This window comes from Mesorhizobium muleiense (assembly GCF_900099905.1).
GTDB lineage: Bacteria > Pseudomonadota > Alphaproteobacteria > Rhizobiales > Rhizobiaceae > Mesorhizobium > Mesorhizobium muleiense.
Genome location: NZ_FNEE01000012.1, coordinates 54968 through 166725, shown reverse-complemented (window position 1 = coordinate 166725; position 111758 = coordinate 54968). Strand labels below are relative to the sequence as shown.

113 protein-coding genes and 1 pseudogene (2 of these 114 running past the window's edge) are annotated in these 111758 nt (G+C 62.8%); 69 read left to right on the top strand and 45 right to left on the bottom strand.

Annotated elements, in window-relative coordinates; genetic code table 11:
* The 5 genes from BLT09_RS20940 to BLT09_RS20920 form a co-directional block, all read right to left on the bottom strand.
* On the bottom strand, window positions 1–637 hold the 5' portion of the coding sequence (locus tag BLT09_RS20940; RefSeq protein WP_091596144.1) for a LacI family DNA-binding transcriptional regulator. 386 nt of this gene lie to the left of the window's left edge; 637 of the gene's 1023 nt are visible here — the first part of the coding sequence; the start codon lies at window positions 635–637; its stop codon lies beyond the left edge, outside the window.
* A 69-nt stretch (window positions 638–706) separates the two neighbouring features.
* Window positions 707–1501, bottom strand: a complete 795-nt coding sequence (locus BLT09_RS20935; protein WP_023799449.1) for an ATP-binding cassette domain-containing protein — start codon at window positions 1499–1501, stop codon at window positions 707–709.
* A gap of 3 nt (window positions 1502–1504) precedes the next feature.
* Entirely contained in the window at window positions 1505–2491 is a 987-nt protein-coding gene (locus tag BLT09_RS20930) for an ABC transporter permease (protein ID WP_023799448.1), read from the bottom strand.
* A gap of 119 nt (window positions 2492–2610) precedes the next feature.
* Complete coding sequence (locus BLT09_RS20925; RefSeq protein WP_027152256.1) at window positions 2611–3543, bottom strand: substrate-binding domain-containing protein; 933 nt, start codon at window positions 3541–3543, stop codon at window positions 2611–2613.
* A 255-nt stretch (window positions 3544–3798) separates the two neighbouring features.
* Complete coding sequence (locus BLT09_RS20920; protein WP_091596142.1) at window positions 3799–4956, bottom strand: fumarylacetoacetate hydrolase family protein; 1158 nt, start codon at window positions 4954–4956, stop codon at window positions 3799–3801.
* A gap of 260 nt (window positions 4957–5216) precedes the next feature.
* Here BLT09_RS20920 and BLT09_RS20910 point away from each other — a divergent pair, with 260 nt between their 5' ends.
* The 7 genes from BLT09_RS20910 to BLT09_RS20880 all read left to right on the top strand — a co-directional run bounded on the left by BLT09_RS20910 (window position 5217) and on the right by BLT09_RS20880 (window position 12789).
* The gene (locus BLT09_RS20910) at window positions 5217–6500 is read left to right on the top strand and encodes an NAD(P)/FAD-dependent oxidoreductase (protein ID WP_091596138.1); all 1284 of its coding nucleotides are present in this window, start codon (window positions 5217–5219) and stop codon (window positions 6498–6500) included.
* 84 nt (window positions 6501–6584) lie between these two features.
* Window positions 6585–7472, top strand: a complete 888-nt coding sequence (locus BLT09_RS20905; protein WP_091596135.1) for an ABC transporter permease — start codon at window positions 6585–6587, stop codon at window positions 7470–7472.
* Window positions 7469–8347, top strand: coding sequence for an ABC transporter permease (locus tag BLT09_RS20900; RefSeq protein WP_091596133.1), 879 nt, complete (start codon window positions 7469–7471; stop codon window positions 8345–8347). The genes BLT09_RS20905 and BLT09_RS20900 overlap by 4 nt, the downstream gene beginning before the upstream one ends.
* Window positions 8332–9402, top strand: a complete 1071-nt coding sequence (locus BLT09_RS20895; protein ID WP_091596131.1) for an ABC transporter substrate-binding protein — start codon at window positions 8332–8334, stop codon at window positions 9400–9402. The genes BLT09_RS20900 and BLT09_RS20895 overlap by 16 nt, the downstream gene beginning before the upstream one ends.
* A gap of 242 nt (window positions 9403–9644) precedes the next feature.
* Window positions 9645–10253, top strand: a complete 609-nt coding sequence (locus tag BLT09_RS20890) for a cupin domain-containing protein (RefSeq protein WP_027152261.1) — start codon at window positions 9645–9647, stop codon at window positions 10251–10253.
* Complete coding sequence (locus tag BLT09_RS20885) at window positions 10243–11328, top strand: ABC transporter ATP-binding protein (protein ID WP_091596129.1); 1086 nt, start codon at window positions 10243–10245, stop codon at window positions 11326–11328. The genes BLT09_RS20890 and BLT09_RS20885 overlap by 11 nt, the downstream gene beginning before the upstream one ends.
* 33 nt (window positions 11329–11361) lie before the next feature.
* Window positions 11362–12789 carry an aldehyde dehydrogenase family protein gene (locus BLT09_RS20880; protein ID WP_091596127.1) on the top strand — a complete coding sequence of 476 codons (1428 nt, stop codon included), beginning with the start codon at window positions 11362–11364 and terminating at the stop codon, window positions 12787–12789.
* Between the two features lie 62 nt (window positions 12790–12851).
* Here BLT09_RS20880 and BLT09_RS20875 read toward each other — a convergent pair whose 3' ends face one another.
* Window positions 12852–13544 carry a FadR/GntR family transcriptional regulator gene (locus BLT09_RS20875; RefSeq protein ID WP_023799437.1) on the bottom strand — a complete coding sequence of 231 codons (693 nt, stop codon included), beginning with the start codon at window positions 13542–13544 and terminating at the stop codon, window positions 12852–12854.
* A gap of 178 nt (window positions 13545–13722) precedes the next feature.
* On the opposite strand from BLT09_RS20875, the gene BLT09_RS20870 reads away from it, so the two are divergent.
* From BLT09_RS20870 to BLT09_RS20840, 7 genes are read left to right on the top strand one after another with little or no spacing between them, the layout of a single operon-like run.
* Window positions 13723–14718 carry an ABC transporter substrate-binding protein gene (locus tag BLT09_RS20870; protein WP_091596125.1) on the top strand — a complete coding sequence of 332 codons (996 nt, stop codon included), beginning with the start codon at window positions 13723–13725 and terminating at the stop codon, window positions 14716–14718.
* A gap of 12 nt (window positions 14719–14730) precedes the next feature.
* A complete protein-coding gene (locus BLT09_RS20865) occupies window positions 14731–15558 on the top strand; it encodes an ABC transporter permease (RefSeq protein ID WP_091596123.1) in 828 nt (275 codons plus the stop codon).
* Between the two features lies 1 nt (window position 15559).
* On the top strand, window positions 15560–16363 hold the full coding sequence (locus BLT09_RS20860; protein ID WP_091596121.1) for an ABC transporter ATP-binding protein: 804 nt from the start codon (window positions 15560–15562) through the stop codon (window positions 16361–16363).
* A 6-nt stretch (window positions 16364–16369) separates the two neighbouring features.
* On the top strand, window positions 16370–17125 hold the full coding sequence (locus tag BLT09_RS20855) for an ABC transporter permease (protein WP_091596119.1): 756 nt from the start codon (window positions 16370–16372) through the stop codon (window positions 17123–17125).
* A 2-nt stretch (window positions 17126–17127) separates the two neighbouring features.
* Window positions 17128–17826, top strand: coding sequence for a fumarylacetoacetate hydrolase family protein (locus BLT09_RS20850; protein WP_091596117.1), 699 nt, complete (start codon window positions 17128–17130; stop codon window positions 17824–17826).
* Window positions 17819–19354 (top strand): acyl--CoA ligase, encoded by a 1536-nt coding sequence (locus tag BLT09_RS20845; RefSeq protein WP_091596115.1) that lies wholly within the window; start codon window positions 17819–17821, stop codon window positions 19352–19354. The genes BLT09_RS20850 and BLT09_RS20845 overlap by 8 nt, the downstream gene beginning before the upstream one ends.
* The gene (locus tag BLT09_RS20840; RefSeq protein WP_091596113.1) at window positions 19354–20337 is read left to right on the top strand and encodes a 2-dehydropantoate 2-reductase; all 984 of its coding nucleotides are present in this window, start codon (window positions 19354–19356) and stop codon (window positions 20335–20337) included. The genes BLT09_RS20845 and BLT09_RS20840 overlap by 1 nt, the downstream gene beginning before the upstream one ends.
* 71 nt (window positions 20338–20408) lie before the next feature.
* Here the strand turns inward: BLT09_RS20840 and BLT09_RS20835 are convergent, their stop codons facing one another.
* Window positions 20409–20675, bottom strand: a complete 267-nt coding sequence (locus BLT09_RS20835) for an AbrB/MazE/SpoVT family DNA-binding domain-containing protein (protein WP_091596111.1) — start codon at window positions 20673–20675, stop codon at window positions 20409–20411.
* Between the two features lie 225 nt (window positions 20676–20900).
* On the opposite strand from BLT09_RS20835, the gene BLT09_RS20830 reads away from it, so the two are divergent.
* Together BLT09_RS20830 and BLT09_RS20825 are read left to right on the top strand one after the other, a co-directional pair.
* On the top strand, window positions 20901–21254 hold the full coding sequence (locus BLT09_RS20830; protein WP_091596109.1) for a SnoaL-like domain-containing protein: 354 nt from the start codon (window positions 20901–20903) through the stop codon (window positions 21252–21254).
* 233 nt (window positions 21255–21487) lie between these two features.
* Window positions 21488–21844 (top strand): ArsC family reductase, encoded by a 357-nt coding sequence (locus BLT09_RS20825; protein ID WP_091596107.1) that lies wholly within the window; start codon window positions 21488–21490, stop codon window positions 21842–21844.
* A gap of 16 nt (window positions 21845–21860) precedes the next feature.
* Here BLT09_RS20825 and BLT09_RS20820 read toward each other — a convergent pair whose 3' ends face one another.
* Both BLT09_RS20820 and BLT09_RS20815 read right to left on the bottom strand, forming a co-directional pair.
* Window positions 21861–23363, bottom strand: coding sequence for a xylulokinase (locus BLT09_RS20820; RefSeq protein WP_091596105.1), 1503 nt, complete (start codon window positions 23361–23363; stop codon window positions 21861–21863).
* Window positions 23364–23417: 54 nt separating this feature from the next.
* Window positions 23418–24401, bottom strand: a complete 984-nt coding sequence (locus BLT09_RS20815) for a sugar-binding transcriptional regulator (protein WP_091596103.1) — start codon at window positions 24399–24401, stop codon at window positions 23418–23420.
* A 138-nt stretch (window positions 24402–24539) separates the two neighbouring features.
* On the opposite strand from BLT09_RS20815, the gene BLT09_RS20810 reads away from it, so the two are divergent.
* Together BLT09_RS20810 and BLT09_RS20805 are read left to right on the top strand one after the other, a co-directional pair.
* Entirely contained in the window at window positions 24540–25868 is a 1329-nt protein-coding gene (locus tag BLT09_RS20810) for a sn-glycerol-1-phosphate dehydrogenase (RefSeq protein WP_091596101.1), read from the top strand.
* Window positions 25869–25872: 4 nt separating this feature from the next.
* Window positions 25873–26682 carry an HAD-IIB family hydrolase gene (locus BLT09_RS20805; protein WP_091596099.1) on the top strand — a complete coding sequence of 270 codons (810 nt, stop codon included), beginning with the start codon at window positions 25873–25875 and terminating at the stop codon, window positions 26680–26682.
* 151 nt (window positions 26683–26833) lie between these two features.
* On the opposite strand, the gene BLT09_RS20800 is transcribed toward BLT09_RS20805, so the two are convergent.
* Window positions 26834–27754 carry a sugar-binding transcriptional regulator gene (locus BLT09_RS20800; protein ID WP_167366486.1) on the bottom strand — a complete coding sequence of 307 codons (921 nt, stop codon included), beginning with the start codon at window positions 27752–27754 and terminating at the stop codon, window positions 26834–26836.
* Between the two features lie 131 nt (window positions 27755–27885).
* On the opposite strand from BLT09_RS20800, the gene BLT09_RS20795 reads away from it, so the two are divergent.
* The 5 genes from BLT09_RS20795 (at window position 27886) to BLT09_RS20775 (ending at window position 33106) form a co-directional block, all read left to right on the top strand.
* Window positions 27886–28773, top strand: a complete 888-nt coding sequence (locus BLT09_RS20795) for a carbohydrate ABC transporter permease (RefSeq protein ID WP_091596095.1) — start codon at window positions 27886–27888, stop codon at window positions 28771–28773.
* 1 nt (window position 28774) lies between these two features.
* Window positions 28775–29647 (top strand): carbohydrate ABC transporter permease, encoded by an 873-nt coding sequence (locus tag BLT09_RS20790; protein WP_023799420.1) that lies wholly within the window; start codon window positions 28775–28777, stop codon window positions 29645–29647.
* A gap of 59 nt (window positions 29648–29706) precedes the next feature.
* The gene (locus BLT09_RS20785) at window positions 29707–31212 is read left to right on the top strand and encodes an ABC transporter substrate-binding protein (RefSeq protein WP_091596093.1); all 1506 of its coding nucleotides are present in this window, start codon (window positions 29707–29709) and stop codon (window positions 31210–31212) included.
* Between the two features lie 69 nt (window positions 31213–31281).
* Window positions 31282–32007 (top strand): SDR family oxidoreductase, encoded by a 726-nt coding sequence (locus BLT09_RS20780; RefSeq protein WP_091596091.1) that lies wholly within the window; start codon window positions 31282–31284, stop codon window positions 32005–32007.
* A 31-nt stretch (window positions 32008–32038) separates the two neighbouring features.
* The gene (locus BLT09_RS20775; RefSeq protein ID WP_091596089.1) at window positions 32039–33106 is read left to right on the top strand and encodes an ABC transporter ATP-binding protein; all 1068 of its coding nucleotides are present in this window, start codon (window positions 32039–32041) and stop codon (window positions 33104–33106) included.
* A 33-nt stretch (window positions 33107–33139) separates the two neighbouring features.
* On the opposite strand, the gene BLT09_RS20770 is transcribed toward BLT09_RS20775, so the two are convergent.
* From BLT09_RS20770 to BLT09_RS20760, 3 genes are all read right to left on the bottom strand, one after another.
* Window positions 33140–33496, bottom strand: a complete 357-nt coding sequence (locus BLT09_RS20770) for a DUF488 domain-containing protein (protein WP_091596087.1) — start codon at window positions 33494–33496, stop codon at window positions 33140–33142.
* Window positions 33497–33573: 77 nt separating this feature from the next.
* Window positions 33574–34830: an aminopeptidase gene (locus BLT09_RS20765; protein WP_091596085.1), complete on the bottom strand. Its 1257-nt coding sequence runs from the start codon at window positions 34828–34830 to the stop codon at window positions 33574–33576.
* An 83-nt stretch (window positions 34831–34913) separates the two neighbouring features.
* A complete protein-coding gene (locus BLT09_RS20760) occupies window positions 34914–35828 on the bottom strand; it encodes a LysR substrate-binding domain-containing protein (protein WP_091596083.1) in 915 nt (304 codons plus the stop codon).
* 97 nt (window positions 35829–35925) lie between these two features.
* Between BLT09_RS20760 and BLT09_RS20755 the strand changes: the two genes are divergently transcribed.
* From BLT09_RS20755 to sbmA, 3 genes are all read left to right on the top strand, one after another.
* Entirely contained in the window at window positions 35926–36138 is a 213-nt protein-coding gene (locus BLT09_RS20755; RefSeq protein ID WP_091596081.1) for a hypothetical protein, read from the top strand.
* Between the two features lie 359 nt (window positions 36139–36497).
* Window positions 36498–37658 (top strand): YbfB/YjiJ family MFS transporter, encoded by a 1161-nt coding sequence (locus BLT09_RS20750; RefSeq protein ID WP_091596079.1) that lies wholly within the window; start codon window positions 36498–36500, stop codon window positions 37656–37658.
* 122 nt (window positions 37659–37780) lie between these two features.
* On the top strand, window positions 37781–39058 hold the full coding sequence (gene sbmA, locus BLT09_RS20745; protein WP_091596077.1) for a peptide antibiotic transporter SbmA: 1278 nt from the start codon (window positions 37781–37783) through the stop codon (window positions 39056–39058).
* Window positions 39059–39086: 28 nt separating this feature from the next.
* Here sbmA and BLT09_RS20740 read toward each other — a convergent pair whose 3' ends face one another.
* A complete protein-coding gene (locus tag BLT09_RS20740) occupies window positions 39087–40082 on the bottom strand; it encodes a polysaccharide deacetylase family protein (protein WP_091596075.1) in 996 nt (331 codons plus the stop codon).
* Between the two features lie 299 nt (window positions 40083–40381).
* Between BLT09_RS20740 and BLT09_RS20735 the strand changes: the two genes are divergently transcribed.
* On the top strand, window positions 40382–41047 hold the full coding sequence (locus BLT09_RS20735; protein ID WP_091596073.1) for a tetratricopeptide repeat protein: 666 nt from the start codon (window positions 40382–40384) through the stop codon (window positions 41045–41047).
* A gap of 64 nt (window positions 41048–41111) precedes the next feature.
* Window positions 41112–42542, top strand: a complete 1431-nt coding sequence (der, locus tag BLT09_RS20730; RefSeq protein WP_091596071.1) for a ribosome biogenesis GTPase Der — start codon at window positions 41112–41114, stop codon at window positions 42540–42542.
* A 39-nt stretch (window positions 42543–42581) separates the two neighbouring features.
* On the opposite strand, the gene BLT09_RS20725 is transcribed toward der, so the two are convergent.
* On the bottom strand, window positions 42582–43340 hold the full coding sequence (locus BLT09_RS20725) for an SDR family NAD(P)-dependent oxidoreductase (protein ID WP_091596069.1): 759 nt from the start codon (window positions 43338–43340) through the stop codon (window positions 42582–42584).
* Window positions 43341–43530: 190 nt separating this feature from the next.
* On the opposite strand from BLT09_RS20725, the gene BLT09_RS20720 reads away from it, so the two are divergent.
* From BLT09_RS20720 to BLT09_RS20665, 12 genes are all read left to right on the top strand, one after another.
* Entirely contained in the window at window positions 43531–44127 is a 597-nt protein-coding gene (locus tag BLT09_RS20720; protein WP_091596066.1) for a L,D-transpeptidase, read from the top strand.
* 201 nt (window positions 44128–44328) lie between these two features.
* Window positions 44329–44466 carry an ABC transporter gene (locus tag BLT09_RS35030; RefSeq protein ID WP_091596207.1) on the top strand — a complete coding sequence of 46 codons (138 nt, stop codon included), beginning with the start codon at window positions 44329–44331 and terminating at the stop codon, window positions 44464–44466.
* Between the two features lie 139 nt (window positions 44467–44605).
* A complete protein-coding gene (locus BLT09_RS20710; protein WP_091596064.1) occupies window positions 44606–45190 on the top strand; it encodes a hypothetical protein in 585 nt (194 codons plus the stop codon).
* A 157-nt stretch (window positions 45191–45347) separates the two neighbouring features.
* Window positions 45348–45935 (top strand): protein-S-isoprenylcysteine O-methyltransferase, encoded by a 588-nt coding sequence (locus BLT09_RS20705; RefSeq protein ID WP_091596205.1) that lies wholly within the window; start codon window positions 45348–45350, stop codon window positions 45933–45935.
* 10 nt (window positions 45936–45945) lie between these two features.
* Window positions 45946–46725 (top strand): hypothetical protein, encoded by a 780-nt coding sequence (locus tag BLT09_RS20700; RefSeq protein ID WP_091596062.1) that lies wholly within the window; start codon window positions 45946–45948, stop codon window positions 46723–46725.
* Window positions 46722–47612 (top strand): SDR family NAD(P)-dependent oxidoreductase, encoded by an 891-nt coding sequence (locus tag BLT09_RS20695; protein ID WP_167366485.1) that lies wholly within the window; start codon window positions 46722–46724, stop codon window positions 47610–47612. The genes BLT09_RS20700 and BLT09_RS20695 overlap by 4 nt, the downstream gene beginning before the upstream one ends.
* A gap of 282 nt (window positions 47613–47894) precedes the next feature.
* Complete coding sequence (locus BLT09_RS20690; RefSeq protein WP_091596060.1) at window positions 47895–49079, top strand: cell wall hydrolase; 1185 nt, start codon at window positions 47895–47897, stop codon at window positions 49077–49079.
* 242 nt (window positions 49080–49321) lie between these two features.
* Window positions 49322–49720 (top strand): AtpZ/AtpI family protein, encoded by a 399-nt coding sequence (locus tag BLT09_RS20685; RefSeq protein WP_023799399.1) that lies wholly within the window; start codon window positions 49322–49324, stop codon window positions 49718–49720.
* A 70-nt stretch (window positions 49721–49790) separates the two neighbouring features.
* The gene (locus tag BLT09_RS20680; RefSeq protein ID WP_077381387.1) at window positions 49791–50549 is read left to right on the top strand and encodes a F0F1 ATP synthase subunit A; all 759 of its coding nucleotides are present in this window, start codon (window positions 49791–49793) and stop codon (window positions 50547–50549) included.
* An 82-nt stretch (window positions 50550–50631) separates the two neighbouring features.
* A complete protein-coding gene (locus BLT09_RS20675; protein WP_023799397.1) occupies window positions 50632–50856 on the top strand; it encodes a F0F1 ATP synthase subunit C in 225 nt (74 codons plus the stop codon).
* A gap of 77 nt (window positions 50857–50933) precedes the next feature.
* Window positions 50934–51533 (top strand): F0F1 ATP synthase subunit B, encoded by a 600-nt coding sequence (locus BLT09_RS20670; RefSeq protein ID WP_091596058.1) that lies wholly within the window; start codon window positions 50934–50936, stop codon window positions 51531–51533.
* Between the two features lie 10 nt (window positions 51534–51543).
* On the top strand, window positions 51544–52035 hold the full coding sequence (locus BLT09_RS20665; protein ID WP_023799395.1) for a F0F1 ATP synthase subunit B: 492 nt from the start codon (window positions 51544–51546) through the stop codon (window positions 52033–52035).
* Window positions 52036–52211: 176 nt separating this feature from the next.
* On the opposite strand, the gene BLT09_RS20660 is transcribed toward BLT09_RS20665, so the two are convergent.
* Both BLT09_RS20660 and BLT09_RS20655 read right to left on the bottom strand, forming a co-directional pair.
* Window positions 52212–52907, bottom strand: coding sequence for a ribonuclease HII (locus BLT09_RS20660; RefSeq protein ID WP_091596056.1), 696 nt, complete (start codon window positions 52905–52907; stop codon window positions 52212–52214).
* Between the two features lie 155 nt (window positions 52908–53062).
* Window positions 53063–54217: a PA0069 family radical SAM protein gene (locus tag BLT09_RS20655; protein WP_027152303.1), complete on the bottom strand. Its 1155-nt coding sequence runs from the start codon at window positions 54215–54217 to the stop codon at window positions 53063–53065.
* 151 nt (window positions 54218–54368) lie between these two features.
* Between BLT09_RS20655 and BLT09_RS20650 the strand changes: the two genes are divergently transcribed.
* The gene (locus BLT09_RS20650) at window positions 54369–54875 is read left to right on the top strand and encodes a glycosyltransferase (protein WP_091596054.1); all 507 of its coding nucleotides are present in this window, start codon (window positions 54369–54371) and stop codon (window positions 54873–54875) included.
* Between the two features lie 101 nt (window positions 54876–54976).
* On the opposite strand, the gene BLT09_RS20645 is transcribed toward BLT09_RS20650, so the two are convergent.
* On the bottom strand, window positions 54977–55219 hold the full coding sequence (locus BLT09_RS20645; RefSeq protein WP_091596052.1) for a type II toxin-antitoxin system Phd/YefM family antitoxin: 243 nt from the start codon (window positions 55217–55219) through the stop codon (window positions 54977–54979).
* A gap of 291 nt (window positions 55220–55510) precedes the next feature.
* Between BLT09_RS20645 and BLT09_RS20640 the strand changes: the two genes are divergently transcribed.
* The 3 genes from BLT09_RS20640 to BLT09_RS20630 all read left to right on the top strand — a co-directional run bounded on the left by BLT09_RS20640 (window position 55511) and on the right by BLT09_RS20630 (window position 58690).
* Complete coding sequence (locus tag BLT09_RS20640; protein ID WP_091596050.1) at window positions 55511–56446, top strand: cyclase family protein; 936 nt, start codon at window positions 55511–55513, stop codon at window positions 56444–56446.
* Window positions 56447–56638: 192 nt separating this feature from the next.
* Window positions 56639–57466: an MBL fold metallo-hydrolase gene (locus BLT09_RS20635; protein ID WP_091596048.1), complete on the top strand. Its 828-nt coding sequence runs from the start codon at window positions 56639–56641 to the stop codon at window positions 57464–57466.
* Between the two features lie 258 nt (window positions 57467–57724).
* Window positions 57725–58690: a phytanoyl-CoA dioxygenase family protein gene (locus tag BLT09_RS20630; protein WP_091596046.1), complete on the top strand. Its 966-nt coding sequence runs from the start codon at window positions 57725–57727 to the stop codon at window positions 58688–58690.
* Between the two features lie 46 nt (window positions 58691–58736).
* Here BLT09_RS20630 and moaB read toward each other — a convergent pair whose 3' ends face one another.
* The 6 genes from moaB to BLT09_RS20600 all read right to left on the bottom strand — a co-directional run bounded on the left by moaB (window position 58737) and on the right by BLT09_RS20600 (window position 62451).
* On the bottom strand, window positions 58737–59294 hold the full coding sequence (gene moaB, locus BLT09_RS20625) for a molybdenum cofactor biosynthesis protein B (RefSeq protein ID WP_091596044.1): 558 nt from the start codon (window positions 59292–59294) through the stop codon (window positions 58737–58739).
* Entirely contained in the window at window positions 59281–60183 is a 903-nt protein-coding gene (locus BLT09_RS20620) for a 4-(cytidine 5'-diphospho)-2-C-methyl-D-erythritol kinase (protein WP_091596042.1), read from the bottom strand. Before BLT09_RS20620 ends, moaB begins: the two co-directional genes overlap by 14 nt.
* Window positions 60184–60208: 25 nt before the next feature.
* Complete coding sequence (locus tag BLT09_RS20615) at window positions 60209–60394, bottom strand: membrane protein (protein ID WP_027152312.1); 186 nt, start codon at window positions 60392–60394, stop codon at window positions 60209–60211.
* A gap of 80 nt (window positions 60395–60474) precedes the next feature.
* Window positions 60475–61341 (bottom strand): S49 family peptidase, encoded by an 867-nt coding sequence (locus BLT09_RS20610; protein ID WP_091596201.1) that lies wholly within the window; start codon window positions 61339–61341, stop codon window positions 60475–60477.
* Between the two features lie 85 nt (window positions 61342–61426).
* Window positions 61427–62227, bottom strand: coding sequence for a tRNA1(Val) (adenine(37)-N6)-methyltransferase (locus tag BLT09_RS20605; protein ID WP_027152314.1), 801 nt, complete (start codon window positions 62225–62227; stop codon window positions 61427–61429).
* Complete coding sequence (locus tag BLT09_RS20600) at window positions 62227–62451, bottom strand: putative signal transducing protein (RefSeq protein WP_027152315.1); 225 nt, start codon at window positions 62449–62451, stop codon at window positions 62227–62229. Before BLT09_RS20600 ends, BLT09_RS20605 begins: the two co-directional genes overlap by 1 nt.
* A 162-nt stretch (window positions 62452–62613) precedes the next feature.
* Between BLT09_RS20600 and BLT09_RS20595 the strand changes: the two genes are divergently transcribed.
* Window positions 62614–63630 (top strand): polyprenyl synthetase family protein, encoded by a 1017-nt coding sequence (locus BLT09_RS20595; RefSeq protein ID WP_077381375.1) that lies wholly within the window; start codon window positions 62614–62616, stop codon window positions 63628–63630.
* Between the two features lie 158 nt (window positions 63631–63788).
* On the opposite strand, the gene BLT09_RS20590 is transcribed toward BLT09_RS20595, so the two are convergent.
* Window positions 63789–64889, bottom strand: coding sequence for a helix-turn-helix transcriptional regulator (locus tag BLT09_RS20590; RefSeq protein WP_091596200.1), 1101 nt, complete (start codon window positions 64887–64889; stop codon window positions 63789–63791).
* Window positions 64890–65219: 330 nt separating this feature from the next.
* Here BLT09_RS20590 and BLT09_RS20585 point away from each other — a divergent pair, with 330 nt between their 5' ends.
* On the top strand, window positions 65220–66995 hold the full coding sequence (locus tag BLT09_RS20585; protein WP_091596198.1) for a tetratricopeptide repeat protein: 1776 nt from the start codon (window positions 65220–65222) through the stop codon (window positions 66993–66995).
* 68 nt (window positions 66996–67063) lie between these two features.
* Here BLT09_RS20585 and BLT09_RS20580 read toward each other — a convergent pair whose 3' ends face one another.
* On the bottom strand, window positions 67064–68890 hold the full coding sequence (locus BLT09_RS20580; RefSeq protein WP_167366484.1) for a patatin-like phospholipase family protein: 1827 nt from the start codon (window positions 68888–68890) through the stop codon (window positions 67064–67066).
* Window positions 68891–69207: 317 nt separating this feature from the next.
* On the opposite strand from BLT09_RS20580, the gene BLT09_RS20575 reads away from it, so the two are divergent.
* Together BLT09_RS20575 and glyS are read left to right on the top strand one after the other, a co-directional pair.
* Entirely contained in the window at window positions 69208–70251 is a 1044-nt protein-coding gene (locus BLT09_RS20575) for a glycine--tRNA ligase subunit alpha (RefSeq protein ID WP_091596196.1), read from the top strand.
* Between the two features lie 388 nt (window positions 70252–70639).
* Complete coding sequence (gene glyS / locus BLT09_RS20565) at window positions 70640–73063, top strand: glycine--tRNA ligase subunit beta (RefSeq protein ID WP_091596038.1); 2424 nt, start codon at window positions 70640–70642, stop codon at window positions 73061–73063.
* 34 nt (window positions 73064–73097) lie between these two features.
* Here glyS and BLT09_RS20560 read toward each other — a convergent pair whose 3' ends face one another.
* Entirely contained in the window at window positions 73098–73556 is a 459-nt protein-coding gene (locus BLT09_RS20560) for a hypothetical protein (RefSeq protein ID WP_091596036.1), read from the bottom strand.
* A gap of 175 nt (window positions 73557–73731) precedes the next feature.
* On the opposite strand from BLT09_RS20560, the gene BLT09_RS20555 reads away from it, so the two are divergent.
* From BLT09_RS20555 to BLT09_RS20545, 3 genes and pseudogenes are all read left to right on the top strand, one after another.
* Window positions 73732–74703 (top strand): L-threonylcarbamoyladenylate synthase, encoded by a 972-nt coding sequence (locus BLT09_RS20555; RefSeq protein ID WP_167366482.1) that lies wholly within the window; start codon window positions 73732–73734, stop codon window positions 74701–74703.
* A 10-nt stretch (window positions 74704–74713) separates the two neighbouring features.
* Window positions 74714–76098 (top strand): annotated as a pseudogene (locus BLT09_RS20550) (FAD-binding oxidoreductase).
* Window positions 76099–76282: 184 nt separating this feature from the next.
* On the top strand, window positions 76283–76852 hold the full coding sequence (locus tag BLT09_RS20545; RefSeq protein WP_023799370.1) for a DUF6101 family protein: 570 nt from the start codon (window positions 76283–76285) through the stop codon (window positions 76850–76852).
* A gap of 58 nt (window positions 76853–76910) precedes the next feature.
* Here BLT09_RS20545 and ubiA read toward each other — a convergent pair whose 3' ends face one another.
* Window positions 76911–77894 carry a 4-hydroxybenzoate octaprenyltransferase gene (gene ubiA, locus BLT09_RS20540; RefSeq protein WP_091596032.1) on the bottom strand — a complete coding sequence of 328 codons (984 nt, stop codon included), beginning with the start codon at window positions 77892–77894 and terminating at the stop codon, window positions 76911–76913.
* 162 nt (window positions 77895–78056) lie between these two features.
* Here ubiA and purD point away from each other — a divergent pair, with 162 nt between their 5' ends.
* Window positions 78057–79334 carry a phosphoribosylamine--glycine ligase gene (gene purD / locus BLT09_RS20535; protein ID WP_091596194.1) on the top strand — a complete coding sequence of 426 codons (1278 nt, stop codon included), beginning with the start codon at window positions 78057–78059 and terminating at the stop codon, window positions 79332–79334.
* A 24-nt stretch (window positions 79335–79358) separates the two neighbouring features.
* Here the strand turns inward: purD and BLT09_RS20530 are convergent, their stop codons facing one another.
* Both BLT09_RS20530 and BLT09_RS20525 read right to left on the bottom strand, forming a co-directional pair.
* A complete protein-coding gene (locus BLT09_RS20530; RefSeq protein WP_091596030.1) occupies window positions 79359–80456 on the bottom strand; it encodes a glycoside hydrolase family 25 protein in 1098 nt (365 codons plus the stop codon).
* A 175-nt stretch (window positions 80457–80631) separates the two neighbouring features.
* On the bottom strand, window positions 80632–80862 hold the full coding sequence (locus BLT09_RS20525; protein ID WP_091596192.1) for a hypothetical protein: 231 nt from the start codon (window positions 80860–80862) through the stop codon (window positions 80632–80634).
* Window positions 80863–81072: 210 nt separating this feature from the next.
* On the opposite strand from BLT09_RS20525, the gene BLT09_RS20520 reads away from it, so the two are divergent.
* The 3 genes from BLT09_RS20520 (at window position 81073) to BLT09_RS20510 (ending at window position 84239) form a co-directional block, all read left to right on the top strand.
* Complete coding sequence (locus BLT09_RS20520) at window positions 81073–82842, top strand: acyl-CoA dehydrogenase family protein (RefSeq protein WP_091596028.1); 1770 nt, start codon at window positions 81073–81075, stop codon at window positions 82840–82842.
* Window positions 82843–82894: 52 nt separating this feature from the next.
* Entirely contained in the window at window positions 82895–83647 is a 753-nt protein-coding gene (locus BLT09_RS20515; protein WP_091596026.1) for a crotonase/enoyl-CoA hydratase family protein, read from the top strand.
* Between the two features lie 283 nt (window positions 83648–83930).
* A complete protein-coding gene (locus BLT09_RS20510) occupies window positions 83931–84239 on the top strand; it encodes a type II toxin-antitoxin system RelB/DinJ family antitoxin (protein WP_091596024.1) in 309 nt (102 codons plus the stop codon).
* 85 nt (window positions 84240–84324) lie between these two features.
* Here the strand turns inward: BLT09_RS20510 and pdxH are convergent, their stop codons facing one another.
* Window positions 84325–84942 carry a pyridoxamine 5'-phosphate oxidase gene (gene pdxH, locus BLT09_RS20505; RefSeq protein WP_077381363.1) on the bottom strand — a complete coding sequence of 206 codons (618 nt, stop codon included), beginning with the start codon at window positions 84940–84942 and terminating at the stop codon, window positions 84325–84327.
* A gap of 41 nt (window positions 84943–84983) precedes the next feature.
* Here pdxH and BLT09_RS20500 point away from each other — a divergent pair, with 41 nt between their 5' ends.
* From BLT09_RS20500 to BLT09_RS20475, 6 genes are all read left to right on the top strand, one after another.
* Window positions 84984–85460 (top strand): RT0821/Lpp0805 family surface protein, encoded by a 477-nt coding sequence (locus BLT09_RS20500; protein WP_091596022.1) that lies wholly within the window; start codon window positions 84984–84986, stop codon window positions 85458–85460.
* 97 nt (window positions 85461–85557) lie between these two features.
* Window positions 85558–86478 (top strand): DnaJ C-terminal domain-containing protein, encoded by a 921-nt coding sequence (locus BLT09_RS20495; RefSeq protein WP_091596020.1) that lies wholly within the window; start codon window positions 85558–85560, stop codon window positions 86476–86478.
* A gap of 337 nt (window positions 86479–86815) precedes the next feature.
* Window positions 86816–87565, top strand: coding sequence for a hypothetical protein (locus BLT09_RS20490; protein ID WP_139172637.1), 750 nt, complete (start codon window positions 86816–86818; stop codon window positions 87563–87565).
* Window positions 87566–87733: 168 nt separating this feature from the next.
* Window positions 87734–88534 (top strand): DUF1194 domain-containing protein, encoded by an 801-nt coding sequence (locus tag BLT09_RS20485; protein WP_167366481.1) that lies wholly within the window; start codon window positions 87734–87736, stop codon window positions 88532–88534.
* Window positions 88535–88690: 156 nt separating this feature from the next.
* Window positions 88691–89509, top strand: a complete 819-nt coding sequence (gene fabI, locus BLT09_RS20480) for an enoyl-ACP reductase FabI (protein ID WP_091596015.1) — start codon at window positions 88691–88693, stop codon at window positions 89507–89509.
* Between the two features lie 54 nt (window positions 89510–89563).
* On the top strand, window positions 89564–90151 hold the full coding sequence (locus BLT09_RS20475; RefSeq protein WP_091596013.1) for a histidine phosphatase family protein: 588 nt from the start codon (window positions 89564–89566) through the stop codon (window positions 90149–90151).
* 38 nt (window positions 90152–90189) lie between these two features.
* Here the strand turns inward: BLT09_RS20475 and BLT09_RS20470 are convergent, their stop codons facing one another.
* The 5 genes from BLT09_RS20470 to BLT09_RS20450 all read right to left on the bottom strand — a co-directional run bounded on the left by BLT09_RS20470 (window position 90190) and on the right by BLT09_RS20450 (window position 94883).
* A complete protein-coding gene (locus BLT09_RS20470; RefSeq protein WP_329608768.1) occupies window positions 90190–90939 on the bottom strand; it encodes an anti-sigma factor family protein in 750 nt (249 codons plus the stop codon).
* Window positions 90940–90949: 10 nt separating this feature from the next.
* Entirely contained in the window at window positions 90950–91588 is a 639-nt protein-coding gene (locus BLT09_RS20465; protein WP_091596009.1) for an RNA polymerase sigma factor, read from the bottom strand.
* A 145-nt stretch (window positions 91589–91733) separates the two neighbouring features.
* Complete coding sequence (locus BLT09_RS20460) at window positions 91734–92408, bottom strand: response regulator transcription factor (protein WP_023799350.1); 675 nt, start codon at window positions 92406–92408, stop codon at window positions 91734–91736.
* 126 nt (window positions 92409–92534) lie between these two features.
* The gene (locus BLT09_RS20455; RefSeq protein ID WP_236473083.1) at window positions 92535–94136 is read right to left on the bottom strand and encodes a sensor histidine kinase; all 1602 of its coding nucleotides are present in this window, start codon (window positions 94134–94136) and stop codon (window positions 92535–92537) included.
* A gap of 483 nt (window positions 94137–94619) precedes the next feature.
* Window positions 94620–94883 (bottom strand): DUF1344 domain-containing protein, encoded by a 264-nt coding sequence (locus tag BLT09_RS20450; protein WP_031254973.1) that lies wholly within the window; start codon window positions 94881–94883, stop codon window positions 94620–94622.
* A 291-nt stretch (window positions 94884–95174) separates the two neighbouring features.
* Here BLT09_RS20450 and aroC point away from each other — a divergent pair, with 291 nt between their 5' ends.
* Window positions 95175–96275, top strand: a complete 1101-nt coding sequence (gene aroC, locus BLT09_RS20445; RefSeq protein WP_091596190.1) for a chorismate synthase — start codon at window positions 95175–95177, stop codon at window positions 96273–96275.
* Window positions 96276–96399: 124 nt separating this feature from the next.
* The gene (gene ribB / locus BLT09_RS20440; protein WP_091596005.1) at window positions 96400–97500 is read left to right on the top strand and encodes a 3,4-dihydroxy-2-butanone-4-phosphate synthase; all 1101 of its coding nucleotides are present in this window, start codon (window positions 96400–96402) and stop codon (window positions 97498–97500) included.
* A gap of 60 nt (window positions 97501–97560) precedes the next feature.
* On the opposite strand, the gene BLT09_RS20435 is transcribed toward ribB, so the two are convergent.
* A complete protein-coding gene (locus tag BLT09_RS20435) occupies window positions 97561–98784 on the bottom strand; it encodes an MFS transporter (protein ID WP_091596004.1) in 1224 nt (407 codons plus the stop codon).
* Window positions 98785–98903: 119 nt separating this feature from the next.
* Here BLT09_RS20435 and BLT09_RS20430 point away from each other — a divergent pair, with 119 nt between their 5' ends.
* The 6 genes from BLT09_RS20430 (at window position 98904) to dxs (ending at window position 104369) form a co-directional block, all read left to right on the top strand.
* Window positions 98904–99548, top strand: a complete 645-nt coding sequence (locus BLT09_RS20430; RefSeq protein ID WP_091596002.1) for a TetR/AcrR family transcriptional regulator — start codon at window positions 98904–98906, stop codon at window positions 99546–99548.
* Window positions 99549–99729: 181 nt separating this feature from the next.
* Window positions 99730–100656, top strand: coding sequence for a histone deacetylase family protein (locus BLT09_RS20425; protein WP_091596188.1), 927 nt, complete (start codon window positions 99730–99732; stop codon window positions 100654–100656).
* Between the two features lie 3 nt (window positions 100657–100659).
* On the top strand, window positions 100660–100911 hold the full coding sequence (locus BLT09_RS20420) for an exodeoxyribonuclease VII small subunit (RefSeq protein ID WP_023799340.1): 252 nt from the start codon (window positions 100660–100662) through the stop codon (window positions 100909–100911).
* A gap of 110 nt (window positions 100912–101021) precedes the next feature.
* Window positions 101022–101288, top strand: a complete 267-nt coding sequence (locus BLT09_RS20415; RefSeq protein WP_023799339.1) for a DUF2277 domain-containing protein — start codon at window positions 101022–101024, stop codon at window positions 101286–101288.
* Between the two features lie 10 nt (window positions 101289–101298).
* On the top strand, window positions 101299–102219 hold the full coding sequence (locus tag BLT09_RS20410; protein WP_091596000.1) for a pirin family protein: 921 nt from the start codon (window positions 101299–101301) through the stop codon (window positions 102217–102219).
* Window positions 102220–102428: 209 nt separating this feature from the next.
* Entirely contained in the window at window positions 102429–104369 is a 1941-nt protein-coding gene (dxs, locus tag BLT09_RS20405) for a 1-deoxy-D-xylulose-5-phosphate synthase (RefSeq protein ID WP_208602520.1), read from the top strand.
* Window positions 104370–104530: 161 nt separating this feature from the next.
* Here the strand turns inward: dxs and BLT09_RS20400 are convergent, their stop codons facing one another.
* The 8 genes from BLT09_RS20400 to BLT09_RS20365 form a co-directional block, all read right to left on the bottom strand.
* The gene (locus BLT09_RS20400) at window positions 104531–104908 is read right to left on the bottom strand and encodes a DUF3307 domain-containing protein (RefSeq protein WP_091596186.1); all 378 of its coding nucleotides are present in this window, start codon (window positions 104906–104908) and stop codon (window positions 104531–104533) included.
* Between the two features lie 28 nt (window positions 104909–104936).
* Window positions 104937–106742, bottom strand: a complete 1806-nt coding sequence (locus BLT09_RS20395) for an adenylate/guanylate cyclase domain-containing protein (protein ID WP_091595996.1) — start codon at window positions 106740–106742, stop codon at window positions 104937–104939.
* A 34-nt stretch (window positions 106743–106776) separates the two neighbouring features.
* A complete protein-coding gene (locus BLT09_RS20390; protein WP_236473223.1) occupies window positions 106777–108078 on the bottom strand; it encodes an NAD(P)/FAD-dependent oxidoreductase in 1302 nt (433 codons plus the stop codon).
* 30 nt (window positions 108079–108108) lie between these two features.
* Window positions 108109–108564, bottom strand: coding sequence for a DoxX family protein (locus BLT09_RS20385; RefSeq protein WP_236473235.1), 456 nt, complete (start codon window positions 108562–108564; stop codon window positions 108109–108111).
* Between the two features lie 36 nt (window positions 108565–108600).
* Complete coding sequence (locus BLT09_RS20380; protein ID WP_091595991.1) at window positions 108601–109377, bottom strand: HvfC/BufC N-terminal domain-containing protein; 777 nt, start codon at window positions 109375–109377, stop codon at window positions 108601–108603.
* Entirely contained in the window at window positions 109364–110392 is a 1029-nt protein-coding gene (gene bufB, locus BLT09_RS20375; protein ID WP_091595989.1) for an MNIO family bufferin maturase, read from the bottom strand. Before bufB ends, BLT09_RS20380 begins: the two co-directional genes overlap by 14 nt.
* A 33-nt stretch (window positions 110393–110425) precedes the next feature.
* Window positions 110426–110695 carry a BufA1 family periplasmic bufferin-type metallophore gene (locus BLT09_RS20370; protein ID WP_091595987.1) on the bottom strand — a complete coding sequence of 90 codons (270 nt, stop codon included), beginning with the start codon at window positions 110693–110695 and terminating at the stop codon, window positions 110426–110428.
* Window positions 110696–110913: 218 nt separating this feature from the next.
* A protein-coding gene (locus BLT09_RS20365) for a patatin-like phospholipase family protein (RefSeq protein ID WP_091595985.1) crosses the window boundary here: on the bottom strand, window positions 110914–111758 show its 3' portion. The gene runs 241 nt beyond the window's last position; only the last 845 of its 1086 coding nucleotides appear in the window; the start codon falls outside the window, past its right edge; the stop codon is at window positions 110914–110916.

The window sequence follows — 111758 nt, the reverse complement described above, 5'->3', positions numbered from 1 at the left end:
CCTCGCTGAGCACCGAGCGAAAGCCCATTTCGCGTTCTTCATGCCCGCGATAGGAGCGTGAGCCGACGATCATTGCCAGATGGCCCGTGCGGCCGCCCAGGAAACGTCCCATCAAAAGGGCTGCGGTGCGCCCGGCGACACGGTTGTCGATGCCGACATAGGCCGATCGCGGCGCGCCCGGAACGTCCGACACCAGCGTGACCAGGCGGATGCCGGCTTCGACGATCTCGCGCAGGATGTTGCGCGTTCTCGGGTGATCGATCGCAATGACACCGACGCCGTTCGCCCTAAGCGAGAGGTTTTCGACGGCCGCCTGCAACGCGTTCGGCGAGATGCCGGCGAGCTTGTGGATCCGACAGGAGGCGACAAGTGGCAAGCGTGCGGCATAGTCCTCGATATGATTTGCCAGATCCGTCATGAAGGCGTTCGAGCCGATCGGCAGGAAGAACTCGAGATGCGCCGGCCGCGAGGGCAGCGTGACCTGATCCACGACCGGCAGATAGCCAACCTGCTTGGCCGCCTCCATCACCCGCTGCCGGTTGGCGGCGCTGGCGCCCGGCCGGTTGTTCAGCACCCGGTCGACCGTCGCGGTCGACAGCCCGCAGCTTCTGGCGATGTCCGCAACGGTGGCTTTCATAGTCGCAGTCATAGGAGCCGATGTGATCCTGTACCAGAGATACGGCCAACCCGGCTTCCAACTGGCCACTCAGCCTTGTGGTTGCTTCCCCTGCACGATGGCGTCACGGATCTCCTTGTCGGACATGCCGGTGATGATCCGTTCGACTTCCGCGACGTTGGTGTTCTTCGGATCGATATCGTCGGCAACCACCTTGCCGCGGCGCATGACGACGATGCGGTCGACCACCTGGAAGACGTGGTGGATGTTGTGGGCGATGAAGATGCAGGAATGGCCCGAATCGCGGGCGCTGCGCACGAAGCTCAGCACACCTTGCGTCTCGGCGACGCCGAGATTGTTGGTCGGCTCGTCGAGGATGATGAGGTCGCTGTCGAAATGCATGGCGCGCGCGATCGCCACCGCCTGCCGCTCGCCGCCTGAGAGTGAGCCGATTGGTGTGGTCGGCGGGATGTCCTTCGAGATGCCGACCTGCTTGAGCAGATCGCGGGCAACCACGTTCATCGCCTCCTGGTCCATACGGTTGAGGAAACGCGGCGGCTTGATCGGCTCGCGCCCGAGGAACAGGTTGCGCGCGATCGACAATTGCGTGACCAGCGCGGAGTCCTGGTAGATCGTCTCGATGCCGTGGGCGATGGCGTCGCTGGTGCTGCGCAAGTCCACCTTCTTGCCGCGGATGAAGATGTCGCCGCTGGTCAGCGGGACCGCACCCGACAAGACCTTGATCAGCGTCGACTTGCCGGCGCCATTGTCGCCGAGCAGACCGACGATCTCCTTTTCGTTGACATGGAAATTGGCGTCCACCAGCGCTTGCACGCGCCCGTAGGACTTGCGTATGTTTTCCATGCGGACAAGCGGCTCAGCCATGGTTCAAGTCCCCGCCTGATGCCGGCGTTCCAGCCATGAATGGAGCGCCATCATGCCGAGGATGATCGCGCCGATGAAGATGTTGTAGGCAAGCCCAGGCACGCCGATCAGCACGATGCCGTTGCGCATCACGCGCAGGATCAGGATGCCGAGCACAGTACCGATGATGGTGCCACGTCCGCCGGTCAGCGCCGTGCCGCCGATCACCACCATGGCGATGACTTCGAGCTCGTAGCCGGTGCCGCTGTTCGGGTTGGCCGCCGAAGTGCGCAGCGAGCTGATGACGCCGGCAAGCGAAGCCATGATCGACGACAGGATGAACAGGCCGATCTTGACGCCGCTGACATTGACGCCGCGCGCCCTTGCCGCATTGGGGTTGCCGCCGGCCGCCTGGATCCAGTTGCCGGTGCGGCTCTGCGTCAGCACGTAGCCGAGTGCGATCGCGGCTGCGATGAACCAGAACAGCGACATATAGATGCGGAACGGCCCGATGAAGAAATCACCGACCAGCGCCTCGGCGAGCCAGCTGCCTTCGGCGCTCCAGGTGCGTTGCGGAAATCCGCTGGTGACGAACAGAGCGGTGCCGCGCACCACCAGCAGCATGCCGAGCGTCACCAGGAAGGATGGAATCTTGAGTTGCGTCACGAACCAGCCATTGACCAGCCCGATGAAGGCGGCAACCAGCAAGGCCAACACGAAGCCGGCCTCCAGCGAGGTGAGGCCGCTGTTGAAGAGCGTCCACATCAAGACGGGTGAGAAGCCGAACAGCGATCCGACCGAGAGGTCGAATTCGCCTGAAGTCATCAACAGCGTCATCGCCAGCGCAATCAGGCCGAGCTCGACCGTGAAGGCGAGTATGTTGCTGATGTTCTGCGGCGACAGGAAGTCGTGGTTGAACCCCCAGAACACCGCGAGCTCGACGACAAGCAGCACGAAGGGCCCGAATTCCGGCCTGGCGATCGAGCGTTGGATGATGGAACTGTTTTCCACGTTGGACCCGCGACATGGTTGGAACTGGCCAAGCCCGATACCGCATGAGGCGGTTCGAGGCTCAGCGGGATGATGGGGATGATCGTGGCAGGCGTGCCGTGACCATCCCGATCGCGGTTTTATTTGCCGGACAGGATGTCGTCGTAGACCTGTGCGGTGTCCTTTTCGTAGAGCGCGCCGGTGATCACGTCGAAGCCGGGCGGAATGCCGCTGGCGGCCATGTTGGCGATCGAAAGCGCCACATAGCTGGTCGCCTGCGGATCCTGCCACTGCGCGGCATTGACGTAGCCGGTCAGCACCTCCTGGGTGGTGTCGAGCGAGTTGCCCCAGCCGACGACCGGGATTTCGCCCGGCTTGATGCCGGCCTGGTCGAACACCCGCTTGATCGAGCCGGTCACCAGGTCGCCAAGACCGATGATCGCCTTGACCTTGGCCCTGTTGGCGGTGAGATAGTCGACCATGCGGTTGATTGCTTCGGCCTGGTCGAGCGTGGCTTCGGTGATTTCATAGGTGATGCCGAGCGGCTCGAAGACGCTCTTGATGCCCTCTTCTTCCTGGACGCCATAGGTGGCGCCGGGGATTTCAACAGGCATCCAGACAAAATCGCCCTTCTTCACCAGGCCCTTGTCGACCAGATACTGAGCCCAGTTCTTGCCGAAGGTGACGTTGTCGCCGCCGACATAGGCGTTGAAGTCCGCCTTCGGATCGGGCGTGTTGAAGTTGATGATCGGGATGTTTGCCGCTCGTGCCTCCTTGACGAGCTCGATAAGGCTGCCCGGGTCGGGGCTGGTGGTGGTGATGCCGTCGGCCTTCGCCGCGATGGCGGCGCGAACAGCCTCCTGCTGGGACGACACGTCGCCATTGTGGAACGAGGTGTTGACGGTGTTGCCGGTGTCCGTCGCCCATTGCTTGGCGCCGGCGAGGAAGTAGGTCCAGACCGGGTCGGCCGGGCCGCCATGCGAAATCCAGTAGAAGGTCTTGGCCTGTGCCGCCGCCGGAATCGCCAGCGCCACGATCAAGCCGAATACAAATAGTCGTAGCCTCGTCAGCATTTGATTTCCTCCCATTTTGAAAACGTCCTCCAGCTCCGGCGACGATCACGGCAAGCCTGACCGTATTCTTGCCAGCGGCGATCTGGATGCATCAGAGCATCCGCTTTTTCGATCAATGGCAAGCCTCCATTTGCCAGTGGTAGTTGGCGCACGACGATGCGCCATCAGCCATCCCATCAGATCGCATCAGTTTGGCTGATATCTTTTGCGGCAAGCGGTCTCGGCGCCGAAGACGAGGCGCAGGCGGGACGGAAGCTAAATGAGGTCGGCCCTGGCAAGGTCGCGCATCAGATGGCTGGCGCCGTAGGTCCAGTGGGGACAGTCGGGAGACAGCCGTACCCTGTTGATCAGGGCGCCGAATTTCTCCGATGAGATGGTGACGATGTCGCCGACCTTGTGCGTGAAGCCCTTGCCCTTTTCGCCGCGGTCCTTCGACGGCACGAACATGGTGCCGAGATAGAGCGCCAGCCCGTCGGGGTACTGGTGATGCGGGCCCATGGCGGCGGCGACCAGTTCTTCGGGCGAGCGGCTGATCTCGGCCATCGAACTGGCGCCCTCCAGCGAGAAACCATCCTCGCCCTCGACCTTCAGCCGCACGGTGGCCTGCTTCACGTCACCAATGGAAAAGGTATCGTCGAACAGCCGGATGAACGGGCCGAGCGCGGCCGAAGCGTTGTTGTCCTTGGCCTTGCCGAGCAACAGCGCCGAGCGCCCTTCGACGTCGCGCAGATTGACGTCGTTGCCGAGCGTGGCGCCGACGATCTTGCCGCTGCCGGCGACGATCATGGCGATCTCCGGCTCGGGATTGTTCCAGGTGGAGACCGGATGCAGGCCGACATCGGCGCCGAAGCCGACCGACGCCATCGGCTGGCATTTGGTGAAGATTTCGGCATCGGGGCCGATGCCCACTTCCAGATATTGCGACCAGGCGCAGCGCTGGATCAGCTTGGTCTTGATCTCCATCGCCTCCGGCGAGCCTGGCTTGAGCTTCGACAGATCGTGGCCGATCAGCCCGGCAATGTCGGCGCGAATGGCGTCGGCTTTTTCCGCGGAGCCGCGCGCCTGCTCCTCGATGACCCGTTCGAGCAGGCTGACGACGAAGGTGACGCCCGATGCCTTGACCGCCTGCAGGTCGACCGGAGAGAGCAGGTACGGCTTTTGCGGATCGCGCGCGGCCTGGAAACTGTTGGCGGCGATTGCATCGAGCGATCCGATCGGTTCGCCCGCGGCGGCGTGGACGTAGCCTGCTGGGTCCGGCATCTCGCAGACGTCGCGCACGGTTGGTGCCATGCTGGAGGTGATGTCGAAGACCGTGCCGCCGCGTACCGTGACCACCAGCGGATGCGATGCTCCGCTCGTCCGGGCGCGGCCGATGAAGAGGCCCTCGTCGGGCAGGAGGGTGGCGTTCGTCATGGCTTGCGGTCCTCTGCTGTCTTGTTCTGCGTCGTCGCTGCGGACCGATGGTTCATCAAAAGCCTGGCCGCGGCGGCGGCACTTTCGACAAATTCCCGACAAAGGTCTATCCCGTTCCTCGCGGTCGAGCCCCTGCGCTGCATTTCGCAGTGGCGGACGCCTTCCTCTTCAATCCCCCCTGATGCCGAGATCAAAGGCTCTTTCAAAATCATGAAATCGTCACTAGGATTTTCATTTGACGAAGTACATTCAGGTGACCCTTGCCCCTACCGTTTTCCGATCCGATCTGGCGGAAGCCGCCGGCGGCCCCTGCGTTCCGGTCGCTTTTTCCCGGCCGCCAGCGTGCCGATGTCGTCATTGTCGGTGGCGGGATTCTCGGTCTGTCGACAGCCTTGCATGCAGCCCGGTTCGGCCTTGCCGTGCAGGTGCTGGAAGCCGGCGAAATCGGCCAAGGCGCATCGGGTCTGAATGGCGGTCAGGTCATCCCCGGCCTGAAATATGATCCGGAATGGCTGCTGGAGCATTTTGGCCTCGAACGCGGTGAGATCCTCGTCAATTTTGCCGCCTCAACGGCGGACGCCGTCTTCGAATTGATCCGCGACGAGAAACTGGCGGTGCCGTTCGTCCGCAACGGCTGGATCCAGGCAGCGCACACTGAGACGGCGCTGGAGGCGGCGGCGAACAGGGACCGGCAGTGGCGGAACCGTGGCGCCGATGTCCGGCTTCTGAGCCAGACCGAGATCGCCGCGTTGACTGGCGCGCACGGCTATCTCGGTGGCTGGCTCGACCGCCGGGCCGGCGTGATTGATCCGCTTGCCTATGCGTCGGAACTGGCACGGATCGCCTCGGCCGCGGGCGTGAAGATCGCCGAACACCAGAAGGTGATGCGCCTCGATTACAACGCCGGCATTTGGCGCATCTCGACGGAGGGCGGCGCCGAACTGCAGGCGAAGGCGGTCATTCTGGCGACGAATGCCTACACCGGCGACCTGCTTCCCGGTCTCGCCGAGACGATCGTTCCGCTGCACTCCTTCCAGATCGCGACAGCACCGCTGCCGCCCGTTCTGGCGGCCGGGATTCTACCGGAACGGCAAGCAGTATCGGACTCACGTCGCATCCTCGTTTATTACCGCAAGAGTGCCGACGGGCGGCTGGTGCTCGGCGGGCGCGGCCGAATGGCGCTGCCGACCAGCGAAAGTGATTGGGCGCATCTCGAGCGCGCGCTGCTCCGGCTGTATCCGGCGCTATCCGGAGTCGCAATCGAAAAGCGCTGGTTTGGCCGGGTGGCGATGACGCCGGATCACCTCCCGCATATCCACGAGCCCCAGCAGGGCCTGATGGCCGTGGTCGGCTGCCAGGGCCGTGGCGTCGGCCTGATGACCGCGCTTGGCGAGCGCATTGCTGGCTATCTGGCGAGCGGCGACGCCAGGCAATTGCCGTTCCCGGTCTCGCCGATCCGGCCAATCCCATTCCACGTCTTTCGGCAGGTCGGCGTCGCCGCGACGATCGCCTGGTATCGTATGCTGGATGCATTCGAGCGCTGATTTTATGCCTATGCAGGAATCAGCTTGACAGTTTCACGATTCTGAAAAATTCTTAAGTGATTTCAAATTCGATGGGCAACCCCGATGTCGACCATCGTTGCAAGGCAGCCGCTGCCGGAGTCCCGGTCCTCGACGGGTTTCCGGTTGGCCATGCTGCTGCCGGGCGGGCTGGTCACCTTCTTCCTGATCCTGTTTGCCCTCGGCCTCGTGGTTTTCCTCGCCCTTCGCGGCAATGACGGTTCGCTGCTGGGCGCCGGTTTCACTTTTGCGAATTTCATCACCGTGGCATCCGACCCGCTGTACTGGACGGTAACGCTGCGCTCGCTGGCCATTGCCGGCCTGGTGACGCTGGCGACGGTCGTCACCGCCTATCCCGTCGCCTACTATCTGGCCTTCCATGCCGGACGGCGGCGCGGGCTGCTGCTGTTTCTGGTGACGCTGCCGTTCTGGACCAGCTATCTCTTGCGCGTCTTCGCCTGGAAGATTGTGCTTGCCTACAATGGCGTGCTGAACTCGGCGCTCGTCGAAAGCGGCATCTGGTCCGAACCGACACTGGCGTTTCTCAACACGCCGGCCGCCGTCGTCGTCACGCTGGCTCACGCCTATGCGCCGTTCGCCATCCTGCCTATCTATGTGGCGCTGGACACGATCCCGAAATCGCTGCTCGAAGCTGCTTCCGATCTCGGCGCCAGACCGTTCACCAGCTTTCGCCGCGTGGTGCTGCCGAATTCGATGCCGGGGGTGCTGGCGGCGGCTCTCGTCGTCTTCGTGCCGACGGTCGGCGATTATGTCACCCCGGCGCTGGTCGGCGGCCCTGCCAGCACCATGATCGGCTCGCTGATCCAGGCCCAGTTCGGCAAGGCAAATGACTGGCCGTTCGGCGCAGCACTCGCCGTTGCCGTCATGCTGGTCATCCTTGCCGTGGTGCTGGTCGTGCGTTCCGCCGACCGCAGGTTTGGCAGCCGCACATGAGCGCGGCGCGGAAAGACGCTAAGAAAGGTGGGAGTTGGCTCGGCGCCTACGTCCTTGTCTACCTGGTATTTCTGTATTTGCCGGTATTGCTGATCCCGCTTTTCTCCTTCAACGATTCGATCCAGGCGGCGTTTCCGCTGCAAGGCTTCACGTTTGAATGGTACACGACGCTGTCCGGCAATTCGGCGCTGTCCGGCGCCCTTGCCAACAGCCTCGTCATCGGTGCAATTGCCGCCACCGGTGCCACGCTCTGCGGCATCACCGTGTCCTACATGGATCTTTTTGGCCGCTCGCCGCTTGCCGCCACGATCAGCGCCATCGCGCGGCTGCCGATCCTGATCCCTGGCGTGATCGTCGGCATCTCGCTGCTGATCCTGGTCAACCTCATTGGATTCGGTCCATCGCGTACCGCGATCGTGCTCGGCCACATATTGGTGGCGCTGCCGACGACGGTGGTGATCATGAAAAGCCGCTTCGCCGCTATACCCAAGACCATCCACGAGGCGGCACTCGATCTCGGCGCCTCCGACTGGACGACATTCAGACGGGTCATGCTGCCGCTCAGCCTGCCCGCCATTGTATCAGCGTTCATGCTGGCCTTCCTGACCTCCTTCGACGAGTTCATCGTCGCCTTCTTCCTCGCCGGTACCGAACCGACCTTGCCGCTTTATATCTGGAGCCAGTTGCGTTTCCCGAAATCGCTGCCCACCGTCATGGCACTGGGCACGGCCATCCTGGCCGTGTCCTTCGTCATCGCGGCAATTGCCGAAATCCTGCGCCATCGCGGGCTCGCCGCCGCTCAGCGGCCAGTGCCCGCCAACCTGTCCAAACCAGAAGAAACCGAAAGAGGAGAACTGCAATGGCATTCGACCTGAAATCGATAAATCGCAAGACAGTCCAAGCCGGATTGGCAGCCTTCGCGCTGGCGCTTTCGTCGACCGTCGCGCTTGCGGCCGACAAGCTGCAATATTTCACCTGGTCGGGCTACGAACTTCCCGACTTCAACAAGAGCTTCCTCGCCGCACACCCCGATGGCGTCGAGGCCTCGATGTTCGGCGACGACGATGACGCCTTCACCAAGGTCAAGGCCGGTTTCCGTCCTGACGTCGCGCATCCCTGCTACGACAAGGTGGCGCGCTGGAACAAGGAAGGCCTGCTGCAGCCAATCGACACCAAGCGCATCAAGAACTGGGATTCGATCTTTCCGGTTTTCAAGAACCTGCCCGACCTGCAGGCCGGCGACGGCAAAGTCTGGATGGTGCCGTGGGACTGGGGCAACACCTCGATCCTTTACCGCACCGATCTGGTGAAGAACCCGGAGCCGAGCTGGAACCTTTTGTGGGACAAGCAATATGCCGGGCGCATGGCGACGATCGATGCCGTCCACGACACGCCGGTGGTGGCGGCGCTTCTCGCCGGTGTCAATCCGTTCGACATGACGCCGGAACAGATGGAAAAGGTGGCTGAAAAACTGCGCGAGCAGCGCCCGCTGCTCTCCAACTACACCACCGACATGACCTCGGTCGAACAGGCGCTTGCGAGTGGCCAGTTGGTCGCCGCCATGACTTGGAACGCGTCGGCCACCTCGCTGAAGAAGCAGGGCGTGCCGGTCGAGTTCATGAAGCCTAGGGAAGGCATGCTGACCTGGTCGTGCGGCTTCGTCGTGCTCAAGGACGCCAAGAATGTCGACCTCGCCTATGATTTCATCAACAGCCGGCTGGAGACGGATTCGGGAAAATACCTGATTCAGACCTATGGTTACGGCAGCTCAAACAGCTCGGCCTTCGCCGCGGTGCCGAAGGAGGAACTGGAAAAGCTGCAACTGCCGTCCGATCCGGAAGTGATGCTGAAGACTACCGTCTTCACCGGGCCGATGAAACAGAATGACGAACTCGCCAAGATGTTCGAGAAGGTCAAGGCAGGCGGCTGAGTTCGCTCTTCCTTCTCCCCTTGTGGGAGAAGGTGGCCGAGCCCACGGGTCTTGCCTTCGGCAAGCCCGAGGACAGGCTCAGCTCCGTCGGATGAGGGGTGGTCCAGCTCGGCACAACCGCGCTCCGGCCAGCACCCCTCAACCGTCTCGGCGCTGCGCGCCGATCCACCTTCTCCCACAAGGGGAGAAGGGAGAACCGCGAAGCGCCGCTCCAGGATACCGAAAACGAGGTCGGGAAACAGATGGATATACTGGACCAAGCGGCTGAAAAGCCGAAAGACGACGCAGATGTGCGGGTCGGCCGGCGCGTGCGGGCGCTCAGGCTGGAACGCAGTCTTTCGCTGGCCGAGCTTGCCGCCAAGGCCGGCGTTTCGATCGGTGCGCTCAGCCAGATCGAGCGCGGCTTGTCCTCGCTTCGCGTCAAGGTGATCTGGCCGCTCGCCGCCGCTCTCGACATCGAGCCGTCGGCGCTGATTGCTGACGGCAACGATGCAGTCAGCGATCTCTATTGCGTGCGCGCCAACAGCCGGCGCCAGGTCCCGGTGAAGTCGGAAGGCATCGCCAAGGCGCTGCTATCGCCGCCGGCCGCTACGCTCAACGGCATGCTGGTGACGGTGGAAGCCGGCGGCGGCACCGTCGAAGCCTACGCCCATCCCGGCCACGAATTCGGTTTCGTCCTGTCGGGCGAGGTCGAACTCGTGATCGATTCAACCACCTACGGGCTGAAGACCGGCGACAGCTTCGCCTTCAAAAGCACCTTGCTGCATGCCTTCCGCAATCCGGGCGCCGAGCGCTGCCAGATCCTCTGGGTCAACACGACCAAGCCGTCCGAGGTTCGCGATGGCGCCTGATCCTCTCGTCCGGCTGGAGGCGGTGTCGAAGATTTTCCCCGGCGGCATTGTCGGACTCGACGCCGTCGATCTCGACATTGCCCGCGGCGAGTTCCTGACCTTGCTCGGCCCATCCGGCTGCGGCAAGACCACTAGCCTGCGGGTGATCGCAGGGTTCGAAAGCCCGTCGAGCGGACGGGTGCTGCTCGACGGCAGTGACATTACTTCGCTGCGGCCGTTCGACCGTCCCGTCAACACCGTGTTCCAGGACTATGCGCTGTTTCCGCACATGGACGTCGCCGAAAATGTCGGCTTCGGCCTGTCGCTGCGCAAGCTTTCCGGGACCGAACAGGCAAAGCGCGTCGGCGAAGCGCTCGACATGGTCGGCCTTGCCGAGAAGCTCGGCGCCCGCGTGTCCGAATTGTCGGGCGGCCAGCGCCAGCGCGTGGCGCTTGCCCGTGCGATTGTCTGCGAACCACGTGTGCTGTTGCTCGACGAGCCGCTGTCGGCGCTCGATGCGCATCTGCGCGAACAGATGCAGGTCGAATTGAAGCGGCTGCAGTCTCGGCTCGGCACCACCTTCGTCATGGTCACCCACGACCAGACCGAGGCGCTGTCGATCTCCGACCGCATCGTCGTCATGAACAAGGGCCGCATCGAGCAGATCGCACCGCCGGCCACGCTCTACGACCGGCCCGCCACCAAATTCGTCGCCAGTTTCATCGGCACGATGAACCTCCTGCAGTCGCGCTTTGTCGGCCGTGACGGCGATCGATTGCGTTTCAGCGCCGGCGCCCTGCCGCTCGAAGCCACGTCGGAAACCGGCGAAGCGCCGGGAGAAGGCGCGGTGCGAACCATCGGTGTGCGTCCGGAGGATCTTTTGGCGACGACCGAAGCAGCGATCGGCACCGCGCCGGTGCGGGTGAGCAGCATCGTCTTTCGCGGCCGCACCTTGCGCCTGCACGCCGAATTGGGGCAGGGGATACCAGTGGTGATCGATGCGCCACGCCGGGCGGAAGGTTTTCAATTCAGCGTCGGCGACGTGGCGCATATCAGCCTGCGCCGCGGCGCTAACTGCCCTATGCTGCCCATCTGACCCTATCCTTCCAGAAAACCGGAGGCACTACCCATGAGCAATCACCTGAACTTCTTTATCGACGGAAAATGGGTCGCGCCCGTGGTGCCGGCGACGCTGGATGTGATCGATCCGTCCACCGAAGAGGCCTACACCAAAATCTCCGCCGGCTCGAAGGCCGATGTGGACCGCGCCGTGGCAGCGGCGAAGGCGGCCTTTCCGGCCTTTTCGCAGACCAGCAAGGCCGAGCGCCTGACGCTGCTGAAGCGCATCCTAGAAATCTACAACGAGCGCTACGAGGACATCGCCCAGGCTGTCAGCCAGGAGATGGGCGCGCCGATCACCTGGGCGCGCCAGGCGCAGGCCTGGGCGGGCAGGGCACATATGGAAGCCACTATTCATGCGCTGGAGGATTACGAATTCAGCGAGAAGCGCGGCACCACCATGGTGGTCAAGGAGCCGATCGGCGTTTGCGCGCTGATCACGCCATGGAACTGGCCGCTCAACCAGATTGTCTGCAAGGTGGCGCCGGCGATCGCCGCGGGCTGCACGGTCGTGCTGAAGCCTTCCGAGATCGCGCCGATCAGCGGCATCGTCTTTTCGGAAGTGATGGAAGCGGCCGGCACGCCGAAGGGGGTCTACAACATGGTCAACGGCACCGGTCCGGATGTCGGACAGGTCATGGCCGGCCATCCGGATGTCGACATGGTTTCCTTCACCGGCTCGACCCGGGCCGGCATCATCGTCGCCAAGACGGCGGCCGAGACGGTCAAGCGCGTGGCGCAGGAACTCGGCGGCAAATCGCCCTACATCGTGCTGCCCGATGCCGACTTCGAGAAGGCGGTGCGCAAGGGGGTCAACGCGTGTTTCGGCAACAGCGGCCAGTCTTGCGATGCGCCGACGCGCATGCTGGTGCCGGCCGCCCGCCACGATGAGGCGCTGGCGATCGCCAAGAAGGCGGCAGAGGCGCACAAGGTCGGCGATCCGCGCTCGGAAGAGACCAGGCTCGGGCCGGTGGTCAGCAACATCCAGTTCGACAAGATCCAGCGGCTGATCGAGGCCGGCATCGCCGAGGGTGCAACGCTGGTCGCCGGCGGTTCCGGCCGGCCGGAGCATCTTAATCGCGGTTATTACGTGCGGCCGACCGTCTTCGGCCACGTCACGCCGGGCATGACCATCGAGCGGGAAGAAATTTTTGGGCCGGTGCTTTCGGTCATCTCCTATGATGACGACGATGACGCGGTGAAGATCGCCAACGACACCGTCTATGGCCTAGCCGCCTATGTGCAATCAGGGGATATCGACCACGCGCGAAAAGTCGCCGGCCGCCTGCGCGCCGGACAGGTCTCGATCAACTATCCGGAGTGGGACACCTTCGCGCCGTTCGGCGGCTACAAGCAATCCGGCAACGGCCGCGAATATGCCGACTGGGCGATCCACGATTTCCTCGAGGTCAAGGGTATCGTCGGCTACGGCGCCTAGCCCATGACACCGAACAGCGCCGCGCCAAAGAAGCACGCGCGCGCTGTAACGGGCTAACCTGCCTATTCGGCGGCTTCGCGGACAGGGATCAGGCGCCGCTCGACCTGCTGGAGATGCAGGCGCATCGCTGCTGCCGCGCCGCCGAGGTCACGCTCGGCGATCGCCTCGACGATCCGTTCATGGTCGGCGAAGCTGTGATGGTCTGCCGGAGGGCGGGCGCCTTCTGAACGGAGACGTCCCCAGACCACGGTGCGGCGCACGGCGTTCAGCACGTCGAACAGGCCGAGCAGCACATTGTTGCGGCTCGCCTGCGCAATCTGCCGGTGGAGCAGATTGTCGACATTCTCATATTGCCGCCATGTGACGGCTTCCCGCGTCTGGACCAGCGATTGCCGCATCGCGGCGATGTCCGAAAGCGTGGCGTGCAGCGCCGCTTCGCGCGCAATTTCGGGCTCAAGGATGAGGCGCGCGCGCATCACGTCGGCCGGATTGGTGCGCCCGGCGATTTCCGAAATGCCGATCGTCTCCTCGACCGGCCCGCTGCCGACGAAGGTGCCCCTGCCGACGTGACGCCAGATGCGGCCGTCCTTCTCGAGCACCGCCAGCGCCTTGCGCAGATCGCCGCGCGATACGCCGAGGCTCTCCGACAGTTCCCGCTCGGCAGGCAGCCGCGTCTCACCGGCATGATCCATCTGGGCAAGATAGGCCTGCAGCTGAACCAAGGCGGCGTGGCCGCCATTACCGGGATCGTCCATCAATTTAACCAATCCGCATATGATTTCCCTTTGTCGGTGTTAAAACGATTAGTGGAAACCGTCAACTGCCGAGTTTTCTGGGCACACCCGTTCGATACGGTGCAGTTTCTCCTTGACCAATCCGTCCCGTAGTCTTAACCAATCAAGGAAATGGTTACAAAAAACGGGAGGAATGACAATGGCCGGCGTGTCCAGACGTACCATCCTTGCCACCGCTTTCGCCGCGGTCCTGGCATGTGCAGCGCCCTTGTCGGCCGCAAATGCGGGCGACATGCGCATCGCATTCGGCGACCTTCCCGGGATTGAATCCATTCAGACGCTCGCCGCGATAGAGCGGTCCAAGGAGCGCGGCGTGAATGTCGAGCTCATTGTTCTCAATGACGAGGATCTGGCTGCCCAGGCCATTGTCGGCGGCCAGGCCGATGTCGGCATTGGCGCGCCCTATACCTTGATCCAGAAGGTCGGCGTGCCGATCCGCATTTTCGCGCAGATATCAACGCTGCGCTTCTTTCCCGTCGTCAACAGCGAATTCTACAAGGAATGGAAGGATCTCGACGGGCAGGAGGTCGCCGTCCAGGCGCGCGGCTCCGGCACCGAAGCGGTCATGCTGCTGATGGCGAAAAACCACGGCATCAAGCTCGGCAACATCAGCTATGTCCCGGGTTCCGAGGTTCGCCGCAATGCGTTGCTCCAGGGGACCATCAAGGCGTCGATCGTCGATGCCGCCAACAGGCGCGCGCTCGAGGCCGAAGCCCCCGGCAAGTTCATCGTTCTGCCGGTCGAGGATCTCGGCGCCTCGGACGAAGCGCTTTTCGCGACCGCGGACTATCTGAAGAACAACGCCGCCGACGTCGACATCCTGGTCGAGGAACTGATGAAGACCGCGCGCGAGATCACCGCGAGCCCCGCGGTCGCCGTCGAGCTTCGCAACAAATACAAACTGCTGCCGGATCTCGGCGCTGAAGCCGACAGCGAAATCACCGAATACTATAAGGAAACCGCGGAAGCCGGCAGTCTTGCGCTGAACGGCGGCGGAGCCGATGCGGCCAAGGACGACTTTGCCTTCTTCAGCCTTGCCGGCCAGATCGAAGGCGATCCCGCCAGCCTCAAGGTCCAGGACTTCTGGGATGTCTCCGCAATCGACCGCGCCGTCGCCAAGCTCGGCAAGAAATAGGCGGCCTGCCGGATGGCCGTAAGCATCAGAACCGACGGCGAGGCTGCCGGCCCCGCTCCTCTTTCCAATCGCAGCGCAACGGGCGCATCGTGGGACCAGCCGGTCCTGCTTAGGCTGGTGTCGATCGCCCTGTTCGCGGGAATCTGGGAGGTGGCTGGGCGCATTCCGGTCAGCTTCGCCTTCCCGACTTTTTCCGATACGGTCGTCGCGTTCTTCGGACTGCTCGCCGACGGCAGCCTGGCAACCGCCTATCTTTCGACGCTGCAGCCGCTGGTGCTTGGCGTTGTCCTGTCGGCGTTCCTGGGTGTCGGCCTCGGCACGATCTGTGGCCTGTGGCGCACCGGCGAATGGCTGGTGATCCCCGTGTTCATCGTGCTTCAGGCAGCACCGGTCGCCGCCTTCATTCCGATGGTCACCTTTGTCTACGGAATAGGCATGACCGCCAAGACGCTCGCCGTCATGATCCTGGCGCTGCCGGTTATCGTGCTCAACACCTACAAGGCCGTGCGCAACGTCAACGAGTCGTTGCTGGTCATGTGCCGATCCTTCCTCGGCACACGCTGGCAGACCGTCGCCAAGATCATCCTTCCGGACGCCAGCCCGGTGATTTTTGCCGGCTTGCGCCTCGGCGTCGCTGCCGGCTTCGTCGGCGTGGTGCTCGCCGAACTGCTGATCACCCCGACCGGCATCGGCGACCTCATCACCTTCCACCGCTCGCGCGCCGACTACGCCGAGATGTACGCAACAATCGCCTCGATCATTGCGCTTTCCACCCCGACGCTCGTCTTTCTGCAGTGGGTGGAAGTCCGCGTTTTCAGGCCCGAGAGCAGAGGTGCTTAAGATGGGCGCGACCGCATTGCGAAATGGACCGTCGCCGGTTCCCGCACCGATCGATTCAATCGTGGAAGTGAGGGGAATCTTTAAGACCTACGGCAATGTCGAGGCGCTGCGCGGCATCGACCTCGACTTTCCCAGGGGCAAGCTGACCAGCCTTCTCGGACCCAGCGGCTGCGGAAAGACGACGCTGCTGAAGATCATAGCGGGGCTGATACGGGCCGATGGCGGCACCGTCGCGATCAACGGCAAGCACGTCACCGCACCCGGCCCCGAACGCGCTTTCGTGTTCCAGGATTTTGCGCTGATGCCGTGGGCGACCGTGATGCGCAATGTGGCCTTCGGACTGGAGTTGCGCGGCACCAACAAGGCCGAGCGCGAAGCGATCGCCCGACGCTACATCGCCGAGGTGGGGCTCGCCGGATTCGAGGACAAATATCCGCATCAGCTGTCGGGCGGCATGCGCCAGCGCGTCGGCCTGGCGCGCGCATTGTCGGTCGATGCCGACGTCCTGCTGCTCGATGAACCGTTTTCGGCGGTCGACGAGCAGAACCGGCGGAAATTCCAGGAAGACCTGATCCGGCTGCGCACCAACCAGAACAAGACCTTCATCTTCGTGACGCACTCGATCGAGGAAGCGGTCTACATCTCCGACCGCATCGTCTTGCTGTCGCCGAGACCCGGCCGGGTTTCGCAGATCATCGAACCGGAAATCGATCGCTCCGGCGACCCCGAGCGCATCCATCGCGACAGGCACTATCTCGATACTGTCGAGGAGATCTGGCAGGGGCTGAAGCAGTATGTGGAGTGACCGGCCGTGACCTTGTTTGGCTACCGTGTGCCAATGATGGCGTCCCTGCTGGTCTGGTGCGTCGTATGGGAAATCGTCGGCCGGCTCGACCTTGTCTTTCTGCTGCCGCCGTTTAGCGACGTGCTGGTTGCAGCGATCAGTCTGGTGCAGACGCCGTCCTGGCAGAGCGCGACAGTCACGACCCTTCGCGCCTTCGCGGCGGGCATGGCCCTGTCGATCGTTGTCGGCGTGCCATTGGGCATCCTGATGGGACGCGTCAAGATCGCCGACGACCTGCTCGGCATGTGGGTCAACATCTTTTCAAGCGCACCGCTCTCGGCGATCGTCCCGGTGCTGATGATCCTGTTCGGCTTCGGCGAAAAGACGATCGTTGCGGCGGTGTTCCTGTTTGCGATCTGGATCATCGTTCTCGACACCCGTGCCGGGGTCCGCCATATCTCGCCGTCGCTGATCGAGATGGCGCGTTCCTATGGCGCCTCGCGCCCGGCGCTCTATAGCAAGATCATCCTTTGGGCGGCACTTCCGGAAATCCTTGCCGGCATTCGCCTCGGCCTCATCCGCGGCGTCAAGGGCGTCGTCATCGGCCAGTTGCTCGTCGCCATCGTCGGCTACGGTGCGCTGTTCGAAACCTTCTCGCGAAATTTCCGCATGGCCGAATTCTGGGCCTTGACCATCATCCTTTTTGCCTTCGCCCTGCTGATCGCCGAACTGATCGAACGGGCCGAAGCCAAAGTCGAATATTACGCAGGAGCAAGACAGTGAACATGCACGGCACGACTTCAAGCTACGTCATCGAACCGAGCGCAATCCCGAGCATCCCGGTGGCGGGAACCGACAAGATGTTTCCGGTGCACCGGGTCTATTGCGTCGGGCGGAACTATGCCGCGCATGCCGTCGAGATGGGACACGACCCCGACAAGGAGCCGCCATTCTTCTTCCAGAAGAACCCCGACAACCTCGATACGACAGGAGAATTTCCGTACCCTCCGGCCTCCAACGATGTCCATCACGAGATCGAAATGGTCGTGGCGCTGAAAAGCGGCGGTACCGATATCCCGGTCGAAAAGGCTCTGGACTGCGTGTTCGGTTATGGCGTAGGTCTCGATATGACGCGGCGCGACCTGCAAGGGAAGGCGAAGGACATGGGCCGTCCATGGGAGGTCGGCAAGGCTTTCGAGGCATCGGCGCCGTGCACGCCACTGGTTCCGGCAAGCTCGACCGGGCATCCCAGCCAGGGCGCGATCTGGCTGGACGTCAATGGCCAGCGAAAGCAGACCGGCGACCTCAACCAGATGATTTGGAAGGTTCCGGAAATGATCAGCTATCTCTCAGGTCTGTTCACGCTGATGCCGGGGGACATCATTCTTTCCGGCACGCCGGCGGGCGTCGGCGCCGTCGTTCGCGGTGATGTTCTTCGCGGCCATATCGATGGCGTCGGCGACCTAGAGGTTCGCGTTGTCTGAAGCGGCCTCGATCATTGAACGGCTTGCCGCCGGAGCCGACGATGCGCCGGCGATTTCGGCACCCGACAGGATCACGCTCACGCATGGCGGACTGCGCCGCCTGATCTCCGAGACGGCAGCGCAATTGCATGCACTGGGCCTCGGCCGTGGCGAGCGGGTGGCCATCGTGCTGCCGAACGGGCCGGAGATGGCGACGGCCTTTGTCGCGGTGGCGGCGGCGGCGTCGACGGCGCCGCTCAACCCGGCCTACCGGGCCGACGAGCTCGATTTTTATCTCTCCGACATCGGCGCCAAGGCGATCCTCGTCGCCGAAGACGAAAGCGGCCCGGCGGTGACCGTGGCCGAGCGCCTCGGCATAGCGGTGCTCAGGCTCACAGCACTGCGTGACGCGCCAGCCGGCAGTTTTGAGATCAAGGGCAAACCGGTTGGTCCGTCTGTTTCGCCGGGCCTGGCTGAAGACGGCGACATCGCGCTGTTGCTGCACACGTCCGGCACCACGTCACGACCCAAGCTGGTGCCGCTCAGCCACGCCAATCTCGCCGCCTCGGCCGCTCATATCGGCGCGACGCTCGGTCTGACGGCCGGCGATCGCTGCCTCAACATCATGCCGCTGTTCCACATTCATGGGCTGATCGCGGCGGTGCTGTCCTCGCTCGCCGCCGGCGGCAGCGTCTTCTGCACGCCGGGCTTCAACGCGCTGCGCTTCTTCCATTGGCTGAGCGAGGCGCGGCCGAGCTGGTACACGGCGGTGCCGACCATGCATCAGGCGATACTGCCGCGCGCAACGCGCAATGCCGATGCATTGGCGGCGGCGCCCTTACGCTTCATCCGCTCGTCCTCGGCATCGCTGCCACCGCAGGTGATGGCCGAGCTTGAATCGACCTTCGGCTGCCCGGTGATCGAATCCTACGGCATGACCGAGGCCGCGCACCAGATGGCTTCGAACCGGCTGCCGCCGGGCCTGCGCAAGCCGGGCAGCGTCGGCGCCGCGGCCGGACCGGAGGTGGCGGTGATGGCGCCGGACGGGCGATTGCTGCAGCCCGGTGACACCGGCGAGATCGTGATTCGCGGGCCTAATGTCACCGCGGGCTACGAGAACAATCCGGACGCCAATGCCACGGCTTTTGCGCATGGCTGGTTTCATACCGGCGACCAGGGCGTGCTCGACGGCGACTTCTATCTGCGCGTCACCGGCCGGCTCAAGGAGATCATCAACCGCGGCGGCGAGAAGATCTCGCCGCTCGAGGTCGACGACGTGCTGATGGACCATCCGGCGGTGGCGCAGGTCGTCACCTTCGCCACGCCGCACGACAAGCTCGGTGAGGAGGTCGCGGCTGCGATCGTGCTGCGCGAGGGCATGGCCGCGACAGAAGGCGAAATCCGCAGCTTTGCCGCGACACGGCTCGCCGATTTCAAGGTGCCGCGCATTGTCCTGATCCTGGACGAAATCCCGAAGGGCGCGACGGGCAAGCTGCAGCGCATCGGTCTCGCGACCAAACTTGGTCTTGCCAAACCTGGGCTGGGATAATGCGGATCAGCATTTTTGGCGCCGGCGCGATCGGCGGCTATCTCGCGGCCAAACTTGCTATGACCGGCCGCGTCGATCTGTCGATCGTGGCGCGCGGCGCGCATCTCGACGCGATCAGGACGAACGGGCTTCGCCTGATCGAAGACGGTCATGAATCCGTCGCCTCGGTCAGGGCCGCCGCTCAGGCGCAGGAGCTAGGCGTCCAGGACTATGTCGTGCTGGCGCTCAAGGCCCATTCGGTTGCGCCAGCGCTCGACCAGATCGCGCCGCTGCTGGGCGAGGGGACGGCCGTCGTCACCATGCAGAATGGCGTGCCGTGGTGGTACTTCCACAGGATCGGCGGGTCGCTCGAAGGCACACGGTTGCAAGCGGTGGACCCCGGTGGGGTGATCTGGGACCGGCTCGGGCCGGATCGCGTGATCGGCTCGGTCGTCTATCCCGCGGCCGAGGTGGATGCGCCCGGCCTGGTCCGCCATATCGAGGGAAAGCGGTTCTCGCTTGGCGAGCCCTCGGGCGAGAAGAGCGAGCGTGTCACCCGGCTTGCCGAGGAGATGGTCGCAGCGGGGCTGCAGGCGCCGGTTCGCGACGACATCCGCAGCGAGATCTGGGTGAAGCTGTGGGGCAATCTCTCCTTCAACCCGATTTCCGCTCTGACCGGCAGCACGCTTGCGGCAATCGCTGCCGACGAGGCCACCCGCACGCTGGCTCGCACCATGATGCTGGAGGCGCAGGCGATCGGCGAAAGCCTCGGCGTTCGTTTCCCGATCTCGGTCGACCGCCGCATCAAGGGGGCCGGCGACGTCGGCGAGCACAAGACCTCGATGCTGCAGGATCTCGAGCGCGGCCGGCCGATGGAGATCGACGCGCTGGTGACGGCGGTCCAGGAACTCGGCCGGCTGACCGGCCAGCCGACGCCGACCATCGACAGCGTGCTGGCGCTGGTGCGCCGCCTCGCCATCGAGCGCGGCTGCTATCCGGTGTGAGACATTCTTATCAGGCGCTCGCCTTTAGGAGGCGGGCGGAATGCCCTTTACATTCGTATCAGCCGTGATCTTCATTCCTTGCCGGCCCCGGCGGCCGCACTAGCCTCGGCAATTGCCTCATTGATTTCCTCAATAGTGAGAACCTGGCCATTCGTCTTGCCTTTCAGGAAGCCATGAAGGTCCCGAAACGATCCCTTCGGCTGCGATGCCCTTAGCTCTGCCCGGCCATCCGGCAGCAAATCCAGTTCAATTTTTTCTCCCGGCTTGATGCCGAGGTGTTGGAGCACTTCCTTCCGAAAAGTGACCTGCCCCCGTGCTGTTACGGTCAGTGTCGTCATGGCAGAATCTCCTGAGTAAAACAGACATAATGCAAAACTGCATTACATTCGAGCGCCGGCCTTCCCCGGCCGGCTCGATCTCCACTTGACTCTCCAGTTTGTTCCTGTTTTGTTTCACGCGTTCGTTGCATCATAATTGGTTGAGGGCAAGGGGCTGGCACGCGCTATTCATCGTGGCAGGCCAGCAAGTGCCCTACTTGGAATTAGTCTGAACAGGAGGAACATATGACCACCGCGGAAATTGCCAAGGATTTCACAGATCTGCTCAAGCAGGGTCAGAACGATGTTGCGGCTGAGAAGTACAATGCCGACGACATCGTCAGCTACGAAGCGATGGAAGGGCCGATGGCCGTCTGCAATGGCAAGGAAGCCGTGAGGCAGAAGGGCCAGTGGTGGGAAGAGAACCACGAAGTTCATGGCGGCGCGGTCGAGGGCCCATATGTCAACGGCGACCAGTTCGCAGTGCGCTTCAAGTTTGACATAACGCCCAAGGCTACAGGTGAGCGTGTCAGCATGGATGAGGTTGGTCTGTACACGGTCAAGAACGGCAAAATTGCCGAAGAGCGCTTCTATTATTGAAACCGGCTTCCGGAAGCTTTGTACTCGCTGCATCGTTGGAAATCAGGCACGGCGGCCAGGACGAATGCCCTGGCCGCCGTGTGAGCAAGCTCAAATCCCCTTCACATATGCCGCTGATCGCCACGGTGCCCCAACCGTCGAAAAAGCCCATCTCCTCATGATCGCTGGCAAAGTCTGAACGGTGGTTTAGGGTGCGCCAGATTCGACTAGCAATGAGTCCGAGGGCCAAAATATTGACGATCACCATGTACGGCATCACCAATTGCGACACGATCAAAAAGGCGCGCATCTGGCTGGAAAGCCACGATGTCGCCTATCGTTTTCACGACTACAGGGTCGAGGGGCTGGAGGCGGATAGGCTCGACGGCTGGTCCGGCAAGGTCGGCTGGGAAATCCTGCTCAACAAGTCGAGCACGACGTTTCGCGAACTGTCGGACACGGACAGGCTGAGCCTCGACGAGAGGAAGGCCAAGGCGCTGATGCTGGCCAAACCGACGATGATCAAGCGGCCGGTCCTCGATTTTGGCGATCGTATCCTCGTCGGCTTCAAGCCTGATGTCTATCAGCAGGCGCTGGGCGGGTTGAAGTAGCCGGACGGGATGCTTTTCACGCTCCAGCTCGCCAGGCGAATCGGGTCGCGGAAAAGACCTTGGCCTGCCTGGCCGAGAGCGCGTCCCACGCTGCGCGGCAGCCGGGGTCCGGCTCGATTGTCTCGGCGATGCTCGTCATCGCATCCGCAGCCTCGGCAAAACCCTCGAACCATCCGATGCCGACCGCCGCGCTGATCGCTGCACCGAGCGACGAGGCTTCGGCATTGTGACCCTTATGGATCGCGATCCCGGTTGCGTCCGCGATCATCTTTGTCCAAAGCCTGCTGTTGGCGCCGCCGCCGATCGCCACCATTTGCGCCGGCGAAAGACCATGGCTGCGCATCTCTTCAAGAGCCCGGGCGGTTTGCAGCGTCATTGCCTCGAGCCCTGCACGATAAAAATGACCGAGCGTGTGCGAGGGGTGCATGCCGATGAAGCTGGCGCGTGCGCTCGGATCCCAGTGCGGGTCCATGCAGCCGACCAGGGTGGTGCCGGCGAGAAGTCCGTCCGAGCCGATCGGCACGGCCGCCGCTTCCCTTTCGAGGCGGTCGAAGATCGCCGGATCGGAGCGCCCGCCGGCAAACATGTCGACGAACCAGTTGACGAAATAGACACCCGCCCGCTGCACGGCCTCGAGGAAATAGCCATCGCCGGTTGGCGAGGTCATGGTGCGCCAGAAGGCGCCGACCACCGGTTCTGGCGACCAGATTCCCGCGATGATCGCGGTTCCGAGATTGAGATAGACGACGCCGTCGCGCATGGCATTGACGCCGAGCCCGGCGCATTGCCCATCGCCGCCGGCGGCAATCACCGGGGTTCCTTGCGAAAGGCCGGTTGCGGCGGCGGCTGCGGCATGAACAGTCCCGACTCGCGTGCCGGACCGCACCGCATTGGGAAGTTGCGACGGTTTGATGCCGAGATGATCGAGGATCGGCTGCGACCATGCCTTGCGCGAGATGTCGAAGAGACCGAACGGATCGGCGCTGGTCCAGCTCGCGCTTGGCGTTCCCGTCAGTCTCAGCGTCAGATAGCCATGCACGTCGAGGATTTTGTTCGCCTGGTCCAACCGTTCCGGCTCGTTCTCGCGCAGCCATTTCAGGCGATAGACGACCGGCGTCACGTCGATCGGCTTGCCGGTGATCTGGTGCAGTCGCTCACGGCCGATCTCCGCCGCGAAACGGTCGACCAGCCCGGCGGCGCGTTCATCGAGCCACAGGCTGGCGGGTCCGATCGGCGCGCCGGCGCCGTCGATGAGGGCAACGGTCTCGCGCTGGTTGGAGATCGCGATCCCGGCGATGCGTGTCGCGTCGACCGCGTCGACAAGCTGTCGCAGCGCCGCTGTTGCGGCCCGCCACCAGTCGGTGACCTCCTGCTCGACATAGTCCGGCCTCGGCTTCATCAGTTCGAGCGGCGCCCGGCCTTCCGCCACGGCTCGTCCGTCCCGGCTCCAGGCAATCGCCTTGCAGGATTGGGTGGAACTGTCGAGGCCGACGACAAGAGGTCCGTCGCTGCTGCCCATGATTGTCCTCCCGAGACGATGAGTTCCACCGGTGCTGGTTGGTCCAAGTGCCGGTTATTCCAAGAGACTGTTCGCGGTGGCCATGTCGGTGACAAAATGTGTCGCATATCCGCCGCCGAGCCCGGCCCTGATCGCCGCCATCTTGCGGGCGCCACCGGCGGCGCAGATGCGGACCGGCACCGCTTTCAGTTCGTCGAGCGTGATGCCGACGGTGCGTCCGTCGAGCGGCGTTGCGAAAGCGGCTCCCTGAGCGTCGATGAACCGCCCGATGATGACCCCGAGCGCGCCCTGCTCGATCATGCCGGCAAGTGCGGCGGCATCCGATATCCCGGCTCGGGCATAGGTGCTCTCCGGCCCGATATCGCCGATCCCGAAGATGACTTTGCCGGCGGCATGGATCATGCGGAACTGGTTGACGAGCATCGGCTCCTGCATGAGTTGGTCGTGCAGTTCGTCGGTGGAGACGATCGCCGGGGCAAGCAGGTTTATGCAGCGGGCGCCGAGCCGGTTGGCCATCAGCGAGGTGCAGAATTCCGGCGAGAAATCGCTGGTGCCGATCGAGCTTCCCGAGAGCTGGACGACGGTGAGGTTCCGATCATGCCGTAGTCGTGGGATCGAGCGGGCGGCAGCGAGCACCGTTTTTCCCCAGGCAACGCCGATCGTGTCACCCGGATCGACCATCGACGCCAGCAGCCGTCCTGCCGCTTCGCCGATGCGGCGGTCGGCATCGTTTGGATCAAGGTCGGGGATAACCGCGGCGCCGCGAAGCCCGTATTTTTCCATGAGACGCCGCGAGGTCAAGGTGCGGGCAAAAGCGTCGTGGTCGACCTGCACGGCGACAAGTCCGCTTTCGCGCGCCTCCTGCAGATAGTGCACCACGCTCGCCCTGGAGACGTTCATGACCTTGGCCACGTCGCTCTGGTTGAGCTGGTCGACATAGTAGAGCCAGGCAGCCCACGCTACCGCGCTGTCGAATTCGGGCGGCAGTGCCGAGAGCCCAGATGGTCGGACTACGTCGATGTCGGCGTTGGCATTCATGTCCCTTTTTCCGCAGGTTTGCAGAACGAAGTCAAGCGTCGCGGGCAAATGCTTGACAAAAGACAGTGATAGGTGACTATTGTTTATAACGCCAACGCTCCTGCGCCTCGATTACAGGGTCGCCAGCATGAGGATGTCATGACCAATCCGGCAGCCGGATCCTGGACGGCATTGATCGACGACATTCTGGACGGGCGCTGGACCAACCCTGAGACCGGTGAAAAGGCCGTGGTGCCGTATGACCGGATTGTCATCGAAGAAAGCCTCGACGGGCGGGCGGCCGATCTGGTTTCGGAGCTCGATCTGGGCGAGCGGTTCACGGTCGTTGCGGATGCCGCCACCTATGATGCGCTTGGCCAGCGCGTTGCGCGCGAACTTAAGACGCTCGGCCCTGTCGATGTGGTGATCCTGGATCACCCACATGCCGACATGGCCAATGTCGAGAGCCTGGCCGTCAAACTCGCCGATGCAGACGCCGTGGTCGCGGTGGGTTCCGGGACCATCAACGATCTCTGCAAGTTCGTCACCGGAAGGAATGAGCGGCGCTATTGCGTGTTCGGGACGGCCGGTTCGATGAACGGCTACACATCGACGACTGCGTCCATCACACTGGAAAGCGGCCTGAAGGTATCGCTGCCTTCCCACGCCCCTTCAGGCTTTTTCGTCGATCTTGGCGTCTCCGCTGCCGCCCCGACCTACCTGTCGGCGGCGGGGTTCGGTGACTGCCTTTGCCGCTCGGTCGCCCAGATCGACTGGTGGATGTCGCACCGCCTGCTTGGCACGGCCTACCATCAGGTCCCGTTTCTCATCCAGGAAAAGGATGAGGCGGCGCTCAACCAGCGTGCTGGAAATCTTGCCGAACATGACATCGAGGCCAATGGCTACCTCTATCGCGTGCTGACGCTCTGCGGTCTCGGAATTTCCTTCACCGGCGTCTCCAATCACGGTTCCATGGGCGAGCATCAAATATCGCACTACATCGACTGTTTCGCCGGCGAGCGTCACCCCGGCACGCTGCACGGCACCCAGGTCGGCCTCGCTTCGCTCACCATGGCGCGATTGCAGCAGGCAATGCTTGCAAGCGACAAGCCGCCGGTGGTGAAGGCGACGAAGATCGATCCTGACGACATGGTCCGCCGCATGGGTCCGGCTGTCGCCGCACAATGTCTCGACGAACTGAAGAAGAAGGCCTTCGACGAGACTGCCGCCGCCGCATTCAACGAGCGGCTGCAGGAGCTCTGGCCGACACTCAGGCAGGAGCTCAAGCAATTCATGGTGCCTGTCGACGAGATGCAGCGCCTGCTGAAATCGACCGGCGGGCCGATTTCAGCGGCCGAATTGGGCACGCCGGCCGATTTCTATCGCGAAGCCGTCGTTCATTGCCGGGAGATGCGCAATCGCTTCTCGTTCCTCGACATTGCTGCGGATGCAGGAATGCTGGAGGATTTTGCGCGTGGGGAAGCCTGACCGGATGCGCGACCTCGCCGAATTCGGACCCGAAACTGCATCGCGCATTCGCGGCGTCTTCTGCGATATCGACGACACCTTGACCACTGAGGGTCGTCTTCCGGCGGACGCCTACCGTGCGCTCGAACGCCTGCACGAGGCGGGCCTTGTCGTTGCTCCCATTACCGGGAGACCGGCAGGCTGGTGCGACATGATTGCCCGGTTCTGGCCGGTCACCGGCGTGGTCGGCGAAAATGGCGCTTTTTACTTCGCTTACGATCAGGCAATGCGAAAGATGATCCGGGTTTTCGCGGCAAGCGCTGACGAACGCCGGGAAAACAGGCGCAGGCTCACCGAACTGGAAAAGCGCATTGTCCAGGAGGTGCCGGGTTCGGCGGTATCCGCCGACCAGCAATATCGCGAAGCCGACCTGGCCATCGACTTTTGCGAGGATGTTCCGGCGCTGCCGCTGTCCGATGCCAGGCGCATCAAGCAGATTTTCGAGGAGGCCGGCGCTGTCGCCAAGATTTCGTCGATCCATGTGAACGGCTGGTTTGGCCGATACGACAAGCTGGCGATGACGCGCCGCTTTGCAAGCGAGAGGCTGGGAACCGATCTCGATGCTGAAAGGCAGGCCTATGCTTTCGTTGGAGACAGCCCGAACGACGCCCCGATGTTCGGGTTCTTTCCGAACGCGTTCGGGGTCGCGAATGTGGTGGATTTCCAGGGACAGATCGACGCCGAACCCGCTTTCGTCGCCAGGTCGCGGGGTGGCCGCGGCTTCGTCGAGATTGCCGATATGATCCTGGCGAACCGGAGGTCGGGATTGGGCTGATCGGTGGGCGCGAAAAATGCGGACTGCAAAAGACGCAAAAAAGGATGTTCTGCAGGCGATGGAACCGAACCAGGGACGGCCTAGGCAAGCGGGCGCGATGCGCCAGGCAACATCGCACGGCAGCTTCGGCTGCCGCCGCAACCCCGGCCGGTCACAGCGAACTGCCCGTCCCCTGGTCGGTGATGAGGCCAGTGAAGAATCCCTTTTCCAGGAGCTTGGTCATGATGCCGACCTTGTTCTTTCCGCCGGAAACGAGGATGCGCTTGGGAATGTTCAGCGTGTCGCGAGGATAGACCCCGACAATGCGCTCGTTGACGGGATGGTCGATGAGTTCGGCGTCCCGGTCGAAGAAATAGCCGAGAAAGTTCCCGATCGGATTCAGTCTCAGGACATCGTCGAATTCCTCGTCGGTCATGTAACCGACGCTCCGCAGCGTCGAACTGGTTGTGCCGCCGACGCTCATCAGCGCAAGGTCGGCGTTCAGCGCCTTCTGGATAACCTCGCGCGCGCTCGGTTGCTGCAGGATCGTCTCACGGCTTTCACGGCTGTCGCAGATGATGGGTCCGGGGAGATAATAGGATTCGGCCTGGGTGCGCTGGGCAAAGACGGCGGCGGCGTCGTATTTGTCGATCGACGACCGGCGCGACAGCGAGCCGAGAAGCGGCACGACGGTAACGTTTCTGAGCGCCACCGGCTCGATGTTGGAAGCGAGCCATCGCATGGTTCGGCCCCATGCCATGGCGACCGTCATGTCGTCCCTGAGCAGCGTCTCGACGGTCTGCGCGGCATAGATGCCGATCACTTCGGAGAGCCCGAGTTCCGACCCGGTGTCATCAGGTGTGACGCTGCATATGTCGAGCCGGTACTTCCGCCTGAGCTGTTCTTCCATTTCGAGCGCCTGGGACGTCCCGGCATTGATGCGGATCGAGACGATGCCGCGCTCCTTCGCCTCGGCCAGCAGCCTGTGGATCTTGGTGCGGTTGATCTGCAGCCGCTCGGCGATGGCCTGCTGCGTTTCGCCCAGCACGAAATACTGATGGGCAACCCGTGCCAGCAGACCGATCGACGTCATGAGGGTCCTCCGATGCTTGTGGCGCACCCAACAAGTGCTTGCCACAGACAGGGCGACGATATAGCATTTGAACAAATGCACAAGATATGAACATTTGTGCATCGCAAAACGAAGCGGTTCGGGAGGAACGCGTGCGGGTTGCCCAAGCCAGACGTTTCGTCATTTCGGATCACCCGCTGCCCTGGCTGCTGCCGCTGGTGGCGATCCTCCTTGTCTTCACCGTGTATCCTCTCGTCTACAACATCTGGCTGAGCTTCCATGAGTTCGTCCCGCGCCGGCGGGCGCTCGAATTCGTCGGAACGGAAAACTGGGTGCAGCTGTGGAACGACACGCGGTTCTGGCAGTCGCTCGTCATCACCTTCACCTATTTCGCCATCGCGCTGATCTTCGAGCTGGTGCTCGGCATGGCGATCGCGCTGCTCCTCGACAGCGACGGCTTCGGTTTCGGATTCCTGCGCGGCGTACTGACGATGACGCTCGTCATTCCGCCAGCCATTGTCGGCATGATGTATCTGCTGATGGAGGATCCGCAGTTCGGGGTGATCAGCTATCTCCTGCAGTCGATCGGACTGCTCAATTCGAACAACCCCATCCTCGCCACCGCGTCGACCGCGCTTGCCGGCGTTCTCGTCGCGGAAATCTGGCAGTGGACGCCGTTCATGGTGCTCATCTTCCTTGCCGGTCTCAGGGCGCTGCCGCCGGAGCCTTACGAGGCCGCGATGATCGACGGCGCCTCGTCGTTCCAGATCTTCCGGCGCATCACCCTGCCGATGATGTCGAAGGTGATCGCCATCGCGGTGCTGGTCCGCGGCATCGATCTGTTCCGGGTTTTCGACTACGTCTTCGTCATGACCTCCGGCGGGCCGGGAGCGTCGACCTACTCGCTGTCCCTCTATGCATGGCAGCAGACGTTCAGCTTCGTAAAATGGGGCTATGGAGCCACGCTCAGCCTCGTCACCCTGGTGATCATCCTCGTCATTGCCAACCTCTTCATCCGTATCGCCAAGGTGAGGTGGTAGAATGAACGGCTCCTTCTCGACCCGCATGCTTCGCACCATCGCCGCCTGGGTTGTGGTCGCGATCTTCTTCTTTCCGATCTACTACTGGACGTCGGTGGCGTTCAAACACGGCAACGACATCTTCAACCGGCCGCCGAAACTGTTCGCCTTCACGCCGACCTTCGACAATTTCCAGAAGGTGTTCGGGATTTCGCTGGGCAGCGGCGGCATCACCGTGACGCCGGGCGGCGGCAATTTCTACATGGCGCCGCGCGTCTGGGATTCGATCGTCATCGCGACGCTGTCGACCGTGCTCGCTGTCGCCATCGCCACGCTTGCCGCCTATGCCCTGTCGCGCATGAACTTCCGCGGCCGGCACAGTTTCGTCGGCTGGGTGTTGTCGACGCGCATGATGCCGCCCGTCGCGGTCGCGGTGCCGATGTTCTTCATCTACAAGAATTTCGGTCTCATCGACACCTATACCGGCATGGTGCTGATCCACGCGCTGATGAACCTGCCGCTCGCCGTCCTCCTGATGAAGAGCTTCTTCGACGACATTCCTTCCGAGATCGACGAGAGCGCGATCGTCGACGGCGCCAGCCGCTTCATGATTTTTCGCAGGATCGTGCTGCCGATGGCCAAGGGCGGCATCGCCGCCACGGCGGTGCTCTGCTTCATCTTCAGCTGGACCGAATTCCTGTTTGCGCTGACCCTGACCACCACCTCGCTCAAGACCGTGCCTGTCGTCTCGTCGACCTTCGTCACCTCGATCGGCACCGCCTGGGGCAACATGGCCGCGCTTGGCGCCGCCTCCATCATTCCCGCTTTCATCTTCATTCTGTTGGTTCAGAAGCACCTCGTGCGCGGTCTCACGATGGGATCGTTGAAACAATAGATGGGAGGCTCGAATTCGCAGCCTTGAGAAAATCGCGAATTAAACCGGAGGAGTAGACAATGAAAGACAGCATCAGAAAGACGCATCTTGCCTCTGTCACCGACCGCTTCGTTCGCGGACAGATGGACCGCCGCTCGTTTCTTCGCGCAGCAGGCATACTCGGCCTCGGCGCCGGCGCGCTCGGCATGGGTTTTGGACGGCGTCCGTTCTACGGCATCAGCCAGGCATCGGCTCAGGAACAGGAACTAAAACCCAGCGCCGAAATCACCAAATGGCTCTCGGATGTCGGCAAGCCCTTTGCCGGAACGACGCTTCGTCTCGCCACCGAATCGACGCCGCCGTCCAATGCCATCGCCACGCAGCTCAAGCAGTATTTCGAGGAGGCTACCGGCATCAAGGTCGAGATCGAAGTGCTGCCGCTCGAGCAGGTGCTGCAGAAGCTGACCCTTGACGTGGCTTCGAGCCTCGGCACTTACGACCTCTACTATATCGACCAGAGCTGGGCGGCGAGCTTCAGCCAGGACGTCTTCGATCCGCGCGAGCAGCTCAAGAACGCCGACCTGGCAATGCCGAACTACAACATCGACGACTTCCTGAAGCCGCTCGTCGACGGTATCGCCATGTACGAGGACCGCATGGTCGGCGTGCCCTACGACATCCCGATCTTCATCATGCAGTACCGCAAGGACGTCTGGGACGAGCTCAAGCTGCCGCCTCCGGCGACGCTGGACGATTTGCTGAAGGCGTCTGCGGCGATCACCGACGCCAAGGGCCCGAACATGTACGGCACCAGCGGCCAGATGAAATCGGGCCATTACAGCCTCGAATGCGATTGGACGGCGTGGCTTTGGGGCCATGGCGGTTCGATTTTCGGCCCCGACGGCAAGTTCACCGGCAATGACGACGCCGGCTTGGCCGCCATGGCCTACTGGGACAAGCTCAAGGCGACGATGCCGCCCGGCGTCGACGGCTGGACATGGGATGGCGAGGGCCAGTCGGTCGGCCAGGGCGTCGCCGCCTCGATGCTGTCCTGGGGCGAATTCTTCCCGTTCTTCGACGATCCCAAGGCCTCCAAGGTCTCGGGCCTGATGGAAGCGATGGTTCCGCCGAAACCTGCCGCGACGCTGCGCACCGTCGAGCAGACCGGGTTCGGCGAAATTCCGGGCGTTGGTCACCAGGGCGGCTCTTCGCTCGCGGTATCGAAATACTCGAAGAGCCCGGACGCCGCCTGGATTTTCATGCAGTGGGCGACCTCAGCCGATACCCAGGCGCTGATAACGGTTCTGGGCGGCGGTACCGGGCCAACGCGCACCAGCGTCTATGACGATCCGCGCGTGCTGGCCAATGCGCGTGTCGGCGCCGGCACGACCCGCCACTTGCCGGTCGTGCGCGACACCATCGCCAACTACATGGGATCCGAGCCCGACCTGCCGGCATGGGCAGAACTCTCGAGCGACATGATCCCGGTTGCGCTGGGCAAATACTTCGCCGGCCAGTCGGGCTCGGCCAAGGAGTCGCTCGACGCCCTGAAAACCCAGGTCGACGATCTCGTCGCCAAGGGCTGAGTCTTCCCCCGGGCTGGCTGCCCGAAGGCCGCCAGCCCGGGGTATCGACAATTTCGATTGAGGAAAGCCATGGCTGGAAAACAGCTCGTAGCAGTGACAGGAGCCAGTTCTGGTATCGGCGAGGCGGTCGCCAAGGCGTTTTCCCGCGCCGGCCACCCTGTTTTGATGATGGCCCGCCGTCTGGAGCGCATGGAGGCGCTGAACCTGCCCGACAGCATGGCTCGGCAGGTCGATGTCCGCGACCGCGCCGCGATCGCGGCTGCCGTGAAGGAGGCGGAAGCCGAATACGGACCGGTCGACATGCTGTTTGCCAATGCCGGCATTGCGCGGCTTGCCGACATAGGCCGCCAGCCGCCCGAGGAATGGGACGAGATGATCGACATCAACACCAAAGGCGTGCTGAATTCGGTCCACGCCGTGATGTCGGGCATGATGGAGCGCCGTCATGGAACGCTGTTCATGATGAGTTCGATCGCCGGCCGAAAAATCTATCCGGATCATACGGTTTACTGCGGGACGAAATTCTTCGTTCACGCCGTGTCGGAATCGCTGCGCGACTATCTTTCCGACTACGACGTCCGCGTCGTCGTGCTTTCGCCCGGGGTGATCGAAACCGAGGTTCTGAGCGGCGTCCTCGATCCGCAGACACTCGCCAACTACAAGGCCAACAAGCTCAAGATCGGCGGCGGCATCGGCCCGGAGCACGTCGCTGACCTCATGCTGCACACCTACCAGCTGCCACAAAACGCTCTCGTGCAGGAAATCGTCATCACGCCGACCAGGCAGAAATACTGACGACCCGTATCCGGGCGTCTGGAGACAGAGAATGGCCACCGTAGAATATAAGAACATCGCCAAGAATTTCGGCCATGTCGAGGTGATGAAGGACATCTCCTTCGGCATTGCCGACCGCGAATTCGTCGTGCTTCTCGGGCCGTCGGGCTGCGGCAAGACCACGCTCCTTCGCATGACAGCCGGGCTCGAGCGGGTGACCAGCGGCGATCTTTTGATCGGCGACAGGCGGGTCAATGACGTTCACCCGCGCGATCGCGACATCGCGATGGTGTTCCAGAACTACGCGCTCTATCCGACAATGAAGGTGTTCGACAATATCGGCTTCAGCCTCGAAGTGGCGAAAGTGCCAAAGGCGGAGATCAGGAAGAAGGTCGAATGGGCGGCGGAAATCCTGAACCTTACGCCCTACCTCGGGCGCTATCCCAAGGAACTGTCGGGTGGCCAGCGCCAGCGCGTCGCCATGGGCCGCGCCATGGTGCGCAATGCCGCCGTCTTCCTTTTCGACGAGCCGCTCTCCAATCTCGACGCCAAGCTGCGCACGCATATGCGCGTGGAAATCCGCCAACTCCATAATCGTCTCGGCACCACCACGATCTACGTCACCCACGACCAGATCGAGGCGATGACGATGGCCGACAAGATCGTGCTGATGCACGCCGGCAGGATCATGCAGATCGGCACGCCCGACGAGGTCTACGAGCGCCCGAATTCGAAATATGTCGCTGATTTCATCGGCTCGCCGTCGATGAACTTCATCGCCGGCGCTGTCGAGACCGCAGGCGGCAGTCCTCGCTTCGTCGCCGAAGGCGTGTCGATCGGCCTGTCACCGCAGATCAAGGCAAAACCAGGCCAAAAAGTCATCATGGGCGTCCGGCCACACGATCTCGGCATTTCGGATACGGGTGAGATCAAGGGCGAGGTCGTGCTGTCCGAAACGACCGGCGCCGATGTCCAGATTCATTTGCGCGTGGCGGGATACGACGCCGTCGCCGTGGTGCCGCGTGACGAGCGCCGCAACGCCGGCGCCGCGATCAACCTTTCGGTGCTGCCGGGCAAGGTGCACCTCTTCGATGCAGCCACGGAACTGCGTGTCGCCTGAGATTAGCGACGACGGCGTCGGCAGCGCGCTGCCTCAACCCTTAAGGCTGAGATAGTCAGCCAAAGCCACTGCGTTGTTGTGCATGTCGTCCTGGGCGCCGTAGAGCAGCGTCACCCGGCCGTTGTCGAGCAGGGCGCGCAACTGGCCGACCGCCTCGCTGTTCCTATCGAGCTCGCCGCGATAGCGCTGCTGGAATTCCATCCAGCGCGTCGGCTCGTGGCCGAACCATTTGCGCAGTTCATCGCTTGGCGCGACGGTCTTCAGCCACAGTGTCAGCGCGGCGTCTTCCTTGCGGACGCCGCGCGGCCATACGCGGTCTATGAGCACCCGCTGCCCATCGCCAGGCGAGGGCGGCTCGTAGATGCGCTTGACCCTGATATCGAGTTTCATTGCCAACTCCGGGGTTGGCCGCCATGTCGTCTTTCAGGCGGCTGCTTACGCCCACTCGCCCTTATGCCCTTTCGCCCCTACGCCCATTCGCCCTTGCGCATCACCGGCACGCGGCCGCCGTCCTTGCCGACGCCGTCGATGTCGATCTTGTCCGAACCGATCATCCAGTCGATATGGATGAAGCTCTTGTTGCCGCCGCGCGCCGCGATCTCGTCCTGAGTGAGCGAGGCGCCGTCGACAAAGCACTTCGAATAGCACTGGCCGAGCGCGATATGGCAGGCGGCATTCTCGTCGAACAGCGTGTTGAAGAACAGCAGGCCGCTCGCCGCGATCGGCGAGGAATGCGGCACCAGGGCGACCTCGCCGAGCCGGCGTGCGCCTTCATCGGTGTCGAGCACTTTTTTCAGCACATCCTCGCCGCGGCTGGCCCTGGCCTCGACGATGCGACCCTGCTCGAAACGCACCGCAATGCCGTCGATCAGCGTGCCCTGGTACGACAGCGGCTTGGTGCTCGTAACATGGCCTTCGACGCGCCTTGCATGCGGCGTGGTGAAAACCTCCTCGGTCGGGATGTTCGGGTTGCAGGTGATGCCGTTCCTGGCGGTCGAGGCGCCGCCCATCCATTCATGGCCGTCGGACAGGCCGACGGTCAGGTCGGTGCCAGGTCCGGTGAAATGCAGCGCATGGAAATTATGGCCGTTCAGCCATTCGGTGCGGCTGCGAAGCGCCGCATTGTGCGCTGTCCAGTTGCCGATCGGGTCGTCGACATCGACCCGTGAGGCGGCAAAGATCGCGTCGGCGAGCTTCGCCACCGCGACGTCGTCGCTATCGCCCGGAAACACCTGCCTGGCCCAGGCCAGGTCGGGATAGGCGACGATGTTCCAGTTGATGTCGAAGCCGGTGATCTTTTCCAGTGCCGGCTGGTAGGCGATCGAGTTCGCCTTGTTGGCGCGCGCCACTTGTCCCGGATCCTGCGCCGACAGCAGCGACGGATCCTCGCCGCGCACGGCAAGCCGCGCCGCGTTGTTGGCGAAGGCCTTCGCCATGCCCTCATAGAGCCAGCCGGCGGCGTGGTCGAAGCCGGCATCGGCGCCGTAGCGGAAGCGTGCCAGCGTCATCTCGTCGTCGTTGAAGATCGGCGTCACCAGGCCGGCGCCGGCCTTGTAGGCTTGCTCGACGATCCGTCGCGTCAAAGGCAGCGCTGCGATCGACGATGTCAGCACCAGATCCTGTCCCGGCTGCAATTGCAGCCCGACCTTGATGGCGACTTCTGCCAGCCTGTCGAGCTTCACCGGGTCGATCGTTGCGGCAACGCCGCGCGAATGTGTGGTCATGATCCTGCCTGTCGCGATGTGGGAGTCTGGTTCTTACATAGACCGGTGCCATCGGTCTTTCCACCGTGATCAACCGGGCCTGCTCAGGCCGCGCCGGCGAGCGCGCCGAACTGCGCCATCGTCGCCTCGATCTCCTCGCGGATCCAGATCTTGAAATCGCGCACCTTGCGGCTCTCGCTCTTGCTGGCCGAGGTCACCAGCCAGTAGCCCAGCCCGCTCTCGGCGCGGACGCCGAACGGCGCGACCAGCCGGCCGTCGGCGAGAGCGTCAGCCGTCAGCAATTGCCAGCCGAGCATGACGCCGTGGCCGGCGATCGCCGATTCCAGGCACAGCATCGGGTCGGTGAAGCGCGCGCCCTTGAGAAAGGTGACCGGCTTCACCCCGGCCGCCTCGAACCAGCTTTCCCAGCTGATCATCGCTCTTTCGTCGGTGATCGCGCAGGTCGAGGCAAGATCTTCGATCGATTTCAGTTTGTCGGCGATCGCCGGGGCGCAGACCGGGAAGACTTCCTGCGCCAGCAGCAGTTGCGCGCGCACGCCCGGCCATTTGCCGTCGCCGAGCCGGATGGCGATGTCGATGTCCGAGCGATCGAGATCGGCAATCCGCACCGAGGCGTCGATGCGCAAAAGCACATTCGGATGCCGGGCGAAATGACGTGACAGTCGAGGCAGCAGCCACTTCGAGGCAAAGGCCGGCGCGACCGAGACCACCAGCGTGCATTCGGAGGCCTCGTCGGCGAGCGCCACGGCTTGGGCGAGCTCGCGGAAACCTGCCCCGAGCCGGGCGGTGAAGACGGTGCCGAATTCGGTCGGTACCAGACCGCTTGCCGTTCGTTCGAACAGCGCCTGGCCAAGTTGCGCTTCCGTCCGCTTGACCTGCTGGCTGACGGCGCTGGCGGACACGTTGAGTTCGCTCGCCGCAGCCGAAAGCGATCCCAGGCGGGCGACGGTTTCCACGGCGCGCAGGCCGTTGAGGTGGGCGCGGTTCAGCATGGCCATACAGTTTTTCTAAACCGGCACGGTTGAAATCTCAATTGAAATACAGGGAGGAATGGCAAATTTTAAGGAACAAGCAGACCTGTGGAGGAAAAATACGATGAAGATTTTGTCACTGCTCGGGGTCTTTTCCGCTGCCGGCGCGCGGCAAAGCCGGTCGCATGAAAGCGAGGCCACCCGATGGGCCACCGATCCGCTGTCGCATCCTGTGCTCGACACCATGTCGGAGCGCGAACTCGGCGACCTGCCGTTCCGGATGACAGCCCGGCGCACGGCCTACGAGACCGGCACCGGCCAGGCTGGCTGCGGCTGAAATCCTCCGCACATTGAGGATTTGACTTTAATTAGACCCGAAAGGACTGCAGACGGTCGCTGCGGAAACGTTCGCGGGACAGCGCCCCCCTCTGTCCTGCCGGACATCTCCCCCACGAGGGGGAGATTGGCCGTCATCTCCGCTTTCGCCAATCTCCAGAAGTTGAAGAAGGAGAGCCGGCGACGAAGCTGCCGATCTCCCCCCTCGTGGGGAGATGCCCGGCAGGGCAGAGGGGGGCGCGAAGGATCGCCGACGTTCGTTCTGTACCGCCGCTGCGCTCGGATACGGTCCTTGCAACCCGTTCTGGCCCAACAAGAAGCGGATTGTTTCACCCGCTCGTGCACCTATTGTGCACCGCAATGAAAGCCGCTTCGCCGTCCCCTTTGCGCCTCGCCTTCGCCGGCATGATTGCCCTGGCCGTTGCCATGGGCATCGGCCGCTTCGTCTATACGCCGATCCTGCCCGGCATGATGGAGGAACTTGGCCTGACGCCGGCCGATGCCGGCTGGATCGCGTCCGCCAACTATCTCGGCTATCTCGTTGGCGCGCTCGCAGCCGTCGGCGGCTGGGCGCACGGCCGCGAGCGCCTGCTGATGCTTGCCGGTCTTGCCGCCACCGCAGTCCTCACCGGGCTGATGGGCCTGGCCGACACGATGGCGGCCTTTCTCGTCATCCGCTTTCTTGCCGGTGTGGCCAGCGCCTTCGTCCTTGTGTTCATGTCCAGCATCGTTTTCGGCCATCTCGCCGCGGTCGGCCGAAACGACCTGCAGGCGCTGCATTTCGGCGGCGTCGGCCTTGGCATAGCAGCGTCCTCGGCACTGATGGCAATACTCGTCACCGGACAGGCCGGCTGGCCGGCGGGCTGGTTCTGGTCCGCCGCGATCTCGGCCTGCGCCATTGCCGTCGTGGCCTTGCTGCTCGGCAGCACTGCGACCGCCAACGGCGCCGATGGCCGCGAGCCGGCGCTACCAAAGGACCGGTCACTGGTGAAGGTCATAGTCGCCTACGGGCTGTTCGGCTTCGGCTATATCGTGACGGCGACGTTCCTGGTCGCCATCGTCCGGCAGGGCGGCGGCGGCCGCGTCTTCGAGGCCGTGGTGTGGATGGTCACCGGCCTTGCCGGAATTCCCTCGGTCTGGCTTTGGCAGAAGATCGCGGCAAAGATCGGGCTCTACCGGGCTTATGCCTGGGGGTGCCTCGTCGAGGTGGTCGGCGTCAGCGCGAGCGTCACCATGGGCGGACACATTGGGCCGCTGCTCGGCGGGTTGCTGCTTGGCGGCACCTTCATCGCCATCACCGCGCTCGGCCTTCAGACCGGAAGGCAGCTTGCCCCGCAGGCGCCACGCCGGATCCTGGCATCGATGACGGCGTCCTTCGGCCTCGGCCAGATCATCGGTCCGATCGTCGCCGGCTTGCTTGCGCAAGCCTCCGGCGACTTCTTCCTCGCATCGATCGTGGCCGCCGCGGTGCTGCTGGTCTCTGGCGCGGTCATCTGGTCGGCTGCGCCAAAATCGCCATGATTGTGGTCTTGCTCGGTGCCGGGCATCACGCACCGGCCATTTTCATTCCGATCGATGTGTGACCTTATGCCCGCTGAACAGCAACGCCGCTGATTTGCGCATCGACCGAGGATTTCCTAACAGTGTTCGTATCCTTCTTCCCGCAGCCGAAGTTGTTTTTCACTTCGGCCGTCGCCTGGAGCCTTCTGCTCGTCCTCCTGTGGTTTTTCGGCGGCGAGCACCTTGGCACGATGCTCGGCATGCCGCCGGTCGACCCGCAGGCAGCACCAGTCATCAGCCCGATAAGATTCCTGACGCCGGCATTCCTCTGGTTTTACGGATATTTCTTCGCCGGCATGGGCGTATTCTACCTTTTCTGGGCGCTGTATTCCCCGCATCGCTGGCAGAACTGGTCGATCCTTGGCTCTGGTTTGATTATTTTCGTCACCAATTTCATCGTGCAGATCAGCGTGGCGCTCAATGACTGGCGCGGCATGTTTTACGATATGGTGCAGAAGGCGCTGACCACGCCGGGCTCCGTTTCCCCTGCCGAGCTTTACTACGGAGTATGGCAGTTTCTGTCCTTGGCCCTGGTCTATATGAGCATTGCCGTTCTGAACGTGTTTTTCGTCAGGCACTACGTGTTTCGCTGGCGCACCGCGATGAACGATTATTTTACCGCTTACTGGCCGAGGCTGCGCCATATCGAAGGGGCGTCGCAGCGCGTTCAGGACGACACGATGCGCTTCTCCGGCACAATGCAGGGGCTCGGCGTGAACTTCATCGACTCCATCATGACCCTGATTGCATTCCTGCCCTTGCTGGCCTCCCTTTCTCTCCATGTCTCAACGCTCCCAATCGTCGGAGCAATCCCTTATCCGCTGGTCATTGCGGCGATCACCTGGTCGCTGTTTGGCACCGGCTTGTTGGCAGTCGTCGGCGTCAGGCTGCCCGGGTTGGAATTTCGCAATCAGCGGGTTGAAGCCGCGCTGCGCAAGGAACTTGTCCTCGGCGAGGACGATACGGCACGAGCGCAGCCACCAACTCTGTCCGAGCTTTTCAGAAATGTTCGCAAGAACTATTTCACTCTCTATGCACACTATGTCTATTTCGACATGGTCCGCTATCTATACCTTCAAGTCGACAACGTATTCGCTACGCTTATTCTTGTTCCGACCTTGGCAATCGGCAAGATAACATTTGGCGTTTTCCAGCAGATTGTTACCGCCTTTTCACAAGTCGCCACTTCGTTCCAATATCTCGTGAATTCCTGGCCGACCATCGTCGAGCTGATATCCATCTACAAGCGCCTGCGCGCCTTCGAGGCGACACTTGAAGGGGCGCCGCTGCCGGAAATCGACCAGGCCTATCTGGAGCGAGAGCGAGCCGGCTTGCGGCCTGAGGATCAGCCGGTAAGTTGAGAGTGACGGGGCGGCGAGCGGTTTCGGCTCAGCCGCCCACCGACGCCTGCTTTTCCCCGGCGCGTTGGCGCGAAACATAGTCGCGATAGCTGATGCATTCGACGTCGGGCCTGGTGCAGACCTCGCCGGCAAAGCGCTCCAGCGCCTTCCAGTAGGCGCCGTCATTCATCAGTGTGAAATGGAAGCCGAGTTCCAGCGGAATGCGTTTGCCCTGGTATTGCGCGTCGAAGGCGGCGCGAAAGGCGTCATAGGTCCGGTTGGCGAATTCGTCCGCCTGGCTCGGCCGCTCGAAGCCGCCGGAATGCCTGACATAGAGATTGTAGTCCATCGCGATCACCGGCCTTGTGTCAGGACCTTCCGGAATCTTCGGCAGTGAGAAGCGCGTGATGCCGTCGCTGGTCGGTGGCCGGGCAGGGCCGCGCGACACACCGCTCGCGTCGAACCAATAGCCCGCCCTTGGCAGCGCTTCGTAGAGCGCCTTGTTTGCCGACAGATAGGGTGCGCGAAAGCCAACCGCCTTACGTGCAATTTCGCGCCAGCCTGCGGGTTCGGAGGTAATAGCGTTGATCGAATAGGCATTTTCGAGAATGCGCTTGAACGAACCGAACTCGCTCAGCCAGTCGGCCTTGTTCCAGTCCTTGCCGTCGAAATGGCCGCAAGCGTGGCTGCCGATGTCATGGCCTTCCGAGGCGGCAAGGTTTATCTGCTCGAGCCGGTCAGCGATTTCCTGTTTCGAGGCGGCGAAGCCGATATTGGATTTGCCTGATGCCTTGCCGGGCGCCGTGTATTGCTTGCGCGTCTCCGGCGAGAGCAGGAAGACGCAGGACACGAAGTAGGTGAAATGGGCGCCGGTGCGCTGGGCCAGCGCCCGGCTGCGCTTCCATTGCAAAATATCGCGGGCGCTGTCGAACGAGATGAGGACGGCCTGCTTCGGCTTTGCCGGCGCTGGCGGGTCGGCGACAGCAGCGCCCGCCGCAGCAAGCGACGCGATCGAAAACGCAACAGCGCGGGACAAACGAGGCATCAGTGTCTGATCTGGATTTTGAGGAGGGTTCGCGCACCGGCTATCGGCGAAATGTGGCGTGGGTGCGGTCGCCCTTTGCAGTCATCCTTTACATCGTCGTCCGGCGATTAGCCGATTTTCCGGTCGAACCCCTTCCATGCCGGCAAAATTTCGCTAAAACGCGGGCTACCGCATCGGCCTGAAGTGCAGAATTGATTTTTTGTCAGGAAACACGATGCGCAAATTCAAAGTGTTAGAGCGTACTTTCCATGGACGCACGTCGCTCTAAACCGCCCTGAGGCGGGCAGGATGGTTTTGAGATGTCGGACGACAGTTTTATCCGCGAAGTCAACGAAGAGATGCGTCGCGATCAGGCGCATGCGCTGTGGGACCGTTTTGGTCCTGCCTTGCTAGCGCTCGCGATACTGGTGGTGGTCGGCACCGCCGCCTTCGTCGGCTATCGCTATTGGGACGAGACCCGCGCCAATCGCTCGGGCGATGCCTTCTCGCAGGCGCTGAAGCTTGCCAATGAGGGCAAGAGCGACGAAGCGCTGGCGGCCCTCGATGCGCTGGAAAAAGATGGCTACGGCGCATATCCGCTGCTCGCCCGCATGCGGGCGGCAACCGTCAAGGCGGATAAGGGCGATGCCGCCGCCGCCGTCAAGGACTTCGACGAGGTCGCCGCCGATACGGACATTCCATCAGGCCTTCGCGATATGGCGCGCCTCAGGGCAGCGCTGCTGCTCGTCGACCACGGTTCGTTCGCCGATGTCTCGAGCCGCGTCGAGACGCTCACCGCCGATACCAATCCGCTGCGCCATACCGCGCGCGAGGCGCTCGGCCTTGCCGCCTGGAAGGAAGGCAAGGCGACGGACGCCCAGAAACTGTTCGACCAGATCGCTTCGGATGACAGCGCCCCGCGCAACGCGCGCGAGCGGGCGACGTTGATGTCCGAGTTGATCCGTGGGTCGGGCAATGTGTCGTAATGCATGTCGCCCAAAAGTGTGTAGCGGTTTTGGGACAACGACATGCTGGCAGATGTAGGGCCGCATGACGTTCAAAGTCGCCATCATCGGCCGGCCTAACGTCGGCAAATCGACCCTTTTCAATCGTCTGGTGGGAAGGAAGCTGGCGCTTGTCGACGACACGCCGGGCGTCACCCGCGACCGTCGCGTCCATGCCGCCAAGCTCTACGATCTGCATTTCGACGTCATCGACACCGCCGGCTTCGAGGATGCTGCTGCTTCGACGCTGCCGGGCCGCATGCGCGCCCAGACCGAGATCGCCATCCGCGAAGCCGACCTGATCTTTTTCACCATCGACGCCAAGTCCGGGCTGATGCCTGACGACAAGACCTTCGCCGAGATCGTGCGCAAGTCCGGCAAGCCGGTTGTCGTGGTCGCCAACAAGGCCGAAGCGCGCGGCGCCCAGGGCGGCATGCTGGAGGCTTGGGAACTCGGCCTTGGCGAGCCGATCCCGGTCTCGGCCGAACACGGCCAGGGCCTGCCCGATTTGCGCGATGCGGTGATATCAGCACTGGGCGAGGCGCGCGCCTTCGGCGAAGAAGAAGATGCCGACGAGGAGGCCGCCGCCAGCGAGGTGCTGATCGGCGAGGACATCACCGATCCCGACGCCGAGCCGAGCTATGACGATACCAAACCGATGCGCATCGCCGTCGTCGGCCGTCCGAACGCCGGCAAGTCGACGCTGATCAATGCGCTGATCGGCGAGGAGCGGCTCTTGACCGGGCCGGAAGCCGGCATCACCCGCGATTCGATTTCCGTCGACTGGGACTGGCATGGCCGCCGTCTCAAACTGTTCGACACCGCCGGCATGCGCCGCAAGGCCCGGATCCACGAAAAGCTGGAAGTCATGTCGGTGCAGGACGGCCTGCGCGCCATCCGCTTTGCCGAGATCGTCATCATCGTGCTCGACGCCACCATCCCCTTCGAGAAGCAGGATCTGCAGATCGCCGACCTGATCATCCGCGAGGGCCGCGCGCCGGTGATCGCCTTCAACAAATGGGATATGATCGACCACCCGCAGGAACTCCTGGCGGAACTGCGCGAGAAGACCGAGCGGCTGTTGCCGCAGGCGCGCGGCATGCAGGCGGTGCCGGTCTCGGCCGAGACCGGGCGCGGCCTCGACAAGCTGATGGATGCCGTCATCAGGACGCACAGAGTGTGGAACAGCCGCGTCTCGACCGGCAAGCTCAACCGCTGGCTGGAAGGCATCCTGGCGCATCATCCGCCGCCTGCCGTCGCCGGTCGCCGGCTGAAGATCAAATATGTCACCCAGGCCAAGACGCGTCCGCCGGGCTTCGTCGTGTCCTGCTCACGGCCGGACGCGATGCCGCAATCCTATGTTCGCTATCTCTCCAACAGCCTGCGCGAAGCCTTCGACATGCCAGGCGTGCCGATCCGCATCGCCTTGCGCACCTCGGAAAATCCGTTCGCCGGCAAGGCGAAGAAACGCCGCTGAGCGCCGCGTCTTTTGGGCGCCAGCGTCAGCCACGACGCGCTAATGGGCGGTGTAAGCTCCGTCGACCAGATGGTAGCTGCCAGTGATAAAGCTGGCCTGATCGGACAGCAGGAAGCACACAAGAGCCGCTACCTCTTCCGGTTTGCCGCGCCTGCCCATCGGTTGAAGGGCTGCCATGCGCCTGGTATTGGCTAATGCCTCCGCTTGCTCCGATAGAAGCGGCGTTTCGATCCAGCCGGGGCCGACGGCATTGATCCGGATGCCCATCCTCGCATATTCAATCGCCGCAACTTTGGTGAGTCCAACGACCCCGTGTTTCGCTGCCGTGTATGCGGACGCAGTCGGCAAGCCGACGGAACCGAGAATCGAGGACATGTTCACGATGGCGCCTCCGCCTCGATCCAGCATGGCCGCGATTTCGTACTTCATGCTGTAGAAGACGCCATTCAGATTGACGTTCATCAGCCTGTGCCAGTTGTCGAGCGGATAGTCTGCCGTCGCTTTTCGAACGCCGTCGATGCCGGCATTGTTTACCGCCATATCCAGTCCGCCGCATTTCTGGACAGTGAACTCGATCAGCTTTTCGACGGCTGCCGCATCCGTGACATCGACCGCAAAGTCGTAGGCACTGCCTCCTTGCGCGCCTATTTCGGCGGCTCTGCAGCGCGCGGCCTCGGCATCAAGGTCGGCGACAACAACCTCGGCTCCTTCTTGCGCGAGTTGCCGTGAAACAGCCGCTCCTATTCCGGAGCCCGCACCGGTCACAATCGCGACTTTACCATGGAAATCAGGCTTCATCGTCTCTGTCCTATGCCCATTGTGACCATAACCGAACAGAGGCGGACGGTTATCGCAAGAAGTTTCGCTCCAATTCGCTTGTCAATCCTGTGAATTCATTTTGCCGCCACACAGCGAGACTTGGCCCGCAGGCCGTGGAATGGTAGAGACGAGCGGGGCGGTAGATCGACCAGTTTCCTAGCAGGTAGAAATGGAAGAACACCACATTGCGCGCCGGGGGCTCGTGCTGGGTACTCTGGCTCTGATGCTCTCCGGATGTACGTCGACGTTGCGACAGGTGACGGAGCCGATTTCATCCGCGTTCGGACCAAGGGATGGCATCAATCCTCGTTTCCGACGGAGGCAGGTGCGGTACGACGGAAACGAGCCGCCTGGAACGATCGTCGTCGATACTTCGCAACGTTTTCTCTATGCCGTCGAGACCGACGGGTGGGCGACGCGCTACGGCGTCGGCGTCGGCGAGCAGGGACTTTCGTTCAAGGGTACAGCGACCATCGCCCGCAAGGCGGACTGGCCGTCGTGGACACCCACCACCAGCATGATGAGGCGCAAGCCGCGCCTGGTGAAGTATGCCGGGGGGGTCCCTGGCGGACCAAACAACCCGCTTGGTGCGCGTGCCCTTTATCTCTATCGCAACGGGCGCGACACCTACTTCCGGATACATGGTACAAACGAGCCGTGGACGATAGGCACAGCGGTATCGAACGGGTGCATCCGTTTGACAAATGACGACATCATCGACCTCTACGAACGGACTCCTTTGGGCACGACGGTGGTGGTGGTTTGATGGTGGGCAGGCCTGATCTCCGTTGCATGGTGAGACCTGCCGGCACGTCACCGCAAGGATTTCGGCTGCAACCGAATGCCGACTGTGTCATTTCTGCACTAGGCTTTGGTGTAGATCGCAGCTAACTTGGTTGGGCTGCATGTAATTTTTTATTTGTGGCGATTCTATAGGCTGTTCCGCCCCTGGGGAAAGGATTGCTTGATGAACAGAATGTTGATTGTAATGGTTGCTACCCTCGCCGTTACCAGCCTGAGCGGCTGCGCGAACGGGATCGGTAAAGGAAAGGGGAAGGCTCCTCCGCCGGAACCCGTTGCCGTAGAAGAGCCAGTGATTAAGTAAGCATCGGCTTTCGAAGATTTTGGGAAGGGCCGCCAGGCCCTTCCCTATCGATATGCAGGGGCCACCGGATTCGCAGCCTACCTGCGGTTAACGGGCATAGGCTGGCAGCAGGTCTGCGGTCCTCGGAGTTCTGGATGAGATGACGCTTGTAAGTGGCCGTTCAGCAATTGTGGCCCTGCTCGCGCTAGTCGCGGCGTCATGCCAGTCGCAAGACAACAAACCCCAGCCTACTTTTGTGTCCAATAATCGGGCACTGAGTACCGCGGCGATGCCGGCGCGCGCGGCCCAACGGCATTTCATCGAGTTCCGCTCCCGGTACGCCCTTACCTACGGCCATTCCTACGTGATTTTTGGACGACTGAACCAGGCGGGACGCATGGTCAACCCCGAAGTTGCGGGGCTCGCTCCGAAGTCCGATGATCCCAATGTCTATGTTCTCGGCCATTTGGCGCCTGTGCCAGCCACGACCGGGTGGACGGACGGCGACCTCGAAGATGCCTACCGGTCGGCAAGCTGGCGCGTTTTACTTTCCGAAGCCGAATACAGGAAAGTCGTCGCGAGCATACGAAAGCTGCAGGCCAGTTCTCCGCTTTGGCACGCCTCGCTCTACAACTGCAACGCATTCGTAGCGGACATCGCCAAATCGATGGGGTATAAGACCCCCGGTACCTGGCTCCGGCCGCAACAATTCATAACCAACCTTCGGGAGATGAACGGCGGTTGAAATGCGATTGGCAAACCGCTTTCGCCTCATTCGCCCGGTCAACTCCGAAAGGAGCGCGCTCTGAATGTCTATCGGTCGACATTTCGGACGCTGGCATCGTTGCGACGGTCTATCGTGGTCCCAGATCGAGAAAAGGCTCCGGTGACCTGAAGTGACCATTTCTGTAGCTTCACTTGGCGAGATCATATGGGTGATCGGCCTCGTTGCCTGGTATGTGATCCGGTATCCGTTCGAGCGCCGGGCAAGGCGCGTGCGGATTGTAGCTGGCGGCCGCTCGAGTTCCGACACCGTCGGGCTTGCCTCGGCTCTCCTTGGCCTGGCGATCCTGCCTGGCTTCTATGTCGCCACCGGCATCCCCGCAGCGGCTGACCATCCGTCCAGCGTGTGGTCGGTGGCGCTCGGAACCATCATCTTCTGCTCCGCGCTGTGGATTTTTCGCATGTCTCACAAGGTACTTGGCCGTAACTGGTCGATCACGCTCGAGATTCGCGAACGGCACGAACTGGTTAGCGCCGGGCCATACGCCCTGGTCCGTCACCCGATGTACACCTCGTTCCTGCTTATGGGGCTCGGCCAGCTCTTTCTGTTGCCGAACTGGGTTGCGGGCATATCCGGCTTGATTGGTTTCGCCGTGCTTTTCCTGCTGAGAGTGGATAAGGAAGAGCGTATGATGCTGGAGACTTTAGGCTTGCAATACCGTGCCTATATGGAAAGGACCAAGCGAATAATCCCTTATCTTTATTAGAGGTCGTTTGATGCGAGGCCGAGCCCTCAAGCTTTCGGCGCCCCGGCGCCTTGTTGGCGATCTGATGAGGTTTTCGATCGGCGTGCCACGGGTCGCGGTGCAGCGTCAGATGAATCTCGGCCCACTCGTAAGGGCTAGAATGGCGCAGCAGACCCGGCCCTCGTGGACCGCGATCTTCCTGAAAGGATATGCGCTTCTCGCCATCGAGATGCCGGAACTGCGGCGCGCCTATGTCAAGTTGCCCTGGCCGCAGCTTTACGAGTATCCGGCAAGCGTAGCCTCGATTGCCCACGAGCGCGAATATGAAGGCGAGCCGGCCGTTCTGCTGAGCTGCATCAAGTGCCCGGAGCGCTACTCCATCACGCAACTTGAGGCGGCCATCCACGCGGCTCGGTCACGGCCGGTCCTCGAGGTCCCGGAGTTCCGGCGTGCCTTGCGCATGGCAGCTGTGCCCGCGCCGGTCAGGTGGCTGCTTATGTGGCTGGGGTTGAACATCGCCCGGCAAAGGGCAAATTACTTCGGTACCTTCCAACTGTCCGTCTATTCTGGTCTCGGCGCGGAATCACTCAACCCGCTGACACCATTGACCACGCTTCTGAACTACGGTCCGATCGGCAACGACGGATCGGTGAATGTCCGCATCCACTACGATCACCGGGTCATGGACGGAGCGAACGTCGCACGAGCACTGGAGCGATTCGAAAAGATCCTGAACGGCACTGTCGCCAATGAAGTGGTGCTGCTCGGTCAGGATGTTGTCGCTCCCGCAATACGAAGGAACGCGACGTGATTTCGCACCATGAATTGCGGCCGGCCGTCGTCGTGATTGGCGGCTCGGGTGGAATTGGCCGGGCAATTGCAGGCGTCGCTGCACGGGAGCGCGGCGCGATCGTGCTGGTTGCCCGCTCGCCCGAGGGCTTGGCCGCCGCGGCGTCTGAGGTTCGGCAGGCGGGTGGCGAGGCATTCACGCTCGAATTGGATCTCGTGGCAGGCGACGCGCCAACGCGCCTGGAGGGCTTTCTGTCCGCACATGGCCTGGTCTGCGATGTCCTGGTCAACAGCGCCGGCTATGGCTTGCGCGGCGCGACGACGGCGCTGCCTGTTGATGGTCAACTCGGCATCATCGATCTCAACATACATTCCCTCACAGAACTGACCCTCCATTTTCTGCCCGGAATGGTGGCGCGCCGACGGGGCGGGGTGCTCAATCTCAGTTCCGTGGCCGGGTTCCTCCCCGGGCCTTATATGGCTCTGTACTTCGCCAGCAAAGGTTTCGTGCGCTTCTTCTCAGAGGCGCTTCACCAGGAGGTGCGCCGAACCGGTGTCACGGTCACATGCGTGGCGCCTGGCCCGGTGTCGACGGAGTTTCTCGCAAGGTCAGGCGCCAATCAGACGGTGCTCTTCAACGTCTTGCCCAAGGTGGATGCGCAATATGTGGCCGAACGGGCGTGGCGAGGGTTCAAATCGGGTCGTCGCTTGGTCGTGCCGGGAATCTCGGCCAAGTTGGTGGCCCTTGCGGCGACGCTCCTGCCTTCCGCAGCGATGCTGCCCCTGGTCGGCCGGCTGCAACGCAGCGGCAATGATCAATGTCCTTGCGGTTCAGGGTTGAAGTTCAAGAAATGCTGCGGTACCCGCCAGATCCAGCTGCGCCGGGGCCCTCGGGGAATTACCCCCTGACCGGACCAGCACGCCACGGAAAAACCTCATTGACGCAAGAGACCGCTCGCCGATGACGGGCCGTTAAGCCTGTCGTGACATAGCCGTTAAGCATGCTCGTGGCATGGAGGAGGTTCCACCATCTCTGAACATCGCTCTGCGGAGTGGTTATTGCGACCGTTGGAGCCGTTTCCAACAACGCCTTTGAAATGATTGGCGCTGTCTAGCTCCGTTAACGCCCCATCAAGGTTAATGCATCATCGTGCCTCTCCAGTGGGGTCCGTTGCGTTTCTGGAGAGTTCCGTGCATCGACGTGTTTTGAAGCGGCTTGTCGCTTTCGCCGGTGAGAAAAGACGTTCCTTTCTGTCTCCTCTGGTCATTGGACTTGGCATCTGGGTCGGCTTTCCCAATGTCATCGCCTACCAGGACATGACGAGCCTGGTTTCCGGTCTCAAGGCGCCGAACGCCCGCTGGAACGCCTATGTCGAGAAATCCGTCGCCGGCTCGGTCCATGCCGCCGAAATGCCTTTCCTCGATTCGGACACCACCGGCTCGATCTCGGGTTCCGGCGTCCGCTTGCCCGGCATCGGCGCCGTGTCGTTTCGCGGCAAGGGCAGCGTGGCCAGCACGACGCCCGACGAGGACCGCATCCTGCGCGCCGACAAGAAGGGCCGCATCATCATCGTCTCGCCGGTCGCGCCGCCGAAGAACTTCAATGCCGGCTCGGTTTTCGAGCGCTCCTCCTCGCTGCTTCGCCCGAGCATGGACAGTGGCCTGAAAATGGCTTTCGCCAGGGCCGAGATCAAAGGCAAGGAGATCCAGATTGCCGCCGCGTTCCATAGACGCGTCGACAAGAAGCCGGATCCCGGCGTGCCGGCCATGCTGGCCGCGCTGGTCAACAACGACCGCCCCGACGTCCTGGCGACGGCCTACGCAGCGGCCGCGCCTGACTATGCCCAGGCTTCGCCCTTCGAGGCCTTGCTTCAGGACGAGAAGCCGAACGATGGCCGCTTCATTCCGCCGGTGGCCAAGGGCGATCATTCGTGGATGCAAACTCCGCTGCCGGCGAGCGTCTTCTCCAAAGCGGAACAGACTTGCCTCGCCAACGGCATCTATTTCGAGGCGCGCGGGGAATCGGTGCGCGGCCAGGCCGCCGTCGCCCAGGTCATCCTCAATCGCGTTCGCAATCCGGCCTATCCGAACTCGATCTGCGGCGTCGTCTATCAGAACGACAAATGGTTCAACCGTTGCCAGTTTTCCTTCGCTTGCGACGGCAGGAAGAAGCGCATCCAGAGTCCCGCCCACTACAAGACCGCGCAAGACATCGCCATGGCGGTCACTGCCGGCAAGATCTTCATCCCGGAAGTCGGATCGTCGACCCATTACTACGCCAACTACGTCAACCCGGGTTGGGCGCGGACGATGAAAAAAATGACCAGGATCGGCCTGCACATCTTCTATCGCACTTATGGCGGCGGCTGGAGCTGAGCGCGCCGGCAAGGCCCCTGGCGCGGCCGATCGAAGACCTGTCGCCGTAGGGATTCGGCCGCGGCACACCAGCGGCGGTAGCGGGCACGATGTCGCACCCTGGCAAGCTCTTGATTTTCATGGGAAAAATACTTGACGCTGAAGTCCTGCCCGTGGCTTGACGGGCGGGAACCCTCTAACTATGTTGCCGGCGACTTAAGAGCGGACGGACGGTGACGATCTGACCGGGCAAGGGGGTTGCGATGGCCGACAAGAATGGGCCAGACGGAACCGGAGAAACCGGCCGCGGCAAACAGCGTCAAGCCGATATCCGCGACGACGATCTTGAGCGCCGCCGGCGCGACCTTGAAGCTTCGCTTGCGACAAGGCGGCCGGACCGGCTCGAGGGGAAAGACGACGCGAAAGCGGGCAGTGCGGCCGGATATGGCCAGGCGCTCAAGCTATCCAGCGAATTCATCGCCGGGATAGTGGTTGGTGCCGGTCTTGGCTGGATCATCGACCGTGTGGCGGGGACATCGCCATGGGGTCTGATTGTTTTTTTGCTGCTCGGTTTTGGCGCCGGCGTGCTCAATGTCCTGCGCTCCGCGGGACTTATGGCGGAATTCGGGCAGGGCGACAAAGCCCGCGATCCGAAAGAATGACTTGAGGCGCCGCTTGCCGGCGCAGTGAACAGGACACTAAAGCCGCGCGCGGCTTTGATGGGGATTTAAAGTGGCTGCTGACAAGGTCGATCCGATCCACCAGTTCCATATCAACAAGCTGATTCCGATCGAGATCGGCGGCTACGACCTGTCGTTCACCAATTCGGCGCTCTTCATGGTCGCGACCGTCGCCGTTGCCTCGGCGTTCCTCTATCTCAGCACCTCGAGCCGCAGCCTCGTTCCCAGCCGTCTTCAGTCGGTCTCGGAAATGGCCTACGAATTCGTCGGCAACATGCTGAGGGACGCAGCCGGAACCCAAGGCATGAAGTTTTTCCCCTTGGTATTTTCGCTGTTCATGTTCGTTCTCGTTGCCAATCTGCTCGGTCTTTTTCCATATTTCTTCACCGTCACAAGCCATATCATCGTCACCTTCGGCCTTGCCGCGCTGGTGATCGGAACCGTCGTCGTCTACGGCTTCATGAAGCATGGCCTTGGTTTCCTGAAACTGTTCGTGCCGCATGGCGTGCCGGTTTACCTGCTGCCGCTGGTGGTGCTGATCGAGGTGATTTCCTTCGTATCGCGCCCGGTCAGCCTCTCGGTTCGTCTGTTCGCCAACATGCTGGCCGGCCACATCACGCTGAAGGTGTTCTCGGGCTTCGTGGTGAGCTTGAGCGCGCTTGGCACGCTCGGCATTGCCGGATCGGTCCTGCCGCTGGCGATGGCCGTGGCGCTGACGGCGCTGGAGCTGCTGGTCGCCTTCCTGCAGGCCTACGTCTTTGCCGTGCTGACTTGCATGTATCTGAACGACGCCCTGCATCCCGGGCACTGACCCAGGTTGACCCAAGAGTTTCCGGCCCTGCTGCCGGGATAGAAATCGCAACGGAATTTTTAGATCCAAAGGAGTTGAACACATGGAAGCAGAAGCAGCAAAGTTCATCGGCGCCGGCATCGCATGCCTCGGCATGGGTGGCGCCGGTATTGGCCTTGGCAACATCTTCGGCAGCTATCTGGCGGGCGCGCTGCGCAACCCGTCGGCCGCGGATGGCCAGTTCGGCCGCCTGATCTTCGGCTTCGCCGTGACTGAAGCGCTGGGCATCTTCTCCCTGCTCATCGCGCTTTTGGCCCTGTTCGGCTGAGCCCCTGTTCGGCTAACATTGGGAATTGGAAGGGCCGGCCGCAAATCGGCGGCAGGCCTGACATCAGGGGATAGTCCATGTTCGTGACATCTGCCTTTGCGCAAGAGTCCGCGCCTGCCGTCGAAGGCGGCCATACCGGCACGGAAGGCGATACGCATTCCGGCACCGGTGTGCCTGCCGAGGCGCACGGCGTGTTCCCGCCATTCGATCCGGCGACATTCCCCTCGCAGCTTGTGTGGCTGGCGATCACCTTCGGGCTGTTCTACCTGTTCCTGAAGAAGGTGGTGATGCCGCGTGTTGGCGGCATCATCGATGTCCGCAACGACCGCATCACCCAGGACCTCGACCAAGCCGCCAGGCTGAAGGGCGAGGCCGATGCCGCCGTTGCCGCCTATGAGCAGGAACTGGCGGAGGCCAAGACCAAGGCCAATGCGATCGGCCAGCAGGCCAACGATGCCGCCAAGGCGGAAGCCGAGGCCGCCCGCAAGAAGGTCGAGGCAGCGCTTGACCAGAAGCTTGGCGAAGCCGAGGCTCGCATTTCGACCATCAAGGCCAATGCCATGAAGGAAGTCGGTACGATCGCCGAGGACACGGCTTCGGCCATCGTCGAGGCGCTTGTCGGCGGCAAAGCCAGCAAGGCCGAGATCGCGGCAGCCGTCAAATCCGTGGCCAGGTGAGGAGCGCATCATGGACGCCACATCACTCGCGACGCTTTGGGCCACCGTTGCCCTCGTCATTTTTCTGGCCATTGCCGTATACGTCAAGGTGCCGAAGCTGATCGCCAAGGCGCTCGACGCCCGCGCCGACAAGATCAGCAACGAGCTTGAAGAAGCGCGCCGGCTGCGCGAGGAGGCCCAGCAACTGCTCGGCCAATACCAGCGCAAGCGCAAGGAAGCCGAGCAGGAGGCCGCCGACATCGTCGCCGCCGCCAAGCGCGAGGCCGACATGCTGGCTGCCGAGGCGCACAAGAAGACCGAGGACTATGTCACCCGGCGCACCGCGCTTGCCGAACAGAAGATCGGTCAGGCGGAGCGCGAGGCGATCGGCGAAGTGCGCGCCAGTGCCGTCGATATTGCCGTCGAAGCCGCCCGCACGCTGCTCGCCGCCAAGATTGACGCCAAGGCGGGCGCCGACCTGTTCCAGGCCTCGCTTCAGGACGTCAAGTCCAGGCTGAATTAAGCCGGGTAATCTCCCCCCTTGAGGGGGAGATGTCGCCGAAGGCGACAGAGGGGGTCGCCTCGGCGTCGCGACGCCCTATCGGATAATATGTCGAATGAAAGAGGGGGGCGGCGCTTCACGCGCGGCTACCCCCTCTGGCCTGCCGGCCATCTCCCCCTCAAGAGGGGAGAAAGCGCTCAATCCAGACCGGAAAAACTCTCTTCGTCGAGCACTTCGGTTCCGCCAAGCCGGAACGGTGCGAAGGACGCGCGGTGCAGTCGCGCCACCGGTCCATGCACCTCGATCGCCGTGCGGTGGCGGACCGTGGCGTAGCCCATATGGAGCTCGAAACCGTAAAGCGCGTGATGGCTGCCGCAGCCGCACATCATGCGGTCGCGCATCACCTTGGCGACGATCGAGGCGGCGGCGATCGACTGCGAGCGCTGGTCGCCCTTGATCAGCGCTCTGCCTTCGCATGGCAGTCCGGGCGGCACGTCGCGGCCGTCGGCCAGGGCCAGCTTTGGCTGCACCGAGAGCCCGACCAAGGCGCGGCGCATCGCCTCGAGGCTGGCCTTGAGAATATTACTGCCATCGATGCCTTCCGCGCTGACCGAGGCCATCGACACGGCAAGAGCGGAGCCAAGGATTTTCAGGAACAGCGCCTCGCGCTGCAGGTGGCTGAGGCGCTTGGAATCGTCGAGACCGTCGGGAATGTTGGCGGGATCGAGCACTACCGCTGCCGCGACGACCGGCCCGGCCAGTGGGCCGCGCCCGGCCTCGTCCATTCCCGCCACCGGCCACAGGCCCTCAGTCATCGCCTTCGTCTCGAAGGAGAAATCGGGTCTCTCAACGATTTCGAAGAGAAGCGGAGAATCAGAACGCGCGCGAGCCATGTTGCGGCGAGGTTCGCATCGGCTCCGATTCTCCGCAAGCCCCTCCGGGTCGGGTGAGGCACCGGACCCGGAGGGCACCGTCTGCAGGCCCGGGGACAGGACAGGCTGGACGGGATTTTTTCATCTGCCGCCGGCAGCGGCGGCAGACGATGTCTTCAAAGCAGCATCAGTTGCTCGGTTGCCTTGGCTGCGGCGACGAACTGGTCGGTCCTGAGCGACCGCCGCTCGGCGTTGAGGCCAAGCCGTTTGGCGGCGATCTCGAAGCGCCGGCCGATCTGCCAGGCATAGGGGCCGGAGCCTTTCATGCGCTTGCCCCATTCCGAATCGTAATCCTTGCCGTCGCGCATCGAGCGGATCAGCGACATGACGTGACGGTAGCGGTCCGGATAATGACGCAGTAGCCAATCCTTGAAGATCGGCGCGACCTCCAGCGGCAGGCGCAGCAGGACGTAACCGGCCTCGCGCGCTCCTGCCGCACGTGCCGAATCGAGGATACGTTCCATCTCCTGATCGGTCAGGCCGGGGATGATCGGAGCGACCATGACCGAGGCCGGAATGCCGGCATCAGAAAGCTGCCTGATCGCCTCCAGCCGCTTGGTCGGCGTCGACGCGCGCGGCTCCATCGTTCTGGCCAGCATACGGTCGAGCGTCGTCACCGACAGCGCCACCTTGGCCAGCCCGCGTTCGGCCATGCGCGACAGAATGTCGATGTCGCGCGTCACCAGCGCGGATTTGGTGACGATGCCGACCGGGTGGCCGCGCGCCTCCAGCACTTCGAGGATCTCGCGCATGATCCGGTACTGCTTCTCGATCGGCTGATAGGGATCGGTGTTGGTGCCGATGGCAATGGTGCGCGGCTGGTAGCCGTCCTTCGACAATTCCTTGTCGAGCAGCCGCGCCGCATCCGGCTTGGCGAACAGCTTCGATTCGAAATCCAGTCCCGGCGACAGGCCCATGAAGCTGTGCGTCGGCCGCGCGAAGCAATAGACGCAGCCATGTTCGCAGCCGCGATACGGATTGATCGAGCGGTCGAAGGAAATGTCGGGCGATTCGTTGCGGGTGACGATGGTGCGCGGCTTCTCGACCTGCACCTCGGTCTTGAACGGCGGCAGCTCCTCAAGCGAATTCCAGCCATCGTCGAACACATGCCGGCTGACCGGCTCGAACCGGCCGGACGGGTTGATGCCGGCGGACCGGCCGCGATTGCGCTCCGGACGGATACGGACGCCACTCTGCTCGATCATTGCATTGGCCATCTCGGCTCTTCCAGCCCCGAAGGCAGCAATGTCGGCACGCACGATCTGTTCCATTTTCGCCCTCTCCCAGGGACTGTCGGCTGGCTGTCGAATCGCTCTGTTCATGAAAATAATCCTATTTTATTCGATGGAACAAAGCAAGAACATTTTTATAGAGCGACGCAAAAACTGGCGCTGCGCCCGGCTTTCCGCTATTCGGCTAACGATGCTCAGCGTTCTCATCCAGACCCTGAATGACGAGGAAAGACTTGCCCGCACGCTCGCCTCGCTGATCGGCGGCGCGGTCGAGGGCGTGGTGCGCGACGTTATCGTCTGCGACACCGGCTCGACCGACCAGACGCACCGCGTTGCCGAACATGCCGGCTGCCTGTATGTGGCGAGCGGCGGCATTGCTGCCGGCATCAGGCAGGCCAAGGGCGACTGGCTGCTGCTACTGGAGCCGGGCGCGCGGTTGGGCGAGGGCTGGATCGACGAGGTCGTCGCCCACACCGCCAGGCAAACCATGCCGGCGCGATTCTCGCGGGCGCGCGGCAGCCGCGTGCCGTTCCTGTCGCGAGTGTTTTCGGGAAACCGGGCACTGGCCGAAGGGCTGGTGATCAGCAAGCGTCAGGCCGCTTCCTTATCGAAGAACGCCCGCAACGCCGAGGCCATCGCCCGCGGCCTTGCGACCAGGAGGCTCGACGCCGAGATCTGGGTGGCGCCGGTGAAGTGACGGTCGTTTCTTTGCCGGTAAGCGGGCGAGGACGGTCGCGTCGTCTGTGTTCCTCCGAAGGAGCCATGCGACCGCAACGGACGCATCAAGGACGAAGACCATTAGTAGCGATGGCTGTCATGCTTCCAGGCCAGAACCTCCTCGGCGGTGACGGGCTTGGCCCTGGACCGCGCGGCGCGGACTTCTTCGATCAGGGCGCCCAGGTCGTTGATTTTGGGAATTCGGCTCAGTTTCGCGATCGGTTCGTTGCCGCGCGAAATGATGACTTCTTCGCCGGCTTCGACCTTGGCCAGCAGATTTGACAGGTGTGTCTTGGCCTCTCCGACCTTGACGGTGATGGTCATGGTTCTCTCCTGAGGTCGCGCGTCAGCGCCGTCGTCGAGCGGCGTGTGGACAGAACGGCAATCGGGAACTTTAGACGACGGCAGCGCGATTTTTCCGTGTTGGTCAACGCTTGATCTTACGACAATTATCCGGAGCGATTGAAGCAAATTGAATCAGCCGACGAACTCCTGCATGCGGTGATGGCCGGGCATGATGGAACCGCATTGGCGCGATATTCGTGGGAGGGATGCACATGCTTGTCGTCCTGCGGGAAACTCGCGATACTCGGCGACATTTCGGGGAGATCGCAGATGAATATATCCAAATTCGTTCGTATCGCCTTGCTGGCAGCCGCTTGCTCAGTGCCAACGATCGCGGTGGCGCAGGACTCGTCGCTTTGGTCGGTTTATGAGAACACGCTCAAATCGGCCAAGTACATCGATCTGACCCATGCCTTCGAGCCGGTGCAGCCGGTATGGCCGGGCTTCGCCAATGCCAGGTTCAAGCCGGCTGTCGCCGGGAAGGATATCGAGGGCTACATCAAGGCCGGCGAAGAGTTCACTTACGACAAGCACGGGTTTGTTGCGAGCGCCTACGAGTTGACGACGGACCAATATGGCACGCAGCTCGATCCGCCCTCCCACTGGAATCCGCTCGGCGCAACGATCAGCGACCTGCCGGCCACCTATGCCGTGCGGCCGCTCGTCGTCATCGACATCAGCGGCAAGGTGCAGGCTGACGAAGGCTATCACCTCCAGGTCGCCGACATCGAAGAGTGGGAAAAGCGGCACGGCCGCATACCGGAAGGTTCAGTCGTCTTCGTGCGTTCGGATTGGTACAAGAAATGGTCCGATGCCGCGCGCTTCAACCAAAAACCGTTTCCAGGCGTCAGTTTGGACGCACTGAAATTCCTGCATCTGGAGCGGAAGATTCTGTTTCATGGTCATGAACCGCTCGACACCGACACCACGCCCAATCTCGAAGGCGAACACTGGCTGCTTCACAACGATTTCACGCAGGCAGAAGGCGTTGCAAATCTCGACAAGGTGCCAGAGGCCGGCGCGTTGGTCACAATCGGCTTCGCCAAGCCGCTCGGCGGGTCAGGCGGATATGCGCGTTACATCGCGATTGCACCCGCCGACTGGACCGAGGGCGTCTCGGTCACCGAAGCGCCTGGTGCGCCGCTTTCCCGGCAAACCGCGCCGCTCAAGCGCGACGAGAACGGCGTCTTCCGCCCGACGCCCTGATCACTGGCGATAGCAATCGGGGCGGCCTGGGGTGTGGCGGGTCCCTTTCCATGCGATTTGTCTGCAAGTCGGGACAAGGTCCAGACGACCAGCCCCTCCGGCGCTCGCGAAAACGTGACTGTCCCGATGATAGCCATCACAATTGCTGGCGCTATCGTGGCATGAGCGCCAATCCTGCCACGGGAGACAGCCTTGCTCCGCCTGTCCGCCGCCGTTCTGCTGACTGTGGCTTTCTGGCCGTTCGCCGCTTCGGCCCAGGAAGAGCCGCCGCCGTCGAGATGCGTTGCGATCGCTGAAGCGCTGCCGTCGGCCACCTATGCCAGCTTCACAGCGCCAAAGTCGCAGACGTCTCGGCTGGCCCAGGCTTTCGTCGATGGTGACGTTACGATCACCTATGCCGGCCATTCGACCTACGTTATCGAGACACCGGCCGGCGTCCGGATCGCTACTGACTTTTCCGGCGTCTACGGCGCTGACCCGCTGCCGCGCGTCGTGACCATGAACAGGGCTCACAGCACCCACTATTCGGACCATGTCGATCCCGGCATCGAATATGTGCTGCGCGGCTGGAATCCGGACGGCGGTCCGGCGCGCCACGCGCTTGTCGTCGACGATGTCTATATCCGGAACGTGCCGACGGATATCCGCAATGGCGGCGATCTCGGCAAGGACGGCAATTCCATTTTCATTTTCGAAGTGGCTGGACTCTGCATCGGCCATCTCGGCCATCTGCACCACCGGCTGGAGGATGCGCATTACGGCGCCATCGGCCGGCTCGATATCCTTATGGTGCCGATCGACGGCGGCATGACGCTGTCGCTCGACCGGATGACCGAAATCACCGCGCGACTCTCTTCATCGATGATCCTGCCGATGCATCGCCATGCGACCCCGATCAGTGAGTTCACAGGCAGGATGGGCGACGATTTCGCGGTGGAATTCCTCTCCGGCCGATCGTTGACGGTCTCACTGAAGACGCTGCCCGACCGGCCCACGATCATCATCCTCGAAGGTGTTTGATCGCTTCGGCTCGATCCAATCAGCCATGCGCGGCCTCACTACTCCACCTCGTTCAAATCACGCGCTGTCGCGAACTCAACGAGCCTTAATGCTCCGTCAAGCTTGCCAGAAGGATTCCGAGAGATCCTTTTATTGTGCGTTGCACAAAGCCTGGCCGGGGATTACCATTCCTGGGATGTGGGCGGGCGGGTTTGGGTAACGCCTGAGCGGTGAGCGGCCGACGTTTCGTCGGCGCCGCACTCACAGCTGAGGATCCTGATGACCCCTGACAAATCCGGTGCTGCAAGCCTCGAGTCGATCGCTCGAAATGGCAGCCTGCTGCGCCGCATTGCCGTGCGGATTCCGACCTATCTGTCGGACCTTCGTGAGAACCCGGCATGGCTGCCGATGTTCATGCTGGCGCGCACCATGCCGGCGCGGCGGTTGCATTGGCGTGGCGCAAAACCGGTTCGACCGGCACAACAAGTCCAGGAAACGGTGTTCACCGGCATCGATCGTGATGCGGTGGTCGGCGCGCTCCGCTCGGACGGGCTCTTTTCCGGACTTGCGCTGCCGCAGTCGATCCACGAGGAGATCGCCAGCTTCGCGCAGCGCACGCCTTGCTTCGGTAATTTCGACCGTCGGCTGGAGTTCCTGCCGGCAAAGCACGCGGAGGCCGAGAAGCGCTTCGGCCGTCCGTTGCTCAGCGGCCACTTTTTCGAGCGGATCCTCGACTGTAACGCTGCGCTTAGCGTGCAGCGCGATCCGCTGCTTCTCGACATCGCTGCCCATTATCTCGGCAGCCAGGCGAAGCTGATCACCACGCGCGTCTGGTGGAGCTTTCCGACGAGCTCCGCCTCCGACGCCGAGAAGAACCTGGCGTCGCTTGGCAAGTACCATTTCGATCTCGACGATTGGCGGATGCTGAAATTCTTCTTCTATCTCAATCCGGTCGATGCCGAGACTGGCCCGCATGTCTATGTCCGCGGCAGCCACAACCGCCGCACCCTCAAGCACCAGTTGACGCTCCTCGTCGGCCATCCCGCGGAAGAGGTTCTGAATGTCTACGGCGCGCAGAGTCCGATTACGCTGACCGGAGAGGCGGGATCGGGCTTCGTCGAGGATCCCTTCGGCTTCCACATGGGCACCGTGCCGACGCGCAAGCCGCGGCTGATGATGGAAGTCGGCTTCGGCGTATCGTCGCCCTCGCGCCGGCGGTTCCACGGCGAGCCGGTCATTCGGTGATTTCGGCGCTGATTCCGGTCCCGAAACAGCCTTTTGAGAACCTGGTTTAACTTGTCTTGGTGCCGCCGCGCCGCAGATGCTCGTCCAGGCGCGGCATGATCTCGACGAAGTTGCAGGGCATGTGCCGGTAGTCGAGCTGCGGCTTCAAAATGCCGTCCCAGGCGTCCTTGCAGGCGCCGGGCGAACCCGGCAGCACGAAGACGAAGGTCGCGTTGACGACGCCGCCGGTTGCCCGGCTCTGGATCGTCGACGTGCCGATCTTGTCGTAGGAAATGCGGTGGAACACTTCGGAAAAGCCGTCCATGCGCTTTTCGAAGATCGGCTCCAGCGCCTCCGGCGTTACGTCGCGGCCGGTAAAGCCGGTCCCGCCGGTGGTGATGACGACATCGATCGCTTCGTCTTTCGACCAGGCCAGAACCTTGTCACGGATTTTCTCGCGATCGTCGGTGACGATGTCGCGGCCGGCGAGAATATGGCCGGCTTCGACGATGCGGTCGGCCAGCACCTGGCCGGATTTGTCGTCGGCAGGGCTGCGCGTATCGGAAACGGTCAGCACTGCGATGCGCACGGGAATGAAGGAGCGGCTTTCGTCAATCCTGGCCATATGCGTCAGGCTCCGATGTCATGCTTCGCGTCGCGGCGACGAACCAGTCGGGATGGCGGCTGCGGATATCGACGGCGGCCCGCTTGGCGACATTGCCGGTCTCGAACAGCCCAAAACAGGTCGCACCGGAACCGGACATTCGCGCGAACCCCGCTCCGGCCTTGTTAAGCACCGAAAGCGCCTTGCCGATAACCGGTTGGATCGCCCGTGCTGCAGGTTCGAGATCATTGCGGGTGATCTCCAGCCAATTGCGGATGCTGTGGAAGTCGAGGTCGCGCGGCAGCGGCGGCAGTCCGTCATTGTCGCGATCAGAAAGCGCATTGAACACCTCGGCCGTGGCGATGGCAGTGCCGGGATTGACGAGAACCAGCCCGAGCGCGGGAAAGCCCGGCACAGCCGACAATTCGTCACCGACGCCGCGCGCGATCAGCGGCCTTGCCATAAGGCACATGGGAACGTCGGCGCCCAGCGAGAGGCCGACCCGCGCCAGGTCGGCATCGTCGAGGTCCAGCCGCCATGTCTCAGCCAGCCCGCGCAGCACCGTTGCGGCGTCGCTCGAGCCGCCGCCGACGCCGGATGCGACCGGCAGGTTCTTTTCGAGCCTGATTGCGACCGGCGGCGTATGCCGCGCACCAGCCTGTTTTCGCAGCGCATCGCGCGCTTTCACGACCAGATTGCTGTCGTCGAGCGGGACTGCGGAGGCATATCGGCCCGACACGAAAAACCCGTCGCTGTCGGCGAGTTTTATGTCAACACGGTCGCCGAAGCGCGTGAACACCGCCAGGCTCTCGATCGTGTGATAGCCGTCGGCGCGCCTGCCGGTGACGTGCAGCGCGAGATTTAACTTGGCATGCGCATGCAATGCCCGGACCCTATTGCCGGAAGCCACTGTCTCAGTCACGAGGGGGATGATGTCAGTCCTTGGCCAGGCGGTATTCGCCGGTCTTCGGGTCTCTGACCAGCGTGCCCATTGTGCCGTTGCTAGCCTGCTTTTCGGTGCGCCGTATCTTGGCCGTCACGCGCTCGGCTTCCCTGACGAAGGAGCGATAGCCGAAATAGGCGAGCAGGCCGACTGCGATAAAGAAAATGATCTGTGGCATGTCAAACTCCTCCCTCGCAAGGCCGACTGCGGCGCCCGTCGGGCCGATCAAGCTTTAAGTTAAACGCTTTCGCCGGTTTTTCAAAGCCCGAAGCGCGTCCACAGCGCGCGCTCTTCCGCCGCATCGATCACGCCGCTTGCGGCAGCAGCGGCGATCTCGGGCGCCGAAAAGCCGCCTCTGCTTGAGCCGAACCAGCCGAAGCGGCCGAACAGGCCGCGCGGCGCCGTGATCAGCTTGAGCTGGGTTTTTGGCCCGAAACGGGCCCTCAGCACGCTGCGCATATCGCCGAGCGCATCGACAAGGCCGAGTTCCAGTCCCTTCTTGCCGGTCCAGAACAGGCCGGTGAACAGGTCCGGGTCGTCCTTGAGCTTGGCGCCGCGCCGGTCCTTGACGAGGTCGATGAAGGTCTCGTGGACCTCGAGCTGCAGCGCCTTCAGCCGCTCGATATCTTCCTTCTTCTCTGGCTTGAACGGATCGAGCACCGCCTTGTTCTGGCCGGCCGTGTGGACGCGGCGCTCGACGCCGATCTTCTTCAACAGCTCGGGAAAGCCGAACGAGGCCGACACAACGCCGATCGAACCGACGATGGACGACGGATCGGCAAAGATCTCGTCGCCGGCGACCGCGATCATGTAGCCGCCCGACGCCGCCACGTCCTCGACGAAGACCAGCACCTTTTTGTTCTTCTCGCTCGCCAGGTCGCGGATGCGTCTGAAGATCAGCCGCGACTGCACTGGCGAGCCGCCCGGCGAATTGATCGAAATGGCGACCGCGGGCGCGTCGAAGGAAAACGCCTTCTCGATGGGGCCGGCGGTGGATGCCAGCGACAGGCTCGGCCGGAACGGGCCGCCGCCGGGCATGATGGTGCCGTGCAGCCGGATGACGGGAATGGTGACGATGTCGGAGCGCCAGGATTTCGGCAGCAGGCGGTTCAGGAAGCGTTTCACGGGGTCTCCGGTCAAAATTGCCTTGAAGGCATGTAGGGATTCGCCGGCCAACGGCAATGCCGCGACGCCGGCCGGCCAAAAAGGCTCAGTCGCCGAACAGCGATGCCATCCCGTTGTTGATCATCTCGGTCCGCTCCGTGGGGCCGTCACCGGATTGTGCGTGCAGCATCAGCGGCGGGCGGATCGACAGTTTTCCGCGTGCGCCGAGGATTGCCCTGACGACGATGCGGATCGCCGCTGCCTCGGGGCGGGGGTGGACGGCCAGCATCTCGGCGTCGCCGAAGCGGCCTGATATCGCATCGAGGATGGCGCCGAGCTGATCGGGCCTGGCAATCGCGGCAAGACCGCCGCGCGGCCTGACCACAGCAGCCGCGCTTCGGATCCAGCTGTCGAACAGCCCGTCTTCCATCACATGCGCCGCCTTCCTGAGCGGGTCGGGCGTGGCGCGATCCTCGGCGGCGTTGAAGGGCGGGTTCATGATGACGAAATCGAAGGAGTTGTCGGCAAGCCCAGTGGCGGTTCGCGCCTGGCCCGACAGCGCGACGTCGGCGGCGAGCACCGAGGCGCGGTCGTTGAGATGCGCATTGCCGGGGTGGGCAAGCGTCGTTGCGGCGAAGGCCGCCATTTCCGGAGACCGTTCGATGAGCACGGCCTCGGCATCAGGACAGCGCGACAGCACGGCCAGGCCTGCGGCGCCAGCACCCGCGCCGAAATCGGCAAGGCGCCCGGCGAAGGAGGACGGCACCGCAGCCGCCAGCATCATGGCGTCCATGCCGGCGCGATGGCCTGCCTGTTTCGGCTGCACCAGCCAGAACCGCCCGCGATGAAAAGCATCCACCGTATGGGCCGGCGTATCCTGGACAAGGGTGACGCGCACCGCGGGCATTACTTCTGGCGCATCTCGTTGGCGATGCCGGCATCCGTCAGGATGCGCCGCGCCGCATCGGCCTGGTCGGCGTCGACCATGATGCGCCTGGGCAGGATGCCGATCGAACCGTCGAGCACGCTCATGTTCTGGTCGGCGACGAAACAGCCGATGCCGGCATCGCGCATCAGCGATTCGACAAAGGAGATGATCACGGCGTCGTTGGTGCGGATAAGCTCTATCATAGGACGAAACTCGCAGGTTGCAGCGTCTATGTAAACGTGGGTGGCTTCCGTCGCCACCTCGACCGCGCCAAATCGCCTCTTGCCGTGCCTGTGGGTAGCGCCCTAGAGTCTGCTGCGGTATCGGGGTGCCGTCGTGCGCGTGACATAAGACGGGAGTTTGTCGTGGGTGTCGTTCTCAACATCGAAAACGGAAAGCGGGAAGCCGCCTCCATTAAGGATCTCATCGACCTGACTTCGGCCGATATGGGGCGCGTCAACAAATTGATCCTGTCGAAGGCCGGTTCCGACGTCGAGATGATCCCGGAGATTGCCAACCACCTGATCTCTTCAGGTGGCAAGCGGCTGAGGCCGATGCTGACGCTCGCCTCAGCGCAGATGTTCGGCTATTCCGGCGAGGGCCATGTCAAGCTCGCCACATCAGTCGAGTTCATGCACACCGCCACGCTCCTCCACGACGATGTCGTCGACGAGAGCGGCATGCGACGCGGCAAGAAGACCGCCCGCATGATCTGGGGCAACCAGGCGAGCGTGCTGGTCGGCGATTTCCTGCTCGGCCAGGCTTTCCGCATGATGGTCGATGTCGGTTCGCTGGAAGCGCTCGACATCCTGTCCAGCGCCGCCTCGATCATTGCCGAGGGCGAGGTGATGCAGCTCGCCGCCGCCAAGAACCTCGAAACCACGGAGGATGAGCATTTCGCGGTGATCAAGGCCAAGACCGCTGCCCTGTTCTCGGCCGCCGCCGAGGTCGGTCCGGTCATCGCCCAGGCGACGCGAAACGATCGCGCGGCGCTGCGCTCCTATGGCATGAATCTCGGCCTTGCCTTCCAGCTGATCGACGATGCGCTGGATTATGGCGGCACCAGCAAGGATCTGGGCAAGAATGTCGGCGACGACTTTCGCGAAGGCAAGGTGACGCTGCCGGTGATCCTCGCCTACCGGCGCGGCACCAAGGCCGAACGCAGCTTCTGGAAGCGCGCCATCGAGGACAATGTCACCGATGACGCCGGGCTGGAAAAGGCGATCGGATTGATGACCCGCCACGGCGCTATCGCCGACACCATCGGGCGCGCCGGCCATTTCGGCGAGATCGCCCGCGACGCGCTGGCGCCGCTTGAAGCGACGCCGCAGAAATCGGCGCTGCTCGACGTCATCGATTTCTGCATCAGCCGGGTGAACTGAGAGACATCGCCGCCATTTGGCCGGCACGGCGCCGGCCCGTGATTTTGGTCTTCCCCGATGAACCATTGCGGCGGTGAAATCATGCACGTTCCGCAGCAGCATGGTTAGCAGCAGGGCAGGGCTCCGTGACGGTCAGCGCGCCCGGCAAACTGTCGAGGTCATGAAAATGACCACGCGCTCTTCAGCAGCGCCACGAGCTCGCTCTGACGGCTGGTTTCGGTTTTCCGGAAGATTCGCTCGAGATAGGTGCGGGCCGATTTGACGGCGATGCCGATTTCCATGGCCGCCTCCTGCACCGAATGGCCGGAGGCCAGCTCGACGGCGAGCCGGGCTTCCGCCGGCGTCAGGTCGAACAGGCCTGAAAGCACATTGGGCGACGGAACAGTGGCGCCGGTACCGACCGTGGTTGCGACAACCAATACATCTGCACCCGAAAAAATATCGTGTGCGGCGCGGCGCAGCGGCAACAGCTGAATGACCAGCGCGGGTCGCCCTTTGATGGCCGCAACCGGGATGGACCGCACGACGCGGTTATCCCGGTTCTGCGCGATGGCCTGCTGGAAAAGCGCGTTTGCAGTTTGATCGGCAATCGCCATACCACCATGGGCTGTGGGAAGGAAGACGTCCGCCATGCCTTCGAAAAGCGGATTGGCCGTCAGCACACGGCCCGATCCACTCATGATTGCGGCCGGCAGCCCGATTTCCCGGAGAATGGATACGGCGGTCCTGGCCCGTTCCAGACCCAGGCGCCCGGCGACGAGGCCGGCCCGTGCGACGTGCGGACGCAGTCCGTTCAACAGATCGATTGCGGCCTGGTCATAACTCCCGTCCTTCAGCCAGCGCTGGAAGACAAAAAGGACAAGCTCGCCGCCAGGCATGGGGATGGCTGTGCATAGATGCGGCCCGATGCCAAACGCGGTGGCACTTTTGCGAACGGGATCGCGCTCGATCTCCTCGCAGGTGATGAAATTATCGACCCGCACAAAGCTTGCTGGCTGCGCGGCGCACATGCGCTTCACGCTCTCGGAAAACCGCCAAGTATCCCGCTTCATGAATTCGTCGAGCAAGGGCTGGAGATGCGTTTCGGTGATGGCGCGGACCGGCGAATGATCGCTGACTACAAAGATCGCGCCGTTTGCCGAGCGGGAGATCGCGCCTGCCGCCGCCAATACCTCCGGCCACAGCTCGGCCGCGAACGACGCTTCGTAGATTCGATCGACAATGGCGAAGGCCTGCTGGCCCTGCGGCATTTCCAGCATCGGCATCTTCCTGGGCGAAGCAACGGCATCCATCTGCACGGTTCCACGCATCATTCCGCTGCGGAAACTATCGACGCCCGCCGCTTACGGATCGCTTACGGCATCGCGGCGCCGATGCTGCAGCAGGACAGGCCGGCAGCGCGTCAGGCCGGCAAATCGCGGTCGACGGTCGCAATTTGGCGCCTTTCCGCGTTGTTTTTGATAGCATTACCCGATTGTGAATTCGGGCCGGGTTGAAGCCTCACCCCAAAAAGGCCATGCTTAACGTGGAAAAGATCGAGTCAACGGCGATCCGCTGACGCGGGTATGGCTTCGACTGAAAGGGATATGATGCGGCAAGGATGTGCGCGCTGGCTGACAGGGCTGGCAATTGTGACGGGCATGGCGGTCTCCGGTCTGCCCGCCTATGCCAAAGAGACCACCGAGCCAGTCAATATCACGTCGTTCTCGGGGGCCTATCTTGCCGCGCGGGTCGCCGAAGGCGACAATGATCTCGACAGCGCCATCGCCTACTACAAGCAGGCGCTCGCCTTCGCTCCCGGTGACACCTCGTTGCAGCAAAGCCTAATGCTGTCGCTGATCGCGCAGGGGCGCTTCGAAGAATCCCTGGTCTATGCCGACAAGCTCAAGACGGTTCCCGACGTCGAGCGGTTCTCGCGCCTGGCGCTGGCCGTCGGCTCCTTTCACAAGAAGGACTTTTCCAAGGCCGAATACTGGCTCAAGCTTTCGCTCGAATCCGATCTCGACCGGCTGATCTCCGGCGTCATGACCGGCTGGGCCAAGCAGGGCGCCGGCGACCCCGGCGAGGCCATGGCCTCGATCGAAAAGCTGCAGGGCCCGGACTGGTTCGGCCTGTTCAAATCCTTCCATCGCGGGCTTATCGCCGATGCCTCGGGCCTGCCCGAAAAGGCGGATGCGATCTACGCCGCCACCTTGCAGGACACCGCGACCGGCGCCGCCGCGCCCGAAACCTGGATGCGCAACGCGCAGGCCTATGCCTCCTTCCTTGCCCGCAAGGGTGACAAGGACAAGGCGCTGTCCGTCCTCGATCAGGCCGAGGCATTTGCACCCGGCAAGGTCGAGATATCGGCGCTTCGCGACAGGATCGCCAAGGGCGAGAAGATCGAACCCTTCGTTGCCGGCCCGTCCGACGGCGCCTCGGAAATTCTGCTCGATCTCGCCACCGCGCTCAATCGCGGCGGCGGTGAGCCGTTCGTCCGCCTCTATCTGCAATACGCCCTGGCACTGAGGCCCGACAGCGACGCGGCCCTCGTCCAACTCGCCGCCGTCTCCGAGCAGTTGAAGGACGGCGAGGGCGCCATCGCCTTCTATCGCCGCATCCCGGCGGGTTCGCCGCTGAAGACGCTGTCGGAACTGCAGCTCGGGCTCAACCTTGCAGATCTCGACCGCTATGACGAGGCCATCGCCCATCTGAAGGCCCTCGTCGAAGCGCGTCCCGACGACATGCGCGCTTATCAGGCGCTCGGTGGTGTCTATGCCTCGAAGGAGGATTTCCGCTCCGCGGCCGGTCTCTATGACAAGGCGGTGGCGATGCTGAAGGCCCCGACCCGCGCCGATTGGAACATTTTCTACCAGCGCGGCATCGCCTATGAGCGACTGAAGGAGTGGCCGAAGGCCGAGCCGAATTTCCGCAAGGCGCTGGAATTGTTCCCCGACCAGCCGCAGGTTCTGAACTATCTTGGCTATTCCTGGGTGGACATGAACACCAACCTCGAGGAAGGCCTTCAGATGATCCAGAAGGCCGTCGAGCTCAGGCCGAGCGACGGCTACATCGTCGATTCGCTGGGCTGGGCCTATTTCCGCCTTGGCCGATTCGACGATGCGGTGCGCGAATTGGAACGTGCCGTTTCGTTGAAGCCGGAAGATCCGGTGCTCAACGATCACCTTGGCGATGCCTATTGGCGCGTCGGCCGCAAATTGGAAGCCACCTTCCAGTGGAACCAGGCTCGCGACCTGAAGCCGGATCCCGGCGTGCTCGCCGCCTTGCAGCAGAAACTGCTGAAGGGCCTGCCGCCGATCGAATCCAACACGGCGCAGGAAACCCCGAAGGTCAAGCCCGAACCGACGACTGCGCCAAAGGGCTGAATACTTCTGAATTCGATTATGCGGGGCTCGTCGCCGCTGTCGCTAAGGGTCTGGACTATAAGCCATGCTTAATGGTGCGCGGTGCCGAGCACCGCTCGGAGCCCTGAGTCGTTCTGTTCCTCGATCCATCGGGTCGTACGGTCGTAGGCATCCGAAAACAACTCGGAATGCCGACTCCAATCCATGAAGCTGATCGTGTTCGGAACCTCCGGACAGACCAGGATATCCTCTGCGCCGACGGCAATGTCTTGTGGCCGGTGTGCCAGCATGCTCATGTCAATGACCTGAAGGATGCTGGGAACCCGAGGCAAGCGGGCACGACCGAAAGGGTTCAGCAAGGCGAATGCCAGTTCGGAAGCTCCGGGGATGCGGTCATAGTCTATGTCGTATTTCTGCGGTGCACTCGACCCGAAGGTAACGATGACATTGGGTCCGGTCTTGAGCTCCTTCATCTGCTCCAGCGGCAAATTGTTCATGATAGCGCCGTCCACCAGCATATCGCCGTCATCCGTAAAGAACGGCGGCAGGACGCCCGGGATGGAGCCGGACGCCCGAACGGCGTGCCAGAGCTTTCCACGACGGTGGACATGGGGCTGACGGCTGCTCAGATTGGTCGAAAGCGCAAAGAACGGAAGCCAAAGATCCTCGATCAGAACGTCGCCGTATTCCAGCCGAAGGGCCCGATCAAACGCTTTGTGATCCAGAAGCGCGAAATGCGGCAAGGTGGGACGGCGAAACGCCCGGCTCTTGATAAATATATTGTGGGTGCCTCGGTCGATCTGGTCGGCATCCAAGCCTCTTGCGAAGCCGGCCATCATCGCCGCGCCGGAACTTGTCCCGCCGAGATAGTCGAAGCAAGCGCCCGCCTCAACGAAAGCCTTGTAGACGCCCAAATGAGCGCTGCCGAGGGACCCACCCCCTGCCGCCACGAAGCCCAGTGCCTTGCCCGAAATAAACCGGACCAGGCGCTGGAAATCAGACGCGTCGTCCAGCGCAACATGATGATGCTGGTCAACATAGGGTCGCTCATCGAGCCATGCAGAGGTACCGGAGACCGCAGCCGAGCGAGTGTCGTGAATTAGGACAAGCCGACTGGTCGATGGCGGATGGACCGATAGCGTCAGTTCCTCAGACGGGTTCAGACGAGGCGAGCAGGATGCGTTGGCCAGCAACAGGACGGTATCGGCCTGGCGAATGCAGACTTGGGTCCATTCATTAGGTTCCTCATCGGCAACATAGACGATGAATTGGGCTTCCGCCTCCAGTTCGTTCAACCAGTTAAGGATCGGCTGGTCGTCGATCGGAAAACCTGGGAACTTCGCTTGGATGTCAAGCCGGGAAACGAACCGAGCGCGCGTGGCCGCGCCGAACGCTTGCCGCAGGTGCTGGATGAACACCGGTGAGATGCGACTTCCGCCGGCTGCAATGATCGCAAGCGTTCGGATCTTGGCAGGTTCCTTGAGACGCGACGAACTCGGAGATTGGGTGGCAAACCGGCGCGCCAGAAATACCGTGACCGCCTCTCTCAGGCTCGGCAAAGTCTCGGCCGCCTTCTCGAAATGATTGCGACCGATTTCAAGGACGATCGAATCGCGCGCTGCAAGGACAGTGGCCATGCGGGGTAGTCCCGCGAAGAAACCGATTTCACCGATGAGTTCACCCTGCGCGATCTCGGCGACCGATCCAGTCGAATCTCCTTTGTGTACCGTAAAGCGTCCAGACAGCACGATGAAAAACCTGTCCGACGCATCGCCTTCGCGAACCAGAACCTCACCGCGTCTCAGGACCCGACGGTCGGATTCGGCAGCTAAAGCCTCGAGCGCCAGCAACGACGCCCGATCGAACATCAATGTTGCCGACAATAAACTCGCTGCAAGAGAATCGACGGAGGACATCTGAGCCATCCCTTGGGATTCCATGACTTTGTCTCCTCAGGATGCTGGACGCCCTGCCGAATGATACCACACATGAGAGCCGCCGAACGGCTGAGGCGCGGGACTGATCGCTGGGCGCTCTCATCTCTGGCTCCCAGCAAGGGCCACGATCAGGCCGCCACGTCCCTGCCGTTTCGGCGTGTCGACGATTTCACTTGCGCCGTATGTCATGCGTTAACTCACCCGATTGCCCTGGCTGCGGCCGGCCCCTTGCCTTGACGCTTGCCGGTGGGCGCTCTAGGGAGGGCCGCATCCCCGCCTTTCCCGTCGAGGCCGCCGTGACCATTGATATCCCAGCCCATATGCATCCCAGCCGCTCGTTCCAGGGGCTGATCCTGACTTTGCACAACTACTGGGCGGATTATGGCTGCGTCGTTCTCCAGCCCTATGACATGGAAGTCGGCGCCGGCACGTTCCACCCGGCGACGACGCTGCGCGCGCTCGGGCCAAAGCGCTGGAACGCGGCCTATGTGCAGCCTTCGCGCCGGCCCAAGGACGGGCGCTACGGCGAGAACCCGAACCGGCTGCAGCACTATTACCAGTACCAGGTGATCCTGAAGCCGAACCCGCCCAATCTGCAGGAACTTTATCTCGGCTCGCTGGCGGCCATCGGCGTCGATCCGCTTCTGCATGACATCCGCTTCGTCGAGGACGACTGGGAAAGCCCGACGCTCGGCGCCTGGGGGCTGGGCTGGGAGTGCTGGTGCGACGGCATGGAAGTGTCGCAGTTCACCTATTTCCAGCAGGTCTGCGGCATCGAATGCGCGCCGGTGGCGGGCGAGCTCACCTACGGGCTGGAGCGGCTGGCCATGTATGTGCAGGGCGTCGACAATGTCTACGACCTCAACTTCAACGGCCGCGACGGCGCCGACAAGGTGACCTATGGCGAGGTCTTCCTGCAGGCCGAGCAGGAATATTCGCGGCACAATTTCGAATTCGCCAATACCGCGATGCTGCTTCGGCATTTCGAAGACGCCGAAGCCGAGTGCAAGGCGCTGCTCGATGCCGGCGCGCCCCTCTCCCCCCTCGAGGGGGAGATGCCCGCGGAGCGGGCAGAGGGGGTCGCCTCAGAAGGCACCGCAAGCAAGGTCCCAGCGACTCCTCCCGCGTCTGGCCACCCCCTCAAGGGGGAGGGGAACCACCGTCTGGTATTTCCCGCCTACGACCAGTGCATCAAGGCCAGCCACGTCTTCAACCTGCTCGACGCGCGCGGCGTGATTTCCGTCACCGAGCGGCAGAGCTATATCTTGCGGGTGCGCAATCTGGCGAAAGCCTGCGGCGAGGCGTTTTTGCTGACGCAGGCAGGTGGTCTGGCGGCTTAGCTCCAGAGGCTGTTTGCGATTTCGACTGATACGCTGATTGGCGATACGCCTTGACCGCTGGAACCAGCCATTGTCCGCAGCGCTTGTCTAACGCCGGGCATCGTGAACGTGCCATGAGCCTGCGCCGCAAAACAGGCGCTGAGCGCGAGGATCTGCAGAAATGTCGATGCCGTCTTCATAGTCGTTCAGCCAATAGTTCTCTGCCTGAGCGTTGGTCGCTTCAGCGCTGCGTTCGGTTCATGGAGATCTTTGACCCAAGGACGGATGGTCCCGCTCTGGCCCGACAGGCAGCGGCATATTTTTGGCAATCGTCCGTGGATGCGCCGATTGCATGGGACCAGCCGAGTTGCTATGCCGCCTGGACCATTTCGCCGCGTGAGCACAATTTATGCCCGACCTGCTTTTAGAACTTCGTTCGGAAGAGATTCCCGCGCGCATGCAGCGCAAGGCGGCGGGCGACCTGAAGAAGATGATGACGGACGGTCTGGTCGAGGCCGGGCTGACCTATGAGGCGGCGCGCGAATATTGGACGCCGCGCCGGCTGGCGCTCGACATTCGCGGCGTGACCGCGCGCTCGAAGGACATAAGCGAGGAGATCAAGGGACCCTCGACCAAAGCGCCCGAACAGGCGGTCCAAGGTTTTCTGCGCAAGGCCGGTCTTTCCTCGATCGCCGAGGCGCATGTCCACGCCGATCCGAAGAAGGGCGACTTCTATGTCGCCCATATTGCCAAGCCGGGCCGGGCGGCCGAGACGATAATCGCTGAACTGGTGCCGGGCATCATCCGCGACTTTCCATGGCCGAAATCGATGCGCTGGGGGCCGGCCTCGGCGAAACCGGGATCGTTGCGCTGGGTGCGGCCGCTGCAGTCCATCCTCTGCACCTTCGGCCCGGAGACCGAGGAGCCGGTGGTCGTCGATTTCGAGATCGACGGCATCCGCTCGGGAAACATCACCTACGGCCATCGTTTTCATGCGCCGGGCGCTATCGGCGTGCGCCGTTTTGACGACTATGCCGCCAAGCTGGAGGCGGCGAAGGTTGTGCTCGACGCCGACCGGCGCAAGCAGATCATCCTTGCCGACGCAAGGAATCTCGCTTTCGCCAACGGGCTCAACCTTGTCGAGGACGAGGGGCTGCTTGAGGAAGTGTCAGGCCTGGTCGAATGGCCGGTCGCGCTGATGGGCGAATTCGAGCAGGACTTTCTCGCCATTCCGGCCGAGGTGATCCGGCTGACGATCCGCGCCAACCAGAAGTGTTTTGTGACGCGGCCGCAGGGCGCCGGCGAGGAGCTTTCCAACCGCTTCGTCCTGACCGCCAACATCGAGGCCAGCGACGGCGGCAAGGAGATCGCCCACGGCAACGGCAAGGTGGTGCGCGCCCGCCTTTCCGACGCGCTCTATTTCTGGAAGACCGACCAGGGCGATTTGCCCGACCTCGACCAGTTGCAGGCATCGGCGGAAAAGTTCGGGCTCGATCTCAAGAAGCCGCTCGACCAGCGCATGGCCCGCCTCGACCATCTCGGCGTCACCTTCCACGCCAAGCTCGGCACGCAGGGTGAGCGGGTGGAGCGGATCAAGAGGCTGGCCGAAGAACTGGCGCCGATAGTGGCGAGCGGAATCTCCCCCCTTGAGGGGGAGATGGCAAGCGGTGGCAAGGAGGGCAGGCCAGAGGGGGTCGTTGCGCGTGGATCAGCGACCCCCTCTGTCGCCTTCGGCGACATCTCCCCCTCAAGGGGGGAGATTACCGCGCTTGCACGTCGCGCTGTCGTCCTGGCCAAGGCCGACCTCACCACCGAGGTGGTCGGCGAGTTCCCGGAATTGCAGGGCGCCATGGGCAGCAAATATGCGCTGCTGCAGGGCGAGCATCCCTCGGTCGCCGCCGCCGTCGAGGAGCACTATAAGCCGCAGGGCCCGTCCGACCGCGTGCCGACCGATCCGGTATCGGTGGCCGTAGCGCTCGCCGACAAGCTCGACATGCTGGTCGGGTTCTGGGCGATTGACGAAAAACCGACCGGGTCGAAAGACCCCTATGCGCTTAGGAGGGCGGCGCTGGGAGTGATCAGGATTTTGGTCGAGAATCGTGTCCGGCTTGCGCTGACATCTCTCTTCGACCGCGCTTACCAGATGGCGAACTATCTTGCGTCCGGACGGCCCTTTAGCTCCGACCTCCTGTCCTTCTTCCACGACCGCCTAAAAGTCTATCTGCGCGACCAGGGCGCGCGGCATGATTTGATAGATGCTGTGTTGGCCGGTGGCGCTGCCCCCTCATCCGGCCCTTCGGGCCACCTTCTCCCCGCTGGGGAGAAGAGGCTGGCACCGGCGTTGGCGACCTCTTCTCCCCTCGGGGAGAAGGTGGCCGCAGAGCGGCCGGATGAGGGGGCTTCGCGGTCCAACGACGATCTCCTGCAAATCGTCCGCCGTGTCAAAGCCCTTGGCACCTTCCTCGACACCGAGGACGGCAAGAACCTGCTTGCCGGCACCAAGCGCGCGGCCAACATCCTGGCGGCCGAGGAGAAGAAGAAAACGACGATCGCCGAACATGTTGAGCCGGCTCTATTCCGGGAAGATGCCGAGAAATCGCTGTTTGCCGCGGTGAACCAGGCCGAGAAGGAAGCCGGCCAAGCGATTCACAACGAAGACTTTTCCGCCGCCATGCTGGCGCTTAGCGCGTTGCGTGAACCGGTTGATTCATTCTTCGAACGTGTTCTTGTGAATGATGAGGACCAGACCGTGCGCGCCAACCGCCTGGCGTTGCTGGCGCGCATCCGGGCAGCGACCGACCAGGTCGCGGATTTCTCGAAGATCGCCGGCTGAGGCTTGGCAGTTCAGGCGAGCGTCCCGCGAACTTCTATCTGGCCTGGTCGATCTCGGGGATGGGCGTTGGTTGCGGCGCTGCGGGCTCAGGCGGGCTGTTCGTTGCCGTTGTTTTTTTGTCGGATTTTGTAGCTGCCCCGGGCGCTGCGGCAGCAGTTGCCGCAGCAGGTGCGGGGCTGGGCGCCGGCTTTGTGAAGGCGTCACCGACGATGCCGCCGCGAATGATCATCGGGCTTTGCGTGAAATCGTGCTTGGGCTCGGGCTGGCTCGGGATCGCAGAAACTTTTTCATAGGTGACATCGGGCACTGGTTCGCCGAGCGCCACGATCGATGGCGTCGAGGAGTTGCCAGCCACCTTCGCCGGCTCAGGCGCGCCGAGCCTGATGACGGACGGGGTCGAGGATGGTGCACCGGGAACAACGAAGGACGAAGCCTGTGCTGTGCCCGCCGCCAGAGTGAGGCCAAGCGCCCCCAAAATACGCACCCAGACCATGATAGTTCCCCTTGCCCAACAGGCCGGCACCATAGCTTCCGGGAATTGATGCGGGCTTGCCAGGAAAGCTGGCATTTTAGCGATTGGCGATTCGCTTCCGCCCGGACTTGCCCCGTGAACGTCACCGTATTACGCACCGACATCCGTAAGGTCCCGCTTCTGTAAGGTGATGAGAGTGGCTGAGATACTTGCCGCCGGCGAGGCGATGGAGCGGGCGCTGGCGCTGCTCGAAGGCGGCGATGTCGTCGCCATTCCGACCGAAACCGTCTACGGGCTGGCCGCCGATGCCACCAATGGCGTTGGCGTGGCGCGCATCTTCGAGGTCAAGGGCCGGCCGCGCTTCAATCCGCTGATCGCCCATGTCGCCGATCTGGCGATGGCTGAGCGCATCGCGCTGTTCGATCCCGTGTCGAAACGCCTGGCGCAGACATTCTGGCCGGGACCGCTGACGCTGGTGCTGCCGCAGCGGCCCGGCAACGGCATTCATCCGCTGGTCACCGCCGGGCTCGATACGGTCGCGCTGCGCATGCCGAAAGGCTTTGGCGGCCAACTGATCGCCAGGCTCGGACGCCCGCTTGCAGCGCCCAGCGCCAATTCCTCAGGCAGGATCAGCGCAACGACGGCCGAGGCCGTGGCCGCCGATCTCGGTCCAAAAATCAAGCTGGTGGTCGATGGCGGCGCGACGTCGGTCGGGGTCGAATCGACAATCGTGAAGATAGAGGGCGGAAAGCTGCGGCTGCTGCGGCCGGGCGGCATTGCCGCCGAAGAGATCGAAGCGGCCGCAGGCATGAAGCTGCGGCGCGGCGCGGCGGGCATCGAGGCGCCGGGCATGCTCGCCTCGCATTACGCGCCGGGTGCTGCGGTGCGGGTCAACGCCGCAAAAGTCGCAAAGGGCGAAGCCTTGCTGGCGTTCGGCCCCCGCCGTGCCGAAGGCTGGCAAGGCGCCGCCGCCTTGCGCAACCTGTCCGCAACCGGCGACCTGCGCGAGGCCGCGGCCAACCTCTTTGCCCATATGCAGGATCTCGATCGCAGCGGCGCCAAGACAATCGCCGTCGAGCCGATCCCCTCCGACGGGCTGGGCGAGGCGATCAACGACCGGCTTTCGCGCGCCGCCGCCCCTCGTGACAAGATCGATGGAGCACCATAGTTTCCCATCCATGAACGACATCTCAAGGGATATCGACCCCGCCATCATCGACCGCTTTGCGGCAATCGTCGGCGACAAATATGCGCTTCGCGACCAGCAGGATATCGCGCCTTACCTCACGGAGAGGCGCGGCCTGTGGCATGGCCGGACGGCGCTGGTGCTGAGGCCCGGCAGCGTCGACGAGGTCAGCCGCATCATGCAGCTGGCAACCGAGACGGGAACGCCGGTCGTGCCGCAAAGCGGCAACACCGGGCTGGTCGGCGCGCAGGTGCCGGACACGTCCGGCCGCCAGATCGTGCTGTCGCTGTCGCGGCTGAACCGCATCCGCGAGATCGACGTCCTGTCCAACACGGTCACCGTCGAGGCCGGAGTCATCCTGCAGACGCTGCAGGAAGCGGCCGATGCCGCCGACCGGCTGTTTCCGCTGTCGCTTGCCGCGCAAGGCTCCTGCCAGATCGGCGGCAATCTCTCTTCCAATGCCGGCGGCACCGGCGTTCTCGCCTATGGCAATGCGCGTGAGCTGTGCCTCGGCGTCGAGGTGGTGCTGCCGACCGGCGAGGTGTTCGACGATCTGCGCAAGCTGAAGAAGGACAACACCGGTTACGATCTAAAAAACCTGTTCATCGGTGCGGAAGGCACGCTCGGCGTCATCACCGCCGCCGTGCTCAAGCTTTTCCCAAAGCCCAAGGGGCGCGAGGTGGCCTTTGCCGGCCTGTCGTCACCTGAGGCGGCACTGTCCCTGTTCAGCCTGGCGATGGATCGCGCCGGTGCCGCACTCACTGCTTTCGAGCTGATCGGCCAGAGGCCCTACGATTTTACGCTGCTGCACGCGCCAGGCGTCGTGCGGCCGCTGTCCGGCGATTGGCCATGGTATGTGCTGATGCAGATCTCTTCGGGTCGCTCGGCTGAGGATGCGAGGGCCCTCATCGAGGAGGTGCTCTCAGCCGGCCTCGAGCAGGAGATCGTCGGCGATGCGGTGATTGCGGCGAGCATCGCGCAGGGCGATGCCTTCTGGAGTTTCCGCGAGCTGCTGCCCGAGGCGCAGAAGCCCGAAGGCGCCTCGATCAAGCACGACATCTCCGTGCCGGTGGCGGCCATCCCGCAATTCATCGAAAAGGCAGCCGGCGCCGTTCAAACGGCAATCTCCACTACAACATCTCCCGGCCGATCGGTGGCGATGACGAGGCGTTTCTCCGGCTCTATCACGCCATGAACAAGGCCGTGCACGATGTCGTGCGCAGCCTTCACGGCTCGATCTCGGCCGAGCACGGCATCGGCCAGCTGAAGCGGGATGAATTGATCGCGACGGCGCCGCCGATGGCGATCGAACTGATGCGCAGGGTGAAGACGGCCTTCGACCCGGCCGGCATCATGAATCCCGGTAAGGTTATCTGATCCTTTCGCCGTCTTGTGAATGGTTGCATTCCGATAACCATCGCCTCGAGATCAGCAAAATTTAACCGACTTTCTTAAGCGCTGCGATAAGAAGCCCGCGCTAATGTTTCCCCACAACGAGGCCGGAAAAACCGGCCCGGAGAACCGGAAGACCGGCTCTCAGGAGAGACAGGAAAGGCACGATATGAACACTGGACTGAAGCCAGTCTGGGCTGGGCGCAATATGCGCCTCGACCCACTCCGCCTGCCGCAGGTGGTAAGCTACGCGACGCGCGACGACTATGGCGACGTTACCTTCACCATCGACCATCGTGGCGCCGTCATTCGCCGCGTGCTGGAGATGAGCGGCCTGCCGGCGTTCATCGCTCTGCCCGCCAATGCGTTTCGTGGCGTGGCAGCCCGCGCAATGGAGGACCCGGACGGCAATGTCACGGTGACGCTGGAGCTTCTGCACAATGATCCGATGCTGTCAGTGCCGCTGCTGGTGGCCGACGATCTCGAGGATGTCGCCGCCGACTGGCGCGCCTGGGCCGATGCTTACCGTCTGCCGATGCTTCTGATCGAATCCGACGGCATCGCCCGCACGCTGGAGGAATCGCTTGGCGTCGCCATCAAGACATTACCCGCGCAGGACCGTCGCAGGGGTCGGCTTTCGACCATGCGTCGTCCGCGCTTCCTCGCCCGCCGCAGGGCCGGCGCCCTCGGCCTCAGGCTGGTGATCGGCGGCCAGGAAATTATTTCGCGCGACGAATAGAGCGAGCGCTTTCCCTTCTCCCCTTGTGGGTCCCACAAGGGGAGAAGGAAAAAAGCCGCTACACCAGCGGCTTCAGCGCCACCCACAACGCACCGCCGATCAGGCCGAGGAAGACCAGCCAGCCGACCTGGTTGTTCGACCTGAACAGAAGCATGCACTGGTCGGGATCGTCGATGTCGAGCACGGTGATCTGCCGCGCCATATGGGCGCCGGCCGCGACCAGCCCGGCCAGCGCCGGCACCGGCGCCTGCGCCGCCGCGAAGGCGACGGCGAAGCAGACCAGCGCTCCGCCATAAAACCCGACGAGCCAGGTCTTGGTGTTGTCGCCGAACAGGCGTGCGGTCGAGCGCACGCCGACGATGGCGTCGTCTTCCTTGTCCTGATGCGCATAGATCGTGTCGTAGCCGATCACCCACAGGATCGACCCGATATAGAGCATGACGGCCGGGCCATCGAGATCGCCGAACTCGACCGCCCATCCCATCAGCGCACCCCAGGAAAAGGCAAGGCCGAGAACCAGTTGCGGCCAATTGATAAATCGCTTCATGAACGGGTAGATGGCGACGACGGCGAGCGAGCAGATGCCGAGCAGGACGGCAAAGCTGTTGAACTGCAGAAGCACGGCGAGTCCAATCAGTGCCTGGATCAAGAGAAACGCCCAGGCCTGCCGGCGCGTGACCTTTCCCGCCGGCAGCGGCCGCGAGCGCGTGCGTTCCACCTGGTTGTCGATGTCCTGGTCGACCAGGTCGTTGTAGGTGCAGCCGGCGCCGCGCATGGCGACGGCGCCGATCAGGAACAGCACGAGATACCATGGCGCCGGCAGCAGCGAGAGCAGGGGATCAGTAGGGCGTGGATAGGCACTCGCGGCAAGGGCTGCCGACCACCAGCATGGCCACAGCAGCAACTGCCAGCCGATCGGCCGGTCCCACCGGGCAAGCTGCGCATAGGGCCATGTCAGGCGTGGCAGGATGCGGTAGACCCAGTGGCCGCTCGGCGCATCGGCGACGCGGCCCTGGGCTGCTTTCGACTGGATGGGTTCCATTGTGCTGAAGTGGCAGCAGCGGCGAACGCCGTCAAGCGTCAAGCGGGCCGAACCATTCCACGTTCCCGTGTGGAATTGCGCTCAAAGTCTTCCAAATGTCTTGACCCATCGTACGGGGCGCAATAGCGCAGTCCTGATCGTGGAATGGCAAGGGACCTGGGCATGCGCGTATTGTTGATCGGCTCCGGCGGCCGCGAACATGCCTTGGCCTGGAAGATCGCGGCCTCGCCGCTGCTGACCAAGCTCTACGCGGCGCCCGGCAACCCCGGCATCGGCCGCGAAGCCGAACTGGTGACGCTCGACATTGCCGATCATGCGGCGGTGGCCCGGTTCTGCACGGAGAAAAAGATCGACCTCGTCGTGGTCGGGCCGGAAGGGCCGCTGGTCGCCGGCATTGCCGACGACCTTCGCGCTGAAAACATTCGCGTCTTCGGCCCGTCCAGGGCGGCGGCGCGGCTGGAAGGTTCTAAGGGTTTCACCAAGGATCTCTGTGCGAAATACGACATCCCGACCGCCGCATATGGCCGCTTCGGCGATCTGGCGTCGGCCAGGGCCCATGTCGAAAAGACGGGCGCGCCGATCGTCATCAAGGCCGACGGCCTCGCCGCCGGCAAGGGCGTTACCGTCGCCATGAATTTGGCCGAGGCGCTGGCAGCGCTCGATACCTGTTTCGACGGGTCCTTCGGACAGGCCGGCGCGGAGGTGGTCGTCGAGGAGTTTCTCACCGGCGAGGAGGCGAGCTTCTTTTGCCTGTGCGACGGCGCCACCGCGCTGCCGTTCGGCACCGCGCAGGACCACAAACGCCTCGGTGACGGCGACGTCGGTCCGAACACCGGCGGCATGGGGGCCTATTCGCCGGCCCCGGTGATGACCCCGGAGATGATCGACCGCACCATGCGCGAGATCATCGAGCCGACCATGCGCGGCATGGCCGAGCTTGGCACGCCGTTTTCCGGCGTGCTGTTTGCCGGGCTGATGATATCAGGCGATGGGCCGAAGCTGATCGAATACAACACCCGTTTCGGCGATCCGGAATGCCAGGTGCTGATGATGCGGCTGAAGGACGATCTCCTGGTCCTGCTCAACGCTGCCGCCGACGGCCAGCTTGCACATACCTCAGTGCGCTGGCGCAACGAGGCGGCGCTCACCGTGGTGATGGCGGCAAGGGGGTACCCCGGCACGCCGGAAAAGGGCTCGGTCATCCGCGGCGTCGAACAGGCCGCGGGCGATGGCGTCGAGATCTTTCATGCCGGCACCGCCATCGACAGCGGCGCGCTGGTCGCCAATGGCGGCCGTGTGCTCGGTGTCACGGCGACCGGCGGCACGGTCGGCGAGGCGCAGCGGCGAGCCTACGCGGCGCTCGACCGGATCGATTGGCCGCAAGGTTTTTGCCGCCGCGACATCGGCTGGCAGGCCGTGGCCCGCGAGCAGGCGGGCTGACGTCCAAGATTAGCGGGGGCAAGATTAGCGGGGGCTACGATCGAACTCGGTCGACGCAGTGCTGACCGGATCGGTGGGCACGGCTTCAACGGCCGATGCGGAGGGCTTTTCCTTTGGCAGCCACCCCAGATAGTCGGCGATCCGGCGCGGAAGACGCAGCGCTGTCCCTACGGCAGGCATTTGCAAGCTGCCGCGGAACTTGGACCAGCCCGCGCTGAACATGGCGACCATTTCGGTGAAGCTCGGCGGCGGCGCCACGGTCGCATAGGTAAGGGTGACATTGCCGGCAAGGCCGGCCGCCCGCGAGAGTGGCAGCGGTATCGAGGCGAGGTAATCCGGCTGCGCGTCGATCAGGCCGCCGAACGGCCATTGCGCGCGCAAGGCGGCGGCATCCATCGGTGCGACATTGACATCGATGTCGTTGGGCGTGCCAGCCACCCGATAGGGGCAGCGGAACCGGCCGCAATTGGCTTTTGCCGAAAACTGCCAGAGTGCGTAGCCTTGCCAGTTGCCCATCGGAAAATGCACGCCAATGTCGGGCTTGTAGCGCGCATACCAGAGCGGCAGCCGCGACAGCAGCCGGTATTTGTACTTGTTGTCGGCGATGTGCTTGGCGGTCTTGCCGTTGGTGTAGAGCACCGGAAAACGGCCAATCCGCCGATGCACATGGCGCACGAACTCCTCTGCATCCTCGAGCGACATCCATTTCGTCGGGTCGTCATCCTCGATGTCGAGGGCGAGCAGGTCGTCCGGACCAGGTTTCGCGAAATTGATGAAATTATTTGCCTGTCCGACGGGGTTGCCCGGGCGGGCGAGATGGTAAGCACCCCATTTCAGGCCGAGCGCCTTGGCCACCACCTTGCGCGTCTGGAACAGTTCCTGTGCCACCGCATGGCGCTTCCACAGCGCCTTGCAGAGCCGCGTCGCGGTCTCGTCGCCGAAACAGAAATACGCTGGTGGCATCCCGTCGGACGCCTTGTTGATGAAGCCGACGATGCGCTTGTCGGTGGCAAGCTCGGCCCAGTCGATGGGATTGTATTCGTAGGCGTCGATCACCAGCGCCCGGTCGGCATTCTTCCAGGGCGCGGAGAAGTCCGAGGCTTGTGCCGGCGCCAACGCCATTGCCGTCGCGGTCGCGACGGCGAGGAGTCCTGGGCGGCGAAGAGGGTGCGCCGGCGGCTTCAAACAGCAGATCCTTGCTGGCCAAAGCCTGATCCTGAACCGCCATGGTTAAGGAAATACTTTCGGCGGCCCGCGGCGACCGCCGCAATCGTGCCGCGGATGGCTTTGCTGGTCATCAACGGAGGGCGAGCGGGTGGAACGGGTCGGGCGCCGGCGCCTGCGGCAGCGTACCCTCAGCCTGGCGCTTGCGGTGATGGGTCAGCGAGCATTGCGGCGAACACAGAATGCCGCGATCCGACCAATAGGCGGCGCCGTCCTCGATCTTGCCGCGATGGTGACAAAAACCTGCCGCTCGATAGGGCAGGCCGCATTCGGTGCAGCGATAGGCGTCAGGTCTGGCGAGCACGGGCGGTCCCCTCGATATTCTTGATCGGTCGCCGGTCGACTTGTCCGGCTTTTTTGCCGATTTTAGCGTGAACAATTCCAAATGCAAAATCCGCGTGACAAAATTTGACGTTTACGTAAAAAGAAGGCGAGAGAGGCGACCCAAAAGCGGATGGTCTTGTGTCGGCACGGATCTTAAGTTGGCTTGCCGGACAGAGGAGGAGCGAGCGGCATGTACCGGGCACCAGTCGAGGAAATCGCCTTCACGCTGAAGCATGTGGCCGGCTTGAAGCCGGCGCTTGACGCCGGCACCTTTGGCGACCTTGGCGAAGACCTCGTCGACGCCATTCTGGCGGAAGCCGGCCGCTTTGCCGGCGAAGAGGTCGCGCCGCTCTACAAGATCGGCGATGAACAAGGCGCGGTGCTGAGCGGCGCGGCCGTCACCATGCCGCCCGGCTGGAAGGAACTTTATCGCCGCTGGATCGACGGCGGCTGGAACGCGCTGTCCGCGCCGGAGGAGTTCGGCGGCCAGGCGTTGCCGACCATGCTGGGCGTCGCCGCGCTCGAAATGTGGAACTCCGCCGCCATGGCCTTCGGCATCGGCCCGACGCTGACCATGGGCGCGGTCGAAGCGCTCGACAAGCATGCTTCACCGGCGCTGAAGGCCAAATACCTGGAAAAGCTCGTCTCGGGCGAATGGACGGGCACCATGAACCTGACCGAGCCGCAGGCGGGCTCGGATCTGAATGCCTTGCGCGCTCGCGCCGAGCCGGCCGGCGACGGCACCTACCGCATCTTCGGCCAGAAGATTTTCATCACCTATGGCGAGCACGATCTTACCGACAACATCATCCACCTGGTGCTGGCGCGGCTGCCGGGCGCGCCGGCCGGCACGCGCGGCCTTTCGCTGTTCCTGGTGCCGAAATTCCTGGTCGGCGATAATGGCGCGCTTGGCGCACGCAACGACGTCTTCTGCTCCGGGCTGGAGCACAAACTGGGCATCCACGCCTCGCCGACCTGCACTATGATCTATGGCGACGGTTTCGAAGGGACCGCCCCCGGCGCGATCGGCTGGCTGATCGGCGAGGAAAACAAGGGCCTCGCCTGCATGTTCACCATGATGAACAATGCGCGGCTCGCCGTCGGCATGCAGGGCGTTGCGGTTGCCGAAACGGCCACGCAGAAGGCGCTCGCCTACGCCAATGAACGCCGGCAAGGCAAGACCGCGAGCTATGATGGCAGCGGCATGGCGCCGATCGTCCATCACCCCGACGTGCAGCGCAATCTCCTGACCATGAAGGCGCTGACCCAGATTGCGCGCGCCATCAGCTATTGCTGCGCGCACGCCATCGACCATGCGCGCGTATCCGTCGGCGATGAAGCCGTCCATTGGCAGGAGCGCGCCAATCTGCTGACGCCGCTGGCCAAGGCCTTTTCCACCGATGTCGGCGTCGAGGTCGCCTCGCTCGGGCTGCAGGTTCATGGCGGCATGGGATACATCGAGGAGACCGGTGCGGCAGCACTTTATCGCGACGCGCGCATCGCGCCGATCTACGAAGGCACCAATGGCATCCAGGCGATAGACCTGGTGGCGCGCAAGCTGCCGCTTGGCGGCGGCGAGCATGTGCATGGCTACATCGCCGAACTGAAAGCCGTCGCCAATCAAGCGCGGACCTCGAACCTTCAAGGTTTTGGCCGCACCGCCGATGGCCTCGACCAGGCGCTCGACGACCTCAGCCAGGCGACGCGCTTCCTGCAAGGGCTGCTCGCCGACGGCCGCTCGGACGCGGCGCTGGCCGGTGCGACGCCTTATCTGCGGCTGATCTCGCTGGCGGCGGGCGGCGCCTATCTGGCGCGCGGCGCGCTTGCCGATCAAAGCCGCATCGCCATTTGCCGCTTCTTCGCCGAAAACCTGCTTGGCGAGGCGAGCGCGCTGAAGGAGCGTGTCATCGGCGGCGCCGAGAGCCTTGCGGCTGCCGGCCAGACACTGATTTCTGCCTGACAGCCACCAGGTCGACGTTTCACTAAGCCCGGCGTTTCACAAAGGATCACCCGTGACAGACCATATCCTCGTCGAGCGCCAGGGCGCCATCCAGATCATCCGCATGAACCGTCTGGACAAGAAGAACGCCTTGACGCGGGCCATGTATGCGAAAATGTCAAAAACCCTTGCCGAGGGCGACGCCGATCCGGCGATCCGCGTCCATGTCTTCCTCGGCGTTCCAGGCGCCTTTTCGTCCGGCAACGACCTTGCCGATTTCATGGTCGTCGCCACCGGCGGCGACGGCGGCACCGAAGTCTGGGATTTCCTGATGGCGCTGGCCAGGACGGAAAAGCCGATGATTTCCGGCGTCGACGGCATTGCGGTCGGCATCGGCACGACGCTCAACCTGCACTGCGACCTGACCTTCGCCACGCCGCGCACACTATTCCGCACGCCCTTCGTCGATCTCGGACTGGTCCCCGAGGCGGGCTCGAGCCTGCTTGCGCCGCAGATTCTCGGCCGCCAAGGCGCTTTCGCGCTGCTTGGCCTCGGCGAGGGGTTTTCGGCCGAGCGGGCGAAAGCCGCCGGGCTGATCTACGCGGTGGTCGAGGAGAACGAGCTCGAAGCCGCCGTGCTTGCCGCTGCCGGCCAGATCGCGGCCAAGCCGCCGCAGGCAATGAAGATCGCGCGCGACCTGATGCGCGGCTCGCGGGAAGACCTCGTTGCCCGCATCGGCCAGGAAAGCGAGCATTTTCGCGAGCGGCTCAAATCCGACGAGGCCCGCGCTGCCTTGATGGCCTTCATGACCAGGAAGAAGGGATAGCTGGGCTATTAGTTCCCACCACGTCTTCGTCATCCCAGGGTCTGCGCCGCGTCGCTTCGCTCATTGCTTTGCCCTGGGATGACGAAGGGAGGGATGTTTCAGCCAATCCTAGAGGTTTGCGATTGCCACTGAAATTGGCTGAGAGGAAGAGGAATTGTCGACGGTCGCTGCCGATCGGCGCAACCTGTCAAAACCACTGTGCAGAGGACCTAGACGCGCCGACCAAGAGCCTGGAATGTGTCATGCAAATGCATCACATCGTCTGCTAGAGAAGGAGACTGCCATGCCGTCTAACGCACTGGTCCAGACCCGAATTGACGCGGAGGTGAAGGAACGCGCCACGGCGGTTCTGGAAAACATGGGGCTCACGGTTTCCGATGCCGTCCGTATCTTGTTGACGCGCACCGCCAATGAGGGCGCCTTGCCGCTCGAACTTGTCAGCAACAGTGACGCCCATGATGCCTGGTTCCGGGCAAAAGTTCAGCAGGCGCTCGAGGATACGCGGCCGGACGTTGAAGACGTCGACGCCGAATCCCATTTTGCTGCACGCCGGGCGGCAGCGCCTCGCAAGGCGGAGGCAGGTGAGTCTTGAGGCTGGTCTGGGCACGGTTTACCAAGGTGGTTCGGCAAGGATTGCCCCAGGCCCCCTTGGTGAAGCCGCTTAAGGGACCACTCGCTCAGGGATAAAGCCTTGTCTTGTCCCAGCCGCCCTCAGCGTTGCGCGAGAAGACAATGCGATCGTGCAGCCGGAAAGGCCGGTCGTGCCAGAACTCGATCGTCTGCGGCACGATGCGGAAGCCCGACCAGTGTTTGGGTCGCGGGATCTCGCCGATCGCATGGCGCGCCGTGTATTCGGCAACGGCTTTTTCCAGTGCGAAACGGCTCTCCAGCGGCCGCGACTGTTTCGACGCCCATGCCCCGATGCGGCTGCCGCGCGGACGCGTCGCGTAATACGCGTCCGCTTCCACATCGGTAACGATCTCCACCGGCCCCCGTGCACGCACCTGCCGGCGCAGCGATTTCCAGTGAAAGCACATCGCCGCCTTCATGCTGCCAAGAATCTCGCGGCCTTTGGCGCTCTCAAAATTCGTGTAGAACACAAATCCGCTTTCATCGAACCCCTTGAGCAGCACCATCCGCACGTTCGGCATGCCCTCGGCGTCGACGGTCGCCAGCGCCACGCTGTTGGGATCGTTGATCTCGCTCTTCGTCGCGTCGTCAAGCCATGCGGCAAACAGGCGGAATGGCTCGGCAGCCTCGGCAAAGTCACCGCTTGTTAACTCAGTTTCGCTCATAGTTTTTCCAAATTCTATTGCCGGCCGGGGGAGATTGCCGATTGTCGCGCATCGCGCAACTTTTTGACAGCAGGCAATGGCGCCTTATTGCTTCGGCCAACGCGCAAATTGCGGTCAAGGCCGCCGCGATCGTGCTGGTCGCCTTGCCGCTTGCCGCCTGCGGTGCCGGCGGCTTCAGTTTGGAGCAGGCGGAGGTCGACCGTACGATCCTGACCAGCAGCACGCCTGCCTCTGCCATGCCGATCGACCAGGATCGCGCCTCGGACCAGGCGACGATCCGCAACGCGGTGTCTTCAGCCGATATCCAGGAACTTGGCGGGCAGGCCGTTCCGTGGGCGAATTCCGATACCGGTTCGCGCGGCTCGATCACCGAACTGGCGGAGTCCAGGGACCACGGCCAGCTTTGCCGCCGCTTCACCGCCTCACGCGAAAGCTTCGACGGCGTCGCCCTGTTCAAGGGTGAGGTGTGCCTGGCCGGCGCCGGCGCCTGGCGGATGCAGGACTTCAAAGCGCTCTGATTTTCCGCCATCATATGACCGCGCTACTGGAATTTCTTCCTATGCGAGCGCATATAGATGGCAATCATGGACTCACTCCTTCTCCAGGGCAGGAAGCATGCGCGACCCCTATGAGGTGCTGGGCGTTGCCAAGAACGCATCGGCCAAGGATATAAAATCGGCATACCGCAAACTTGCCAAGGAGTATCATCCGGACCAGAATCCGGATCCCAGGGCGAAGGAGCGGTTTGCCGCGGCCAACCAGGCCTACGAGATCGTCGGCGACGAGAAGAACCGTGCGGCTTTCGATCGTGGCGAAATCGACGCCGAGGGCAAGCCGCGCTTTCAAGGCTTCGAGGGCGCCGCCGGCGGCGCCGATCCGTTCGCCGGTTTTCGCCGGCAGCAAGGGCCGGGCGGCTCGCGTTTCGAGTTTCGCTCAGGCCGTCCGAGCGGCGATCCGTTCGACGGCAGCAGCGACATCTTCAGCCAGATTTTCGGCGAGACCTTCTCGCGCGGCGCCGGCATGGGTGCCGGCCGGCAGGCGCCGACCGGCGCCGACCTGAACGTGACGCTCGACATCACCATCGAAGAAGCGGCGACTGCCGAGAAGGTAACGGCGATGTTCCCCGACGGGCGCAAGGTCGCAGTCAAGCTGCCAGCCTATGTCGAAGACGGCCAGACCATCCGGCTGAAAGGCCAGGGCGAGCAAGGGCCGGGGCAACCGGGCGATGCGCTGGTCAAGATCCGCTTCCGGCGGCATCCGCGCTACCGTGTCGAAGGCCGCGACCTCCACGCCGACCTGCCGATTGCGCTGGCGGATGCCGTGCTGGGTGCCAAGGTGGCGGTCGAAACGCCGACCGGCAAGGTTGCAGTCAATGTTCCCGCCTGGTCGAGCTCGGACAAGGTCCTGCGGCTGAAGGGCAGGGGCCTGCCGGAAAAAGTCGGCGGTCATGGTGATCTCTACGCGCATGTGCGGCTGATGCTGCCTGAGGGTGGCGACAGCGATCTCGAAGCGTTGATGCGCAACCGCAAACGCTAGCCTGGCGCGTCAAAGGCGCGCTGCGCCGCAAACGCTCTTGTCTCTCACCTGTCCGTCTTGTTCGACTGCAGGGCTCAGCCGCATTCCGCGACATCGTTCGATGGCGAACGCCCGCCCGCAACGTGGCCGGCTTGCGCCAGGCGGGTCAATCGCTCGTCGCCGAGAGCGTTTTCTTTCGCGCGGGCGGAATAAACCCGCGGCCGCCCCGTTTCCAGACCATGCCGGACCGAACTCAGCCGGGCGGGCTGAACGTCGACGGGCGGTCCAGGAGCACGTCCCGCTTGGTCGACTAACGAAATTTGCCGTCAAACGAATAGCAACGAAGGAGCGCGTCGGATTGCTGGGTCATGCGTTATCGAGTTTGGAAAATGCGTTCGGGGAAATCCGGGCGATGTATCGAAACGACAGGCTCAGCAGGGTTTTCGCGCTGATAGTGATATGCCTGAATATCCTCGTCATCATCGTTCCATTCGCGATCGAGGCGCTTCGATCTGTTGGAATTTCACACTACGATCTGCCTGCGCGTCTCAACATCAGCAGGGATGGATCGCTGCCCGAGATGTTCAACTACGGGCAGGCCGCGCTTTGCGCCCTGTTTCTGTTCGGCATCTGGCTTCGAACCAGGGAGCATATGTTTCTTGCCTGGTCCCTGATTTTCAGTTTTGTGACGCTCGACGACGCCACCCGTTTCCATGAGCGCGGCGGCCTGCTGCTGGCAGCGACATTCGACCTCGTTTCGCTGCCGGGCATGCGGGCTCGCGACACCGGGGAAATCATCACCTGGTCGGCGGTCGCGCTCGGCCTGCTGGCGCCGCTGTTGTGGTCATTCTGGCAAAGCAGACCGAGGCAACAAGCCCTCGGATCGATGTTTTTGCTGCTGTTCGCGTGTCTTGTGGGTTTTGCCGTGGTGGTTGACATGCTGCACTTCCTGACGGGCTCGAAGCTCGTTGGCTACGCGGAAGACGGCGGCGAGATGCTGTCGATTGCCGTCGCCTGTTGCTGTGCGTTCATCCTCTATCGCGGGCTGGGGCGTGATGCGGATCTTCACGCAATGGATCCGAGCCTGCCATTCTCAAAGCGGACATAACCGAATTGCGGAAACGGCCGCGCGAACAGGAGGAATAAGTTTGGCTCCGGCCCGTTACCCCCGGGATCATTCCGGGAGGAGCCAATGCTGTCGCACCTGTTTCCGTCCGTTCCAACGCGCTGGTTCCGGCGTCGTTCAGAACACCAGAGGGTGAAGTCGAAGCCTGCCATGCCGGCGAAACCTTGCCGCTGGCGCGCCCTTCACCTCGCCCTGCCACTGATGGTCTTCCTGTGCGGCGCTTCGCCAGCGGCCAACGCGGTCGTGCCGGGCACCGACGCCAATGTCGTCACAGCAATCGACGTATCGGACTCGATCGGCCGATATGAGGAATGGCTCCAGCAGGCCGGGCTCGTGCGGGCGCTCGTCCACCCCGACTTCCTGCGCGCCGCCACCGCCGGCCCGCGGCGTCGGATCGGGCTCGCCGTCTTCACATGGTCAAGCGATGGCAAGTTCGACCTGTTGGTGCCCTGGACCGTCATCGGCGCGGCCGAGGACGCCGCGCGCGTGTCTCAGGCGCTCGCTTCGGTGACGCTCATCGACCGAACCCATTACGGAGGCGGCGATATGGAGCAGGATCGCGACGGCGACGCTGATCCCGCGGCGATGCACGATCGTCTAACAGACATGTCGGAGGCGATCGCCTTTGCTTCGCTCCTGTTGACGTCATCGCCGCACGCGACGCAGCGCGCGGTCATGAACATCTGCGCCAACGGAACCGACAATTTCGCGGGCGGAACAGAATCCTCGCGAGACGCGGCGCTGGCGCAAGGTTTTACGATCAACGGATTGGTCCTGGGGCAGGATGCGGAACTTGCGCAATATTTCCACTCCAGCGTGATCGGCGGTCCGGGAGCGTTCGCCATGGACATCTCGGATGCGAAAGACGCCGGTGAATTCATGACGAGGAAACTTGTTCGCGACCTATTGGCGTCGGCGCCGACAGATGCGCCTCGTTTCAGGATCGAGTGACCTCTTCGACGCACAACTACGCTTGCAGAACTGCTGCATGGCATCCAGGTCGGAAGGTCAGCCGGGCGGGCACTGTCCGTTTTGAGCGCTTGAAGGGGCTCTGTGCCTGTGCGATAGCCACTTCACGAAGCAGCAAATCTTGCGGAGAGCGCTCACATGGCGGGTGGACAAGGCATTATGGCCGGCAAGCGCGGGCTTGTCCTGGGCGTCGCGAACAATCGGTCGATCGCCTATGGCATCGCCAAGGCCTGCGTCGACCATGGCGCCGAAATCGCGCTGACCTATCAGGGCGAGGCGTTCAAGAAGCGCGTCGAGCCGCTGGCGGCGGAACTCAACGCCCATGTCGCCGGCCATTGCGATGTGACCGATCCGACAACGCTCGATGCGGTCTTCGACGACATCGCCAAGCGTTGGGGCAAGCTCGATTTCCTCGTCCACGCCATCGCCTTTTCCGACAAGGACGAGCTGACAGGCCGCTATGTCGAGACGACGCGCGACAATTTCCTGCGCACGATGGACATCTCGGTGTTTTCCTTCACCACCATCGCCAAGCGCGCCGAGGCGCTGATGACCGATGGCGGCTCGCTGCTGACGTTGACTTATTACGGTGCGGAAAAAGTGATGCCGCACTACAACGTCATGGGTGTTGCCAAGGCAGCGCTCGAAGCCAGCGTGCGCTATCTGGCCGTCGACCTCGGCGCCAAGAAAATCCGCGTCAACGCCATCTCCGCCGGTCCGATCAAGACGCTGGCAGCCTCCGGCATCGGCGATTTTCGCTACATCTTGAAGTGGAACGAATACAATTCGCCGCTAAAGCAGACGGTGACGCAAGAGGAGGTCGGCGATTCTGCGGTCTATTTCCTTTCAAACCTTTCACGCGGCGTCACCGGCGAGGTCCACCATGTCGATTCCGGCTACCATGTCGTCGGCATGAAGGCGGTCGACGCGCCTGATATTTCGACGGTCAAGGAATAGACCCGCCTGGAATATACCCTCCCGCCTGCTCTCGGCCGCTCTCCGGATGACCTGATGTATCCGCTCGTCTACATCGCGCGCCATGGCCAGACGGTGTGGAACGCCGAGTCCCGGCTGCAAGGACAGGCCGACACCGATCTCAACCCGCTCGGCCGCGAGCAGGCGACCGGCAATGGCCATCGGCTGGCCGAATTGGTTCATGATCCCGAAGATTTCGATTTTGTCGCCAGCCCGATGCGGCGAACGCGTGAGACGATGGAACGCATTCGCAGGGCGATGGGGCTCGATCCCCAAGCTTATCGCACCGATCCACGCCTTGTCGAAATGAGTTTCGGCGACTGGCAGGGCTTCACCTTTCCCGAACTCGAGGCCCGGCATCTCGGCTCGGCCAGGGAGAGGCGACTCGACAAGTGGAATTTCCTGCCGCCCGGCGAGGGCGCCGAAAGCTATCAAATGCTGCTCGAACGGGTAAAGCCGTGGTTCGACGCGCTGGATCGCCGGACGGTCTGCGTGACGCATGGCGGCGTCGTGCGCGCCCTGTTCCGCATGGTGCTGGGAATGCCCGAGAAAGAAGCCGCAAGGCTGAATGTGCCGCACGATCGCTTGCTCAGGCTGGAGGGCCGACGCCTGGAGTGGCTCTAATGCACGTCGCCCAAAAGCATGCCCACAGGCCCGCCCTTCTACTGGCCCAACGATCTCAATGCCGCTGCCTCGTCTTCCCGTGACAGAGGCTCATGCGCTCCGGTTGCCGCGAGATAGGAATCGAGCGCTTCCGAAGACGAGGCCGGTGCATATCCGCCATCGCGTGCGGGCGCAACGACGGCAAAATTCACCGCCCAGCCATGATTCGAGTGGCACGCCACGGATATGACGGTCGAGCGGTTGGCGGAATCGATTTCGAATTCGCGGCACAAGGAACCGGCTCCATCGCGAAACGTGGCTACGGCACGGATCCTGTCGGTGGAACCTGCCAGCACGGCTTCTTCGCCGGACGCCACCTGCCCGAGCGCCTCTGAAAGAGGGCTGTCCTGCCCTGCCACCTCAAGTCCATGCGGCTGGTTTTGGCTGGCAAACCCAAAAAAATATCCGCCGCACCCAAAAACGACTGCAACCAGCGAAGCAGCCAGCGGCATGATCCAGGATGCCTGGGGGCGCGGCATCGCCCGATTGTCCCTTGCCCTGAAGGCAACGACATGCGCGCGTTCGCTGGCGTCCGATGGAACGCTGCGCCGCCTGGCCTCGTCGATCATTCGCTGCACGGACTGGCTGAGCCGGTCGGGAACGGGTTCATCGAGAACCGGCCCCAGTGCCTCTTTGGCCTGAACGCGGGTTTCCAGGAACAGGGCGACCCTGCTGGCGATATCCGATTGCATGGCTTTCTCGATGGCTGCGGCAGTCGCGTCGTCAAGTTCGCCGTCTGCAAAGGCCATGAGCGTTTCGTCAGCAAACTCGCATCTTATCATTTCTGTTCTCGCCCTTCATGACCGGTGAACGTGGCAAGCCGGGATTTATTCCGACTGCCTCGGCGAGATTCTTTCTGGCGCGCGCCAGCCGGCTCATCACCGTTCCGATCGGTATGTCGAGAACGCCGGCCGCCTCCCTGTAGGAAAGGTCCTCGACGCAGACCAGGAGAATGATTTCGCGCTGATCGTCCGGCAGGTCGGTGATCGCCTGGGCAACGCTGTTCAGGGTAAAGCGTACTTCGACATCTCGCTCGCCACAGGCGCCGACGAGGTCCTGCCGTTGCTCAATGTCCTCCTGCGGCCCGGCCGTGCGCTGCCTTCTGATGTGGTCGATCCACAAATTTCGCACAATCCGGAACAACCACGCATCAAAACGGGTTCCAGGTTCAAAGCGCTCGGTGTTGGCAAGCGCGCGTTCGCAAGCCGCTTGCACCAGATCGTCGGCAAGATCGCGGGAACGGCAAAGGGAAATCGCAAAACGGCGCAGGTTCGGAAGAAATGCAACAAGCTGCTTTCCGAATGGATCAGTCTCAATCACGTCGAAGTTTCCGGTTTCATGAGGACCAGGCGAAGTCAGCCGCCTCCGCACGCATTCGGGGTGGGTCGGTATCTTCATATGGCAGCATATGACCACGGCGGCTAAACCAGCGTGGGAGTCCGGCTAGATTTCGGCAAGGCCAGGATTAGACTATGGCAAGCATCAGGTTAGAGCTTGGTGAGAGAACTGCCTATTTCCTGAAAACGAAGGTGACCCGCTGGCTTCAAGCCGATATCACGTAGCCGAAGCCCCGCACGGTTTTTATGAGCGGCTTTTCGTCCACGCTTTCGATCTTGCTGCGAAGGTAGCGAATGTAGACATCGACCACCTTCGTTTCCGGGTCGAAGCTCAGATCCCAAACATTGTTGAGCAGCCGGGTTCTGCTGATCACAGCGCCGGAGTGCGACATCAGATACGCGAGAAGCCTGAATTCCTTGGCCGTCAGACTGATCTCGCGTTCGCCGCGCCAGACTTTCTTGCCGACCGGATCAAGCGCCAGATCGCCAACCCTGAGGACCGGGTCCGTGCCTGTGCTGGAGCCGCGACGAAGCAGCGCTTCCATGCGCGCGATCAGTTCGTCGAAGGCGAAAGGTTTGGTCAGGTAGTCGTCGGCGCCACCCTTCAGCCCTTCGACCTTGTCCTGCAGGCTGTCTCTGGCCGTGAGCATCAGGACAAGATGCTGGTGCTGCTCGCGCCGCAACATGCGACATACTTCGAGGCCGTCGATTCCTGGAAGCATTCGGTCGAGAACGATCAGCGCATATGGCGTCTCCCGCACCATCGCCAGCGCATCACCGCCACTGTCGGTCACGTCGACAACGTAACCCTCGGCTTCGAGCCCTCGCTTGATGAAGCCGACGATGCGATCGTCGTCCTCTACCAGCAGAATCCTTGACATTTACACCACCTTCTCCCCGGTCGTATTGCGGGGAGTGAGAGAATTCCCCGCCTCGCGGTGGGCGTGGTCATTCCGCCATGCTCCCGCCTCAACTATCGTAATCCATGAAACGAAGTAGGTCGTTGTTTATTCCGAGCCGGTTTTTGCACGCAGCCTCTTTTTCAGAACGGCTACGGCGGCACCTGCGTTCGCATCCGCAGACGCGGTTGTGTCGGCGTGTGGAAGCCGGACCACGACCTCAGTGAAAGACCCGACCTCGCTCGTGAGCGCAATCTCGCCACGATGCTTTTCGATGAGCCATTTCGCGATCGCCAGACCGAGGCCACTGCCAAGTTGGCGCGACGCCCTTGGGCTTCGGCCACGGTAAAATCGCTCGAACACCTTGGGTATTTCCTCGGCTGGAATGCCCAAACCCTTGTCGCGTATCGCAATCTCCGCATGCCCGTCCATAACGGTCATGCTCAAGTTCACCGAGCGATCGCGCGGAGAATATTTTATGGCATTGTCCAGAATGATCACGAGAGCCTGTTTGAGCCGCTGCGCGTCGGCTGTGATCCAGACCGGACGGGTGCTGTAGGCCGCCTTGATCGAGATGCCCTTGGCGCGCCCCAGGATTTCGCCCTCGTGGACCGCATCGGCGACGATGGTAACGAGGTCCGTTCGGCGGGGCTCGAAACGTATTGTATCGGTTTCCGAACGAGAAAGGAAAACGAGATCGTCGACGAGGCGTCCCATCTCCAGGCTCTGAGTGACAATCCGTTCGAGCGCATCGCGGTACACTGCCTCTGGCTTTGAACCATGGCGCAGCGGAATTTCCGCTTCACCGCGAAGCGCCGTCAGTGGAGTGCGCAGTTCATGGCTGATGTCGGCGAGGAACTGGACGCGCAACCGGTCGAGCTCCGTCAACCGCTGGTTCGCCGCGGCAAGCTCTGCGGTCCGTGCGGCAACTTGCTGCTCGAGTTCTGCTTTGGCGTTGAGCAGCCGGTCGCGCTGGTCTTGCTGGTGTGTGGCCATTTCGTTGAACCGCCTGGCGAGCGCACCAAGTTCGTCGCGGCCATCAAAGGCGATCCGGTGGTCGAGATCACCACGACTGATCGCCTCTGTGCCTTCGGTCAGAAGGCTGATCGGGCGCATCAATGATCGGGCGAGAAGGAAAGCAGCAACAAAGCAGAGAACCACAGCAGCCAACGCAAGCGCGGCCGTCATCCAGGTCAGGCGTCGCCACAGTGCTTCTGCCTGCAGTTCGGTTCGCACGACCTCTTCCTCTTCGTCGCGCCGCGCGGCTTCCAGGATGTTTTCGAACTCGGCGTCGAAACGATTCTCGATGTCCCGGCGAAAAATCCTAACCGCGTCCTCCTGGCGCCCCTGGTTGCGAAGATTGATTGCGTCCGACGTGGCTTTGGCGATTTCTCCGTAGAGCGTGCGCATCCGCGTGATGCGGAAGATCTCGTCACCGCTGTCCTCCTGTTCGCTGCTGCGCCCGAGAAACTCGGCTTCTCCCCTGGTCAGCTGCGCGAGCTTTTCGAATCCGGCCTCAAGCTCGGCGCGGGCGCTCTCGTAGTCGGGCCGCTCCGGCTCGCCAATCAACAGGAACTCGGCGATCTGCTCGGAATATCGGTTGGCGTTGACCGTAAGCGCGGTGACGGCTTCCAGTTGGTTGTTGGCCCATTGCACGCGCTGTGTGTAGTAGGTTGTCGAGCGAATGGTGATGTAGACGATAGCCGCCATAATCACGACTGCCCCCACGACAATGAGCTGAAATACAAGAATGCGAGACCTGATGCCCATCGGTGTCCATCGGCGTTGAGAACCCGAAACCGATCGGATTCAAGAATACCCCCTTCGCGGCAGAGAAGGCCACCGTGCAGGATGACTCGCGCAGATCGGCGCAACATTTCCGCGACGCCGTTTCAGCACGGAGCAACCATAGAGGACCCGCTATTAAGGATACGAGAGATTCAGGTTAGAAATTGGTGAGAATGCAGTCCTGCCGTCCGAATTTAGCGGCTTCCACCCCGTGAGAGGTTAAGTTCAGCCGGACGCCGCAAGCCGAGGCAAGACTGGCTTGCCGGGTTTCATCGGGCGCAGAGTTGAAGCTTTCGCGGGTGACTTGCGAGTCACTTGCGAAACCGCCAGGAACCGAGACCCATCGCAGCCGAAACTGGTCGCGTTGCTCGCGAGAATAGCCAGCACCGTCCAGACTGAATGAGTCTATTCGGTTGAATCGCTATCCGGCAATTGCATGTCGGTGATGATGTTCTCGCCGTTTGTCTCGTCGTAGGCGATCACGATGTCCATGCCAGGTTTCAGCGCTTCGAGATCGGTTTCGGCGTTCAGCTTGTAGGATTTGCCGTCGTCGAGTGTCAGCGTCAACGTCTCCTTGTCGATCTCTTTGATCAGGCCTTCGGTCTGGCCGGCGAAGGCGGCGGTGGAAATCAGCAACATGGCGGCAACGGCGCCGATCGGGATACGCATCATCGTCCTCTTATCATTGCGCCGGCTCGGGGGCGGCGGGTGTTCAACAGACGGTGTTCAACAGACGGGTCGAGGGAAGCAGAAACCAACCGAATGTGTCAAAACTAAATCCGCCAGATCACAGTTTGACCGCTGCGGAAAACGCCAATAGAACGCAGCCAAGGCGCCGCGCGTCCTAACGCAGAAACGACGCTGTGGCACTTTTGTTTTTGCGCATGATCCTTCCCGAAAATCGCTCCGATTTTCGGGGTCATGCGCTAAGCCGGCTCGGTGCCGGCAGGGCTGGTTTTCATGTCTCACAATACGTTTGGCCATCTTTTCCGCGTCACCACCTGGGGCGAAAGCCATGGTCCATCGCTCGGCTGCGTCGTCGACGGCTGTCCGCCCGGCATCCGCTTCACGCGCGCCGAGGTCCAGTCCGAACTCGACAAGCGCCGCCCGGGTCAATCGCGTTTTGTGACGCAGCGTCGCGAGCCCGACGAGGTCAAGATCCTGTCCGGCTTCATCCTGGATGACGACGGCGAGACCATGATCACCACCGGCACGCCGGTGTCGATGATGATCGAGAATGTCGACCAGCGCTCCAAGGACTATGGCGAGATCGCCCGCCAATACCGGCCTGGTCATGCCGATTATACCTACGACACCAAATACGGCCTGCGCGATCATCGCGGCGGCGGCCGTTCTTCGGCCCGCGAGACGGCGGCGCGGGTGGCGGCCGGAGCCTTGGCCCGCAAGGTCGTGCCCGGCATGATCGTGCGCGGCGCGCTGGTGTCGATGGGCGAAAAATCGATCGACCGCGCCAACTGGAACTGGAATTTCGTTGGCGACGCCGAAAATCCATTCTTCACGCCCGATCCGGCATCGGTCACCGTCTTCACCGCGTATCTTGACGGCATCCGCAAGGCGGGTTCCTCGGTCGGCGCGGTAATCGAGATCGTCGCCGACGGCGTTCCGGCAGGCCTGGGCGCGCCGATCTACGCCAAGCTCGACCAGGACATTGCCTCGGGCTTGATGTCGATCAATGCCGTCAAGGGTGTCGAGATTGGCAACGGCTTCGAGGCCGCCCGCATCACCGGCGAAGAAAATGCCGACGAGATGCGTATCGGCAATGACGGCAAACCGGTCTTCCTGTCCAACAATGCCGGCGGCATCCTCGGCGGCATCTCGACCGGCCAGGCGATCGTCGCGCGCTTCGCCGTCAAGCCGACCTCGTCGATCCTGACCCCGCGAAAGTCGATCGACAAGGACGGCAACGACGTCGAGATCATGACCAAGGGCCGCCACGATCCGTGCGTCGGCATCCGCGCCGTGCCGATCGGCGAGGCGATGGTTGCCTGCGCGATCGCCGATCACTATTTGCGTCATCGGGGACAAACGGGAAGGGAGTAGGGGAGTAGGGGAGTAGGGGAATAGGGGAGTATTTTAAGCGACCTGCCGAGGTGACAAACTTTCTTCTTTTCCCTATTCCCCTACTCCCCTACTGCCCTACTCCCGCGAGCAAAGCGAGCAACTTATGCCTTACGACCAGAAGAAGATCGTCGAAGCCCTGCGCGCCTTCGAACGCGGCGAGATTGTCGTCGTCATGGACGATGACGGGCGCGAGAACGAGGGCGACCTGATCGTCGCCGCCGTCCATTGCACGCCGGAAAAGATGGCGTTCATCGTCCGCAATACCTCTGGTATCGTCTGCACGCCGATGCCGCGCGACGAGGCCAAGCGCCTCAACCTGTCGCCGATGGTCGCCGACAACGACTCGGCCCACACCACCGCCTTCACCGTCAGCGTCGATTTCAAGCACGGCACCACGACGGGCATTTCGGCCGACGACCGCACATTGACCGTGCGCAACCTTGCCAACGGCAATGTCGGCGCCTCCGATTTCGTCCGCCCCGGCCACATCTTTCCGCTGATTGCGCGCGAAGGCGGTGTGCTGATGCGTTCGGGCCATACCGAAGCCGCGGTCGATTTGTGCAAGCTTGCCGGCCTGCCGCCGGTCGGTGTCATTTCCGAGCTGGTCAATGATGACGGCACCGTGATGCGCGGCCCGCAGGTGCAGGCCTTCGCCGAAAAGAACGGTTTGAAGCAGATTTCGGTCGCCGACCTCATCGCCTATCGCCAGCGTAAGGAAACGCTGGTCGAGCGTGTCGCCTGTTCGGAGATCGATACACCCGGCGGCAAGGCGCAGGTCTTCACCTACACGCTGCCCTGGGACTCGATGCACCATGTGGCGATCGTCTTCGGCGACATCCGCGACGGCGAGGAGGTGCCCGTGCGACTGCATTCCGAGGATGTTGTGACTGACGTCTTCGGCACCGGCCACAGGCTGGACGGCATCATGAAATCGATGGGCGAGCGCCGGCGCGGCGTCATCGTCTATCTGCGCGAAGGTTCCGTCGGCGTCGCCCATCAGGAGCGCAACCGGCCGGCCGCCGGCGACCGCGAGGACCATGAAGAGGCGCGCCGCCGCGAAAGCGAATGGCGCGAGATCGGCCTCGGCGCGCAAATCTTGAAGGATCTGGGCATTTCCTCGATCAACCTGATCGCCTCGCGCGAGCGCCACTATGTCGGCCTCGAAGGTTTCGGCATCCACATCGCCAAGACCGAGATTCTCTAGGACTGGTTTAGCGGATCGCCGGCATGCGTCCGGTCCCGCTTGGCACCGGACGCATGGAGACTATTCGGCAGCAACCGCGGCTGTTTCGCGCGCGGAGATGTCACTATCGCCCGTGGCAAGGCTGCGCTGGCCGGCGAGCACGGTGACCAGCGCGACAGTGCCCGCCGCCACCGACACCAGGAAGCCGCTCTGGGCACCGAAGGCGTCCACCACCCATCCGGCGGCAAAGGAGCCGAGCGCTATGCCGATGCCAATGCCGGTCATGACCCAAGTCACGCCCTCGGTCAGCATCGCCTCCGGCACGCGCCGCTCGATCAGGCCGAATGCCGTGATGAAGGTCGGCGAGATCGCCACACCGCTAACGAAGACAGCCAGCGCCAGAAGCGGCACCGTGTCTGCGACAAGCAACGGCAGCGTGGTGAGCGCGATGATGGCGATCGCGATGGCAAGCTGAATTTGCAGCGGTGTTTTCAGGTTCAGAGCGCCGAGGGCGATGCCGACGACGAACGATCCGAGGGCATAGACGCCGATGACGAGGCTGGCGGCGCCCGGCTGGCCGAGCTCCTTGGTGATTGCCACGGTGCTCACCTCCGTGGTTGCGAAGGTCGCGCCGATGAAGATCAGGGCCAAGGTGATGATTTGGACCGGCCGCAGGCGGATTGCCGATCCGCGCGAACCCTGGTCGACCGGTCGCACGCGCGGCTCGGTCGAGCGCTGCAGGATGAGGGCTGTCGAGCCGAAGGCGAGGAACAATGTGCTCGCCAGCATTCCCGCTTCCGGGAAAAGCGCGACGCTCAGGCCAACCGACAGCGAAGCCCCGGCGATGTAGACCAGCTCGTCCGCCGCCGATTCGAAGGCGAACGCCGTGTTCATCTCGGGGCGATCCCGGAAGAGCTCTGTCCAGCGCGCGCGCACCATCGCTGGGATGCTGGGCATAGCGGCGGCCAGCAGCGCTGACACGAACAGTGTCCATATCGGCAAGTCCTGATTGGCCGCCGCAATCAGCACCACGAAGGCGAGCACGGAAATGACAGTGGTGGGCGCCACAATCCGCGCCTGGCCGAGGCGGTCCACCAGTCGCGATATCTGCGGCGCGACAAAAGCATTGGCCAGCGCATATGTCGCAGAGACGGCGCCGGCCAGCCAGTACTCGCCGTGCGTCTGCGACAGCATCGCGACGATTCCGATCGGAGCCATGGCCATCGGCATCCGGGCGACGAAGCCGGCTGCAGCGAAGCCCTTGGCTCCCCTTGCCTTGAATATTTCGCGATAAGGATTGGGCATGGGAACACTCCTGGATTTTTGAGGCCGAGCCACTTATATACGTGGCGTATGCAAATCAGATAATGACATACGACGCGTATGTCAAATAATATACGAGACGTATGTGAAGGAATAAGCGAATGGGGCACAAACCACGCAAGGAGATGATCGCCGAAACCCGCGCCAAACTGGTCGCGGCGGCGCGCCATGCCTTTGGCACTGTCGGCTATGCCGAGGCCTCGATGGACGACTTCACCGCATCGGCCGGGCTGACGCGCGGCGCGCTTTATCATCACTTCGGCGACAAGAAGGGCCTTCTCCAGGCGGTCATCGCCGAGATCGACGCGGAGATGTTGGCCCGGTTGAAGTTCGTCTCAGTCAGGGCGGACACTCTCTGGCAGGGCTTTGTCGACGAATGCACCGCCTATATCGAGATGGCGCTGGAGCCGGAGATCCAGCGTATTGTCCTTCGCGACGGACCGGCGGTGCTCGGCGATCCTTCGCAATGGCCGAGCCAGAACGAATGCATCCGCTCGATGAGCGAGAACCTTCAAAAGCTGAAGGACGAGGGAACCATCGTTGCCGTTGATCCCGAAGCCGCAGCAAGGCTGGTCAGCGGCGCCTCGCTACATGCCGCGCAGTGGATCGCAAATTCGGAAAATCCAGAAGCGACGTCGAAAAAGGCGGTGAAGGCGTTCAACGTGCTTTTGGAGGGACTGCTCAGGCAAGGCCGCAGCACTGGCCGTCCACAAGCACCGGCTGAGGTGGACAAATCGCCGGCCTGAGCCTGTATCAAGACCACCAAAGGCAAGGCGCGACCTCGAATGGGACGGCCGAAGTGCGCCTCTAGATTCGGGCAGCTCGCGCCGGACCCAACCAGCACCCAACGCCTAAACCCTGTTGAACGTCTGCCTTTGGCGGTTGCAAAACATGGTCAAAGCCGCCGGGCGCGCCTATATCGGGGGCATGGTCACAAGGCTTTATACCCACCCGATCTTTCTCGAGCATATAACGCCGCCCGGTCATCCGGAGCGGCCGGACCGCCTGCGCGCCATCGAGCGCGTGCTCGACGACGAGGTCTTTGCGGCCCTCGATCGTGCCGAGGCGCCGGAAGGCGACGAGGCCACCATCCTCTACGCACACCCGCAGGAATTCGTCGAACGGGTCCGCGCTATGATACCGGACATCGGTATCGCTCGTGTTGACGCCGACACCACCGCCAGTCCGAAAAGCTGGCAGGCGGCCGTGACGGCGATCGGCGCTGCCAACGCCGCCGTCGACGATGTCTTTCGGGGCGACGTGGCCAATGTCTTTGTCGCCGCCCGGCCGCCCGGCCACCACGCCGAAAAGGCCACGTCCATGGGCTTTTGCCTGTTCAATACCGCGGCGATCGCGGCGCGTTACGCGCAAAGGCAACACCAGGCCGAGCGTGTTGCCATCGTCGACTGGGACGTCCACCACGGCAATGGCACGCAGGATATTTTCTGGGACGATCCGTCGGTGCTCTATTGCTCGACGCACCAGATGCCACTTTACCCGGGGACCGGGGCGGTGAGCGAAACCGGCGCCGGCAACATCGTCAACGCGCCGCTGGCGCCGCAGACCGGCAGCGAGGTTTTCCGCGACGCTTTCCTGTCGCGGATCTTGCCGGCGCTCGACAATTTCGCGCCCGACCTCATCATCATTTCCGCCGGCTTCGACGCGCACCACCGCGATCCGCTGGCCGAGATCAATCTGACCGAGGACGATTTCGACTGGGCAACCGGCCAGTTGATGCAGCGCGCCGGTCGCCACAGCGACAACCGGCTCGTCAGCCTGCTCGAGGGCGGCTACGATCTGCAGGGATTGGCATTTTCGGTCGCCGCCCATGTCGGGCGACTGATGAAAGGATAGACGATGGCTGGTGAGAGCAACGAAGACGTCAAGGCGATGAGCTTCGAGCAGGCGCTCGACGCGCTGGAGAAAATCGTCGATGATCTGGAGCGCGGCGACGTGCCGCTCGACCAGTCGATCCGCATCTATGAGCGCGGCGAGGCGCTAAAACTCCATTGCGACCGGCTGCTCAAGGCGGCCGAGGACAAGGTCGAGAAGATCAGGCTTTCGCGCGACGGCAAGCCGGTGGGGACCGAGCCGCTGGATGCGGAGTAAGCCACGGTCTTGAAAGACAATTTCGCCGTTCGGCTTTTCGACATGATCATGATTGAGAATAATACTCATCCCGCTTGAAACGGCTCCAGGACGAGAGGAGATTGCGAACGATGTGCAGAAACATCAAGACACTGTTCAATTTCGATCCGCCGGCAACCGATGACGAGGTCCGCGATGCCGCACTTCAGTTTGTCCGCAAGCTGAGCGGAACGACACGGCCGTCGAAACAGAACCAGCATGCGTTCGACCACGCCGTCGAGGCCATAGCCGCGTCTGCGCGCGAATTGCTGGACAGCCTCGAGACGACACAGCATCCGCGCAATCGCGACGAGGTGGCGGCCAAGGCGAAAGCCAGGTCTGCACTCCGCTTCGCCTGAGGAAGACCGCATGAGCTTTTTTCCCGGAAACGACCCTCTGCCCGGTGACGCCTTCGCCAGCGACCAGATCGAACTGATGGTTATTCCGAACGCCAAGGACATTGGCGGCTTTCAGGTTCGCCGTGCCTTGCCGACCGCCAGGCGTCGGCTGGTCGGTCCCTTCATCTTCTTCGATCGCATGGGACCGGCGATTTTGCGGGCCGGCCAGGCGCTCGATGTCCGCCCGCATCCCCATATCGGCCTGTCGACGGTCACTTACCTGTTCGACGGCAAGATCAGGCATCGCGATTCGCTCGGCACCGAAATGGTCATCCAGCCCGGCGACATAAATTTGATGACCGCCGGTCGCGGCATCGTCCATTCCGAGCGTACGCCGCAGGAACTGCGCGGTGCGCCGATGTCGGTTTCCGGCCTGCAGACATGGCTGGCGCTGCCGGACGATAAGGAGGAGGTCGACCCGATCTTCGAGAATACCGCGGCCATGCGTCTGCCCGAGATCGACGCTGAAGGCGTCAGCGGACGCGTTGTCATTGGCGCGTTTTCCGGGTTGCGGTCACCGGTCGTGACCGCTTCGGACACGCTCTATGCAGACCTCAGCCTGGCGCCCGGCGCCAGCGTGAAAATCCCAGCCGATGCCGAGGAGCGCGCCATCTATACGTTGGAAGGCGAGGTATCGATCTCCGGTGACCGCTTCCCGGCAGAGCGGCTGCTGGTGTTCCGGCCCGGCGACGAGATCGTCGTGTCGTCGGAGGGGGGAGCGCATTTCATGCTGTTCGGCGGCGCCTCGCTCGGCTCCAAGCGCTACATCTGGTGGAATTTCGTATCTTCGTCGAAGGAACGCATCGAACAGGCGAAAGAAGAATGGAAGACAGGCCGTTTCGATATCGTTCCGGGGGATGAAGAAGAGTTCATTCCGCTGCCGGACAATTAATGCATGTCGCGCAAACGTGTGCAGCGGTTTTGCGATAACGACATGCATAAAACAACAACCTAAAGCGCGTCGCGTGAGGTCGGTCGAACGCGACGCGCTTTAGAGCGCCGCGCGTCCTTTTTGACGCGTAAACGAAACCCTAACAGTTTGAAGCTATGCCGCGTCACTCGCACGCATTTACATTCGCCGGCCAGCAGCCTATTTCGCAGATGAATAAAAAGCAGGCCCCAGCACCAGTGAACGCAAAGCTCCATACGCCACTTCTCGACAAGGTCCGCATCCCGGCCGACCTCAGGGCGCTTGACGAACGTGCTCTGCCGCAATTGGCATCGGAGCTTCGCACCGAGTTGATCGACGCCGTGTCCCACACCGGCGGACATCTCGGTGCTGGCCTTGGCGTGGTCGAACTGACGGTGGCGTTGCACTATGTCTTCAACACGCCAGACGACCGGTTGATCTGGGACGTCGGCCACCAGGCCTATCCGCACAAGATCCTGACCGGCCGCCGCGACCGTATCCGCACGCTGCGGCAAGAGGGCGGCCTGTCCGGTTTCACCCAGCGCGCCGAGAGCGAATACGATCCGTTCGGCGCCGCCCACTCCTCGACCTCGATTTCCGCCGGCCTCGGCATGGCAATGGCACGCGATCTCTCCGGGGGCCGCAACAATGTCATTGCCGTTATCGGCGACGGCGCCATGTCGGCCGGCATGGCCTATGAGGCGATGAACAATGCCGGCGCGCTCGATGCCCGGCTGATCGTCATCCTCAACGACAACGACATGTCGATCGCTCCGCCGACCGGGGCGATGAGCGCCTATCTGGCCCGCCTGGCGTCGGGCAAGGCCTATCTGGGCTTGCGCGATTTCGGCAAGAAGCTGACCTCCTATCTCGGCGAGCGCGCCGATCGCGCCATCAAGCGGGCGGTCGAGCATGCGCGCGGTTACGTCACCGGCGGCACGCTGTTCGAGGAAATGGGTTTTTATCACATCGGCCCGATCGACGGTCACAATCTCGAGCACCTGATCCCGGTGCTGAAGAACGTCCGCGACAATGCCGACGGTCCGGTGCTGATCCACGTCGTGACCCAGAAGGGCAAGGGCTATGGACCGGCCGAGGCGGCCGCCGACAAATATCATGGCGTCAACAAATTCGACGTCATCACCGGCGCGCAGGCCAAGGCGCCGGCCAACGCGCCGAGCTACACGAAAGTCTTTGCCGACAGCCTGATCCAGGAAGGCCGCGAAGATGATCGCATCGTCGCCATCACCGCCGCCATGCCGAACGGCACCGGCCTCGACCTCTTCGGCGAGGCGTTCCCGGCGAGGACTTTTGATGTCGGTATCGCCGAGCAACATGCGGTGACTTTTGCCGCAGGCCTTGCCACCGAAGGCTTCAAGCCTTTCGCGGCGATCTATTCGACCTTCCTGCAGCGTGCCTATGACCAGGTCGTCCACGACGTGGCGATCCAGAAACTGCCGGTGCGCTTCCCGATCGATCGCGCCGGCTTCGTCGGGGCCGACGGGGCGACCCATTGCGGCGCCTTCGACACGACTTTTTTGGCGACGCTGCCCGGTTTCGTCGTCATGGCCGCGGCAGATGAGGCGGAACTGCGACACATGGTGCGCACGGCGGCAAGCTACGATGACGGCCCCATCGCCTTCCGCTACCCGCGCGGCAACGGCGTCGGCGTCGACCTGCCGGAGCGTGGCTCGGTTCTCGAAATCGGCAAGGGCCGTATCGTCAGGGAGGGCACCAAGGTTGCGCTGCTTTCCTTCGGCACGCGGCTGCAGGATTGCCTGGCTGCGGCCGAGGAACTCGGCGCGGCAGGGCTTTCCACCACGGTCGCCGATGCTCGTTTCGCCAAGCCGCTCGACGAGGACCTGATCCGGCGCCTGGCCCGTTCGCACGAAGTGTTGGTGACAGTGGAAGAGGGCGCGGTCGGCGGCTTCGCCAGCCACGTGCTGCAATTCCTGGCCCATGAAGGGCTGCTGGAAAACGGCCTGAAGGTACGCCCGCTTGTGTTGCCTGACAGCTTCGTCGATCACGCCAAGCCCGAAAAGATGTATGCCGACGCCGGGCTAGATGCCGCCGGCATCGTGCGCACCGTCTTCGTCGCACTGGGACACACCGCCAGCGCGCAAAGCGCCTGAATCAAAATCTCAACGGCTTGCATCAGTTTGACGACCGGCGGTCGTAACTGACTGTTTGCGTTGTCATTTGGCATTCGCCCACGGTGTCTCTGCTCTCGCGGCGAAAGCTCGTGCCGCCGGATCAATGTTCGGTCCACGTTGTCCGCCTCAAATTCCTCTCTCTAAGCGAGCGCAGCGAAGATCAGGCCGACATAGGTAAGCTGGTGCAAGAACTGGTCAGCCCCATGCATGGCCCAGTATGTTCGCGTGTCGGGGCCAGCATGGCTGCGCCCGGACAGCCCGGCTTTGGTGTAGTCTGTCGCGTAGTGGACCGTGAATTCCGCGGCAGAAAGCAGGACGACTGCGGTGGGTTCGAGCCCGGCGATGAGAAGGGCCGGCAAAGAGCCTAGCGCATGCAAGCCCGCGTGGACATAGCCGCCGGCGCGGCGCAGATCGCCCTTTCCGCCCAACATCCAGCCGGGCTGGAGCAGATAGTCGGCAATGAAGTGCTTTAGCTGGAGGCAGAAAAGCATTGCGAGCGTCAAAGTCATCATTTCCATGACCATACTCCATGGCCGCAGCGGTTGTTCAGGTTGCGAGCGTGTGTATCAGGACCGGGACTGCCTTCCCGCGAACATTGGTGATGCCAAGTGGCTGCGCGGCGATCTGGCCGCTTGTCTGCGCAAGCGTCATGTCGCTGAGCACGATTTCGACGCCGTGTTCCTTGGCGACGCCAACGAGACGGCTTGCCAGATTGACCGTATCGCCGATGGCCGTATAGCTCAGCCGTTCGGCCGATCCGACATTGCCGACAATCGCGGTGCCGGTATTGATGCCAATTCGCACCCGTATGTCGCTGTGGTCCGGCGAAACGGCGGGCAGCGCATGCATCGCGGCCCGGATCGCGGCTGCAGCGCTGCATGCGCGGCGTGCGTGATCCGGCACGGCTGTCGGTGCGTTCCAGATGGCCATGACGGCGTCGCCAATGAACTTGTCGACGGTGCCTCCTTCGGAATGAATGGCTTCGACTGCAAGCGTGAGAAAGTTGGTGAGATGCGGCTGGACATCGGGGCCGAGCTGCTCGGTGAGTTCGGTGAAGCCCGGCAGATCGGCAAACATCACCGTCACTTCCACGAGCCTACCGCCGGGCGCAGGCTCAAGCCCGCCCGCGACGAGAGGCCGGACGACGTCGAGCGGCATGTATTTGGCGAAAGCCGACAACCCGACCGCCATGCGCTTCAGCGCCTCCGAGAAATCATTGAGTTCGGCCAGGAATGTCGGAACATGCCGCACCTGGTCGAGCGAGAACCGTTCGATCTCACGGAGCTGCGCGGCAAGCTGGCGGATTGGCCTGGCGAAAAGCAGGTTCGAAAAGAGCACGGCAGTGGCCGCTGCCAGCACGACCAGCCCGGCGACCACCAGCAGCACCCGACGCGTGTTGCGGTCGATCTCTTCCGCGAAGGAGGAGCGCGGTATCGCGGTCAGGAGCCGCCATTGTTCGAATGGGAGCGCAAACGACGAGACGTAGACCGGGCCGATCTCGCCACCATCAACCAGCGTGCGAAATTCGTTCCCTTTCATCATCGAAATGGCGTCGCCCACCGCGGCGGCAAGCGCGTCGCTCTTTGGAAAATCGCGAAGATGAGCAGGCATAGGACCGCCGGGCGCATCCGATGCAGCCAGTACTTTGTCGCTACCGCCCAGCACGAACGTCTTGCCGTGACCTGATACTTGCAGACCACTCAGCGCCTGCGACAAATTGGCGAAACTCACGGCCACCATGACCACGCCCTGGTACCTGCCATAGAGCTCGACCCGCTTTGAAACAACCACCGAGGGCTCGAAGCCATTGGGCAGGACGTCGATCACGCTCCAGACAGGTTCCGTCGAGTCCATCGCCCGGCGATACCAGGGCGCACCGAGCGCTAGGTAAGCGGTCTCGCCGTGGATGCGTTCTTCGAACATCACATCGCCGGGGATGGGATGATAGATATCACGGCGCAACGGGCGCGGCTTCCCCCGCATGCCCGGGCCGATTTCAACCATCTCGATCTTGCCGCCGGCCGCCGCGTGCGAGCCGAAAAACCGTCCGTCGGGGAAGCCAAATCCGATCCAGCCGATTGCGCGCTGTTCACGCAGCAGCGACAGGAACAGGAATTCGCGTCTGACCTCGTCATCGGCCTTGATCGTGCCTTGGAACAGGATCGAGCGGATGATCTCGGCCGTGCCTGCCACGACGGCCAGCGTTGATGTCAATTCGCCGCGGACAGAATCGGCGCTCTGGGCGCCAAGGCTGGCGACGATCTTCTCGACATTGCGGGTTGCCGTGCGCTCCCAGATGATATGCACCGATGCAGCCGTCGACATGACCGCCATGAGCAGCAGCGCCGTCATCGCCCGCCCAAGCGCTATGCGCGGCAGGCGGCACCTACCGGTCGCGGCGTTCGGTGATGAGGCGCGCGCTGCGGTCAAATGTTGCATAGGCCCAAGCCCAATCGAGGAAGACACCGGTGCGGTTGCGGAAACCGACAAGGAACCACAGATGCGCGAAGCTCCAGAGCAGCCAGGCTAGGAAACCGCGCAGTTGGATGGGTCCCAAATCCGCGACGGCGGCCTTGCGGCCGATCGTGGCGAGATTTCCGTAGTCGGCGTAGCGGAAAGGTTCTGCCGTCCGCCCGGCAAGTCGCGCCTTGATGAGGTCTGCCACATAGCGGCCCATTTGCTTCGCGGCAAGGGCGACGCCCGGAACCGGACTGTCGTCCTTGCCCTTTACCGAAGCAGTATCACCGATGACATAGAGGCCTTCGCGGCCGGGCACATGCAGATGTTCGTCGACAACGACGCGGCCGGCGCGATCGGCCGCGACGTCCAGCCATTTCGCCGCCCTCGAGGCCATGACGCCGGCAGCCCAGAGCACACAGGCTGAAGCGACGCGTTGCCCATCCGCGAGCGCGACGCCATTGTCGTCGCACTCCGTAACCGCGGCGCCGAGCTTGACCTCGACGCCAAGCTTTTCGAGCTGCGATTTGGCCGATTGCAAGAGCTTCTCCGGAAATGCGGTGAGCAGCCGTTCGTCGGCCTCGACAAGTACAACCCTTGCGGTCGAGGAATCGATGTTGCGGAAATCGCGAACGATCGCTTTGCGCGCGAGTTCGATGATGGCGCCCGCGAGTTCGACGCCGGTGGGGCCGCCGCCGACAACCACAAAGGTAAGGAGTTTTTCCCGAAGAGCCGGATCGTCGGTCACTTCTGCCTTTTCGAACGCGGTCAATATGCGGGCGCGAATTTCGGTGGCGTCGCCTATGGTCTTGAGGCCGGGAGCATTTGCTTCCCAGGCGTCGTGACCGAAATAGGCGTGGCGGGCGCCGGTGGCGATGATCAGGTAATCGTAGGGAATTCGCCTGCTGCCGGTCAGCACAGTCCGCGCAGCGGTGTCGACGCCCTCCACCTTTTCCATCAGGACGGTTGCATTCTTCTGGCTGGCGAGGACGCGCCGGATCGGCATGGCGATCTGCGCCGGAGATAGGCCGGCCGTCGCCACCTGATAAAGCAGCGGCTGGAACAGATGATAATTGCGGCGGTCGACGACAGTGATATCGACCGGCGCGTTGCGCAACCCGAGCGCTGCGTTGAGGCCGCCGAAGCCCGCGCCGAGAATGACGACCCGCGGCCGGCGCGGTGGAAGCGCATCTGTCTTGGCCGGCGTCGCTTCCAACTCTGCCAAGATCATCACTTCTTCGCTGGATTGCCGCAGCATTGTTCACGCTCCGCGACGGAAATAGCCGTCGACCAGATAGTCCAACGATACGACGCCTGCGCCGCGAGCCAAAATGAGCAGCAGCAGCGAACTCCACATGAGGTGTTCGCCCCAGTGTCCCGGATAGACGAAGATCTGGATCACCGCGACTACCCCGAGCAGCATCAGCGCGCCGAGGCGCGAGAACAGGCCGAGGAAAAGCAATGCGGCGCCGATGATTTCGGCGGCTGTCGCGAGCGGGGCCGCCAGCGCCGGCTCGATCAGCGGCAGATCATATTCAAACGCGAAAAGCTGTAGCGTTACCGGCCAGGAGGCGAGCTTGGTCTGCGCCGATTGCCAGAACACGTGGGCGACCGCGACGCGACCCGCCAGCTGAACGAGAGAAAGGGGTATGCTGTCCGCCAGGTTCAGAGCCCTGCGGTAGGCGGCGGCTAGGCTGCGGCCACTGGTTGAAGGCATTTCGCGGGTCACGCTCATTGGTCTCTCCATTTTCGTTTACTGCGGGTGGTCGAAGCCGATGCCGGTCACCAAGCCTTCGCCGAACAGGCTGACGAGGGCGCCGAGGACATCGAACATCGGTTCGTGCGTGAGGGCGCGTGAAACGGCCCTCTCCAGGCCGAGGCCCTTTTTCAGAGAATGGCGGAATGAGAACTGGGCGCTCGTGAGGCGCGCGAAGCGTACATTGTCGCCGTGCCTCCAGAGCGCGATGCGCTCGGCTTTTCGCTGCCAGACATCAGCTTGATCCGGAACGCCTCCGTTCTGATGCGCCGACCAGATCGACAGTACCGGCCAATGCGACATAACGAGGCGCAAGGATGGCTGGAGCATCAGTTCGGGGGTCGAGCTCGAGGCTTCGCCATCCAAAGCCGCCAGGTTCAGGGCCGGCAGTGATGCCGCATCAAGCGCCTCGGCGATCGCCCATTCAAGCCGCGCCGTTTCCGCGACGAAGGGCATTTCGGCCAGACCTTCGAAGGTCCCGAGGAAGCGCGGGAAGTCGGAGCCATAGCGCACCAGCCTTGGCTCGCCGGGTGGATGCTGACGAATGAACTCGCTTGCGGCATAGCGGAAGAACCGCTCGTCGACCATGCGAACGACGACTGGGAATACGGCCATCAGCGTCGCTGTCAGCGAGGCGCGGGTATTGTTCTCATAGATGCGCAGCCGTCGGCATGGATCGGCGCGGCCCGCTGAGACGAGCGACGAAAGGCCGAATTGCGGGTTGCCAAGCACGGACTGCGCTATGATGTTCTGCAGATGTTCAAGCGGCAGCATGGCGGATCCTCCTGGCGTCACGGTCTGCAGCGAGGCGCGCGGGCTTGATCGCATCGAAAGCGGCAAGCACCGGCATCTGCCCGCGCGGTGCATCGCGTTCGAACGGAACGACAATGCCTGGAGCGGACTGCTTCGGCGCGGAAACAGGAAGGGAATCCTGCCGCTTGCGGAAGGCGATCGAAGCGGCAAGCATATCCGCCCACATTGCTTCGCCCAGCAGCACGTCGAGCACGGGCACGTCGGTATCCCATTCGATCAGGGTGGGGCGTGGGCCGAATTTCTCGATCGCGCCGGCATAGAGTGACCACACGGCGGACGGCACGCGCGAGCCGTGGTCGTCGATCAGGACCGTGTCATCGCCAACGTCGTTGACGGCATGGCCTGCCAGATGGATCTCGCCGATCGCCTCGGCAGGCAGCACTTCGATGAACGCAGCCGCGTCGAAGCCGAGATTGTGGGCGGAAACGTAGACGTTGTTCACGTCGAGAAGCAGGCCGCATCCCGTGCGCTTCACAAGTTCGGCCAAGAACTCGGCCTCCGTCATCGTCGAACCGCTGAACTCGATATAGGCAGAGAGATTTTCAATCAGGATGCGGCGCTTCAGAGTGTCCTGAACGAGCTTGATATTGTTGGCGACGATCGCGAGCGCTGCTTCGTCGTAACGGAGTGGCAAAAGGTCGTTGAGGTAGGCGCCGTCGGCGCCGCTCCAGGCGAGGTGTTCGGAAACAAGATCGGGTTCGAAGCGCACGCATACCTTGCGCATGCGTTCCAGATGGTCGCGGTCGACGCCGGAAGCGCTGCCGAGAGACAGCCCTACGCCGTGAACAGAAAGGGGGTAGGTCTCACGCAGGTTTTCGAGCGCGGCGACGGCAGCAGAACCGCCCATGTAGTTTTCGGCATGAACCTCCAGCCAACCCGCCGACGGCCGGCGGCTAAGCATTTCAGCATTGTGCGGCGAGCGAAGACCGATGCCCGCGGCTTGCGGAATTGGGAGGGTGGGAAGCTTATTGGGCATCAGTCGTCTCCATTTGGGTTGCGTGGGAGTGGATCAGGCCTTGGGTTCGGTGCTGCCGCTGGCAAGCTTTCCGCAAGTGCCGGCCGGCACGTAGATCCATGCGTCGGACTGGTTGTCGGCCGTAGAGGTCCCGGCGCAAGAATGCGTGGCAGTCTGGCAATCGTTCTGGCCGGCCTTGACGACGCCGTAGCACTTTTCGAACGAGAACTCCGGTTGAGCGGCCGGACCGGCGAAGGCAGCGCTGGCGGCGAGCGTGGTAGCCGCGGCCAAAGCCGAGCCGATGAGCGATTTGGTATTGATCATGATTTTCCGTCTCCTGGGTTTGTGTTTAGTTCAGACCGGCGATCAGCCCGTCTGAAGCCACTCTCTTCGATCGCAGCCATCAACTGAAATGCTGTCCTGGCATGGTTTCGATAGACGCGCTGTATGCGCCGGCTGCATGAAAAGAGCCCTCCGGGAGGGTTGCCGGAGGGCTCAGCAAACCGGCATCCAGAGGGGGATAATGCCGGCCGGGAGTTGTGTCAGAGATAGCGTTCGTGGATGTCCACCGTCGAACGCTGTCCGATGTGGTTATAGTTGGCTTCGAGCCATTCCTCGGCGCGTTCACGGCCGCGGTCGCGAAGATCCGTAAGCAGGCCCCAATCGGCATTGAGCTTGCTGGAGACGCCAAGCTTTTTCATGGTCTCGTCATCCGAAATGCCGTGGACGAAGATGCGCTTGAGGTCGAGCGTCTGGCCGGCCTCCGAGTCGATCAGTTGCGTGACGAAGGCGATCGCCCGCATTTCCCGCAAAAGCGAAGAGTTGAAGCTTATCTCGTTGATGCGATTAAGGATATCCGTCGCCGAGCGCGGCAGTTCGGCGCGTTCAACAGGATTGATATGTACGATCAGCACGTCCGGCGTGTCGCAGGAATAGATCAGCGGGAAGATTGCCGGATTTCCCATATAACCGCCGTCCCAATAGGCCTCGCCGTCGATCTCGACGGCTTGGAACAGGAACGGCAGGCATGCCGACGCCATGATGGCGTCGATCGACAGCTCGTCATTGGAGAAAACCTTGACCTTCCCGGTCCGCACATTGGTCGCGCAGATGTTGAGTTTCAGAGGACAGCGCGACATGCGGACGGCATCGAGATCGATAGACTGCTCGAGAACGTTTTTCAGCGGATTGAAATTCAAGGGATTGAACTGATAGGGCGACATCAATCGCGTCACCATGTCGAGCATCAGGAAGGCCGGGGAGTATTCGAGCGAACGCGACCCGGTCATCTTGTCAAGCAGGCTCGGCTGCAGGGGGCTGAAGGCCGCCGCGTGGCTGACGCGGCGCCAGAAATTCGCAAGCGCCTTCTGCGCGCCGCGCCGTCCGC

What these genes read in the sequence shown, in the direction of transcription:
- BLT09_RS20935 (WP_023799449.1), bottom strand. Translation starts at nt 1,501, where the DNA reads ATGGCTGAGCCGCTTGTCCGCATGGAAAACATACGCAAGTCCTACGGG.
- BLT09_RS20925 (WP_027152256.1), bottom strand. Translation starts at nt 3,543, where the DNA reads ATGCTGACGAGGCTACGACTATTTGTATTCGGCTTGATCGTGGCGCTG.
- BLT09_RS20920 (WP_091596142.1), bottom strand. Translation starts at nt 4,956, where the DNA reads ATGACGAACGCCACCCTCCTGCCCGACGAGGGCCTCTTCATCGGCCGC.
- BLT09_RS20905 (WP_091596135.1), top strand. Translation starts at nt 6,585, where the DNA reads ATGTCGACCATCGTTGCAAGGCAGCCGCTGCCGGAGTCCCGGTCCTCG.
- BLT09_RS20900 (WP_091596133.1), top strand. Translation starts at nt 7,469, where the DNA reads ATGAGCGCGGCGCGGAAAGACGCTAAGAAAGGTGGGAGTTGGCTCGGC.
- BLT09_RS20895 (WP_091596131.1), top strand. Translation starts at nt 8,332, where the DNA reads ATGGCATTCGACCTGAAATCGATAAATCGCAAGACAGTCCAAGCCGGA.
- BLT09_RS20890 (WP_027152261.1), top strand. Translation starts at nt 9,645, where the DNA reads ATGGATATACTGGACCAAGCGGCTGAAAAGCCGAAAGACGACGCAGAT.
- BLT09_RS20885 (WP_091596129.1), top strand. Translation starts at nt 10,243, where the DNA reads ATGGCGCCTGATCCTCTCGTCCGGCTGGAGGCGGTGTCGAAGATTTTC.
- BLT09_RS20880 (WP_091596127.1), top strand. Translation starts at nt 11,362, where the DNA reads ATGAGCAATCACCTGAACTTCTTTATCGACGGAAAATGGGTCGCGCCC.
- BLT09_RS20875 (WP_023799437.1), bottom strand. Translation starts at nt 13,544, where the DNA reads ATGGACGATCCCGGTAATGGCGGCCACGCCGCCTTGGTTCAGCTGCAG.
- BLT09_RS20870 (WP_091596125.1), top strand. Translation starts at nt 13,723, where the DNA reads ATGGCCGGCGTGTCCAGACGTACCATCCTTGCCACCGCTTTCGCCGCG.
- BLT09_RS20865 (WP_091596123.1), top strand. Translation starts at nt 14,731, where the DNA reads ATGGCCGTAAGCATCAGAACCGACGGCGAGGCTGCCGGCCCCGCTCCT.
- BLT09_RS20860 (WP_091596121.1), top strand. Translation starts at nt 15,560, where the DNA reads ATGGGCGCGACCGCATTGCGAAATGGACCGTCGCCGGTTCCCGCACCG.
- BLT09_RS20850 (WP_091596117.1), top strand. Translation starts at nt 17,128, where the DNA reads ATGCACGGCACGACTTCAAGCTACGTCATCGAACCGAGCGCAATCCCG.
- BLT09_RS20840 (WP_091596113.1), top strand. Translation starts at nt 19,354, where the DNA reads ATGCGGATCAGCATTTTTGGCGCCGGCGCGATCGGCGGCTATCTCGCG.
- BLT09_RS20835 (WP_091596111.1), bottom strand. Translation starts at nt 20,675, where the DNA reads ATGACGACACTGACCGTAACAGCACGGGGGCAGGTCACTTTTCGGAAG.
- BLT09_RS20830 (WP_091596109.1), top strand. Translation starts at nt 20,901, where the DNA reads ATGACCACCGCGGAAATTGCCAAGGATTTCACAGATCTGCTCAAGCAG.
- BLT09_RS20820 (WP_091596105.1), bottom strand. Translation starts at nt 23,363, where the DNA reads ATGGGCAGCAGCGACGGACCTCTTGTCGTCGGCCTCGACAGTTCCACC.
- BLT09_RS20815 (WP_091596103.1), bottom strand. Translation starts at nt 24,401, where the DNA reads ATGAATGCCAACGCCGACATCGACGTAGTCCGACCATCTGGGCTCTCG.
- BLT09_RS20810 (WP_091596101.1), top strand. Translation starts at nt 24,540, where the DNA reads ATGACCAATCCGGCAGCCGGATCCTGGACGGCATTGATCGACGACATT.
- BLT09_RS20805 (WP_091596099.1), top strand. Translation starts at nt 25,873, where the DNA reads ATGCGCGACCTCGCCGAATTCGGACCCGAAACTGCATCGCGCATTCGC.
- BLT09_RS20800 (WP_167366486.1), bottom strand. Translation starts at nt 27,754, where the DNA reads ATGACGTCGATCGGTCTGCTGGCACGGGTTGCCCATCAGTATTTCGTG.
- BLT09_RS20790 (WP_023799420.1), top strand. Translation starts at nt 28,775, where the DNA reads ATGAACGGCTCCTTCTCGACCCGCATGCTTCGCACCATCGCCGCCTGG.
- BLT09_RS20785 (WP_091596093.1), top strand. Translation starts at nt 29,707, where the DNA reads ATGAAAGACAGCATCAGAAAGACGCATCTTGCCTCTGTCACCGACCGC.
- BLT09_RS20780 (WP_091596091.1), top strand. Translation starts at nt 31,282, where the DNA reads ATGGCTGGAAAACAGCTCGTAGCAGTGACAGGAGCCAGTTCTGGTATC.
- BLT09_RS20775 (WP_091596089.1), top strand. Translation starts at nt 32,039, where the DNA reads ATGGCCACCGTAGAATATAAGAACATCGCCAAGAATTTCGGCCATGTC.
- BLT09_RS20770 (WP_091596087.1), bottom strand. Translation starts at nt 33,496, where the DNA reads ATGAAACTCGATATCAGGGTCAAGCGCATCTACGAGCCGCCCTCGCCT.
- BLT09_RS20765 (WP_091596085.1), bottom strand. Translation starts at nt 34,830, where the DNA reads ATGACCACACATTCGCGCGGCGTTGCCGCAACGATCGACCCGGTGAAG.
- BLT09_RS20760 (WP_091596083.1), bottom strand. Translation starts at nt 35,828, where the DNA reads ATGGCCATGCTGAACCGCGCCCACCTCAACGGCCTGCGCGCCGTGGAA.
- BLT09_RS20755 (WP_091596081.1), top strand. Translation starts at nt 35,926, where the DNA reads ATGAAGATTTTGTCACTGCTCGGGGTCTTTTCCGCTGCCGGCGCGCGG.
- BLT09_RS20750 (WP_091596079.1), top strand. Translation starts at nt 36,498, where the DNA reads ATGAAAGCCGCTTCGCCGTCCCCTTTGCGCCTCGCCTTCGCCGGCATG.
- BLT09_RS20740 (WP_091596075.1), bottom strand. Translation starts at nt 40,082, where the DNA reads ATGCCTCGTTTGTCCCGCGCTGTTGCGTTTTCGATCGCGTCGCTTGCT.
- BLT09_RS20735 (WP_091596073.1), top strand. Translation starts at nt 40,382, where the DNA reads ATGTCGGACGACAGTTTTATCCGCGAAGTCAACGAAGAGATGCGTCGC.
- der (WP_091596071.1), top strand. Translation starts at nt 41,112, where the DNA reads ATGACGTTCAAAGTCGCCATCATCGGCCGGCCTAACGTCGGCAAATCG.
- BLT09_RS20725 (WP_091596069.1), bottom strand. Translation starts at nt 43,340, where the DNA reads ATGAAGCCTGATTTCCATGGTAAAGTCGCGATTGTGACCGGTGCGGGC.
- BLT09_RS20720 (WP_091596066.1), top strand. Translation starts at nt 43,531, where the DNA reads ATGGAAGAACACCACATTGCGCGCCGGGGGCTCGTGCTGGGTACTCTG.
- BLT09_RS35030 (WP_091596207.1), top strand. Translation starts at nt 44,329, where the DNA reads ATGAACAGAATGTTGATTGTAATGGTTGCTACCCTCGCCGTTACCAGC.
- BLT09_RS20710 (WP_091596064.1), top strand. Translation starts at nt 44,606, where the DNA reads ATGACGCTTGTAAGTGGCCGTTCAGCAATTGTGGCCCTGCTCGCGCTA.
- BLT09_RS20700 (WP_091596062.1), top strand. Translation starts at nt 45,946, where the DNA reads ATGCGAGGCCGAGCCCTCAAGCTTTCGGCGCCCCGGCGCCTTGTTGGC.
- BLT09_RS20685 (WP_023799399.1), top strand. Translation starts at nt 49,322, where the DNA reads ATGGCCGACAAGAATGGGCCAGACGGAACCGGAGAAACCGGCCGCGGC.
- BLT09_RS20675 (WP_023799397.1), top strand. Translation starts at nt 50,632, where the DNA reads ATGGAAGCAGAAGCAGCAAAGTTCATCGGCGCCGGCATCGCATGCCTC.
- BLT09_RS20670 (WP_091596058.1), top strand. Translation starts at nt 50,934, where the DNA reads ATGTTCGTGACATCTGCCTTTGCGCAAGAGTCCGCGCCTGCCGTCGAA.
- BLT09_RS20665 (WP_023799395.1), top strand. Translation starts at nt 51,544, where the DNA reads ATGGACGCCACATCACTCGCGACGCTTTGGGCCACCGTTGCCCTCGTC.
- BLT09_RS20660 (WP_091596056.1), bottom strand. Translation starts at nt 52,907, where the DNA reads ATGGCTCGCGCGCGTTCTGATTCTCCGCTTCTCTTCGAAATCGTTGAG.
- BLT09_RS20655 (WP_027152303.1), bottom strand. Translation starts at nt 54,217, where the DNA reads ATGGAACAGATCGTGCGTGCCGACATTGCTGCCTTCGGGGCTGGAAGA.
- BLT09_RS20650 (WP_091596054.1), top strand. Translation starts at nt 54,369, where the DNA reads ATGCTCAGCGTTCTCATCCAGACCCTGAATGACGAGGAAAGACTTGCC.
- BLT09_RS20645 (WP_091596052.1), bottom strand. Translation starts at nt 55,219, where the DNA reads ATGACCATCACCGTCAAGGTCGGAGAGGCCAAGACACACCTGTCAAAT.
- BLT09_RS20640 (WP_091596050.1), top strand. Translation starts at nt 55,511, where the DNA reads ATGAATATATCCAAATTCGTTCGTATCGCCTTGCTGGCAGCCGCTTGC.
- BLT09_RS20630 (WP_091596046.1), top strand. Translation starts at nt 57,725, where the DNA reads ATGACCCCTGACAAATCCGGTGCTGCAAGCCTCGAGTCGATCGCTCGA.
- moaB (WP_091596044.1), bottom strand. Translation starts at nt 59,294, where the DNA reads ATGGCCAGGATTGACGAAAGCCGCTCCTTCATTCCCGTGCGCATCGCA.
- BLT09_RS20615 (WP_027152312.1), bottom strand. Translation starts at nt 60,394, where the DNA reads ATGCCACAGATCATTTTCTTTATCGCAGTCGGCCTGCTCGCCTATTTC.
- BLT09_RS20605 (WP_027152314.1), bottom strand. Translation starts at nt 62,227, where the DNA reads ATGCCCGCGGTGCGCGTCACCCTTGTCCAGGATACGCCGGCCCATACG.
- BLT09_RS20600 (WP_027152315.1), bottom strand. Translation starts at nt 62,451, where the DNA reads ATGATAGAGCTTATCCGCACCAACGACGCCGTGATCATCTCCTTTGTC.
- BLT09_RS20590 (WP_091596200.1), bottom strand. Translation starts at nt 64,889, where the DNA reads ATGCTGGAAATGCCGCAGGGCCAGCAGGCCTTCGCCATTGTCGATCGA.
- BLT09_RS20585 (WP_091596198.1), top strand. Translation starts at nt 65,220, where the DNA reads ATGCGGCAAGGATGTGCGCGCTGGCTGACAGGGCTGGCAATTGTGACG.
- BLT09_RS20580 (WP_167366484.1), bottom strand. Translation starts at nt 68,890, where the DNA reads ATGTCCTCCGTCGATTCTCTTGCAGCGAGTTTATTGTCGGCAACATTG.
- glyS (WP_091596038.1), top strand. Translation starts at nt 70,640, where the DNA reads ATGCCCGACCTGCTTTTAGAACTTCGTTCGGAAGAGATTCCCGCGCGC.
- BLT09_RS20560 (WP_091596036.1), bottom strand. Translation starts at nt 73,556, where the DNA reads ATGGTCTGGGTGCGTATTTTGGGGGCGCTTGGCCTCACTCTGGCGGCG.
- BLT09_RS20545 (WP_023799370.1), top strand. Translation starts at nt 76,283, where the DNA reads ATGAACACTGGACTGAAGCCAGTCTGGGCTGGGCGCAATATGCGCCTC.
- ubiA (WP_091596032.1), bottom strand. Translation starts at nt 77,894, where the DNA reads ATGGAACCCATCCAGTCGAAAGCAGCCCAGGGCCGCGTCGCCGATGCG.
- purD (WP_091596194.1), top strand. Translation starts at nt 78,057, where the DNA reads ATGCGCGTATTGTTGATCGGCTCCGGCGGCCGCGAACATGCCTTGGCC.
- BLT09_RS20530 (WP_091596030.1), bottom strand. Translation starts at nt 80,456, where the DNA reads ATGGCGTTGGCGCCGGCACAAGCCTCGGACTTCTCCGCGCCCTGGAAG.
- BLT09_RS20520 (WP_091596028.1), top strand. Translation starts at nt 81,073, where the DNA reads ATGTACCGGGCACCAGTCGAGGAAATCGCCTTCACGCTGAAGCATGTG.
- BLT09_RS20510 (WP_091596024.1), top strand. Translation starts at nt 83,931, where the DNA reads ATGCCGTCTAACGCACTGGTCCAGACCCGAATTGACGCGGAGGTGAAG.
- pdxH (WP_077381363.1), bottom strand. Translation starts at nt 84,942, where the DNA reads ATGAGCGAAACTGAGTTAACAAGCGGTGACTTTGCCGAGGCTGCCGAG.
- BLT09_RS20495 (WP_091596020.1), top strand. Translation starts at nt 85,558, where the DNA reads ATGCGCGACCCCTATGAGGTGCTGGGCGTTGCCAAGAACGCATCGGCC.
- BLT09_RS20485 (WP_167366481.1), top strand. Translation starts at nt 87,734, where the DNA reads ATGCCGGCGAAACCTTGCCGCTGGCGCGCCCTTCACCTCGCCCTGCCA.
- fabI (WP_091596015.1), top strand. Translation starts at nt 88,691, where the DNA reads ATGGCGGGTGGACAAGGCATTATGGCCGGCAAGCGCGGGCTTGTCCTG.
- BLT09_RS20475 (WP_091596013.1), top strand. Translation starts at nt 89,564, where the DNA reads ATGTATCCGCTCGTCTACATCGCGCGCCATGGCCAGACGGTGTGGAAC.
- BLT09_RS20470 (WP_329608768.1), bottom strand. Translation starts at nt 90,939, where the DNA reads ATGGCCTTTGCAGACGGCGAACTTGACGACGCGACTGCCGCAGCCATC.
- BLT09_RS20465 (WP_091596009.1), bottom strand. Translation starts at nt 91,588, where the DNA reads ATGAAGATACCGACCCACCCCGAATGCGTGCGGAGGCGGCTGACTTCG.
- BLT09_RS20460 (WP_023799350.1), bottom strand. Translation starts at nt 92,408, where the DNA reads ATGTCAAGGATTCTGCTGGTAGAGGACGACGATCGCATCGTCGGCTTC.
- BLT09_RS20455 (WP_236473083.1), bottom strand. Translation starts at nt 94,136, where the DNA reads ATGGCGGCTATCGTCTACATCACCATTCGCTCGACAACCTACTACACA.
- BLT09_RS20450 (WP_031254973.1), bottom strand. Translation starts at nt 94,883, where the DNA reads ATGCGTATCCCGATCGGCGCCGTTGCCGCCATGTTGCTGATTTCCACC.
- aroC (WP_091596190.1), top strand. Translation starts at nt 95,175, where the DNA reads ATGTCTCACAATACGTTTGGCCATCTTTTCCGCGTCACCACCTGGGGC.
- ribB (WP_091596005.1), top strand. Translation starts at nt 96,400, where the DNA reads ATGCCTTACGACCAGAAGAAGATCGTCGAAGCCCTGCGCGCCTTCGAA.
- BLT09_RS20435 (WP_091596004.1), bottom strand. Translation starts at nt 98,784, where the DNA reads ATGCCCAATCCTTATCGCGAAATATTCAAGGCAAGGGGAGCCAAGGGC.
- BLT09_RS20430 (WP_091596002.1), top strand. Translation starts at nt 98,904, where the DNA reads ATGGGGCACAAACCACGCAAGGAGATGATCGCCGAAACCCGCGCCAAA.
- BLT09_RS20425 (WP_091596188.1), top strand. Translation starts at nt 99,730, where the DNA reads ATGGTCACAAGGCTTTATACCCACCCGATCTTTCTCGAGCATATAACG.
- BLT09_RS20420 (WP_023799340.1), top strand. Translation starts at nt 100,660, where the DNA reads ATGGCTGGTGAGAGCAACGAAGACGTCAAGGCGATGAGCTTCGAGCAG.
- BLT09_RS20415 (WP_023799339.1), top strand. Translation starts at nt 101,022, where the DNA reads ATGTGCAGAAACATCAAGACACTGTTCAATTTCGATCCGCCGGCAACC.
- BLT09_RS20410 (WP_091596000.1), top strand. Translation starts at nt 101,299, where the DNA reads ATGAGCTTTTTTCCCGGAAACGACCCTCTGCCCGGTGACGCCTTCGCC.
- dxs (WP_208602520.1), top strand. Translation starts at nt 102,429, where the DNA reads ATGAATAAAAAGCAGGCCCCAGCACCAGTGAACGCAAAGCTCCATACG.
- BLT09_RS20400 (WP_091596186.1), bottom strand. Translation starts at nt 104,908, where the DNA reads ATGGAAATGATGACTTTGACGCTCGCAATGCTTTTCTGCCTCCAGCTA.
- BLT09_RS20395 (WP_091595996.1), bottom strand. Translation starts at nt 106,742, where the DNA reads ATGACGGCGCTGCTGCTCATGGCGGTCATGTCGACGGCTGCATCGGTG.
- BLT09_RS20390 (WP_236473223.1), bottom strand. Translation starts at nt 108,078, where the DNA reads ATGATCTTGGCAGAGTTGGAAGCGACGCCGGCCAAGACAGATGCGCTT.
- BLT09_RS20385 (WP_236473235.1), bottom strand. Translation starts at nt 108,564, where the DNA reads ATGCCTTCAACCAGTGGCCGCAGCCTAGCCGCCGCCTACCGCAGGGCT.
- BLT09_RS20380 (WP_091595991.1), bottom strand. Translation starts at nt 109,377, where the DNA reads ATGCTGCCGCTTGAACATCTGCAGAACATCATAGCGCAGTCCGTGCTT.
- bufB (WP_091595989.1), bottom strand. Translation starts at nt 110,392, where the DNA reads ATGCCCAATAAGCTTCCCACCCTCCCAATTCCGCAAGCCGCGGGCATC.
- BLT09_RS20370 (WP_091595987.1), bottom strand. Translation starts at nt 110,695, where the DNA reads ATGATCAATACCAAATCGCTCATCGGCTCGGCTTTGGCCGCGGCTACC.